At 35.5% G+C, this 81,638-nt stretch carries 60 protein-coding genes and 1 other RNA gene (1 of these 61 only partly in view); 31 read left to right on the top strand and 30 right to left on the bottom strand.

The genetic code is table 11. The features are described from left to right. The 4 genes from rpsO to ACTB0X_RS15485 all read right to left on the bottom strand — a co-directional run. Nucleotides 1–245: the 5' portion of a 30S ribosomal protein S15 gene (rpsO, locus tag ACTB0X_RS15470; RefSeq protein ID WP_463025935.1), read on the bottom strand. The gene continues 25 nt to the left of window position 1, outside the view; 245 of the gene's 270 nt are visible here — the first part of the coding sequence; it begins with the start codon at nt 243–245; the stop codon falls past the left edge of the window. A gap of 63 nt (nt 246–308) precedes the next feature. Next, nucleotides 309–1,154 carry an acetyl-CoA carboxylase, carboxyltransferase subunit beta gene (accD, locus tag ACTB0X_RS15475; RefSeq protein WP_463025995.1) on the bottom strand — a complete coding sequence of 282 codons (846 nt, stop codon included), beginning with the start codon at nt 1,152–1,154 and terminating at the stop codon, nt 309–311. A 23-nt stretch (nt 1,155–1,177) separates the two neighbouring features. After that, a complete protein-coding gene (locus ACTB0X_RS15480) occupies nt 1,178–2,236 on the bottom strand; it encodes a class I fructose-bisphosphate aldolase (protein WP_463025936.1) in 1,059 nt (352 codons plus the stop codon). Between the two features lie 110 nt (nt 2,237–2,346). Then, a complete protein-coding gene (locus ACTB0X_RS15485; RefSeq protein WP_463025937.1) occupies nt 2,347–3,366 on the bottom strand; it encodes a threonine aldolase family protein in 1,020 nt (339 codons plus the stop codon). Between the two features lie 41 nt (nt 3,367–3,407). Between ACTB0X_RS15485 and ACTB0X_RS15490 the strand changes: the two genes are divergently transcribed. After that, the gene (locus ACTB0X_RS15490; protein ID WP_463025938.1) at nt 3,408–4,118 is read left to right on the top strand and encodes a porin family protein; all 711 of its coding nucleotides are present in this window, start codon (nt 3,408–3,410) and stop codon (nt 4,116–4,118) included. A gap of 2 nt (nt 4,119–4,120) precedes the next feature. On the opposite strand, the gene ACTB0X_RS15495 is transcribed toward ACTB0X_RS15490, so the two are convergent. Together ACTB0X_RS15495 and ACTB0X_RS15500 are read right to left on the bottom strand one after the other, a co-directional pair. Next, a complete protein-coding gene (locus tag ACTB0X_RS15495) occupies nt 4,121–4,426 on the bottom strand; it encodes a YbaB/EbfC family nucleoid-associated protein (RefSeq protein WP_463025939.1) in 306 nt (101 codons plus the stop codon). A 3-nt stretch (nt 4,427–4,429) separates the two neighbouring features. Continuing rightward, nucleotides 4,430–4,609, bottom strand: coding sequence for a hypothetical protein (locus tag ACTB0X_RS15500; protein WP_463025940.1), 180 nt, complete (start codon nt 4,607–4,609; stop codon nt 4,430–4,432). Nucleotides 4,610–4,683: 74 nt separating this feature from the next. On the opposite strand from ACTB0X_RS15500, the gene ACTB0X_RS15505 reads away from it, so the two are divergent. Continuing rightward, nucleotides 4,684–5,865, top strand: coding sequence for a GlmU family protein (locus ACTB0X_RS15505; RefSeq protein WP_463025941.1), 1,182 nt, complete (start codon nt 4,684–4,686; stop codon nt 5,863–5,865). Between the two features lie 124 nt (nt 5,866–5,989). Then, nucleotides 5,990–8,434, top strand: coding sequence for an endopeptidase La (lon, locus tag ACTB0X_RS15510; protein ID WP_463025942.1), 2,445 nt, complete (start codon nt 5,990–5,992; stop codon nt 8,432–8,434). A gap of 418 nt (nt 8,435–8,852) precedes the next feature. Here the strand turns inward: lon and ACTB0X_RS15515 are convergent, their stop codons facing one another. From ACTB0X_RS15515 to ACTB0X_RS15545, 7 genes are read right to left on the bottom strand one after another with little or no spacing between them, the layout of a single operon-like run. Further along, nucleotides 8,853–9,407: a KdsC family phosphatase gene (locus tag ACTB0X_RS15515; protein ID WP_463025943.1), complete on the bottom strand. Its 555-nt coding sequence runs from the start codon at nt 9,405–9,407 to the stop codon at nt 8,853–8,855. Continuing rightward, nucleotides 9,404–10,195 (bottom strand): Rossmann-like and DUF2520 domain-containing protein, encoded by a 792-nt coding sequence (locus tag ACTB0X_RS15520; RefSeq protein ID WP_463025944.1) that lies wholly within the window; start codon nt 10,193–10,195, stop codon nt 9,404–9,406. Before ACTB0X_RS15520 ends, ACTB0X_RS15515 begins: the two co-directional genes overlap by 4 nt. 6 nt (nt 10,196–10,201) lie before the next feature. Beyond that, a complete protein-coding gene (ccsA, locus tag ACTB0X_RS15525) occupies nt 10,202–12,625 on the bottom strand; it encodes a cytochrome c biogenesis protein CcsA (protein WP_463025945.1) in 2,424 nt (807 codons plus the stop codon). 9 nt (nt 12,626–12,634) lie between these two features. Beyond that, a complete protein-coding gene (locus ACTB0X_RS15530; RefSeq protein WP_463025946.1) occupies nt 12,635–13,042 on the bottom strand; it encodes a cytochrome c maturation protein CcmE domain-containing protein in 408 nt (135 codons plus the stop codon). Between the two features lie 11 nt (nt 13,043–13,053). Next, nucleotides 13,054–13,257: a CcmD family protein gene (locus tag ACTB0X_RS15535; protein WP_463025947.1), complete on the bottom strand. Its 204-nt coding sequence runs from the start codon at nt 13,255–13,257 to the stop codon at nt 13,054–13,056. Nucleotides 13,258–13,259: 2 nt separating this feature from the next. Next, a complete protein-coding gene (locus tag ACTB0X_RS15540; RefSeq protein ID WP_463025948.1) occupies nt 13,260–13,907 on the bottom strand; it encodes a cytochrome c biogenesis protein in 648 nt (215 codons plus the stop codon). Nucleotides 13,908–13,946: 39 nt separating this feature from the next. Then, nucleotides 13,947–14,603, bottom strand: a complete 657-nt coding sequence (locus ACTB0X_RS15545) for a heme exporter protein CcmB (RefSeq protein ID WP_463025949.1) — start codon at nt 14,601–14,603, stop codon at nt 13,947–13,949. A gap of 89 nt (nt 14,604–14,692) precedes the next feature. Here ACTB0X_RS15545 and ACTB0X_RS15550 point away from each other — a divergent pair, with 89 nt between their 5' ends. Together ACTB0X_RS15550 and bshB1 are read left to right on the top strand one after the other, a co-directional pair. Further along, on the top strand, nt 14,693–15,241 hold the full coding sequence (locus ACTB0X_RS15550) for a glutathione peroxidase (RefSeq protein WP_463025950.1): 549 nt from the start codon (nt 14,693–14,695) through the stop codon (nt 15,239–15,241). 6 nt (nt 15,242–15,247) lie between these two features. Then, nucleotides 15,248–15,964, top strand: coding sequence for a bacillithiol biosynthesis deacetylase BshB1 (gene bshB1, locus ACTB0X_RS15555; protein ID WP_463025951.1), 717 nt, complete (start codon nt 15,248–15,250; stop codon nt 15,962–15,964). Here the strand turns inward: bshB1 and ACTB0X_RS15560 are convergent. Then, nucleotides 15,961–16,890 carry a GNAT family N-acetyltransferase gene (locus tag ACTB0X_RS15560; protein WP_463025952.1) on the bottom strand — a complete coding sequence of 310 codons (930 nt, stop codon included), beginning with the start codon at nt 16,888–16,890 and terminating at the stop codon, nt 15,961–15,963. The two genes, bshB1 and ACTB0X_RS15560, sit on opposite strands and share 4 nt — an antisense overlap. 148 nt (nt 16,891–17,038) lie before the next feature. On the opposite strand from ACTB0X_RS15560, the gene ACTB0X_RS15565 reads away from it, so the two are divergent. Next, nucleotides 17,039–17,512 (top strand): DUF4293 domain-containing protein, encoded by a 474-nt coding sequence (locus ACTB0X_RS15565; RefSeq protein ID WP_463025953.1) that lies wholly within the window; start codon nt 17,039–17,041, stop codon nt 17,510–17,512. On the opposite strand, the gene ACTB0X_RS15570 is transcribed toward ACTB0X_RS15565, so the two are convergent. From ACTB0X_RS15570 to ACTB0X_RS15580, 3 genes are read right to left on the bottom strand one after another with little or no spacing between them, the layout of a single operon-like run. After that, a complete protein-coding gene (locus ACTB0X_RS15570) occupies nt 17,509–18,141 on the bottom strand; it encodes a WbqC family protein (RefSeq protein WP_463025954.1) in 633 nt (210 codons plus the stop codon). The two genes, ACTB0X_RS15565 and ACTB0X_RS15570, sit on opposite strands and share 4 nt — an antisense overlap. Beyond that, on the bottom strand, nt 18,141–18,518 hold the full coding sequence (locus tag ACTB0X_RS15575) for a Rid family detoxifying hydrolase (protein ID WP_463025955.1): 378 nt from the start codon (nt 18,516–18,518) through the stop codon (nt 18,141–18,143). Before ACTB0X_RS15575 ends, ACTB0X_RS15570 begins: the two co-directional genes overlap by 1 nt. A gap of 4 nt (nt 18,519–18,522) precedes the next feature. Then, on the bottom strand, nt 18,523–21,057 hold the full coding sequence (locus ACTB0X_RS15580) for a putative LPS assembly protein LptD (protein ID WP_463025956.1): 2,535 nt from the start codon (nt 21,055–21,057) through the stop codon (nt 18,523–18,525). 152 nt (nt 21,058–21,209) lie between these two features. Here ACTB0X_RS15580 and ACTB0X_RS15585 point away from each other — a divergent pair, with 152 nt between their 5' ends. The 5 genes from ACTB0X_RS15585 to ACTB0X_RS15605 are packed head-to-tail and all read left to right on the top strand — an operon-like array spanning nt 21,210 to nt 25,942. Then, nucleotides 21,210–22,370 (top strand): N-acetylmuramoyl-L-alanine amidase family protein, encoded by a 1,161-nt coding sequence (locus ACTB0X_RS15585; protein ID WP_463025957.1) that lies wholly within the window; start codon nt 21,210–21,212, stop codon nt 22,368–22,370. A 5-nt stretch (nt 22,371–22,375) separates the two neighbouring features. After that, the gene (locus ACTB0X_RS15590; RefSeq protein ID WP_463025958.1) at nt 22,376–23,380 is read left to right on the top strand and encodes an MlaD family protein; all 1,005 of its coding nucleotides are present in this window, start codon (nt 22,376–22,378) and stop codon (nt 23,378–23,380) included. A gap of 13 nt (nt 23,381–23,393) precedes the next feature. After that, nucleotides 23,394–24,719, top strand: coding sequence for a 4Fe-4S dicluster domain-containing protein (locus tag ACTB0X_RS15595; protein ID WP_463025959.1), 1,326 nt, complete (start codon nt 23,394–23,396; stop codon nt 24,717–24,719). Then, nucleotides 24,709–25,140, top strand: coding sequence for a phosphoheptose isomerase (locus tag ACTB0X_RS15600; RefSeq protein ID WP_463025960.1), 432 nt, complete (start codon nt 24,709–24,711; stop codon nt 25,138–25,140). Before ACTB0X_RS15595 ends, ACTB0X_RS15600 begins: the two co-directional genes overlap by 11 nt. 7 nt (nt 25,141–25,147) lie before the next feature. Next, nucleotides 25,148–25,942, top strand: coding sequence for a (Fe-S)-binding protein (locus tag ACTB0X_RS15605; protein WP_463025961.1), 795 nt, complete (start codon nt 25,148–25,150; stop codon nt 25,940–25,942). Between the two features lie 90 nt (nt 25,943–26,032). On the opposite strand, the gene ACTB0X_RS15610 is transcribed toward ACTB0X_RS15605, so the two are convergent. The 3 genes from ACTB0X_RS15610 to ACTB0X_RS15620 form a co-directional block, all read right to left on the bottom strand. Next, nucleotides 26,033–27,253, bottom strand: coding sequence for a tRNA wybutosine-synthesizing protein 4 beta-propeller domain-containing protein (locus ACTB0X_RS15610; RefSeq protein ID WP_463025962.1), 1,221 nt, complete (start codon nt 27,251–27,253; stop codon nt 26,033–26,035). 187 nt (nt 27,254–27,440) lie between these two features. Beyond that, nucleotides 27,441–27,953, bottom strand: coding sequence for a SixA phosphatase family protein (locus ACTB0X_RS15615; protein WP_463025963.1), 513 nt, complete (start codon nt 27,951–27,953; stop codon nt 27,441–27,443). Beyond that, nucleotides 27,943–28,410 carry a hypothetical protein gene (locus ACTB0X_RS15620; protein ID WP_463025964.1) on the bottom strand — a complete coding sequence of 156 codons (468 nt, stop codon included), beginning with the start codon at nt 28,408–28,410 and terminating at the stop codon, nt 27,943–27,945. The genes ACTB0X_RS15615 and ACTB0X_RS15620 overlap by 11 nt, the downstream gene beginning before the upstream one ends. A gap of 82 nt (nt 28,411–28,492) precedes the next feature. On the opposite strand from ACTB0X_RS15620, the gene arfB reads away from it, so the two are divergent. Further along, nucleotides 28,493–28,897, top strand: coding sequence for an alternative ribosome rescue aminoacyl-tRNA hydrolase ArfB (gene arfB, locus ACTB0X_RS15625; RefSeq protein WP_463025965.1), 405 nt, complete (start codon nt 28,493–28,495; stop codon nt 28,895–28,897). Here arfB and ACTB0X_RS15630 read toward each other — a convergent pair. After that, a complete protein-coding gene (locus tag ACTB0X_RS15630) occupies nt 28,894–29,574 on the bottom strand; it encodes an RluA family pseudouridine synthase (protein WP_463025966.1) in 681 nt (226 codons plus the stop codon). The genes arfB and ACTB0X_RS15630 overlap by 4 nt on opposite strands. 4 nt (nt 29,575–29,578) lie before the next feature. Next, the gene (panB, locus tag ACTB0X_RS15635; RefSeq protein ID WP_463025967.1) at nt 29,579–30,400 is read right to left on the bottom strand and encodes a 3-methyl-2-oxobutanoate hydroxymethyltransferase; all 822 of its coding nucleotides are present in this window, start codon (nt 30,398–30,400) and stop codon (nt 29,579–29,581) included. Nucleotides 30,401–30,484: 84 nt separating this feature from the next. On the opposite strand from panB, the gene ACTB0X_RS15640 reads away from it, so the two are divergent. The 6 genes from ACTB0X_RS15640 to ACTB0X_RS15665 all read left to right on the top strand — a co-directional run bounded on the left by ACTB0X_RS15640 (nt 30,485) and on the right by ACTB0X_RS15665 (nt 35,732). Next, nucleotides 30,485–31,525: a hypothetical protein gene (locus ACTB0X_RS15640; protein WP_463025968.1), complete on the top strand. Its 1,041-nt coding sequence runs from the start codon at nt 30,485–30,487 to the stop codon at nt 31,523–31,525. Between the two features lie 164 nt (nt 31,526–31,689). Further along, nucleotides 31,690–33,591, top strand: coding sequence for a molecular chaperone DnaK (dnaK, locus tag ACTB0X_RS15645; RefSeq protein WP_463025969.1), 1,902 nt, complete (start codon nt 31,690–31,692; stop codon nt 33,589–33,591). A gap of 126 nt (nt 33,592–33,717) precedes the next feature. Then, nucleotides 33,718–33,948, top strand: a complete 231-nt coding sequence (locus ACTB0X_RS15650; protein WP_463025970.1) for a hypothetical protein — start codon at nt 33,718–33,720, stop codon at nt 33,946–33,948. 1 nt (nt 33,949) lies between these two features. Further along, nucleotides 33,950–34,249 carry a type II toxin-antitoxin system RelE/ParE family toxin gene (locus tag ACTB0X_RS15655; RefSeq protein ID WP_463025971.1) on the top strand — a complete coding sequence of 100 codons (300 nt, stop codon included), beginning with the start codon at nt 33,950–33,952 and terminating at the stop codon, nt 34,247–34,249. A gap of 8 nt (nt 34,250–34,257) precedes the next feature. Beyond that, complete coding sequence (locus ACTB0X_RS15660) at nt 34,258–34,434, top strand: hypothetical protein (protein WP_463025972.1); 177 nt, start codon at nt 34,258–34,260, stop codon at nt 34,432–34,434. Between the two features lie 146 nt (nt 34,435–34,580). Then, nucleotides 34,581–35,732 (top strand): lycopene cyclase family protein, encoded by a 1,152-nt coding sequence (locus ACTB0X_RS15665; protein WP_463025973.1) that lies wholly within the window; start codon nt 34,581–34,583, stop codon nt 35,730–35,732. Here the strand turns inward: ACTB0X_RS15665 and ACTB0X_RS15670 are convergent. Then, entirely contained in the window at nt 35,709–36,884 is a 1,176-nt protein-coding gene (locus ACTB0X_RS15670; RefSeq protein WP_463025974.1) for a BaiN/RdsA family NAD(P)/FAD-dependent oxidoreductase, read from the bottom strand. The genes ACTB0X_RS15665 and ACTB0X_RS15670 overlap by 24 nt on opposite strands. A 99-nt stretch (nt 36,885–36,983) precedes the next feature. Here ACTB0X_RS15670 and surE point away from each other — a divergent pair, with 99 nt between their 5' ends. From surE to ACTB0X_RS15710, 8 genes are all read left to right on the top strand, one after another. Next, nucleotides 36,984–37,763, top strand: a complete 780-nt coding sequence (gene surE, locus ACTB0X_RS15675) for a 5'/3'-nucleotidase SurE (RefSeq protein WP_463025975.1) — start codon at nt 36,984–36,986, stop codon at nt 37,761–37,763. Beyond that, nucleotides 37,753–38,055 (top strand): hypothetical protein, encoded by a 303-nt coding sequence (locus tag ACTB0X_RS15680; protein WP_463025976.1) that lies wholly within the window; start codon nt 37,753–37,755, stop codon nt 38,053–38,055. Before surE ends, ACTB0X_RS15680 begins: the two co-directional genes overlap by 11 nt. Then, nucleotides 38,056–39,174, top strand: coding sequence for a lipid-A-disaccharide synthase (gene lpxB / locus ACTB0X_RS15685; protein WP_463025977.1), 1,119 nt, complete (start codon nt 38,056–38,058; stop codon nt 39,172–39,174). It abuts the gene before it with no gap. Then, entirely contained in the window at nt 39,175–40,317 is a 1,143-nt protein-coding gene (locus ACTB0X_RS15690) for a SpoIID/LytB domain-containing protein (RefSeq protein ID WP_463025978.1), read from the top strand. A gap of 33 nt (nt 40,318–40,350) precedes the next feature. After that, complete coding sequence (locus ACTB0X_RS15695) at nt 40,351–42,402, top strand: ComEC/Rec2 family competence protein (RefSeq protein WP_463025979.1); 2,052 nt, start codon at nt 40,351–40,353, stop codon at nt 42,400–42,402. Nucleotides 42,403–42,497: 95 nt separating this feature from the next. Beyond that, a complete protein-coding gene (locus ACTB0X_RS15700) occupies nt 42,498–46,034 on the top strand; it encodes a M4 family metallopeptidase (protein ID WP_463025980.1) in 3,537 nt (1,178 codons plus the stop codon). A 106-nt stretch (nt 46,035–46,140) separates the two neighbouring features. Further along, nucleotides 46,141–46,497 (top strand): Rieske (2Fe-2S) protein, encoded by a 357-nt coding sequence (locus ACTB0X_RS15705; RefSeq protein ID WP_463025981.1) that lies wholly within the window; start codon nt 46,141–46,143, stop codon nt 46,495–46,497. Beyond that, the gene (locus ACTB0X_RS15710) at nt 46,494–47,393 is read left to right on the top strand and encodes a DUF2279 domain-containing protein (protein ID WP_463025982.1); all 900 of its coding nucleotides are present in this window, start codon (nt 46,494–46,496) and stop codon (nt 47,391–47,393) included. The genes ACTB0X_RS15705 and ACTB0X_RS15710 overlap by 4 nt, the downstream gene beginning before the upstream one ends. Here ACTB0X_RS15710 and ACTB0X_RS15715 read toward each other — a convergent pair. Continuing rightward, a complete protein-coding gene (locus ACTB0X_RS15715; protein ID WP_463025983.1) occupies nt 47,390–47,944 on the bottom strand; it encodes an NUDIX domain-containing protein in 555 nt (184 codons plus the stop codon). The two genes, ACTB0X_RS15710 and ACTB0X_RS15715, sit on opposite strands and share 4 nt — an antisense overlap. Nucleotides 47,945–48,007: 63 nt before the next feature. Between ACTB0X_RS15715 and ACTB0X_RS15720 the strand changes: the two genes are divergently transcribed. After that, nucleotides 48,008–48,571, top strand: coding sequence for a Smr/MutS family protein (locus ACTB0X_RS15720; RefSeq protein WP_463025984.1), 564 nt, complete (start codon nt 48,008–48,010; stop codon nt 48,569–48,571). Between the two features lie 11 nt (nt 48,572–48,582). Beyond that, an RNA gene (gene rnpB, locus ACTB0X_RS15725) (RNase P RNA component class A) lies at nt 48,583–48,931 on the top strand. A gap of 57 nt (nt 48,932–48,988) precedes the next feature. Here rnpB and ACTB0X_RS15730 read toward each other — a convergent pair. The 3 genes from ACTB0X_RS15730 to ACTB0X_RS15740 form a co-directional block, all read right to left on the bottom strand. Next, a complete protein-coding gene (locus ACTB0X_RS15730; RefSeq protein WP_463025985.1) occupies nt 48,989–57,217 on the bottom strand; it encodes a T9SS type A sorting domain-containing protein in 8,229 nt (2,742 codons plus the stop codon). Between the two features lie 286 nt (nt 57,218–57,503). After that, complete coding sequence (locus tag ACTB0X_RS15735; protein ID WP_463025986.1) at nt 57,504–63,302, bottom strand: fibronectin type III domain-containing protein; 5,799 nt, start codon at nt 63,300–63,302, stop codon at nt 57,504–57,506. Between the two features lie 238 nt (nt 63,303–63,540). Continuing rightward, complete coding sequence (locus ACTB0X_RS15740; protein WP_463025987.1) at nt 63,541–69,495, bottom strand: fibronectin type III domain-containing protein; 5,955 nt, start codon at nt 69,493–69,495, stop codon at nt 63,541–63,543. Between the two features lie 282 nt (nt 69,496–69,777). On the opposite strand from ACTB0X_RS15740, the gene ACTB0X_RS15745 reads away from it, so the two are divergent. Continuing rightward, on the top strand, nt 69,778–70,284 hold the full coding sequence (locus tag ACTB0X_RS15745) for a hypothetical protein (RefSeq protein WP_463025988.1): 507 nt from the start codon (nt 69,778–69,780) through the stop codon (nt 70,282–70,284). A 5-nt stretch (nt 70,285–70,289) separates the two neighbouring features. On the opposite strand, the gene ACTB0X_RS15750 is transcribed toward ACTB0X_RS15745, so the two are convergent. The 3 genes from ACTB0X_RS15750 to ACTB0X_RS15760 form a co-directional block, all read right to left on the bottom strand. Next, a complete protein-coding gene (locus ACTB0X_RS15750) occupies nt 70,290–72,404 on the bottom strand; it encodes an Ig-like domain-containing protein (RefSeq protein WP_463025989.1) in 2,115 nt (704 codons plus the stop codon). 72 nt (nt 72,405–72,476) lie between these two features. Then, a complete protein-coding gene (locus tag ACTB0X_RS15755; RefSeq protein WP_463025990.1) occupies nt 72,477–73,490 on the bottom strand; it encodes a PorP/SprF family type IX secretion system membrane protein in 1,014 nt (337 codons plus the stop codon). Beyond that, the gene (locus tag ACTB0X_RS15760; protein WP_463025991.1) at nt 73,490–77,509 is read right to left on the bottom strand and encodes a DUF7948 domain-containing protein; all 4,020 of its coding nucleotides are present in this window, start codon (nt 77,507–77,509) and stop codon (nt 73,490–73,492) included. The genes ACTB0X_RS15755 and ACTB0X_RS15760 overlap by 1 nt, the downstream gene beginning before the upstream one ends. Nucleotides 77,510–77,658: 149 nt before the next feature. Here ACTB0X_RS15760 and ACTB0X_RS15765 point away from each other — a divergent pair, with 149 nt between their 5' ends. Together ACTB0X_RS15765 and ACTB0X_RS15770 are read left to right on the top strand one after the other, a co-directional pair. Next, on the top strand, nt 77,659–79,929 hold the full coding sequence (locus tag ACTB0X_RS15765; protein ID WP_463025992.1) for an efflux RND transporter permease subunit: 2,271 nt from the start codon (nt 77,659–77,661) through the stop codon (nt 79,927–79,929). 419 nt (nt 79,930–80,348) lie between these two features. Then, the gene (locus tag ACTB0X_RS15770; protein ID WP_463025993.1) at nt 80,349–80,921 is read left to right on the top strand and encodes an REP-associated tyrosine transposase; all 573 of its coding nucleotides are present in this window, start codon (nt 80,349–80,351) and stop codon (nt 80,919–80,921) included. The last annotated feature ends 717 nt before the right edge of the window (nt 80,922–81,638 follow it).

Consider the following 81,638-nt stretch of genomic DNA (forward strand, 5'->3'; position numbering starts at 1 on the left):
ATTAATTCTCTGTATTTGTTAATGTCGTTGTCTTTTAAGTAATCTAAAAGATTTCTTCTTTTACCTACTAATCTTACCAATGAACGCTCAGTGTTAAAATCTTTATGATTTCTTTTCAAGTGCTCTGTAAGATGACTAATTCTATGAGTAAATAAAGCTATTTGTCCTTCTGTAGAACCAGTGTTTGTCTTCTTCTCTCCGTATTTCTCGAAAAATCCTTCTTTAATTTCTGTAGTAAGATACATATCTATTCTTTTATTCTTGTAAATTTTAAGGCTGCAAATGTAATAATTTTATTTAAAAATAGATTACTTTTTAAATAAATTCAACACTTGAATTAATTTTTGTTTTAAATCTTTTCGATTCACTATAAAATCAAGGAAACCATGCTCTAAAACAAATTCTGCAGTTTGAAAATCTTTAGGCAAATCTTTACCTATCGTTTCTTTTACTACTCTTGGTCCAGCAAAGCCAATTAAAGCTCCTGGTTCTGAAATATTAATGTCACCCAACATCGCAAATGAAGCAGTGATACCTCCTGTTGTCGGATCCGTTAATAAACTGATGTAAGGAATTTTTGCTTTAGATAACTGCGAAAGTTTAGCAGAAGTTTTTGCCATTTGCATCAATGAAAATGCAGCTTCCATCATTCTTGCTCCACCCGATTTTGATATCATCAAAAAAGGAATATTGTGTGCAATGGAATAGTCAATTGCTCGTGCTATTTTTTCTCCAACTACAGAACCCATTGATCCACCAATAAAAGCAAAGTCCATCGCAGCCACTACTAATTGAGTGTCGCCGATATCACCTACAGCTGTTCTAACTGCATCCTTTAATTTGGTTTTCTTTTGAGTCGCTTTTAAACGATCTGTATATTTTTTGGTGTCGGTGAACTTTAATGGATCACCTGATGTCATGTCTGCATTTAGCTCCAAGTATTTTCCATCATTAAATATGATTTTAAAATACTCTTCAGAGCTTGCACGTTCGTGATAGCCACATTCTTCACATACCTTTTGATTGTCGATATGATCATTATTAGGCACTACATGCTTGCATTTTGGACAACTGTACCAAAGGCCTTCAGGTAATTCTTTCTTCTCCTTAGTAGGTGTAAGAATTCCTTCTTTTATTCGTTTGAACCAACTCATTTGCTCTTCTGTCTCCAATATTTTTAGCTTATTGTGATTTCTTTCGCAAGGTAAACATCTTGGATGGCATTCAATAATTGAATGCCTTCGTTAACTGGTTTTTGAAAGGCTTTTCTTCCCGAAATCAATCCGTGTCCACCTGCTTTTTTGTTGATTACAGCGGTAGTTACAGCTTCTGATAAATCCGAAGCTCCTGCCGATGCACCACCTGAATTAATTAATCCATTTCGTCCCATATAACAATTAGCTACTTGGTAACGACATAAATCAATTGGGTGATCAGTTGTTAATTCAGAATAAACGTTTTTATGTGTTTTACCAAAATTAATGGCATTATAACCGCCATTATTGGTTGGTAATTTTTGCTTGATAATATCTGCTTGAATAGTCACACCCAAATGATTTGCTTGAGCAGTTAAGTCAGCAGCAGTGTGGTAGTCTACTCCGTCTTTTTTGAAACCTGAGTTTCTTAGGTAGCACCATAAAATAGTCGCCATACCCAATTCGTGAGCTCTTTCAAATGCCTGGGCAATTTCTACGATTTGTCGGTTACTGTCGTCAGATCCGAAATAAATAGTAGCTCCAACAGCTGTAGCTCCTAAGTTCCATGCTTCATCTACAGAACCAAAAGAGATCTGAGAATACGTTTCTGGATAGGTTAAAAATTCATTGTGGTTTAATTTTACAATAAATGGTATTTTGTGCGCATATTTTCTTGAACAAGAAGCCAATACTCCAAAGGTAGATGCTACTGCATTACAGCCACCGTCCATTGCTAATTTGATAATATTCTCAGGATCAAAATAAATAGGGTTTGGTGCAAATGAAGCTCCAGCTGAATGTTCGATTCCTTGATCAACAGGTAAAATAGAAACATAACCAGTATTTGCCAATCGTCCATGTCCGTATAATGCTGCTAAGCTTCTCAAAACCTGTGGACTTCTGTTGGTGTCCTTAAACACATTATCGATAAAGTCAGCACCTGGTAAGTGTAGCATATCTTTACTGATGGTCTTGCAATTATGATTCAGTAAATAGTCTGATTCTTTACCTAGTAAGTCTACAATATTGTTATAGGACATTTTGTTTCTTTTTATAAATTGATAATATACTGGAGGACAAAACTAATAAAATTATAAAAGATGTCACTTTTGTTGTACTCCTAAATTTCGTGATTTATCAACCATTTGTTCTACTTAATTTTCTGCATGGCTTTTTCAAATTCTTGGAGCACATTTTTAGGCAAGTTTAAATGGGTAACGAATCGAATTTGATTATGTCCCATTTGTACTGCAAGTATTCCATTTTCCTTTAGTTGGCTCAAAAAATCAACTGTAGTGATTCGATCAGAATGAACAAATATGACAATGTTAGTTTCTACTTTTAGAACATGCTCTACCAAAGGATGACCGTTTACAATTTCGGCTAATTGTATGGCCAATTGGTGATCTTCCCTCAATCGTTCGACATTATTTTTGAGCGCAAACAATCCTGCGGCAGCTAAAAAACCTGCTTGTCGCATTCCACCTCCCAATATCTTTCTAATTCTTCTCGATTTTTTAATGAATGAATGATTTCCTAATAATAAAGAACCAACCGGAGCACCCAAACCTTTCGAAAGACAGATTGAAATTGAATCGAATTGTTCGCCATAATCTTTTGGTGTTTGTTCTGTTTCGACGATGGCATTGAATAATCGAGCTCCATCTAAATGAAAAGGAAGTTGATGTTGCTGACAAAGTGCGGCTATCTTTTTTATTTCCTCGAAATCATAAATACTTCCTCCGCCTTTATTGCAGGTGTTTTCTATCGAGACTAATTGTGTGGGTGGTGCATGAACATCATCTGGATTTATATTTTGAGCAATATTTTCAGCTGTAATTCTGCCACGATCTCCATCCAATAATCGAGTGGATAATCCTGAATTGAAACCAATTCCTCCTCCTTCATATCGATATATATGCGCAATGTCGCTGCAGATCACTTCTCCGGGACTATTGGTATGCACTTTTATAGCAATTTGATTGGTCATTGTGCCAGAAGGACAGAATAAAGCTGCTTCCATTCCAAATAAATCGGCAGCATAAGTTTCTAGATCAATTATTGTTGGGTCATCACCCAATACATCGTCACCCACTTTAGCTTGCATCATTGCGGTTAACATTGATGGGGTTGGTTGAGTTACTGTATCACTTCGAAGATCAATTATCATATATTTGTGGTCTTATTTTTCTAATGGCCAATTTACGACCTATGCGATTAATTACCTTCCTTGCTTTGTTTTTATTTCTTTCAACTGCATTTGCTCAGGAGGAAAGAGTTGATGAATACAATCGGAACCTTGATGATCTAACCATGCCTAAAAAAGGACCCAATAAGGCAAAGTACACCCACGCTTTTTTAGCATATGGATTTATAATTGGCGCTTCTGAGGGAGATAGTAGCGCTATTAAATACGGTAACTCAACTACTTTTAGTGTTGGAATTCGTTCAAAGTACAGATTGTCGAAGTTTTATGAATTGGGATATGAAGTTTCTTATTTAAGAACCCGATATATTCCAGTTCAAGATTCGTTGAAAAATTTACCAAATGCGGTGCAACACGATATGGAAATGTTGGCAAACAACGCCTTAGAAGTAGTTTTCTTTAATCGATTCAAACTAAAAAATAAAGACCATTCCGCTGGAATTTTCATCGACCTTGGTGCCTATGCGAATTGGAATTACAGGAATGTGCATTACACTAAAGACGAAGATATTACTCCAGGTTCAGGAAGAACTGTTGTGAAAAATTATTTCCTCGATTATATGAACGACTATGCCTATGGTGTGTCTGCTCGATTGGGTTTCAATCGATTTGCTATTGATTTCAGGTATCGTTTGTCTGATGTTTTTGACTCTAAAGCAACGTATGGTGAATTGCCCAATATGGTAATTGGATTGCAATTGGGATTGCATCAATAGTCTTACATCCCCATTCCTGGCAACATTCCTTTTGCAACTCCTGCCATTTCGGCATTGGAAACATTTTCTGCTTTTTCGATGGCTTTATTAATGGCTACGATCATTAAATCTTCAATTTGCTCTTTATCGCCCTCAGCCATTAAGCTGTCTGCAATGGTAATAGAAGTTACTTTTTTATTGGCTGTAGCCACTACTTTTATTAGCCCACTTTCAGCTTCTCCTTCAACACTAATCGTATCTAATCTTTTTTTAATTTCTTCGGTTTGTTGCTGCATTTCTTTCAGCTTACCCATCATATCTCCAAACATATTCTAATCTTTTTTTTCAAATTTTTTATTGATAACATACATAGAAACTAGCCACATTGCACATGCAATTATCGCCACATATCTGGTCACATCACTTTCCTCACCAAAGATAAAAAAGCTAATTCCGATGATGCCAAACAGTATAATGGCGACAATTCCTTTGACTTGATCTTTTCTGTACATGCGGCAAATTTAGTAAACTCTTCGTGGATTAATACGCTTCCATTTTCACTACTTTTGACTTTAAATATCCAGAAATGATGAATGTAATTTTATTTGACGATCATTACCGAACTGATTTAATGCCGTTTACTTTTACAAGACCTGCGGCAAATATTCGAATCGGTATTGATACAATAGCTGAAAAGTGGGAAAGGCTGTTAAATACGACTGTTTCCTATTTAACAGCTGATTATTTATCAAATAAGTATACAACATCGTTTGCAGAAACTAACCTCTATATAAACGGTCGGTTTTTGCCTAATCCAGATTTAATCAAAGAAATTGAAGAATTGGGGCATGAAGTAGCCTTATTTGTTAACGACGAATTGATTGCCTTTAAGTCTACTCAAAAATTTACTTTTACAAGTATTCAGGAAGTGGAGGGAACAAAACTGTGTTCAGTAGAATCGATCTCTATCCAACATTGGTCGTCGATTTTTAAAAATAATGGATCAGCATTGAATCAAGACTTTCAGGAAATTACCCGAGGCCGAAAAAGTCAACCCATTGATGCATCAAATACAGTGTTAGGTGATGCGGATTTGATATTCTTAGAAGAAGGAGCAGAGTTAGAAGCAGCAATCTTGAATACTAAAAATGGCCCGATTTATATAGGTAAGGACGCTGAAATTATGGAAGGCAGTATCGTAAGAGGACCTTTTGCGATGAACGAACATGCTACCTTAAAATGTGCCACTAAAATTTATGGTCCAACTACAATTGGGCCTCACTGCAAGGTAGGAGGAGAGGTAAATAATTCGGTAATATTTGGCTATTCTAATAAAGGTCATGAAGGATTCTTGGGAAATTCAGTAATTGGAGAATGGTGCAACTTAGGAGCAGATACGAATAATTCGAATTTAAAAAATAATTATGGTTCAGTGAGTTGTTGGAACTATTCTACGGATCAATTTGAAGATACTGGCTTGCAGTTTTGTGGATTGGCGATGGGCGACCATTCTAAAAGTGGCATCAATACAATGTTCAATACCGGAACCGTGGTTGGCGTTTGTGCCAATGTTTTTGGTGGTGGATTTCCTTTGAAACACATTCCAAGTTTTAGTTGGGGAGGAAGCGAAGGCTTCGAAACTTTCCGATTGGAAAAAGCATTTGAAGTTGGCCAACGAATGATGGAGCGCAGAGGAATCAACTTAGATGAAACAGATCAATCCATTTTAACGGCAATTTTTAATCAAACAGCTGAATATCGAGATTAATAAATTGACAGAATTGCCGATTGCTGAAATTGGCACAACCCTTGAAATAACCCACCCCTGAATTAAAATTGGTAACCATCGAAAGATCGTCTGCCATTTTGACTAAAAAACGAGAGGAGATAAGATGAAGAATAGCTTTAATTTCGATCACTTACATTTTTCTGGAATGATCGATGATGAGACAGAATTTATACCATTGATGACATCGGAAGACGAAGAGAATATGAACTCTGAGGAAACTCCTGATGAACTGCCAATTTTACCTTTGAAAAATACAGTACTTTTTCCAGGTGTTGTGATTCCAATTACAGTTGGAAGAGACAAATCCATTAAATTGATTCAAGATGCCAATAAGGGTGACAAAACCATTGGAGTAGTGGCTCAATTGGATGATAAGATTGAAGATCCAGTATTCGAACAAATGAATAAAGTTGGAACGGTAGCGAAGATTTTGAAAATGTTCCGCATGCCTGATGGAAACACCACGGTGATCATCCAAGGTAAAAAACGATTTCAAATTGTAGAATTGACTGCCAACGAACCTTATCACAGGGCAAAAGTAGAAGCGTATGAAGTAGCAGATGTGCCAACGGATCAATCTTTTAATGCGTTAATAGATTCTATCAAAGATATGTCGTTGCGAATTATTGATAATTCACCAAACTTGCCTTCTGAAGCTTCATTTGCAATTAAAAATATTGAGAGCCCATCGTTCTTGATCAATTTTATTGCGAGTAATATGAATGCAACAGTGGCGCAAAAGCAACATATACTTTCTGAGAAAGATACCAAGGAGCGCTCCCTGATGTTGTTGACGCATTTGTCGAAAGACTTACAACTATTGGAGTTGAAAAACGACATTCAGAGTAAGGTAAAAACAGACATCGATAAACAGCAGAAGGAATATTTCTTGCACCAACAAATGAAGATGATTCAAGAGGAGTTAGGCGGAAATCCTCAAGAACAAGAAGTGTCGGAGTATAAGAAAAAGGCACTGAAGAAGAAATGGACGAAAGAAGTAAAAGAACGTTTTGAGAAAGAGTTGGGAAAACTTCAACGTATGAATTCTTCTTCTGCTGAGTATTCCGTTCAAGTCAATTACGTGGAAACACTATTGGATTTACCTTGGAGCGAGTATACAAAAGATAAATTCGACCTAAAGAAGGCACAAAAAGTATTGGACAGAGATCACTTCGGATTGAAAGAAGTGAAGAAAAGGATCATTGAGCATTTAGCTGTTTTAAAGCTAAAAGGCGATATGAAATCTCCTATTCTATGTTTATACGGACCTCCCGGAGTTGGTAAAACCTCTTTGGGTAAATCAGTGGCTGAAGCATTGGGGAGAAAATATGTTCGCATGTCATTGGGTGGTTTGAGAGACGAGGCTGAATTGAGAGGACACCGAAAAACATACATCGGTGCGATGCCTGGACGAGTATTACAAAGTTTAAAAAAGGCCAAGACTTCGAATCCGGTGTTTGTATTGGATGAAATTGATAAGTTAGGTTCTGACCATCATGGAGACCCATCTTCAGCTATGTTAGAAGTGTTGGATCCTGAGCAAAATAGTACTTTCTATGACAATTTTATAGAAATGGATTATGACTTGTCTAAGATATTGTTCATCGCTACAGCAAATAGTTTAAGTACGATACAACCGGCATTAAGAGACCGAATGGAGATCATTGAAATCAATGGTTATACAGTTGAGGAAAAGATCGAGATTGCTAAAAAGCATTTAATTCCAGGGTTGTTAGAATCTCATGGAATTAAAAAAGCAGATGTCGTGATCTCGAAAGAAATCATTGAAAAGGTATGTGAAGAATACACGAGAGAGTCTGGTGTTCGAGGGTTAGAGAAAAAGTTGGCAAGTATCGTTCGTTATGCAGCTAAGTCAATTGCTCTAGAAGAAGAGTACAATCCAAAGATTTCGGTATCTGATTTACAATCTATTTTAGGGCCTGGTCATTCTAAAGATAAATACCAAGGAAACGATGTAGCCGGCGTGGTTACAGGATTAGCCTGGACTTCTGTGGGTGGTGATATTTTATTCATAGAAACGAGTTTGAGTAAAGGGAAAGGGAAATTTACCTTGACTGGAAACCTAGGGAATGTGATGAAAGAGTCAGCAACCTTGGCATTGGAATATTTAAAAGCACATTCAGAAGCATTAGACTTGGATGCTGAAGTATTCGAAAACTGGAATGTTCACTTACACGTGCCAGAAGGAGCAACTCCAAAAGATGGTCCATCGGCAGGTATTTCCATGATGACTGCTTTGGCATCTGCATTTACCCAGCGAAAAGTAAAGAAGAACCTAGCAATGACAGGTGAGATTACTTTAAGAGGTAGAGTATTGCCAGTAGGAGGAATCAAGGAAAAGATTTTAGCTGCTAAGCGTGCTGATATTAAAGAGATCATTTTGTCGATAGACAATAAGAAAGACATTGATGAAATTGATGCTGCTTATTTAAAAGGGTTAAAGTTTCATTATGTTACAGAAATGATTGAAGTAATTGATTTGGCATTATTGAAAACAAAAGTAGATAACCCGATTAAGATTAGTTAAGTAGAGAGTGTATAAAATTGAAAAACCTCATTCCTATATAGGAATGAGGTTTTTTTTATAACTTTAAGAAGACTAGTCGTAGTTATCGTTTAGTATAAAACTGTCCTTTTCAGTACTAGTCAATTTAAATTCAGTCCTTGGTTAGTTAAAACTAATTGTAGTAGAATGGCCACTCCTAAAATCAAAATTTAGGCGCTTTTTACTATTACTTAATTCATATAAAAAATAGTTGTTTGACCATCAGAAATATCAATGCTAAATGATTCTTCATTTCATCAATGGTTCAATACTACCATTGTCATCATTCTCTTTTCGTAGGAGGAAATTAAACTCATCGATTAAATTATGGTGAATAGAACGAACTTAAGTATTAGTTTTCAATATAATAATAGGTCGGATAGGCTGAATCTTCAATTTATCACCAACCAAATTGTTCTCCAATACCTTCAGCTTTTTCTCCAAAGTTGGCAACATTGAACCACTTGTCTTGTACCTTTAATGTTTGTTCCAAGATGTCTCTAATACAACCTTCTCCGCCATTTTTAGGAGAAACATAATGAGAAATGGCTTTTATTTCTTCTGCTGCATCTGAAGGACTACAAGCAATACCAACGGCCCTCATCACTTCAAAGTCGGGGATATCATCACCTACATAAAGGACATTCTCTGCTTTAATATTTCTTTCTTTAAGGCAGTTGTTAAATACCGCCATTTTGTCTTTACATCCCAAATTGACGTGTTCGATACCTAAGCCATTTAATCGTTTACGAACAGATTCTGAGGTGCCTCCTGAAATGATTTCAATGTGGTAGCCCAATTTAACTGCTAATTGTAAAATATAACCATCCTTGATATTGAATTTCCTGATTTGATCACCATCAGGCATCACTAGAACTGAACCATCCGTCAGAACGCCGTCTACATCTAAAATAAACGCAGAGATATTTTTCAACGATTGCTTGAAATTGCTCATTTCTTATGGCTTTTAGTAAGGCTCTCACTTAACAACGCGTACACTTGTTGGAAATCCTTTTTTCCCTTTAGAAACTCCAAGTGATTCGCTATAATTTTTTGGTCGTTTCGAGAAGCAGGACCTGTTTGAGCCTCAAAAGGAGTAGAACTGTCTAGTTTTTCGACTGTTCTTTTTATTAACGGCTTTATGAGTTCAAAAGAAATGTTTTCATCTTCTAAAATTTGTTGAGAGATATTAAACATATAGTTGCTGAAGTTATTAGCAAATACAGCTGCTACATGCAACGCTTTTCTTTTCTCAGAGTCCAATAAAAATACCTTCTTAGAAATGCTACTCGCAATTTCGATCAATTCATTTTCAATTTTCTTATTCGGTGCTTCCAAACTTATAGGGATTGGCAACAAGCTTTCTATGTCATGTTTTGAAAAGGTTTGTAAAGGATAAAATATACCGTATTGCTTATAATTGTTATCCTTAAAAATAGAAAGAGGTGTAGTCCCTGATGTATGAACAATTAGTTTGTCCTTTATTTTTAATTGCTCTAAAATTGAATAAATCGAATCATCATGAATAGCTACAATGATCAAATCAGTTTTATCAGTTAAATCAGATAGTTTCGTTGTGAAATCACAATTGAAAGCATGTCCTAAAATCATCGCACTTTGGTGACTTCGACTAAAAACTTGATGAATAATGTGTCCTTTTGCTTTTAAAGCCGCTCCAAGATTAGTTGCAACATTCCCTGCTCCAATCAATGTAATCCGCCTCTTTTTAAATGGTATAACCATGATTTTCTAAGATTTTAATTTAGGATAACGAACCCGATTTATTACTGCAATTATACTACCAATTGTCATAATAATGCAACCCAACCAAAGAATATTAATATAAGGGAAAACAATGGCTTGCATGATGATAAAGTCAGAGGCATTGGATGTTTTCTCTTGTTTGAAAATAGTAAACTCTCCAGTTTCTGTATTGATATTTTTAAAGTTGAATTTCAGTCCTAAATTTTCTACTTCCGAAGGGATACTAAACAGCCTGTTTTGACGGATCACTAGAATCGGTTTAGCCTGAAAAGACTGTCCTTTTACATTCATTGCTTCCAAGTTCAAACCTACTGCGATATCAGTTGATTGAAGATTATTCGCTTCTAAATCAATTGAATTATCAATGCTTCTTACGATGATAATACTATTTGTTGCAAATAAAGTATCGCCAACTTGAACTAGATTGGTGTCTGGCTCTTCAAATGCCTCAGGATCTTCTAAAGAAGGATCATCCAGATCAGCGTAAGTAACATGTGTAAAAATATCCCTATTCCAAAAATGCTTAGTTGCAGGCTCAGGTACATTACCCATTTGTTCGTTCAATTGAACAAATGGACGCAATTGAAATTTGGTTTCATATTTACCATTATCGTCCAGCTGATAGTAGTTGATTTTATAATAAATGTTATGACCTTCTTTCTCTCGTCCATCATAGCTGATAAAATGATTGCCCATCAAAACAGTATCGCCTTTTATCAGCATAATGTTTTCTTTATTGGCATTCTCATTTTCATTCATTTTAATCTCGATGCCCGAATTATTGACTGATATAATTTGTTTATTTCCGGCAGAAATAAGTGCTCCAATTAATAATAATCCAAAACCCATATGAGCAATAGATGCTCCAGATTTCTTGACATTTCCTTTTAAGATTCTCAGCCAGTAATCTCCGTTTGCAACTACTGCATAAGTAGCTGCAAACATCAATAGTCCATGATAGTAATGTTGAAACTGCATTTGTGTAGCCACTACTATTGCAATAATCAATGAAATTATAGCCGAAAAAGCGGTCTCCTTAAAGAATTTCTTTCTATCCGTTTTCTTGTATTTTAGGTAATGTCCGATTCCAACGAATAATGCTACCAAAGTAGCTAAAGGCAATTGCCAAGAATTGTAATGAGCATTAGCTTCAGTTGGCGGAGCCATATTGGTTCCGAAAATTGCATTGATTACAGGAATACTTGTTGAAAAAGTAATCTGAAAACTAGAGATTAATAGCACTAATGCGCCTAAAAACATCCAAAATTCTCTGGACCACAAGTCTTCTTCTTTTTGCTGTCTTGGCAAACTTTTGTACCGCATCACCAAAAGGGTTACTGCTCCAATAAGTAGCGCTAATAAAATGAATATCAATTGACCTGGTAGCCCATCAGCAAATGAATGCACCGAAGTTTCACCTAATATTCCACTCTTCGTTAAGTAGGAGGAATACATAATCAATAAGAAAGAGAATAATGCGAATAGATAAGTACTCAGCATAGAGTTTGGCTTCACCTTATTAATCAACATTAAGTGACCAGCGCCCACAAGAATTAGCCAAGGAACTAAAGAAGAGTTTTCAACAGGATCCCATGCCCAAAAGCCACCAAAACTTAAAGCTTCGTATGCCCATGCACCTCCCATCAGAACACCAAGACCAAGTATTGCAATTCCTGCAAAAGTCCAAGGAAGTGCAGGTTTTAACCATTCAGTATATTTTTTCCGCAATAAACTAGCAATTCCGAAAGCGAATGGAATAAGCGTTAACGCAAACCCCAAAAATAGGATAGGCGGGTGAATGGTCATCCAATAGTTTTGCAACAATGGATTTAGGCCAGTTCCTTCCACAAAATTCAAATATTCAGGATTCTGAACAAATGGCAAGTTAATCATGTCTGGGTGTTCTCTCAACAATACAAACGGATTACTTCCAACTTGAATATCGAATACATAAACGCCTAGTAACATGGACCCCAATAATAGCTGAACAGTTGAGACCACAGCCAATGTTCCTGCTTCCCATTCTTTAGCTGTTTTCATCAGAATCATTCCTAAAACAGCATGCCACAGCGACCACAGTAAAAAACTACCTTCTTGACCTTCCCAGAAACAAGAAAATACATAACGCATGGCTAAGTCAGAAGAAGAGTGTCGCCATACATAGTAGTATTCAAAATGGTGATTGAATAGCAAGTAGAATAAAACGGCAACAACTCCTATAATACTGACAACATGAATCGAAAAGAAGATTCTTCCCAATCTTTTCCAGTTGTCATCTTCTAATGAATTGTCATTGATTGATTTAAAATAAGAGAATGCAGCTAAAGTAGAGCAAACAAATGATAGGATGATTAATAAATTACCTAATTGACCAGAAATTATATTTTCTCCAATGTATTCAATATCCATTATATAGAGTTAAGAGTTTGCCTTCACTTCTGTGAATTCAGCATTGTTTCCATTGTTGTATTTTGACGGGCATTTCATTAGAATTTTGTTGGCATGAAATTCTCCATCTTCTAATTTGCCGGTTACCACTACCTGTTCTGATCGTTCAAAATCTTGTGGTTTAGCTCCATGGAAATACACTTTTTTCTCAATACCATTGTTGTCAACCATGTTGAAAGTAAAAAGCTCTACATTTACCTTGGGATCATAAGTAATGGCACTATTCTCGGCCAAGGTGCCTACTACTTGAAATTCTTTACCTGGATTGCTATCTACCACTGAAAATTCTGCATAAGTAGCTGCATCAGCAAGAGTGCTCAAAATAACGCCAATTGAGATGGCAACAATAACGATTCCTATAATGTGGATCTTCTTCATATCGAAATACTTTAATTTTCTTTTTCTAATCGACTTACTTTTCTGTCGATAGTAAATAAGTAAATGAAAAGGCCAACTAAAATCACTGCTAAAACTGCAACAACAACATAGATTTTACCCTCTGATCTCATTTGATCAGCCATTTCTATTGATTCTTGAGCGGATAAATAAAAGCTAGTAGAAATTGAAAATAGGGCAAGTAAAAACTTTTTCATCGTTATTTTTCTTTCAATTTATTAATTCGAATGTTGATGTTGGCAATCCATAAGGAAAGTAATATCCAGCCCAATACAGCAGGATAAAAAACCATCAACATATTTTTGTCTGTGTCGTATGAATTAAATCCTGGATTTCCCCCATTTCCTGGGTGCAATGAGTCATACATCCTTGGTAAAATACCAATGAATACAATTAACATCACAAAAGCAAAAATGTTATAAACGGCTGCAATTCTAGCCCGCTTTTGTTCTTCATCCATTGAATTTCTTAGAATCAAATAGGCAAAGTAGACTAACATTGTTATGGCAGAACCATTCAGTTTTACATCATTGGTCCAATAGGTTCCCCAAGTATATTTTGCCCAAATACTTCCTGTAATCAATCCAAGTATCCCAAAAACAACTCCGGTGTTCACCATCTGTTTGGCAATGATATCATGCCCCATGTCTGAACTTGATAAGTGTTTGATACTGTAAATTACAGAAATCAAAAACAAGAAAATCATAGTGAACCACATCGGGACGTGGAAATATAAATTTCGAATCGTTTCGTAAAGAATGACTTGTTTGGGAACTTCAATTAAAAAACCACCTATAACTGCGAACAGGAGAAGTATAAAAGCGAGTATTTTCCACCAATTTTTCATATCACTATTGGCCTTTTGAGCGGTATAAAAATGCTATTATTAAGCCCTCCAAAGGTACGGAAATAATATATATGACAAGGTGAGAATGACGATATTGATTAGGCCTAAAACCAATAAATAAATTCCACCTTCTTCAAAACCAAAGCCTACACTTGCCAAGGTAGAAACCTTAATAACTGTTAATAATAAAGGCAACATAATTGGGAAGCTCAAAACAGCCATCAATGTAGTATTGTTGTTTGTCTTTGAGGCGATTGCTGCTACAAATGTCAAGACTGTTGCAATGCCCATACTACCTAATATTAATCCTGAAATAAACAAGCCGGCACCTTCAATAGGATTTCCGATTAGCAAACTAAAAAAGGTGTAATGCACAATCCCTACAATTACAATCAATAACATATTGTAAATGGCTTTGGCAATAATGAGTGCTTGAGGGGAGGCTAACGAATAAATGTATAAAAAACGATTCTTTGACTCGTGCTGAAAACTTTTAGAAGTGGCATTGGTGGCAGAAAACAACAGTATAATCCAAAATAATGCATTCCAAGTCTTGGTATCATCCAACACATTAAAAATTAAATAGGCGACAAAAATGGTGGAGACAACGTACAACAAAATGCCATTAAGCGCGTAACGCTGACGATATTCCATTAAGAAATCTTTTTGAATAAGAGCTAAAATGTGTTTAATCACGTGGATTGTGGTATTTGTGCAAATTTATTCAATTGCTTTATCTTTGCCTAAACCTTTCGTCCATATTTCTGTTCCAAATAATAAAAACAATGAAAAAGCTATTCGTAATGATGTTGGTAATTTTACCAATGGTAGTAACCAATTTAAATGCACAAATGATGAATTTATACGATTTTAAAGTACAAGATATCAATGGAGATGATTTCGATTTATCTACATTGAAAGGTAAAAAGGTGTTAATAGTGAACACTGCCTCTGAGTGCGGTTTAACGCCACAATACGAAACGTTGGAGGAAGTTTATCAGCAATATGGAGGTGAAGACTTTACAATTATCGGATTTCCTGCAAACAATTTTGGTGCACAAGAGCCTGGAAGTAATGATGAGATTAAAGCATTTTGCAGTAAAAATTATGGTGTGACTTTTACTATGATGTCAAAAATTTCTGTGAAAGGGGATGATATTCATCCTTTGTATCAATGGTTGACTTTAAAAGAGAAGAATGGAGTAGAGGATGCGCCAGTATCTTGGAATTTTCAAAAATTCATGATTGATCAAAATGGCGACTATGTTGGTATGGTTAGTCCAAAGGAAAGTCCAGCATCTGAAGAAATTATTAATTGGATTGAAGGGAGATAAGAGAAGATGAAATTAGATATTTTAGCCATTGGGGTTCATCCTGATGACGTAGAATTAAGTGCTACAGGAACATTATTAAAATCGATTGCTCAAGGAAAAAAAGTGGGTATCTTGGATTTGACTCACGGTGAGCTAGGTACAAGGGGTAGTGGAGAGTTAAGATTGGTTGAGGCCACTAATTCTGCTAAAATTCAAGGAATAGATATTCGTGAGAATCTGGGAATGGCCGATGGCTTTTTCCAAAATGATAAAGTACATCAACTTCAAATTGCTCAAATACTTCGAAAGTATCAGCCAGATATTGTGTTGTCTAACGCGATTGAAGATCGCCATCCAGATCATGGTAGAGCGAATAGATTAATCTCTGAAGCGTGCTTTTATTCTGGATTGGTAAAAGTAGAGACATTTTTAGAAGGAGAAAAGCAACAACCATGGCGACCTAGAGCAATATACAACTACATTCAAGATAGATATTTAGATCCTGATTTTGTAGTCGACATTACTCCGTATATTGAAACCAAATTGGAGGCAATAATGGCATTTTCTTCTCAATTTTATGATCCAAATTCAAAAGAGCCAGAATCTCCAATTTCTTCTGAAAACTTCATAAAGCACATCAAAGGACGATGGGCTAATTTTGGTCGGTTGATAAATGTGGAATATGCAGAAGGGTTTACTGTTGAGCGTCCGATAGGGATAGATGATATTACGAAGTTGCTTTAGTATTTTTTGAGCAACGGTTTTAGTACCTTGGAAGAGATTTTTCTCACTTCAAAAAAAGGAGTGGGTGTGCCGCCGAAGCTAGCAAAATAGCGTTCAATTGCCTTTATCATACTCCCTTCAAAGTTGAATGGAAGTTGAAGCGTTTTTGCTTTTAAGATTGCCTCCCAAAGTAACCAACTCAATGCTCCTGAATTGCGGTATTCCGGATCTAAAGCTCCACAGGTGTAATACATCTGAGTATGATCCCAAGTTACTAGTAGACTAGCAATAACTTTTTCGCCATCTTTTACTTCAGTCAATTGTGCTTGATTGAGAGGGATCAATTTGCAGATCTGACTTAAATAATTAAAGTCGTAGGCCAAGGGTTCGGATGTCAATTCATTGTTCTTTTGTTTCAGCTGATATAAATCACTAACATCTGTTGATGTAGAAAATTGAAACGCATTTTTTGCCTTTCCGATTTCTTTTCGCAATGTATCTTTAAGGTCAGAGAATAATTCGCTTTCCGCTTTATTGGTAGAAAGAAGATAGGTATACCTTACTTTTAGGTCATATTCATTCCAATAAAAGGGCAATAAATAGGTTGTGTTTGAGTCAAACTGTCTAATGAAGAGGGAGTTATTTGGAATTTGATCAATAATTTCTTCTTGTGCCTTACGGTAAAAGGAAATGATTTTATCCATTTTAGCACCAGGTTGGGGGGAATAACCAATCCCTTGATAAGGAGTTAAAATAGGAGGGATGATTGCTGTTATTCCCATTTTTTTGCGAAAATGATAGGGAAAACAAGCTAAAACTTGACTCCCTTTTTTATACAATAAAACTTCCCAGTTAGATTTAACAACCGTTGCCCACCACCAATATGAATTAAAAAGAGGCAATTCATTGTGTTCACAGAAAATTTTAAATTCTTCTTTTGCCGTCATTAATCAGCGTGGTTTTTATTGTTTGTCACAAATCTACCTTTTTTTATGTCGTTCTATTCCTTATTTACTTAACGAGGTTTAACTATTTTTGGTGTTATTTTTTTGGCTCGATACAACCGATTGCAATAAAAACAATTATTTTTGAAGTATGATACAACGAATCCAGACCATATATTTATTAGTGGCAATTGCTATTAATGCATTTATATACAGCTTAACTTTAGCCACTTTTAATTATGAAAGTCTATCAAATGTCTTTTCAATGTTTGGTCTATTAGATCGAGAAACTGGTGAAATGCTTTTTGAAAACTGGCTGATACCTGTGTTGTCTATTTCATCGATATTAGTCAGTTTATTAGCGATATTTTTATTCAAGAAGCGGAGTTTACAAGTAAAAACAGCCCAATTGGCATTGTTTTTCCAAACAGCTTTTGTAGCGGCTATATTTTATTTTGTAGATCAGGTTTCCACTAAATTAGCCACTACTGCAAATTTTGAAGTTGAAGTGAATTATGAGACAGGTAGTTGGTTGGCATTATTTCCTTTTATTTTCTTATTTCTTGCTATCAAAGCAATCAAGAAGGACGAAAAATTAATCAGAGCTGCCGATCGGATTCGTTAACTCTTTAATGTCATTTGTTTCAAATGAGAAACACTTTCAGTACCCAGGTTAAAGATCACATCCAAAATACTGAGGTTTTTTTCGAATGGATGTTTGTCTGCAAACACTTGCAAGTAATTGGGTTGAATTATTTGATTGTGGATCACCTTGTTTTTTGGACTTATTTGAGTTCTAAAATCACTCCAATTAGTTGCTTCAATAGAGAGGTATTCAGTTGTCAACTTTCTTTCGATTTCTAACTTTAGAATTTTATCTATACATTCTTCAATTTCAAAATTTAGATCCAATAGATATTGGTGTTTTTTTAGATTGAAAAGTCGTTCAATTTTGTGATCATAAAATTCATAAAACGGTGACTTTTGATAAGCATTGGAAATCGTTCGCCAATGTACTTTTTGCCAGTCCTCAGCATGAGAAATTTTTATGTCCTTTGTGTATTGAAGATTTTTTCTGCTCTCCAATGGGATTGAAAGCATGAATATGCCATTTGCTGTCATGATGTAAGAACGATTCCGGAAAGTTTGTTTCGGAAAATGCTCAAACCCTTCAATCCAGATTTCATCAGTTTTTAAGTACTCGCTGTATTGAATAGCAGGAGGAAAATAGGAAGTTGCAAATATCGCTGGCATTAAATAATGGCTATGGCAGAAATTTCAACATTCACATCTTTAGGTAATCGAGAAACTTCTACTGTTTCTCTAGCAGGAAAGTCTGAAGTAAAATAGTGGGCATATACATCATTGATTGCTGCAAAATTATTCATATCAGCTACAAAAATGCTACACTTCACGATATTGCTATAGTCTGCACCAACTTCGTTCAATATTGCACCCAAATTATCCATTACCTTTTTAGTCTCTTTCTGGATACTTTCCATTTCTAATTCGCCAGTATTTGCATCTAATGCAATTTGTCCTGAAATGTATAAGGTGTTTTCAATTAATACAGCTTGACTATAAGGGCCTATTGGTGCTGGAGCATTTGCTGATTTGATGACTCTTTTCATATTTTTAATTGATTAAATCGTAGTAATTTCTTCTTCTATTCAATTTTAAATCCTGAAGAACAGAAGCTTTAACATTAATTGTTACAGAATAACTTTTCTGAAAACCCAAAGGAATCCAATTGAAACTAAGTTCCCAGCAGTGTAGGTCTCTATAGATGTTTACATTGGTGTAGGTAACATCTTTTCGCTCGAAATCATATCCTGAATTAAAGTCAACTTTCCATTTATCTGTTATTTTCAACTCTCCATTAAAGTTTAGCGTTTGGGTTATGGTTTCTTTAAATGCAGGTTTACTGTAATTGATTACATAGGATACTCCAAATGACCAAGGCACCGAGAAATCAATGTATTGATCCATATTGTTGTTGATGAACTCTAATTCTTCTTCAGTCGCATTGTCACTTTTTTTCTTTTTCTTATCTCCACCTCTAAATTGCATCTGGAATGAAATATTCCCACTTGTAAACCGAGATAGTTTGCCATTATCAGAATAGTTGGTTTTATTAATTCTAACGCCTGTCGAATCATTAATCGCATAAGGATCAAAAACGCCATTAAAGGCAATGTTTAAAACTTCAGTAATTCGAGTTCTACCGCTCAATCGGAAAGCATCCCACTTTAATGAATCTCTTTCAAAATCAATACCAGTACTTAAACCTAGGTTATCAAAAATAGAGACCTTCTTAACCGTCATTCCAGTATCGCTTTTCTTTGCCAACTTCATTTCTAGATTATTAATCAAATTAAAATTCAGTCGATTCGATCGAGCGGTATTCGGTCGTCCAAAAACTCCTCTTTCATAAATAGAGTATTCTACCTCTTTTCCAGAAGTATCTGTGTAACTTTTTATACCATCTCTAATTTCAGGAGTAAAGCTGTATGAAACTTGAGGTGTCATCACATGACGAATGGCTTTCAATTTACCTTTTTTGAATTGAACTAGCCCATATAGTTTAGTGCTTAATCCGGTTGAAAATTGAATATTTCTACTACTTTGAAACCCTAAAGTAGTGTCAATATCTAGCGTTTGCACAGGGTTGCCATTGGTGTCTAAAAGACCGGAAGAAGTATTAAATTCTTTTGTGATGGATTTAAAATACCAAAACTCGTTGTATGAAATTGAAGGGTTTAGCGTGAAGTATTTTAGCACCTTAGTGGAAGTGCTCAATGGGATACTATGTTTTACTCCATTTTGCATTTCATTCGCAATAATATCATTCATGCGATTCAACGATAAGTTAGAATCGGCTACTGCAATAGAGTTCTTGAAGTTTCCTGAATAAGAAACACCGATGTTTCTTCCTAAATTATTCTTAGTGCTATTTCCCTTAAATGGATAGATTCTCGACATGTTCAATCCAACATTCGGAGCACTTATAGCAACGATTTTCGTTTGTGTATTCTGACTGTGATTTGCTCCAATATTCAATGAGAAAGGAGAGTTTGGAAACATTTTACTGTACGTAATTGACGACTGAAAATTGTTCGATAAATAGTTGTTCGGTGCACTATTCAAGTTATTGGTAAAGTTGCTGTTGGTACCTGCCTGTACGCTTGCAGAAAAGTTGCTGTTTGGTCGTGCTTTAGGGTCTTGAGAATGCCTCCAGTTTACCCAAAATTCTCGACTTTCTACATAGGATGGGAACTCTTTATATCCATCTTTAATACTAGAATAGGATAAAGCAAAATTTCCATTGTATTGGTATCTACTTCTGTAATTAGATTCAACTCTTCCTGAATAACTACCTTTAGAGTAGATGTCACCAGTTAGTTTTAAATCAGCTTTTTCACCAAAAGAGAGGTAATATCCCCCATCTTTTAGAAAGAATCCCAAACGAGGTGAATCGCCATATGCTGGAATCAAAATTCCTGAAGCCCTTCCTTTTTTATTGGGGAACAATCCAAAAGGCAGGCCTAATGGAGTCGGGACTTCTCCAATTTTTAATACTGTTGGTCCCGTGATAATTTTATCGTTAGGAATAATTTTTAATTTTGAAGTAGCTAATGAATAGTGTGGATGGTCCAAATTGCAGGTTGTGTAATAACCATCTTTGATATAAAGCACATCTGTTGAAGTTTTTTTAACTTTTTCCCCTCTTACAAAACCTTCACCTTCTTGGGTAGTCACTTCTGAAATGGTTCCTTTCTTCGTTTTGAAGTTGTAGGTCATTTCATTTGCTGTGTAAGATGAACCACTTTCTGTGAATATAGGTTGGCCAACTGGTTTTCCTAAACTATCAGTTTTTCCTTTCGCAAAAACCAAATCATTTAATAGGTCAACAATAATGGTATCTGCCGTTAAGTTAATATCACCATACGTGACTTCCGCATTTCCAAATAGATATATTTTTTGATGAATTAAATCTATTCGCATAGAGTCCTTCGCTTTGTAGTTCGTTTTAGTTTCTACAGCGTCCTTAGAGATTGTGGTATCAACTTTGATAGCCACTGAAGTATCTTTTTTAGCGACAGTGGAATCTAGTTCGTGAGAAAAAAAAGTAGGGGTAGACGAATTTTTTGCACCTAATGTTTCGCTCAAAAATAGTTGAGTTATTAACATTAAGTAGATGAAAAACTGTGTGAAAAATGCCCTAGATAACAAGGTAATAATACTATTTTTGTTGTTAGACTAATACTCTATTTTAGAGGTGCCAAAGCTAATTAAATTAAATCAATTTCAGATTTTACAAAATGAAATCAAAACGAATTCTAAGTCTATTTCTTATCCTTTTAACAAATATTGTTTTCTTGTATGCTCAAAACGGGGCAAATGACAGTTTTTTTGGAGGAATTAAAACTGTTGTAATTGATGCAGGGCACGGAGGGAAGGATGTGGGCTGTTTAGGATCCACCGGAAAAGAGAAAGATGTAGCACTTTCTATTTCACTTAAGTTAGGCAAGTATTTAGAAGAATCATTTCCTAATCTAGAAGTTATTTATACGCGTAAAACAGATGTTTTTATAGAATTGAGTGAACGCGCAAAAATTGCAAATAAAAATAAGGCCGATTTATTTATTTGTATTCATGCAAACGCTGGCGGTTCATCGGCATTTGGAACAGAGACCTATGTAATGGGTAATGCGAAGTCTGAAACAAACTTAAGAGCTGCTCAACGAGAGAATTCATCTATCTTATTGGAAGAGAATTATGAAGCTAAATATGATAATTTTGATCCTAATTCCGCTGAATCATACATTGCATTGACATTAATGCAAAGTGCATTTCAACATCAGAGTATTGAGTTTGCCGAAAAAGTACAAACGCAATTTAGAGAACGCGTAGGAAGAAAAGATAGAGGGGTGAAGCAAGCACCCTTTTTAGTCTTACATCAAACCACCATGCCTTCTGTTTTGATTGAAACAGGCTTTTTGACCAACCAATCAGAAGAGAAATTCTTACTGTCAGATGTGGGGCAAGATTATTTAGCATCAGCTATTTATAGAGCATTTAAAGAGTATAATTCGGAGATAGAACATCGATCTGAGTTGATCCATGATGCTGAAAAAAAATCAGAAATAAAGCTAGAAACAAAAGAAAAAGAGACTAAAACAGAACGAAAGTTATCAAATGTGACTCCCTCTTCAAATGAAGGTATTATCTTTATGGTTCAATTAGCCACGTCATCAAAATTGTTAGAAACTACCCCTGAAAACTTTAATCGATTATCAGGCGTTAACTATTATGAAGCTGGCGGACTGTATAGGTATACCTATGGAAATGAAAATTCAATTGATAATATATCAAAGTTTCAAAAAGAAGCCATAGAGAAGGGGTATAAAGATGCCTTTGTAATTGCATTTAAAGATGGGACGAGAATTTCTGTCAATGAGGCATTAAAGTATTTAAAATAGAATAAATGAAAATTAGTAAAGAGGTTAAAGTTGGGTTCATCGTTCTACTATCAATAGGATTGTTATTTTGGGGAGCTAACTTTTTGAAAGGTAAAGATATATTCACCAAAGAAATCACACTTTATGGAGTTTACCCACGAGTAGATGGATTAGGCGTTTCTAACCCGGTTATTATAAATGGGTTTAGAATTGGTCGAGTTACAAAAATTTACTTTGATCCTAAGATGAATGGAGATTTGATTGTTAAATTTTCAATTGATAATTCAGATTTTGAAGTTCCTTCTGATACCAGAGCAAAAATTGTAAGTGCAGATATATTAGGGTCAAAATCGATAGAATTGGTTATTGGTAGTTCAATGTCTTATGTTAAAAATGGAGATACATTGAGCTCAGATATTGAAGCATCACTTAGTGAAGAGGTAAATCAACAAATATTGCCATTAAAAAGAAAGGCAGAAGATTTAATTCAAACAGTAGATTCTGCAATAATGGTAGTAAGCGCTGTTTTTAATAAAGAGGCTAGAAGTGATTTAAATCAAAGTTTTGGGAGTATTAAACGATCTCTTCAAACCTTTGAAATGACTGCAAAGCGCTTGGATGGATTGATGGAAGAAGAGCGTGCTCATCTAAACGCAATTTTTCAAAATGTTGAATCAATTACTTCTAATCTTAAAAATAACAATGAAAATCTGACACAGGCGATTTCAAATATCAATCAGATATCAGATTCACTGGCAAACTCTAATTTGAAACAAACAATCAATAATGCTGCCTTGGCGATGGAATCAGCCGCAATGGTGTTGAAACAGATTGAAGATGGAGATGGAACAGTAGGACAATTGCTAAATAACGATACTTTGTACACGAATTTAGAAGCAGCAGCTAAGGATTTAGATAAATTATTTTTAGATTTAAGATTAAATCCAGAACGTTACGTTCACTTTTCTGTTTTTGGAAGAAAGGACAAGGATAAAAACAATAAAAAGGCTTTAGAGCCAAATGATAAATAGATTATTTAAAAGTATGGAAATTAGCAATATAATATTTATTTTAATTGTAATTGGGGCAATACTATTTTTTGCGAAAAACCTCAAAACAATCATCAGAAATATAAACTTAGGTAAAGACTTGGATATTTCTGACAATAAATCAGATCGATGGAAGAAAATGCTTCTTGTGGCTGTTGGGCAATCTAAGATGGTAAAAAAGCCTGTTTCCGGATTTCTTCACATCATTGTCTATGTAGGATTTATTATTATTAATATAGAAGTCTTAGAAATTGTAATTGATGGAATATTTGGGACACATCGCTTTTTTGCTAGTTTTCTAGGTGCCTTTTATAACGCATTGATATTCTCATTTGAATGGCTCGCATTAGGAGTTTTATTGGCGTGTGTAGTCTTTTTGATTAGAAGAAATGTATTAAAAATAAAGCGTTTTGGGTTGAAAGAAATGCTTGGATGGCCTAAGACTGATGCAAACATTATATTGATTGCAGAAGTATTATTGATGGGGGCATTTTTAACAATGAATGCATCAGACTTTTTATTGCAAGGATTAAATGCTAATCATTACATACAAGCAGGATCTTTTCCGGTTAGTGGAACTTTAGTAGCTCCTCTGCTAGATAGTTTCTCGATAAATTCATTAGTTGAAATTGAGAGAGCGACATGGTGGTTTCATATTATCGGAATCTTTGCTTTTTTAAACTATCTTCCATACTCAAAACATTTCCATATTCTTTTGGCATTCCCAAATGTTTACTTTTCAAAGCTTCGTCCGAAAGGGCAATTTACAAACATGGAATCTGTTCAGAAAGAAGTAGCTATGATGTTTGATCCGGAAGCGGATCCTTATGCAGTACCTGCAGAACCAGTAGGCGAACCGGAGCGATTTGGAGTTAAAGATGTCACAGATTTAAGTTGGAAAAACTTAATGGATGCATATTCTTGCACCGAGTGCGGTCGATGTACACAACAATGTCCTGCAAATATAACTGGTAAATTATTATCCCCTAGGAAGGTAATGATGGATACACGTGACAGATTAGAGGAAGTTGGCAAGAATATAGATGCACACGGAAAGGATTTTACAGATGGCAAATCATTGTTGGGAGATTATATCTCAGAAGAGGAACTATGGGCGTGTACCACCTGTAATGCTTGTGTTGAGGCGTGTCCTGTAGGAATCGATCCATTATCTATTATTGTGGATATGCGTCGTTCTTTAATCATGGAAGACTCAAAAGCACCTAGTGAATTAACTTCTATGTTGAGTAATATCGAGAACAATGGTGCTCCTTGGCAATTTGCTACAAATGATCGATTAAACTGGAGAGATGAAAATTAAACCAAATCAAAACTTAAAAGAGATAAAGGTTGATGGAAAGAAGATCAGTCCTGTATTGCCAGATGAAATTAAAAATTATTTAATTGACATCGATGGGACAATCTGCGATGACATTCCGAATGAGGAGCCAGACAGAATGGAGACTGCGGAGCATTTTCCTGATGCTTTAAAAACCATTAATGGGTGGTTTGATGATGGGCATATCATCACCTATTTTACTTCGAGAACTGAAGAGCACAGAGAAGTTACTGAGAGATGGTTGAATCGAATTGGTTTTAAGTTTCATGGTTTATTAATGGGAAAACCACGTGGTGGTAATTATCATTGGATTGATAACCATATGGTAAGAGCAACTAAGTACAATGGAAAGTTTACCAACTTAGTGGATGTAGAAAAGAAAATACAAGTATTTGAAAGATAATATTATTATGAGCGAGAACGGAATGAAAGTAAATACAATGGCCGAAATGATGGCCAAAGGAGAAACGGCTGATGTGTTATTTTGGGTAGGTTGTGCTGGAAGTTTTGATGATAGGGCTAAAAAAATAACTAGAGCTTTCGTTAAAATCTTGAATCACGTAGGAATTAATTTTGCAGTTTTAGGAACGGAAGAGAGTTGTACTGGAGATCCTGCAAAACGTGCTGGAAATGAGTTTTTGTTTCAGATGCAGGCCATGGGAAATATCCAAGTATTGAATGGTTATGAAGTAAAGAAAATTGTGACTACCTGTCCGCATTGCTTCAATACATTAAAAAATGAATACCCTTCTTTAGGTGGGGAATATGAAGTGATGCATCACACTCAGTTTTTACAACATTTAATCAACGACGGAAAACTGACGGTTGAAGGCGGCGCATTTAAAGGAAAGAAAATTACCTTTCATGATCCCTGTTATCTGGGTAGAGCCAATGATGTATATGAAGCACCTCGTTCTCTGATCGAAAAGTTAGATGCTGAATTGGTTGAAATGAAGCGTTGTAAAAGTAAAGGGTTGTGTTGTGGAGCTGGAGGTGCTCAGATGTTTAAAGAAGCTGAGCCCGGGAATAAAGAAATTAACGTAGAACGTACTGAAGAAGCTATAGAAACAAAAGCAGATATTGTGGCTGTTGGTTGCCCTTTCTGTATGACAATGATGACAGATGGTGTAAAAACTAAAAATAAGGAAGAAGATTTGAAAGTATTCGATTTGTCAGAGTTAATTGCTCAAGCAAATGATTTGTAATACTTTAGTAGGCAACAAAAAAGGGGATTCAAAAATGAATCCCCTTTTTTGTTTTCTTTTTCCTGTACTTAAAATAAGTTTTAATCAATCTTAATTTCTAATGAGTGATATTTTACCGGATTCAATACTATTGTGAGATTTCAACTGATAGATATAGAACCCTGAAGGTAAGTCTGACAGATCAATTCTAGCATTAATAGATCCACCGGTAAACTCTTTAGTCAATACTATTTCCCCCTCTATGTCAATAAGTTCGAATTGAGTAGAGTTTAAATTATTTTCAAATTGTAAAGTGAGAAAGTCTGAAGTAGGAATTGGAAATATTTTCAGATTTGTTACAGTAGTATTTGTTTCAATTGTATTCGTTACAAAATGAGGCTTATAAGACCAAACATCTTTTAAATCATTAGTTAATGAACTATCTATACCACCTACTAAATAACCAATGTCATTAATTGTAAATTCTGCTGCTAGGGACCTATTTGAATTAGTAAAACTAGATGAAATAGAACTCCATGAATCTGTAATTGGGTTATATTTGAAGTAATCACCTAAACTTGGACCAAATAGTTTAAATCCTCCACCAACAATAAATTCGTTATTTTTTGTTAAAAATACATTTGGATGCATTCTATCTGTTCCTGGCAATGAAGTTTTTTGGGACCAGGAATTGGTTTTGGGATAATAAGCCCAAAGATCATTAAATGAGGTTGAGCCATCCCTTCCCATTCCTAAATATAAAATTCCATTTGATTCGATACAAAATCCTGAATTTCGATTTCCAAAAGGTAAATTTCCTAAATTTGACCAGGTGTCGGTTGCAATTTCATATTTCCAAAAATCTTTTTTGTATGATCCTGTGGATCTAATAGCACCACCACCTACATAGATACATCCTTCATAAATTGCTGCGAAAGGTAAAAAACCTCCATTTCCTGGATAATTGGCACGTGAACTCCACGAATCAGTTAATGGGTAATACTGTTTAAAGTCATAATAATTAGTTGAAATAGTCCCTCCAATACCCGCAAAAACTAATGTATCGTTAGAAACTAGAACAGCGCCGCGTCTTACTGGACCGGGGTAGTCGTTTTTTTGGGTCCATGAATCTGTTAAGGGTGAATATTCCCATACTTCTTTTAAGTTGTTTGTAGTTCCATTTACTCCAAATATCATATAGCCTTTACCTTGAAAAGAGCAAGCTGAAGAATTGTTTCTTACTGCGCCAGAGAAATTATTTCTAACAACCCAAGTTTGGGCAAATAATGTAGTCGAAAAGCTAAAAAGTAATATGTATAAGGTTGTTTTCATAATTTAGAATTCAGGAACAATTCAAATTTATAAAAAATAGTTATAAATCTTTGATTTAAACTTCTAATAGATTCCAAAATAAAAAGAGTGTCTTTTGATGAAAATAAGAATTAGGTTGATTGTTAAATTGAAAAGAATTTTATTTTTATTTTCTAGTTGATTAAATGAACTATTTTTAAAAGGATGGTTACTTGAATTTTTTAGGATAAATATAATGTTCCAACATTCCTGAATTAAACGAAACTGCCTTCCAATCATCAACATTAAAGGAAATTACAGCAATTGCACTTGTGGGTAAATTACCAATAGAAGAACCTGAAAAGTAATCAATCAAGTAGGTGAAAGTTGGGTTGTGCCCAATAATGAGAACAGTAGAATAATTATTATTCAACTGCTCGATAATCTGATTTAAATCAGAAAAAGAGCCTTCGTAAATTGAAGGCTCTTTTTGTATATGTTCAACCGGATAATTGATAGATTTTGCTATTTGCAAAGCTGTAGTGTAGGTTCTCTCAGCGGGGCTTGCAATTATCAATTCAATTTCTTGATTGAGTTGTGACATTTGATGCCCCATTGTAACTAAATCATCACTTCCTCTTTTGTTTAGCGGCCGATCAAAATCCGAACATCCAGCAGTCCAATCAGACTTCGCATGGCGCATTAAAATCAACTTTTTATAATTTGGGGTATTATTCTCCAATTTTTGGGTTAAAGCTTTCTTTTTCAATTTTATTCATAAATATTGGCAATAGAAAATATTCCAATACTGAAGAATCAGCTTCAAATATATGTTTTGAAAAACTTTTTAAGCTAGCAACTAATTCTTTCGCATAAACTTGATTTAGCTTTGGCAATACGAGGTTTAAATCAGTTAATTTAGCCTCTAAATATTCTTCTTTTTCTTTCTGACCTTCAGGTAAATTAGCTAATTCGGTTTCAAATGCCTCTACAAAATGACTTTCTGCTTTTGTGTAAAAGTTTCTTAATATTTCTGGGGAAGAGTAGGTTCTAACATGAGCCAATTTGATTGCTTCCGCTTTCTCACCCTTACTCACAATACCATCATCTGAAATGGCAGCTAATAACGCTACAATAGCTGGAGATTTTAATAATATCAATTGATCCTCTTCTGATAGTCTTTCTATTTCTGTTGGCATATTCCGTATGTTTGTTACTTTAAATATTGGACAAATATAATTTAGTTTTATTAAAATATGTCCTTAAAAATTGCAAAGATTTATGAATTCTGACGAACTTGATTTATCTACTGAGTTTTCCTTTAAAACGAGTAGGAGTGGAGGAAAAGGCGGTCAACATGTCAATAAAACTGAAACAAAGGTAACCCTCCTATTTAATATTTCTAATTCTGCTTTGCTTTCTGAACAGCAAAAGGCAAGACTTTTATTAAAATTAGAAAATAGAATCAACCAAGAGAGATTTTTACAACTCTCCAATTCAGATACTAGAAGTCAATTGAGAAATAAGGAATTGGTAATTGAAAATTTTTATTCAATTTTAAATAAAGCTCTTATAGTAAAGAAGAAAAGAAAACCTAGCAAGCCAACTAAAGCTTCTATTGCAAGAAGAATTCAAAAGAAAAAGAGACATTCTGAGAAGAAAAACTTGAGAAGAAAAGATTTCTAATTACAGGCATTCCAAATGACTTCATCTGGGGTTGGAGCTATAATCTCAATTGACTCTTTAGTAACTGGGTGTTCAAAACGAACTTTTCGTGCATGGAGATGAATGGATGCATCAGAATTTGTTCGATCAAATCCATATTTAACATCTCCTTTAATTGGAAATCCTAGAGTAGATAACTGTACTCTAATTTGATGGTGACGTCCTGTAAATGGGGTAATTTCTAAAAGAAAATACCGATCTAAACGTTTTACTATTTCATACTTTAGACTAGATTCCTTTGAGTCTTTGTATTTATGGGCGTAAGCGAAGGATTTATTCTTTTGTCGATTCCGCAATAAGTGATGGGTCACCGTTTCAAATTGATGAGGCGGTTGATTTTTTACTACCGCCCAATAGGTTTTCTGAACGTCCTTTTCCTGAAATTGGGCATTCATACGCGTAAGTGCTTTACTCGTTTTTGCAAAAATAACTACACCACTTACAGGTCTATCTATCCGATGAATAGTACCTACGAAAGCATCTCCCGGTTTATTGTATTTTTCTTTTAAATAATCAGCAACAATTTCATTTAATGGTTTATCACCTGTTTTATCACCTTGAACGATGTCGCCGGAGCGTTTATTAACAGCAATTAAATGATTGTCTTCGTATAAAACTTGTAATGGAAGTTGCTTCAAAATTCTAATATTGTTCGTTCTCGTTTGGGAAATCTTTTGATTTTACATCTTTGATGTAGTTCAATACTGAATTTTCGATCTGTTCATATAAATTATTATATCTTCTGATGAATCGAGGATTAAATTCGTTTGTGATACCCAATAAATCATGAATAACCAATACTTGACCGTCAACACCATTTCCAGCGCCTATCCCTATTATAGGAATAGAAACAGATTCAGAAACTTTTTTAGCCAATTTTGCCGGAATTTTTTCCAATACAATACTAAAACAACCTGCTTCTTCTAACAACTTAGCATCTTCAATTAATTTGGTGGCCTCTTCTTCTTCCTTTGCTCTAACTACGTAGGTTCCAAATTTGTAAATTGATTGTGGGGTTAGGCCAAGGTGTCCCATAACCGGAATTCCTGCAGATAAAATTCGAGTAATAGACTCTAAGATTTCACTACCACCTTCCATTTTTACAGCATGAGCACCTGATTCCTTCATGATTCTGATTGCAGACGATAAGGCCTCTTTTGAGTTACCTTGATAAGTACCAAATGGCATGTCTACAACTACCAAACAATGATCAATAGCCCGAACTACTGAGGATGCATGATAAATCATTTGGTCCAGAGTGATGGGTAAAGTCGTTTCATGACCAGCCATTACATTGGATGCAGAATCACCTACCAGGATGATGTCTATGCCGGCACTATCTACAATCTTTGCCATCGAATAATCGTAACTAGTTAGCATTGATATTTTTTCGCCTCTTGCCTTCATTTCATGAAGGGTGTGGGTGGTAATTCTTTTCGTATTTTTTGATTTTCCTGTAGACATTTACTCCGTTTTAGTTGTCTTAAGTCTGTCAAACAAAACTACAAATCTATTTTGGGAATATATAAAATTGGTAATTTAGCGCTCATGAAAAAAATACATCTTTTAATTATTGTTATTATTAGTTTACTTACAGTAGGTTGCGAGACTGATGTAGAGCTTAATGACACTTACGAAAATAACTCTTTTGTCTTTGGTTTGTTGGATCAAAATGCCGATACACAGTTTGTAAGAGTGAATAGAGCTTTTTTAGGTTCAATTAGTGCTGATGAAATAGCTAAATATCCAGATTCGATCAATTATAAATCAGGTGATCTGAAAGTTGAAATAATTGATGAAAATAATACAATTTTATTGGATCCAATCGTAAAATCAAAGGCCGACGGTTATTTTAGCAATTCAGATCATATCGTTTATTATACTACAACACCAATCATATTTACTTCCGAGAGTAAACTTTTTGGTTTGAAAGTTACAAACAATAGAACTGGAGAGGTAATTACAGGGGAAACAGAATTGATTAAAAATGTGTTTTTACAAGAGCCTGATCCTAGTTTTAGTGTCAGTTTTGTTAGAAATTGTCCAACAGAAGGATATTGTTTTGGATTTAATTTTGGAATTGAATGGAGATCCTCTGCGAATGCTGTGAAGTATGAAGTTGTTTTACGATTTGTTTACGATGAATTAGACATTAGAACCAATGATACCACTTATGGAAAGTATTATGATTATCCTGCTGGTTCAGTATCTAACAATAGAGCATCCTCTAATGTTAAATTAAAAACTACAGTGTCCCCTGAGTTATTTTACACACAGTTAGGTAAAGCAATACCGACCCCTAGCGATAATATTGTTAGATTTAAACCAAGAATTGAAGTGTTAATCGCTGCAGCACACGAAGATTTATCATTATATATAGATGCTACAAAACCTGCAAATGACGTCAATCAAAATAAACCTAGTTATTCTAATCTAAGCAATGGCATTGGTTTATTTTCTTCAAGAATCTCTAGAAACGCCGTAAGAGATAATAAAGATTATTCAAAACAGCTTCCATTTAATCCACAGAGTATTCAAAAGTTGATTCAGAGTGATTTAACTAAAGGGTTAAATTTCAGACCGAATTAGTTTACTGACTATTTGTCATAAGATGTCAGTCGTTTCCGGCTCCCATGTGTTATTTTATGTCATAATTTCAATTTTCTCATTCGTTTTTCTATTGGCACAGTCATTGACTATTGTCAAAACGAAATCAATTTGAATAGTTAGAAAACCGAATAAAATAATAAGTTATGAGTAAAATTATAGGAATCGACTTAGGAACAACTAACTCTTGCGTATCTGTAATGGAAGGTAATGAGCCTGTTGTAATCCCTAATAGCGAAGGAAAAAGAACAACCCCTTCAATTGTAGCCTTCATTGAAGGTGGAGAAAGAAAAGTAGGAGACCCTGCCAAAAGACAAGCTATCACTAACCCAACAAAAACAATCTTCTCGATTAAGCGATTTATGGGAAATAAATTCAGCGAAATTGAAAAAGAAGTTGGACGTGTACCTTACAAAGTTGTGAAAGGTGATAACGATACTGCTAGAGTAGAAATTGACGATAGAAAATATACTCCTCAAGAAATTTCAGCGATGATTCTTCAAAAAATGAAGAAAACGGCTGAAGACTATTTAGGAACTACAGTTACAGAAGCAGTTATTACTGTTCCTGCATATTTTAACGATTCTCAGCGTCATGCGACCAAAGAAGCAGGTGAAATTGCTGGTTTGAAAGTTAGAAGAATCATCAACGAACCTACAGCTGCTGCTTTGGCATACGGTATGGATAAGAAGATGGACGATGTTAAAATCGTAGTTTTTGACTGTGGTGGTGGTACTCATGATGTTTCTATCCTAGAGTTGGGCGATGGCGTTTTTGAAGTTAAATCTACAGACGGTGATACTCACTTAGGTGGTGATGATTTTGACCAAGTTATTATTGATTGGTTGGCTGAAGAATTTATCAGTGATGAATCAATTGACTTGAGAAAAGACCCAATGGCGTTGCAACGTTTGAAAGAAGCTGCTGAAAAAGCTAAGATTGAATTATCTAGTTCATCAACAACTGAAATTAACTTGCCTTACGTTACAGCTACAGCTTCAGGACCTAAGCACTTAGTGAGAACGTTATCAAGATCAAAATTTGAGCAGTTAGCTGATTCTTTAATAAAAAGAACCATTGAGCCTTGTAAAACTGCATTGAAAGCTTCAGGATTAAAATTAAGTGATATCGACGAAGTAATCTTAGTTGGTGGATCTACTAGAATTCCTGCTATTCAAGATGCAGTAAAAGCATTCTTTGGAAAAGAGCCTTCAAAAGGTGTAAACCCTGATGAAGTGGTTGCAATTGGTGCAGCTATTCAAGGTGGTGTATTAACAGGTGAAGTGAAAGACGTTCTTTTATTAGATGTTACTCCATTGTCTCTTGGTATCGAAACCATGGGTGGTGTAATGACAAAATTAATTGAGGCCAACACAACTATTCCTACTAAGAAGTCTGAGACATTCTCTACAGCTTCTGATAACCAGCCTTCAGTTGAAATTCACGTGTTGCAAGGTGAGCGTCCAATGGCAGCAGGAAACAAAACAATTGGTCGTTTCCATTTAGATGGTATTCCACCAGCACAAAGAGGTGTACCACAAGTAGAAGTGACATTTGATATCGATTCAAACGGTATCTTGAATGTTTCTGCTAAGGATAAAGCAACCAATAAAGAGCAATCTATTCGTATCGAAGCTTCTTCAGGTTTAACTGACGAAGAAATCGAGAAAATGAAGAAAGATGCCGAAGAAAATGCTGATGCTGATGCAAAAGCAAAAGATAGAGTAGAGAAGTTGAACAAAGCAGATAGTTTGATTTTCCAAACTGAGAAGCAATTGAAAGAGTTTGGTGATAAATTGCCAGCTGATAAAAAAGAGCCGATCGAAACTGCTTTAGCTGAATTGAAGACTGCTCACGAAGCGCAAGATTTAGATGCTTTAGATCCTGCAATGGAAAAGTTAAATTCTATTTTCCAAGAAGCTGCTCAGACAATGTATCAGAATACAGGTGAAAATCCTGGTGCTGATGCAGGACAAGGAGAAGCTGCTCAAGGAGAAGATGAAGTAACTGATGTAGACTTCGAAGAAGTAACAGAAGAGAAGAAGTAATTCTTAACTCTAATAAATAATGAGCCCGCACTGAATAGTCAGTGTGGGCTTTTTTTATGATCATTTTTAGTAGAAATTAAATCAATTGTAAAATAATTAACTTTGATAAAATCAATTGAAAAGGACATGGATGTACAAAGAGAATTAAGTTGGATTCAGTCAGAGCTGTTGAAAGTAAAAGACCCTGATTTAATAACAGCCATTACGAAAATGCTAAAGTCTCGTAAAGAAGATGAGACTTCAGATTGGTCATCATTGCTTAGCCAAGAGGAAAAAGATGAAATTCAAGAAGGAATTGATCAGTTAGATCGAGGAGAGAAAGTTCCTTATGAATCTGTCATGAAAAAATATCATTAACATGAAAAAGTTTGAAGTTAGCTTATCTACTCGAGCTAAGCTCAACTTAAATAGTTTGTTGGTTTATTTAGAAGAAAAGTGGTCTATAAAAGTTCAAGAAAAATTCATTCTCAAACTAGATGAGGCGATCAATCAAGTATCATTTTATCCATATAGTTCAATAGAAAGCGAAGAGTTGAAAGGGGTTTGCAAAAAGGTGGTTCCTAAGCAAACTTCATTTTATTACAGGATTTTAGGTAATGAAATTGAAATTATTACAATTAGAGATAATCGAAAGAATCCAAAGACAATTGAACTGTAATTAGTAGTATGGATATTCCATTAGCATTATTATCTATTTTAATAGGCAGTTTAGCAATATATTTTACCTATAAATATCCTAGTGATAAAGAAAGTGATTCTACACTTGCTGATTTAAATGGCTATTGGGGAGGTGTCATCTTTATTATTATTGGAATAGTAATGCTGTATCGATTTTTTAATTAATGAACCTATTTCAATTTTAGAAGATTGAATACCGGTGATTAGCCTATCATTCTCGAGGCTATTGTTTACCCTTTTTAGTTTAAATCAAAAACAAAATCTGTATTCAATTGCTTTAGTTTAAATTTGGGTGCAATTAAAAACAATCTTTGAATTTAGAATCTACATACGATTATGCTATTATCGGAGCAGGAGCAGCAGGAATGAATCTTGCACTAGCATTTGCGAAAGAGTCCTTCTTTGACAATAAACGAATCGTTATTCTAGATCCTAATTTGGGAAAGATTATTGATAAAAAATGGAGTTTTTGGCAGCAAGAGCCATTTGAATATCCTGACTCAATTGAAAAGCAATGGAAGAGTACACAGTTTAAATCAGAAAATTTAGAGCGGAGAATTGCATTAAACAATTACATTTATTATACTGTCAATGCATCTAAATTTCTAAATTCAGCTCATCAAGACCTAAAAACGAAACCTCAATTTTCATTTCAGTTGTCTGAGGTTTTGGAGATGTCTGAAATGTCAGGGAGTGTCAAAATCAGAACAAACTCAAATGAGTTGATTGCTTCACATGTTTTTGATAGTCGGGTGCCAAAATATTTTTTTAAGGAACATAAATTCACCCATTTAAAGCAGCATTTTAAAGGATGGATTGTTGAGACAGAACAAGCTATATTCGATGATTCTTCGTTTACTATGATGGATTTTTCTGTTAACTATCAGAACAGTTGCAGCTTTATGTATGTGTTGCCTTTTTCTGCCAATCGAGCTTTATTGGAGTTTACTTTTTTTAATTCCACACTAGTGGAAGAAGAAGTGTATGATTTAGCTATTCAAAACTATTTAGAGGAAAAGCTAAAGTGTCTGCACTATAAAATCATCGAAACGGAACAAGGTGTGATTCCTATGAGTGATTACCCATTTGAAAATCATCATTTACCAAATGTTACACTGATAGGAACGGCAGGAGGTTGGGTAAAACCTTCTACTGGTTATTCCTTTCGTGCTTCTATGAAATTTGCTGAAACGATAACAAAGCGAATTATTCACAACCAACCATTGGATGAAGTATTGTGGAAAAAGAGAGGTCGATGGTATGATTCTATCTTTTTAGAGGTGCTCAGACAAGAAAATGAAAATGGTCCAATGCTTTTCGAAACCATGTATGTTCGAAATTCGATTGATCGAATTTTTAGATTTTTGGATGAGGAAAGTAGTTTAGTTGATGAGTTGAAAATTATACTTTCCTTTCCTCCAATCCCTTTTTTAAAGGCATTATTTCGAGTCCTTTTCAGATAGTTTTTTGGCCACCCAAAATCCCGTAGAGAAACAACCTTGTAATAAAAAACCGCCAGTAGGAGCATCCCAATCCAACATTTCGCCCATTACAAATACGTTTGGATTAGATTTTAGTGAAAAATCATCTTCTATGGCCTCAAAACTGATTCCTCCAACTGTTGAAATGGCTTCTTCTATCGGTCGAAGTCCAATAATAGGAATGGAAATATCTTTTACTAAATGAGCAGCTTTTTCTACCGAAAGGAAACTCTCTTTGTCGGAATAAGCTTTAAATAGGGCCAATTGAGTAGTACTTAATTGCCAACCTGATTTATATTCCTTCGCACTAGAAACTTTATTGATTAACTCTTCAGCAGTGTTTTGTGGTTTTAAATCAATTTGTATTTCTAATGGTAAACTCTTGTTGATTAAATCTCTAATGAGAGCAGAGATGGGGTAAATGACATTTCCTTCCAATCCATACTGAGTGATGACCGCCTCTCCTTTTATTGTTTCACCATCACAAGTAACAGCAATGTTTTTTAAAGGTTTTCCTTCATGTGCATCTAAAATTGAAGCCGGCCAATTGACTTCTATTCCGCAGTTGGAGGCTTGAAATGGCATTGTGGCAATCCCTTTTTTATTCACCCAATTGATCCAATTACCATCGCTGCCTGTTTTGCTCCAGGAGGCTCCTCCCAATGCTAATATTAGAAAATCTGTTTTTACTTCATTTTTGTTTTTAAAGAGAAGGGTTAAATCATTGTTAAAATCGATCAATTCGAAATCAGTGTGAATTTTAACTCCTTTTTCAAGTAAAGAGTATTCTATTCTTCTCAACACTTCAAATGGTTTGATTCCTTCTTCAGGAAATACTCTGCCGCTGGTTCCTTCATAAGTTGGAATGTATAGCTGAGCCAACCACATTCTTAATGATTTATTTGTGAAGGCTGAAAGTGCGTTGATTAACTTTAGCTCAGGAGTGTATTTTGATGGTAACTTTTTTGGAGGGATCGCATTTGTCAAATTAAATCCACCTTTACCTGCTACTAAGAACTTCCTTCCTATTGTTTTCTCTTTTTCATAGATATGAACCTCGAATCGATCACTTAAAAAGAATGCGGCAATTAAGGATGATGGTCCTCCACCTATTATGGCTACTTTTTTCTTCACATTACAAACTTAGAAAAAGTATGGAGTATCCGACTCCTATCACCTCTGCTTTTTATTATTTTGTACTTAAGTTTGTGACACAATTAGAGAGGTTGAATTATGTCTAAAGAAAATCCATTAATTTTAATAACAAACGATGATGGAATCACTGCTCCGGGGATTTTAACATTGATTGAAACAGCGAAAAAAATAACTAATAATATCGTGGTAGTAGCACCTGACAAACCACAAAGTGGAATGGGGCATGCCATCACAATGAATTCGATGTTGCGAATTGTTCCAGTTGCGATAGATGGCGTGGAAGCATTTAGTTGTTCAGGAACTCCTGTAGATTGTGTTAAAATTGCAATGGCGAAAGTGTTAGATAGAAAACCTGATTTAATATTATCGGGAATCAACCATGGCTCTAATTCTTCCATTAATGTGATTTATAGTGGAACCATGTCTGCTGCTGTGGAAGGCGCCATTGAAGGGATTCCATCAATAGGTTTTTCATTGTGCGATCATAGTATTGACGCTGATTTTATTCCGGCTACTATATACATTGAACGGATTGTAAGGTTTGCTTTATCAAATCCAATGCAAAATCATACTTGCTGGAATGTAAATTTTCCTGCACTAAAATCAGATTTAATCAGTGGAATTAAGGTGTGTAGGCAAGCCAATGCTGTTTGGGAAGAAGAGTTTGACGAACGACATGACCCATCAGGAAAACCTTATTACTGGCTAAGTGGAAGGTTTGTAAATCATGAACCAGACAATGAAGATACTGACGAGTGGGCATTGGCCAACGGATTTGTAAGTATTGTTCCCGTTCAATATGATGTTACTGCATACAAGTCGATTGATCAATTAAAAGCACTTGAAAATGAAGGTTAAATTGGATTCAATCTTTGTCGGGTTCTTCGTTGGTTTAATTTTACCCATTATTGTATTAGGAGGGTTTTATCTTTCTACATACGCTTACCTTCAGGTTCCTGATTTTTTAAGGAAATTGGCATTTGCTGAGACAATGGTAAAAATATTGAGTTTGTGTGCCATATCCAATATGGGGATATTTTTTCTTTTTTATTACAAAGAAATGGATAAAGCTGCTAGAGGGGTTGTATTTTCTACCTTCTTATATGCTTTTGGAGTAGTTGTTTATAAATTGCTTAACGGAACCCTTTAGATGAAATATTACATAATAGCTGGAGAAGCATCGGGTGATTTACACGGTTCTAACTTGATGAAAGAGTTAAAGAAGAAAGATTCTTCTGCACAGTTTAGATGTTGGGGAGGAGAAATGATGCAAGCTCAGGGTGGAGAAATTGCGAAGCATTATCGAGATTTAGCTTTTATGGGCTTTATAGAAGTAGTGATGAACTTACGAACCATTGTAAAGAACATTGATTTCTGTAAGGAAGATATTGCTAAATTTCAACCTGATTGTGTGATTTTGATCGATTATCCTGGATTTAATCTTCGAATAGCTGAATATGTAAAGACTTTGAATATTAAAGTTTTCTATTATATCTCTCCTCAAATTTGGGCTTGGAAACAGAATCGAGTTCATAAGATTAAGAAAGTGGTGGATAAGATGTTCGTTATCCTTCCATTTGAGAAGTCGTTCTACAAAAAGTTTGATGTAGATGTTGATTTTGTGGGGCACCCACTGATTGATGCGATTGCGAATGAGCGCAAAGAACAACCCACTTTTCAAGCTTTTGTGAGTTCAAATAATTTATCAGAAAAACCAATTGTAGCTTTATTACCTGGTAGTAGAAAGCAAGAAATATCAACGATGCTGCCACTCATGTTAAGCGTTGTAAAAGATTTTCCGAACCATCAATTTGTGATTGCAGGAGCTCCATCACAAGAAGCAAGTTTCTATCAGCCCTATCTAAAAAATAGTGCTATTTCTGTAATTTTTGGGAAAACCTATGATATTTTACAACAATCTGAGGCTGCATTAGTCACTTCTGGAACTGCTACACTAGAAACTGCACTCTTTCAAGTTCCTGAAGTAGTCTGTTACAAAGCAAGTTCTATTTCTTATGTAATTGCTAAACAGCTGATAAAAGTGAAATATATTTCATTGGTCAATTTGATTATGGACAGAGAAGTAGTGAAGGAACTGATTCAAGGAGAACTCAACACTAAGATGTTGAAAGAAGAGTTAAGTAAGGTATTGATAGGTGGAGAAAAGAGGGATAAATTGCAAGCGGATTACCGGGAGCTTATTCAGCTTTTAGGTGGTGAAGGAGCTTCAGAACTAACAGCCCGATTAATGCTAGAAAACTTACAATAATTGAAGTCGCTAATTTGCATCTTATTCTTTGCCTTTAACTCATTATTTGTTCATGCCGAATTGATTAATATCGGCATTTTTACAGATTATTCGGTCAGTCACTTTGAGTTTAATCCACGAGCTGGTACCTACACTATTTTTACTGAAAAGGGAAGGTTAAAAGAAATCAATTCTCAAGATGTGATCACTGTAAAGTATGTAGATACTCATATCCAGCTGATTCAAAATAATCGGACGTTAGGTAGCTATAGTAAGGTAAGTTTTATTGGTACAGGTTGGTATAATCACTTTAAGATTTCAATAAAATCTCCAATTATAAAAGATACTAGATATGATGATAACCTCAAGGTTCAATTAACAACAAGAGGTTTTCAGTTGGTGAATAATATTGATTTAGACAATTACATTGCAGGAGTAGTAGAAGCAGAAGTCGGAAGAAGACCTGTGGAAGAATACCATAAATTACAAGCGATCATTTGTAGAACATATGCTTTAGCGAATTTGAAAAAACATTATGCCGAAGGATACAATCTATGTGATCGAGTGCATTGTCAAGCGTACCATGGGAAAACCTTTTTTGAGCAAATTACTAAGGCCAGTTTAAGCACCAGAGGTATCGTAATTGTGGATAGCGATATTGAATTAATTACAGCTGCTTTTCACAGTAATTGTGGCGGGCAAACTGTAAAGTCTGGCGACGTTTGGAGTAAAAATCTATATTATTTAGATGTGGTGAAAGACACCTTTTGTATCAAAACTTCTAATGCGTTTTGGGAAAAGGAAATAGATAAGAATAGTTGGTACAATTATGTAATGTCTAAAGCACCAAAAGTTTCAAAGGATGATTTAAAAAAGGATTTTAGTTTGTCTACAAGAGCTTTAAGTTATATGAATCAATCGATGCTACCAGTAGAAGATATTCGATACGACTGGAAATTACGTTCGACCTATTTTTCAGTTTATAATGAAGGAGATAAAGTGATTTTTAAAGGCCGTGGTTATGGACATGGAGTAGGGCTTTGTCAGCAAGGTGCAATGGAAATGGCTCGGCTAGGATTTTCTTATTCTGACATCTTACACAAGTACTATAGAGGTGTTCATTTGATCAATCTTTCTGCTTTAGAGTTCTTTAGAGAAGATTAATTTCTTAACTTGCTGCTATAAATCTATATAGCAGTGTTTCATTGGGGAAAAGTTCCGTTAGTTCGATTATTCTTTGCATTCGCATTGGGTATTATTTCCCATGATAAATTCTCTCTAGATTTTCAGATTGTACTCATAGGAGCCCTGGTTTTATTGCCATTGCTGCTGTTGTCTTTAAAGTTAAAATTTAGTTATTATCGTCGGTGGATGCCAGGAATTTTCTATCTTCTGGCTTCATTTGTGGGTGGTTATTTTGCTAGCTCATTTCATTCCGAACGAGTTGTCATCTTTCCTGAGGAGGTGAATCAATTGTATTATGGTCAGATAATAGATCATCCTGAAGAAAAGCAGAATTCTGTAAAGGCTATCATTAAAGTAATTTCAGAAAAGGGTAATCCTAACCATTACATCAATAATGAAGTGCTTACTTATTTTGAGAAGGATAGTAACTCATTGAAATTAGAGGTGGGGAGTAAAGTGTATTTTCAAGCTGGTTTTCAACGTATTTCAGGACGAAAGAATCCTGCGACTTTTGATTATGCCGATTTTATGAATCGAAAGTACATCTATCAGCAAGTTTATTTACCAAATGAAGAATGGAAGTTAGCTGATCAAGGGGGGTATTTTTCTTTGGTCATTATTGCCAAAAAACTTCAGCGTTATGTAAAAAATATTTTTGAGAAATACTTGAAGAATCCTGAATCATTGGCTATTGTGAGTGCGTTAGTGGTTGGCGATAAATCTGAATTAGATGCAGAGTTAAAACAAGGATTTTCGGTAGCTGGGGCGATGCATGTTTTGGCAGTATCTGGTTTACACGTCGGAATTATCTATAAGGTGTTGGAATTCTTATTCAACCTTTTCTTTAAATCAAAAAAACAGAAGAAATTACAAGCTTATTCTATTCTTTTAATATTGTGGAGTTATGCTTTTATTACAGGGCTGTCTCCATCAGTTCTCAGGGCAGTTTGGATGTTTTCATTTATTGTAGTTGCCAACTTAAAACTAAATAACCCTAATGTTTACAATACCTTGGCGGCATCTGCTTTCTTTATATTGGTGATGAATCCCAATTATCTATTTCATGTAGGTTTTCAATTGTCTTATGTCGCTGTATTGGGAATTGTTTCGATTTATCCTCTACTATTCAATAGAATAAAAAGTAAAAATAGGATATGGAATGCGGTTTGGGGGTTGACTGTTGTTTCCTTTGCTGCTCAAATTTCTACTTTTCCAATAGCCTTGTTTTACTTTCATCAATTTCCAACTTATTTTCTGTTGTCCAATTATATAGCAATTCCAATGGCTTTTATTTTATTGTCGGGAGGACTCTTGTTGATTGGAAATCATTTTGTTTCCACACAATTGGCCGAATGGTTGGGTTGGCTAATTGATCAGTTGGGCGACTTTTTAGCCAATGGAATAGATTGGATTAGTAGTTTGCCACTGGCATCGATCGATCAGTTGTGGATTTCTACATTGCAGTTACTTCTAATTTATGCGATTTTATTCTTTCTAGTGTGTGCATTCCAATTATATTGGAAAAAAGGAATCTTTTTGAGTTTGACTTGTGCAGTTCTGGTTTTTCTATCCTTTTTATTGAAATCTTATCAATCTTACAATCAGGATAATGTTGTGCTATATTCTATTCGGGATGGAAATGTAATTGCGGTTATCCAATCAGATGAGGCCTATATTTATTCAGACATTGATAGTATTTCGTATCGATCTGATTGGAAATTTTCTATTCAACCAGTGTTAGATAGTCTCGGTGTATCACACATTTCAATCAATAATACTTCAGAATTTGACTGGGTAATATCGGCGGAACTTTATGGAAATCAATTGATACAAACAATTGATAAAACAATTTTTATTCAAAGAGATGACTTGCCTTTGAGCTCTAAATTGGATCCTAAATCAACAATCACAGTGATTGATAAAGAAGCGTCAGAGAAGGGAATAGATAGTAATCCATCCACCTATTTGTCTTCCAATTTGAAGCCTTGGGAATTGAGAGAGTGGAGAAAAACAAATAATCGACTTTATTCATTATCAGAAAAGGGATTATTATTGAATAGATAGCCCAAATGTCAACCTGAATACAAAACTCTTTCGTAAATAAATTGTTAATTTAGGGTCGCTTAAAAGTTACCAAACTATCAATTTAAATTATTTACATGAATAATAAGTACTTAAGTCTATTTTTCTTATTTGTATTATCAGTTTCAGTTTCTGCGAACTCGATTTTTGGTGCTGCAGCCCGATCTAAAATTAAAGGAGCTGTTGAAATAAGATATACTTCAAAATCGGACGCTCCTGCTTTCATTCAATTTGCAGCAGATGAACAACCACTCGAAAGTGAGTTTTCCATGTTAATGCAAACCATTTTTAAAAGTAGCGTTGGAACTTCGTTTAAATTGTTAAAATCTGAAAAGGATGGACTAGGGTATACTCACACTTCTTATCAGCAATATTTTAAGGAAGTAAAAGTAGAGCATGCTAAATACATCGTTCATTCTAAGAACGGTAAAATTGAATCTATCAGTGGATTTGCTTTGATGCTCACAAATTACAGCTTAAATACATCACTTTCAGAAGTAAGTGGATTAAAAACTGCCTTGTCAAAAATTGGTGCCAATCGGTATAAATGGGAGTTGGTAGAGGAAGAAAATAACCTTAAGATGATTACAGATGATGTAAATGCAACCTATTATCCTAAAGGAGAGTTAGTGATACTTCCATACAATATAGATTACGAAAAGAAAGATTACCGAACGGCATGGAAATTTAACATTTATGCTCACGAACCAATGTCAAGAGCTGAATATTACATAGATGCTTCTAGTGGAGAGTTGATTTTTACAAATGGTCAAATCCATACTGGAGATTCCAAAGGTACCGCAACTACTGTTTATAGTGGAAGTAGAGTGATTACAACAGACAGTACTGCAGTTAATAATTTTAGATTAAGAGAAGCAGAAAGAGGTAATGGTATTATTACTTTAGATTGTAACACAGGAACTTCCTATGGAGCCGCAGTAGACTTTTTAGATGCAGATAACGCATGGAATAATATTAACGCTCAGATGGATGAATATGCAACAGATGCACATTGGGGAGCTGAGCAGACGTATGATTACTTCTTTAATGTTCACAATAGAAATAGTATTGATGGAAATGGATTTGCATTATATAGTTATGTTCATTTTGATCAAAGCTATGCCAATGCATTTTGGGATGGACAACGAATGTCATACGGTGATGGTAATCCCAATTCAAGTCTGAATGCCCCATTAACTGCAATTGATATTGCAGGGCACGAAATTGCGCATGGTTTGACATCAAATACTGCTGACTTAATTTACCAAAGAGAGTCGGGAGCATTGAATGAATCATTTTCTGATATTTTTGGTACTGCTATTGAATTTTACGCACGACCAACCAATGCGGATTGGTTAATCGGAGACGATTTAGGAAATGCCATTAGAAGTATGGTGAATCCCAATTTATATGGAGATCCTGATACTTATGGTGGAACTTCTTGGAGAAGTCCAAACTGCGGAACACCTACACAAGCAAATGACTTTTGTGGAGTGCATTCCAACAGTGGGGTTCAAAACTATTGGTTTTATTTATTAGCAAATGGTGGTACTGGTACTAATGATTTATCAAATACATTTTCAGTTAATGGTTTGGGAATAGATACTGCAAGTAAAATTGCTTTTAGATCTTTAACTGTTTATTTATCACAAAACTCAAACTTTGCTGATGCACGTTTTTATGCGATTCGCTCTGCGATTGATTTATACGGAGCTTGTTCGCCACAAGTTCAATCTGTAACCAACGCATGGTATGCTGTTGGTGTCGGTAATCCTTACCAAGCAGGAGTTGCTTCTTTATTTAATTCAACAGACACTTCATCTTGCATAGCACCACACCGTGTTGTATTTAAAAATAATAGTAACAACGGAAAAAGTTTTATCTGGAGATTTGGAGATGGAACTACTTCCACCGCTTATAATCCTATAAAAACTTACTCAGCAATCGGAAGCTACGACGTGACTTTAGTGACAGATGGCGGTGCATGTGGTATCGATTCAATAGTGAAAGTGGGTTATATCTCAGTTGATACATTGAACCTTTGTAATACTAAATTGGTGAATGGTACTAATGTAACTCAGACAGGATGTAGTGGTAAATTGTTTGATTCGGGTGGTTCATCATCAAACTATGAAGATAATACCAATTCTGTGATTACAGTCGCGCCTTCAGGAGCAAGTAGTGTAAGGCTTGATTTTATCAATTTTGATGTAGAGGCAGGACAAGGAAATTCTTGTAATTATGATTACTTAGAAGTTTTTGATGGGCCTTCAGTAAATGACCCTTCTTTGGGAATTTTCTGTAACAATAATATCCCAACTACATTAACTTCAACTAGAAGTGCAATTACATTGCGGTTTATTACTGATGCAGCACAAACTGAAGGTGGTTTCGAAATTAATTGGAGTTGTATTTTACCTACTACTGCACCAACCGCGAGTTTTTATGTGAATACAGATACTACCTGTTCAGGTTTAGTGCAGTTTTTTGATTACTCATTAAATGGCCCTTCCTCTTGGTCTTGGGATTTTGGTGATGGGACTCGATCTACCATTCAAAATCCAAATAAAGTATACACTACAAATGGATTGTTCAATGTTAAATTAAAAACAACAAATAGTTTTGGTACAGATTCAACTACTAGAACTGCATACATTACTGTAAGACGTCCGAGAATAACAAACTTCAAATCTGATACTGCTTGTCCTAATGGTGCAGCTAAGCTTTCTGTAACTGGTACTGGGACTATGAATTGGTACGACGCTTCTAGTGGAGGAAATCTAGTAGGAACCGGAAATCCATTTACAGCACCTTTAGTAACTAATGATGTTACTTATTATGCAGAAGCTACTAGTTCTGGGGGTAGTTTTTCAGCAGGAGCTAAATCTAATTCTATTGGAACTGGAGCTTCATTTGCAGGTGATCAGCATTTAAATTTTACTGCTTTAAAAGCCTTTAAATTGAAGTCTGTTCTTGTATATGCAAATGGAGGAGGAAATAGAACCATTCAATTGAGAAATAGTAATGGAGCTATTTTGCAGAGTAGGGTAGTTAATATTCCTAATGGAGCACAACGTATTACTTTAGATTTTGATGTGCCTGTTGGAGTTGATTATCAGTTAGGTGTCGCGTTGAATTCAAATCCTGATTTATATAGAAATAATGCTGGAGCTCAATATCCATACAATAACGGAATTGTAAATATTACTAGCAATAGCGCTTCAGGAGCTGCATTAGACTATTATTATTTTTTCTATGATTGGGAAGTGCAAGAAGTTTGTAAATTTTCTAGAATTCCTGTGACTGCCTATTATGATCCAAATTGTATTGCGACTTCTATAGCAGAAAATTCAAATGAGATTTCTTTAAAATTGATGCCAAATCCAACAAATGGAGACTTTAAAATTCAAATGAATTTAAATACTTCCACTCAAGCGGAAATATTTATTACCAACCTGAGTGGACAAGTTGTGGGACGTATTCACAATGGAGTTTTAAATTCAGGTTTGAGCAACTTTATTGTAAATTCTAAATCTTTCGAGAATGGAATCTATTTTGTAAGTATTAGGAGTAAAAATGTTAACAAATTCATGAAACTTGTTGTAATTGATTAATAATAAACAGAAAATTATTCTAACGCCTTTCATTAAAAGTGAAAGGCGTTTTTTTTATGCCTCGAATTTCAAAAATAGAATAGCAAATTCTAGTTATATTTAGCCTGTGAAAGATATTGATACAAGTAAATATATTTGGCAAGTAATATACAACGAAGAAGAGCGAGAAACGATTGACAATTTGCCTGAGGGAAAGATTGTCAGGTGTTTTGTAGAAGATAATTGGTTGTGCATCACTAAATATGAAAATGAGGTGTATGCATTTAAAGACAAATGCCCCCATGCAGGCGCTCCACTTTTTAGAGCAGAATGCAAAGAAGGTAAAGTAGTATGTCCTCTGCATCGTTATGGATTCGATTTAAAAAATGGTCGAGGGCATGGACTCTATTTAGAGAATTACCCAGTGATTCTTCGTAAAAATGAATATTTGATAGGCTTTAAAAAAAACTTTTTAGGATTTTGATTCGTGCAGCCGGCATATTTCTACTTTCTCTGACAATTGCTTTCAATGGTTTTTGTCAAGATTCTACTGGGGTAAATAAAAAGCGTCTTAAGTCTGTAATTATTACAGAATCTGTGATGTATGTTGGTATTATGGCAGGATTGAGTACTCAATGGTATTCTGAAAATGAGCAAACTAGTTTTCACTTTTTTAACGATAATCGGCAATGGCTTCAAATGGACAAGTTGGGCCATTTTGCTTCAGCTTATCAGACAGGAAAAATGGGAATCGATGTATTGAAGTGGAGTGGAGTCAATGATAAAAAGGCTGCATATTATGGCGGCGCTCTAGGCTTGGCATTTTTAAGTGGAGTAGAGGGTTTAGATGGGTTTTCCTCAGAATGGGGTTTTTCTTGGGGAGATATGGCTGCAAATACGCTTGGTGCGTCATTAGCAATAAGTCAAGAACTGCTGTTTAAAAAGCAAATAGCACTTGTAAAATTCTCGTATCATTCAACTGAATTTCCGGATTATCGACCGGAAGTGTTAGGTGAATCAAGTGGCGCTTCTATTTTGAAAGATTATAATGGTCAAACTTATTGGTTGTCATTAAATTTAAAGGATATAACAGGAGTTCATGCAATGCCTGAATGGTTGAGCGTGAGCGGAGGATATAGCGCAACTGGCATGTTTGGAGGTAGTAATAATCCAACTATAAATTCTTCAGGAAATGCAATTCCATTAGTAGAACGATATCGTCAGTATTACCTTTCATTGGATATTGATTTAGAGCGAATACCAACTAAATCAAAGGTCTTGAAAACAGCATTTAAAGCACTGAACTTCATTAAAATTCCAATGCCAACCCTGCGTTTCCAAGATGGGAAAGGGGTTACATTTTATCCGATTTATTTTTAGATGACTCCCTGATCGATTAAGATTTTTGTTTTTAAAACCCCTGCCACTGTTAGACTGTCGGTCATGTCACCATTCATTACCGCTTGATACAATTGGTAAAATGGAACTTTTTTGATTACTAATTCTTCATCTATCTCTGGTGCAGACTCCTGAAAACTTAATCCTTTCGCAATATAGATTAATCCAAGCTCATCGCTAACTGAATTGCTGAGGTGTATTTGCTGTATTAACTCATAGCTTTCTGCAACTATACCAGCTTCTTCTGCCAATTCTCTTTTTGCAGATTCGATTGGATCGATCCCAATTTTTCCTCCGCCTTCTATGATTTCCCAGCTGTAAGAATCCAACGGAAATCGATGTTGACCTACAATCCAAGTGTTGTATTCTTCATCCAATGGAATAATGCCAATAGCTATGTTCTTAAAATGAATTTCTCCATAGATACCTTCCGCATTTCCTGGATTGATAACTTGATACTCTGTTACATTTATCCAAGGATTATCATATACTTCTTTGGATGACTTTATTTTCCAAGAACCTCTTTGTTTCATAAGAATACTTTCAACTGAAGCAAATGAATTCGATATTTGCAGTTCAGATTAGATGATTAAATAATGATTTTTAATATAGGAGATAAAGTTAGGTTATTGAATGAAGTTGGGGAAGGGATTGTGGTTGAAATTATCTCTCCTTCTCAAATAATGGTGGAAACCGACATGGGAATGGCGTTGCCTTTTTCAGAAGATGACTTGTTAAAATTGAATGATGACAATACAGTTACCTACAAGAAAAGAGAAGCAATAGTTGAAAAAAAGTCATTAAGTAATTCAAAAAGAACTTTCACTGAATCGATTCCTTACAATAGTGAGGCGCGTAAAAATCATGCGCCATTTGAAATTGATTTACACATTGAAGAGTTAGTTGAAGAACCTCGAAAATTAAGTTCTGGTGAAATGTTAGAAACTCAAATCCGACATTTTAGAGATTGTATCAATGAAGCCATCGCTTTTAAAATTTCAAAGTTGGTAGTGATTCATGGCGTCGGCGAGGGAATCCTGAGACAGAATATTAGAACTATTCTTAGAGACAATTATCCCAACATAGAGTATATGGATGCCAACACACGTAAATATGGCTTTGGAGCCACTGAAATAACCATCAGAAATCTGCATAAATAATGTAGTTTTGCAGCGCAAACTATTCTATCGCTCATCTAGTAATAGGTGAGAGGAAAGTCCGGGCAACACAGAGCGCCGCACCTTAGAGAGACTAAGGGCATGCTTTCGAAATGAAGTATGACAGAAAGTGCAACAGAAAGTATACCGTCTCGTTTCGGCGAGTTAAGGGTGAAACGGTGAGGTAAGAGCTCACCAGTATTGTCAGTAATGGCTTTAGCTAGGTAAACCTTGCGGGTTGAAAAGTCAAATATACCGAGGCTTGAGGGCGGCTCGCCTGATCTCGGAGGGTAGACCGATTAGATAAATGATAGAAGTCCATTTCGGTGGAAACAGAACCCGGCTTATCGGTTTGTATTTATTAAAAAAGCCCCTCTTGCAATTGCAAGAAGGGCTTTTAATTTTGAGTTAATTCTAACCTTAATCGATAATCAGTTTTTCAACTTTCACACCGTTTCTATTACTCAATTTCACGAAGTAAATACCTTTTTCAACATTGATATTGATGTCTTTACTTAACGAACCGTTAATAATTAGGTTTTCGTTGTAGACTACCTGACCTTGAATGTTGACTATTTCTAACGTAGAGTTAGGAGCAGTTACATTTTCAATCTGTAGCTTGAACTGACCGTTGTTTGGATTAGGGTAGAACTGAATTGAAGAAGTATTCTCATCAGCACCTTTTAAACCAATTATTGTCAAACAAGACGTAGTGTCGATGTCAGAAAAACGCATTGGGAAGAATTGATATCCGCTCAAGTAAGGACTCGTGTTGTCAAATTGACCACCAATACCTTTCATTGAGCAAATTGTATCTCCTGCAACAAGTGCTCTACCTACAACTGATAAACTATCGTTTACATCAGTGTCAGCATCCACTCTAATGGTTAAAGTATCCGTACCATTAGTTGCAGTGAAGTTGTAGGAACCAGTACCACTTGGAGTAAGAACTACAAACCCTTGGATCTCTATTAACTCAGATTCTGTTGCTTCGCTTAAAGTTGTTATAACTCTATGAGCAGGAAGTGTTTTACCTGTAGCAATGATTCTGATAGAGTCTGGGAATAACTCAGTCAATCCATTGAATTGCTGAATCTCACCCCTCAACATGATAGAGTCGCCTTCAGTTACCACATAATTGCTCACATCAGCAAAGTTGAAGATGTTCATTCCTTCAGGAGTTGAACCTGATTGATCAATGATTGTGAATGAAATACCCGCATTGCCATCTAAGTCAACACCTGCAACAGTACCTGAAATCCAACAGAACACGCCCAAAGAATCAGCAACACCTGTTGTTGCATTTTCAGTGTTCACTATTCCAATAGGGTAGTAAGGTAAAGTAGCAATAGGAGGAATGCTATCAAAAACTCTAACATTATCAAATGCGAATCCTTCAGCCACTGTACCTGCATCGGAAGCAAATAGAATTCTAACTCTAACGTTAGATAATCCGCCCAATCCATTTAATTCATGGCTAGCCTTTAACCAACCTCTACTTCCAAAAACACCACTGGTACTGTCACCTGTCCATGCTTGACCTAGTGGGTCAATGCCTAATGCATTTATAACATCGGCTGTATCATTGTACCAGTTGATCGGGTCATTCTTAGCACCTACTAGGTTCCAAGTAGTTCCATTATCAATTGAGGTTTGCATGATTGCCCCATCCCATTGTGATTCGATATCATACCAAATGTCCAAAGTGATAGCTGGGTTAGTAACATTAGTGAAGTCAAAACAAGGACTGTTTACAGAACCGATTCCCCCATCTAAGTAGTCTCCGTTTAAGTTAGTTACCCATGCTTTTGTTCCATTAGATGCGCTGTTAATAATTACGCCAGTTGGAGTACCTAAAGCCCAAGTTGAATTGGCATTGCCATCAGCTACCCAGCCTGCTGGGCCATTTTCGAAACTTTCGGTATATGGGAAACTATTAGCGCTTCCTAAGCTTGTAACTGCTTTACGGTTGGTGTCATTTTGCATGTTTACATCACCTGTTAGCATTGTGTAAGCTACTATCTGATAGTTTCCAGAAGCACTTAAGTTAGCCGTAGTTGTAAATGTATAGTTTGCAGAAGAGTTTGCTGCAATTGAAGCAGTATAAGTTTCAGGAGTAATTGCAACTCCATTTAAACTATAGCCTACTCCAAAACCAGATTGTGCTGCTGATCCAACATTATTAATTGTAATAGTAACATTAGAGGTTGCAGATTGGCCACAACCACCTACTGGACTTACAATTGCCGATACCGCCAAGTTGTTTGCTGGTGCTTGAACAATGGCAACGTCATCAATGGCTTGATCGCCTTGGAACATTGAAGAAGTGTTAGCGCCACTACTCGCTCTAAATCTAATTTTAACAAGATTCGTATTGTATTTAAAAGCACCTATTTTGAATGCAAATTTCTCCCATCCATTTGTTTGCTGCTGAATTAAACCAACATTTGCCCAAGTTGTGCCGTCAAATGCATCTACATATAAAATATTTATTGGCGTATATCCAGTACCACACATTGCAAAATAGAATTCCAATTGAGGGTCAGATAAAGCTGAAACGTCAACATTTGGCATTTCAAGCACTACATCAGTTACACCTGTACCTGAGAAATCTAAAGCTGCAAATTTACCTGAATTACCAGTGTGATCAGTTGGAACAAATGGACATCCTTGGGTATTCCAAGTAAATCCTGGTCCACCAAAAACCCATGGGCCATCTTTTACCGCTGATTGAGACCAACAATTTGGAGTAGAAGTGCCATTAAATGTTTCAAGGAATGGCGCCATGAATGTACCGCAACTTGTTGTAAAAGAAGAAACTAATGACCATGAGCTGGTGTCACCAATACTACAAATACTTCGTACATACCAATCGTAAGCTGTAGCAACTGATAATCCACTAACAGTTATTGAGTTAGTTGTAACTACCGCCTGTGTTCCTTGACCTGCTGTAAAACTAGTTGGTCCATAGCTGTATTGGTAAGAACCTGCAGCAATTGGAGATGGGTCAGTCCAACTAAAGTTAGCAGAATTCGCTGTAATAACAGAAGTTAAAAGTGTTATAGGAGCTAAACAAGCTGGAGGAGCTGTTAGAGCTACTGTTAGGTCTACTGTAGTTCCATAAGAAACGTTCCCACATGATGGAGGGTTTGCCGCAGAACCAAATTGAGCTCTTACTCTCATTCTATAGTTACCTATTGCAGCAGTTGCAGGTACGGTTCCAGAAATGGTTTTTGATGCTGATGTTGAGGCTTGATAGCCAACTAATTCTGTCACATCATCAAAAACTAAATCATTGTTCCAGTCTACCCATGCTTTAACACCATTTGAACCTCCAACATATGTTGTAGTAAGGTCAAATGTTCCGCTAGCATAACTAGTAAGGATTTGTGCAGTTTCATTAGCATAAGAACCCACAGGGTTAGAAGTAGCCGTGTATGAAATGTTTGTGTTCGCTCCTGTGCTTACTAAAGATGAGATATAATCTCCTGGATTGGTAGTTGAAACTTGGCAATAACCGGTAAAGAAATTAGCCGGACCAGCATACGTGCTTGTATCCATTGATCCACAAATTGCTCTCACATACCAATCATATGTCGTATTGGCAGATAAACCTGTCAATACTTTAAAGGTATCAGTATTTACAATTGCAGATGTTCCTGCAGTGGTACCTAATGTAAAGCCGCTAACACCATAAACAATCTCCCATTTAGTTGCAGTACCATTTTCTAACCAGATAACTTTAGCCGCAGTTGCTGCTAAACTATCCAAAGACTGGTTTGTTGGTGGCAAACATGTCGGCGGATTTACTACAGAGAAGGTATAATCTTCAGTTTCGTTTCTGCCAGATCCCGAAGAACCGCAAGATATTGGATCAATTGCATTGAAATCACATCTGATTCTCATTCTATAATTTCCTAATGGAGTGGAAGCGGGAACTATGAATGAACCTGATAGGGTAGTGACATATGCTCCAGAAGCAAATACCTTTTCTCCTAGATCATTAAAATCAAGATCGTTATTCCAATCTACCCAAATATTAACTCCTACAGTTGTTCCTACTAATGCAGTAGAAAAATTTACTGATCCAGTTGCAAATTGACTAACAACCATATTTGTGGCATCTTGGTATCCATTAGTAGCAAAACCTGAACCAGTATTTGATATATTCATCACACCACCAGAGGTAGTAAAATTATCAAAATAGCTTAACGCGCTTGTAGAAACTACTGAACAATAACCTGTATAGAAGCTAGATGGTCCTGAGAAAGAACTTGTGTCCATTGAGCCACAAATTGCTCTAACATACCAATCATATGTAGTGTTAGCTGTTAAGCCAGTGATTAATTTGAATGTGTCAGTATTAACAATTGTTGATGTTCCTGCTGCAGAACCTAAAGTAAATCCTACTATGCCATGTACAACTTCCCATTGTGTCGCTGCACCGTTTTCTGTCCAAAATACTTTGGCAGTAGTTGAACTTGCCCCATCAATGGATTGACCTGTTGGTAATACACATGTTGGCGGAACAAATTCTATAGCCCCAATATCAGGAGTCGCACCTCTAAGATTTCCATAGAAATCTGAAGGGACACCCAGATTAGCTCCTGTGTTGTTTAATGCAGGATTACTTGGTGTAAGGTCACTTGTTATATTAACAAAAAATGGGTCAGCAGTAATACTGTTAGCGCCAAAACCGGCAGTTTGCCAGTCTGCTAAAGTTGTTTTGTTTGTAGATAAATAACCGATGTGTTGCGCTCCTGTTCCTAAACTATTTAAATGAATATTATTGTAATTAGAAGTAATAGTTGAAGCAGCTGTTCCAAAATACAATCCATGTTTAATTCCTGATCCACCTCTTGTAATTGAAATATTATTGTTTTGAATAATAATTCCAGTGGCAGTAGTTAATTGATAAAATCCTCTAGTGGCGCCAGCTGTAGAAGAAGCGTCGTCTAAAGAGATTGTATTGTGAATGTAATATTGATTGTCACTACCTGAATTGTAAATAGCATAGATAAGTCCATTGGAGTTAATATTGTATATAATATTATTCAACCAAAGGTTTGGAGCAGAAGCAGAAGCATCATTGGATGAGTTGTAAATTCCGTATGATGATGAAGTTGAGTTTGGTGCAGCCTCAAATGTGTCATGAATGCTATTGGCATTAATAGTATCATTTTCACAACCACCAGTAGAGTAAATACCGTATAATGTAGTTACTGTTATTTTATTCTTTCTGTGAATGTCATTTCTTTCAATGTATGACTTCTTTATGTCATCAAGATAGATTCCATAAGAATAGAAATCAGCAACTTCATTGTTTAACAATCTGATTACACTGTCTTGGATTGCAGCAGAAGTACCATTAAATCTCATTCCATAATGCAATCCACCACCTGTTCCTCCTAGAATTCTAGAGTTTGAAATTGTGATGAAACTTGCATTTTGTCCTGCAGCAGCATTTGATGCGATGGTTCCACTACTTGTAATTCCAGCAGAATTTAATGCTGTTGTACTCGTGTTGGCAGTCAAATCAATTGTGCAAGAATCAATGATAATATTAGATGTTTGGTTCATCATGTGAATACCAAAACCATATGTTGCATCAATTCCTTTAATGTTTAATTTATTGATTTTGATATATTTTGATCCATCAAACCCAACAATTCTTCTATCTGTGGTGTTTGGAGCAAAAATTACTTCGTTTCCATTTCCATTGATTTCTATCGTATTCGTGCTAGATGAACCTAAAATATCATTGAAGATAACTTGTTCCAAGTATGGGCCTGAGCCTGATACTACATTTACTGTTACTGGACCTGCCACTCCAAATGAATCTAAAGCATTGGTAAAGCTGGCAAAGTTTTGAAAGTTTGTACCTCCTGAAACTGCAGTTGAATTAATAGTATACGCACCAGAAAGTGGAGATCCAGTTGTAACTGTTTGAGGTCCTGAGAATAAACTAGTGTCATTAGTGCTACAAATAGATCTTACATAGTAATCGTAAGTCGCAAATGTGGTTAATCCTGTTAAAACTTTGAAAGCGTTTAAGTTTACAATAACAGACATTCCTGCTGAAGAACCCAGTGTAAAGCCCGTAGGACCATAAACTACTTCCCATTTCGTAGCAGTTCCAAGTTCAGTCCAAGATACTTTAACAGCAGTAGCTCCTATACTATCAGTTGATAGGTTGCTTGGCAATAAACAAGATGGTGGAACAAACTCAATCGCTCCAATATCTGGTGTTGCACTTCTTGGATTACCATAGAAGTCCGATGGAACACCTAGGTTAAGTCCAATATTGTTTAGAGCTGGAGTGCCAGGCGTAAAATCACTAGCAGAATTAATGAATGTTGGGTTAGCGCTAATGCTATTTGCACCAAATCCAGCAGTTTGCCAGTCTGTTAAAGTTGTTTTATCTGTAGTTAAATAACCAATATGTTGTGCTCCTGTCCCAGCACTATTTAAATAAATATTGTTGTAGTTTGATGTAATTGTTGAAGTAGCAGTTCCAAAATACAAACCATGTTTTACACCTGAACCACCTCTTGTAATGGAAATATTGTTATTTTGAAAAATAATTCCTGTTGCAAGATTTGTTTGAAAAAAACCTCTGGTAGTCCCTGCAGTAGAAGCAGCGTCATCTAGAGAAACAGTATTGTGAATGTAATATTGGTTGTCACTATTAGTATTATAAATCCCATATGTAGTTCCATTGGAATTAATATTATAAATAATGTTGTTTAACCAAAGGTTGGGTGCTGCAGCTCCTGCATCATTTAAAGTATTAAATATACCATAAGAAGTTCCGGTTAAACTAGATGCTGCTCCGTGAGAATCATGAATGCTGTTTGCATTGATGGTATCACTTTCGCAACCACCTGAAGTTGTAATTCCAGCAAAAGTGGTGACAGTAATTCTATTAGTTCTATGGATATCATTTCCTTCTATATATGATTTTTTTATGTCCGCTAAATAGATTCCTGAGTTATAGAAGTTAGATATTTCATTATTAGTGATTTTAATTGAACTGTCTTGTGCAGTTGCAGATGAGCCGTTAAATCTGATTCCATAATACGAGCCTCCAGCGGATCCTCCTATGATTCTTGAATTTGAAACCATTATATTGTTGGCATTTCTACCAACGGCAATATTAGAGGTAATGTCGCTACTACTTGCAATTCCTGCTGAATTTAAAGCAGTTACGCTTGTGATTGCGGATAGGTTTATTGTACATGAATCTATTGCAATATGAGATGAATTATTCATCATGTGAATTCCAAACCCATAGGTAGCATCTAATCCTTCGATGTTTAGGTTTTTTAGTTTAATGTATTTAGAACCACTAAATCCTACTATTCTTTTATCAGTAGCATTAGGAGCATACATAATAGTATTTCCATTACCATTAACCTCAATTGTATTGGTAGCTGAAGATCCGATTATATTTCCAAAAATAACTTGCTCTAAATATGGACCTGAACTTGCTACTACATTTACAGTAACAGGGCCTGAAATTCCATAAGAATTTATGTAATTTGAAAAGGAGGTAAAGTTTTGAAAGTTAGTAGAACTAACAGGTTGCAATGAATTGATTGTATAAGCTCCTGTTAGAGGAAGTTTTAATGAAACTCTAGAAGTGTCGTTTGCTTGAAAAGCATCTGCATTTCCGTTTGGAAGAGATGACCAAACGATAATATCAGAATTGCCTATAAAGTTATATGTTCCAATCGTTAGTGACGTATCCTTATTGATTGCAAGGGTTCCTCCAAAATTAAATGGAGCTTGGGGAGTGCCATTCACTGACCAGTTAATTATAGAACTTGAAATTGCATTAATTCCATAATTAGAAAGTGTCACATTTACATTTTGTAAACCTGTTGAAAATGGAATTGATGGGGAGTTTATAGAGCTAACTCCAACATTATTATTAACCAATAATCTAGGGCTGAATTGGTAATAATCATTGTCAGGGTTATTAATTCCGTTGGCATTTTGAGAAACGTTAGATCCAAATTGGACTGCAGTAGTGGAATTAAGTTGAACGCCAACTGTGCTAGATAGCAGAGATGCTGCTGCGTCGCCATAAACATCAACAATGTATATGTTGTTAGACGTTTCTTCTAAAACAGCAGCATTGTATTGAAAGGTTACAGCTGGGTTTCCATATTCAAAAGAAAACCAATAAATCCACAGTTGTCTGTTAGGAGTAGCACCTGTAACAAAAGTATAAACTAAATCATTTGATCCGGTAGGTGGCAAGTTGGTGAATTCATCCCAAAAAACCGCGATTGTGCTGTCAGGTAAGCTAGCATTTGGAAGGCTACCATTTGCGTTTGGAGGAGTTCCAGTAACTGATTTTTTGAAAGTCAATAATCCATTTGCTGAAACTTTAAAGCCATTTACGTTGCCTCCGTAAAAATTAAATGGAAATGGAATTGTTTGGACGGATGACCAGACATTCGTAGAAATGGTTCCAGCGATTCCTACATTAGTAAACCCTGTAGTTGTGGTTTCTGCAAATGTGGTACCTCCAGGGTTTCCATTGTTCATGGAGGAGCTAACGTTGTAGGTGTACTGCGCATTAATTTGTCCACACAAAAACAGGCACAATACGAGCCAGGTGGAATGGTACAGTTTCTTCATAAATAAAAATTTAACAATTAATTGGTTAGTTGTGAGTAATTTACCTGTCTAAATATTAGAACCTAGTATTAACTCCTAGAAAGAAGTTAACCCAAAGCTAGATTATTTTACGTTATGTGCGTATTTTTTTTATGTAAATTGTTGATAACTTTTACCATTTAATATATTTTTAGTATGTAGCTGCCTTTTTAAAATTATAAGGATTTAAGCTTGTCGGTTTTTATCCATTAAAAAAGCCCTTCCTGCGTTTGCAGGAAGGGCTTTTAATTTAAAGTTAAATCTAACCTTAATCGATAATCAGTTTTTCAACTTTCACGCCGTTTTTATTACTCAATTTCACAAAGTAAATACCTTTCTCAACATTAATGTTGATGTCTTTACTTAGAGAACCGTTAATAATTAGGTTTTCGTTGTAGACTACTTGACCTTGAATGTTAACTATTTCTAACATAGAGTTAGGAGCCGTTACATTCTCAATTTGCAGTTTAAACTGACCATTGTTTGGATTAGGATAGAACTGAATAGAAGAAGTATTCTCATCAGCATCTTTCAATCCAATAATTGTTATACAAGACGTCGTGTCTATGTCAGAGAAACGCATTGGGAAGATTTGGTATCCGTGCAAGTAAGGGTTAGAGTTGTCAAATTGACCACCAATACCTCTTAATGAACAAATCGTATCTCCTGCCACAAGCGCTCTACCTGCAACTAGTAAACTATCGTTTACATCAGTGTCACCATCTACTCTAATGGTTAACGTGTCTGTACCATTGGCAGCAGTCATGTTGTATGAATTACTAGTACTGCTAGGGGTGATTACTACAAAGTCTCTGATTTCAATTAATTGAGATTCTGTCGCCTCACTTAATGTACTCACTAATGTATGAGCAGGAAGTGAAGTTCCTGTAGCAATGATTCTGATAGAATCTGGGAATAATTCAGTCAAGCCATTGAATTGCTGAATCTCACCTCTCAACATGATAGAATCACCTTCAGTTACCACATAATTGCTCACATCGGCAAAGTTGTAGATATTCATTCCTTCAGGATTAGCACCTGATTGATCAATGATTGTGAATGAAATACCTGTATTACCATCCAAGTCAACACCGGCAACTGTTCCAGAAATCCAACAGAAAACACCTAATGAATCAGCAATACCTGTTGTTGCATCTTCAGTGTTAACAGTTCCGATAGGGTAGTATGGGAGTGTGGCCACTGGTGGTGCTTTGTCGTAAATCTTCACATTGTCAAATGCGAATCCTTCCGCGAAAACAAAACCATCAGAAATAAACAATACTCTAATTTGAACAGATGGTAAACCACCCATTCCATCAATAGCATGTTTAGCAGTGATCCATCCTTGACTTCCGTTTGTAGCATCACCGGTCCAAGATTGACCTGTTGGGTCAACAGCTGCAACAGCATCTGCCGTATCGTTGTACCAGTTCACAGTATCACCTTGGGCACCAACGGTACTCCAAGTTACACCCTGATCGCTAGAAGCTTGAATTAATGCTCCATCCCATTGGAATTCGATATCATAAAATATATCTAATTCTAAGTATGGGTTAGGGACTGAGGTAAAGTCGAAACAAGGACTATTTACAAATGCAAACTCAGAAGCTACATAGTCGCCTGTTAAATTAGTTACCCAAGCTTGCGTTCCATTTGCTGCAGTATTAATTAACGTTCCTGCAGGAGCACCTAATGCCCATGAAGAATTAACTCCACCTGCAATCCATCCACCATTGCTAGTTTCAAAACTTTCAGCATAAGGGAAAGAGCTAACTGCTAATAAGCTAATAACCGATTTACTTAACGAATCATTTGAGTTATCATAGTCATTTGTTAATGAAGTGTAAGCATCAATTGCATATGTGCCATTTGCATTCAAATTAGCAGTAGTGGTGAAGATGTAGTTTGCTGAAGCATTAGGAGCAATAGTGCCTGTATATGTTTCAGGAGTAATGGCAACACCATTAACCGAGTAACCAACAGAGAAATTGCTTTGTGCTGCAGAGCCTAAATTTGTAATTGTCATTTCAACAGTGCTAGTAGCACTTAATCCACATCCACTATTAGGATTAACAATTGCTGTAACAGCAAGGTTATCTGCGGGAGTCTCTTTGATTGTAACATCATCTATACCCATATCACCATAAAACTGCGTTCCTCCACCATCTTCAGCTCGGAATCTTAATCTAACTAGATTGGTATTATATGTGAAATTTGCTAATGTAAATCCAAATCTTTCCCATCCATTTGTACCATTTGAAATTATGGAAACAGTGTCCCAAGATGCACCGTCAAATGCTTCAATATATAATACATTTGATGGGCTGAATCCATTACACTGAGTGTAATAAAATTCAAAATATGGAGTCGTTAATGAGCTTATATCAACGTCAGGCAACTCTAAAACAACACCTGCATCAGGCACTGAAAAGTCCATAGCTGCGAAGCTACCACTGTTTCCTGTATGATCAACAGGAATTGCAGTACAGCTTTGAGTATTCCAACCAAAACCTGGTCCACCAAATACCCACGGTCCGCCAGAAACTGCAGATTGACTCCAGCATGTTGGAGTAGCAGAACCATCAAAGGTTTCTAAAAATGGAGCCGTAAATGGACTACATAAGGTAAGAAAGTTTCGAGGTCCTGTCCAAAGACTAGAATCAGCTGAACCACAAATAGACCTTACATAAAAATCATAAGATTTATTTCCTGCTAAACCTGAAATTGAAGCTGGATTTGTAGTTACTACTGACCTGTTTCCTGTTCCTAAAGTAAACCCAGCTGTATCGTATTCAATTTCCCATGAAGTTGCTGAATTGTTTTCTGTCCAATTCAATGTTGCACTTGAGGAAGTTATTGAAGTTACAGTTAAAGTTGTTGGAGCAAAGCATGATGGAGCTTCCTTAACAGAAATATCATCTATTGCAATATCTCCCCATTGTGCTCCCGTTCCTCTATAAGCTCTGAATCTTACTTTAATCACTCCAGTTACGGATGCTAAAGAAATTTGTCTTTTCAAAAATGGATCGGCTTGATTTGATTGCTGTTCTCCTTTAATGCTATCAACAACAGTATAATTTGTACCGTCAAAGACATCTACGAACAAATCACCCATTACCCCTCTACCATCACCAAACATGTGATAGTAAAATTCTATCATAGGAACAGTTAAGTTGGTCACATCAATACTTGGACTTATTAGATTTGCTTCATTGCCAGTAGCACCACTTGAAGCTTCAAAGTAGAAAAATCGATTCCCACTATTTGGAGCAATAGGACCCGTTCCTGAAGATGGAGTTGATCCTGGGCCACCCACATTCCAATCATTGGATGATGAAATAGCATTTGCCTCCCAACATTCAGTAGTTGTTATCGTGCCCGAATTAGCTGCATGAAGCTCTACGTCATCGGTGAAAGGAGCAGTGTAAATTCCACAAATAGTTTTGAATGTACTGCTACTTGCCCAATTACTAGTGTCATTGCTACCACAAATGGCTCTTACATAGTAATCATAACTCGTATTAGAAGTTAGTCCAGCTATTGTCATAAATGTATCAACATTTACAATGGTTGAAGTGCCTGAACCTAAAGTGTAACCTGTAGTTCCGTATTCAACTTCCCATTGAGTAGCAGTTCCATTTTCAATCCATGATACAACTGCAGAATCAGAACCAATAAGGCTTGCTGAATTTGCTGAAGGAGCAGGACATGCCGGCGGAATTCTAACTTGGAAGTTATCTATATATACATTGTAATCAGTATTGCTCGCTGTAGATGTCGCATAAAATCCAACTTTAATTAATCCTGTATAAGCTGATAAATTAATGAACACCGTTTCTCCTGTATTGGATGGAGGTGAGTTAACATCATACAATTTTACAACATTTGATGATGACCAAGTTGCCCCGTTATCAGTAGAAATAACCACTGATAGGGTGTCATCAGGCCCCATAACATCAATACCGCTACCTGTATAGTCTGTAAGACCTGCATCAAACTCTAAACGATAATTGTTAGGAGCTGTTCCCAAATCGATAGATGGAGACATTAACCATTCAAATCTTCCAGTAGAATAGATGTTCATTCTTGCGGAACCTGAAGTACCAACATTTAAGAATCCATCTGCAATCCAGAATGAACTCGTTGTAGAGGTAAAGGTTGTATTAGTAGTTAACTGGCCTTTTGCTTCTTCCCAACAATTAGGGATGTAAGATGCGAAATCCTGACTATATGGTGGTGTAAAAGGAGCACAAAAAGTAGTAAAACTATTTGGTCCTGTCCAAGTACTTGAATCACTTGAAGAGCAGATTGCCCGCACATACCATTGGTAAGTTGTTGCAGGCATTAAGCCACTCAAGGTATCTGGATTGGTTGAAGTAACAACAGATGCTCCTGTGCCCAAAGTGAAACCTGTTGGTCCATATTCAATTTCCCAACTTGTAGCTGTAGAATTGTTGGTCCAATTTAATACTGTAGAATCTGGACTTAAAACGTTAGCAGAAAGTGCAGATGCTGGAGGACAAGTTGCCGGAGTTGAGAAACTACCGTTTACCAATAAACTTGAATCGCCAACTGCACAGATAGCGCGAACAGCCCAGTCATAATTCGTCAATTGCGTCAATCCTGACAATGTTGTAGTGTCATTTGAAACAACAGCACTATTTCTTGCCGTACCTGCAGCGTAGCCTGCAGTATCCCATTCAATTAACCAAGAAGTAGCACTTGAATTGTCTTGCCAAGAAACTTCTGTTGAGTTAGCTTCATTTAATACAGTAGCTAAATTAGATGGCTTTGGGCAAGTAGGAGCTTCGATTATAGAAACATCATCTATCGCCATGTCACCATAAAATTGTGTTCCACCACCATCTTCAGCTCTAAATCTTAATTTAACTTGGTTGGTGTTAAATATAGCAGAACTTACAATAAATTCAAATTGTTCCCAACCTGTAGTTCCTTGTTGAATTTTAGTTACAATATTCCAGTTTGTTCCATCATATGATTCAATAAATAATTCATTTAAAGGAGAGTAGCCTTGTCCACACATTTGAAAGTAAAAACTAAGCATTGGGACATTTAAAGTCGAAACATCTACAGTTGGTAATTCTAATACCACACCTGCATCTGGTGTAGAGAAGTCTAATGCGGCAAAATTTCCACTATTACCTGTATGGTCGGCAGGAGTAGATGCTGCGCAACCTGAAGTGTTCCAACCAAATCCTGGAGTTCCAAATGTCCAACCAGTTCCTGCAGATTGGTATCTAGACCAGCAATTCGGAAGAGTTGTGTTATTAAAACTTTCTGTAAATGGGGCGCTTACTGGAGCACATGGCGTTGTAAATGTAGAAACGCTAGTAAATGTACTTGTATCACTAGGTCCACAAACTGCTCTTACATACCAATCATACGCAGTGACAGCAGTTAAGCCAGTTATGGTAGTAAATGTGTCTGTCAAAACTGTTACTGTATCACCGCCTACACCAAGTGTAAATCCAGCTGTTCCATAAATTACTTCCCATTGTGTGGCAGTTCCATTCTCCATCCAATTTAAAGATACACTACTCGCGCTTAACCCTGTTAAAGCAGAAGCCGTAGGTGCTACACAAGCAGGAATTGGAACATATTGAAGGGTAAATGCAGCAATGCTATCTGCGACTTCATTATTGGTCCATGCGGGATTGCATAAAGTTGCTGAAATATTAAAATTGTTAGTACCAATCGTTGCTATACTAGCCCCATAGGTATAACTTAAATTATAACTTGATCCATCAAGACCATCGCCATAATCATCATATGCTTTTAAGGTATAAACTTTACCTGTATCAGCACAAATAATAATGGTTTCTATTCCTGTACTTGCAGAATAGGTTCCGAAGCATGCAGAATCAACCGTTATTCCATCAGTTAAATTAATTAATCTCCAGCCATCCTCATCGGGATAACTGTCTCCAGAAAAATCAATACTCAAGGTCAGTTCAGACTGTCCTGGACCACATTGAGCTTGCAATTGTGGGTTAAAACTTAGAAAGGTGAAAAGACACCCAACTACATAAAATAATAATTTCCTCATAAATAAAAGTTTAATAAATAATTAGTTACAATTTAAAAAACCCATCTAGTCAGAACTCAGCAATAAAATCCTAGGGAAGGAATAACTTCAAATCTATTGTATTTTAAAGGATTTTCAAAATTATTAGGAAGTAATTGTTAATAACTTTAAAAATAATTCCGCAAAAAGTAGCGTGCTTAAAAAAAAAGCCCGTTTCGATAATTCGAAACGGGCTCGGTAAATGATTTATAATCTAACCTTAATCGATAATCAGTTTTTCAACTTTCACACCGTTTTTATTACTCAATTTCACGAAGTAAATACCTTTTTCAACATTGATATTGATGTCTTTACTTAGGGAACCGTTAATAATTAGGTTTTCGTTGTAGACTACTTGACCTTGAATGTTGACTATTTCTAACATAGAGTTAGGAGCCGTTACATTTTCAATTTTCAATTTAAATTGACCATTGTTAGGGTTAGGGTAGAAATTAATCGACGAAGCAGCTTGATTTACTTCGGTAATTCCTACACATACTGTAATCGTTACATTTACTGTATCAGTTCCTGTACATCCATTTCCATCAGTTACTATTACACTATAAGTAGTGTTGGCAGTAGTTGGTGTAATGGTTCTTGTTAATGCTCCAGTACTCCATACGTATGATGCAAAGTTACCTGCGTCAAGCATAAAGTTATTGGTATCACAAACAATAGTATCTGGTCCTAAACTTACAGAAGGAGCAAAAACAACATCTGTGTATCGCATTGGGAAAATTTGATATCCACTTAGGTATGGATTTGAATTATCAAATTGTCCACCAATTCCATTTACAGAACATAGTTTATCACCAACTGCGAAAGTCAAACTATCCAATACATCCGTATCAGAATCCACTCGCATTACAAAGTTATTTGTTCCATCTGTTAACCCGATATTAATCGAAGTTCCTGCAGGAACACTAGTAACTGTTAAATCTTCAATCCTGATTAATGCGGATTCTGTGGATTCATCAAGTGTGGTTACTACTGCCACACTAGGCAAAGATGCTCCAGTTGAGATGATAGAGATAGAATCAGGAAACAACTCAGTTAATCCATTAAATTGCTGGATTTCACCTCTAATCATAATTGAGTCACCTTCAGTTACCACATAATTGCTTACATCTGCAAAGTTATAAATGTTTATTCCTTCAGGATTAGTGCCTGATTGGTCAATAATCGTGAATGAAATACCTGCATTACCATCCAAATCAATACCTGCAACAGTACCAGAAGTCCAGCAGAATACACCTAAAGAATCGGCAATACCAGTATTCGCATCCTCAGTATTGATTGTTCCAACAGGGTAATAAGGAAGTGGACCTAATTTTACACTAATATTATCAAAAGAAAAACCATCAGAAGCCGTTGGGCTTGTAGCAGGGAAGTCGTCTTCTTGTCCAAAACGAATTTGGAAACTTGAAGAAACAGTTTGACCTGCTGCAGCTAATCTTGCGTCTATATCAATTGGACCTACGGAGTTATAAACACCTGCTGATCCTTTGTTTGCAAATAAGTCATAAATGCCTACCCATGTATCGGATTGGCTACCTCTAATCCAAACACTATCATTCGCATTATTTTCTTCACCATGATGTGCAAAATCAAATTCTAACTCTAAGTTTGATGCAGAACTATTAGCAGCCAAATTTAATGTCAGAATTAAATCATTTGCAATTACACCTGAACTAGTTATTGCGTCTAATGTAATTGCTCCAGTTCCTCCTGCCGCTAAAATTGCTGCTGAACCGAATCTCGCTCTACCGTTTGGATTGCTAGACAATAAATGCCAAGTATAATCAGGATTGCAAATAATATTTGCTGGGCCTGTAACAGTGTCATTTAAATTTTCCCAATCTTCAAAAAATGGAAGAGTAGTAGTAGTTGTAAGGGCACATGGTAAAAATGATGTTGTAAAGGTTGAAGAATTCGTCCAAGTACTAGTATCAGTGCTACTACAAATTGCTCTTACGTAATAGTCATAAGTTGTATTTGAATTTAATCCATTGATAATAGTAAAAGTATCAATGTTTACGATAATTGAAGAACCCGTTCCTACAGTATAACCACCAAGTCCATATTCAACTTCCCATTGTATTGCTGAGCCCGTTTCAACCCATGATACAAATGCTGAGTCAGATCCAATAAGGCTTGTTGCATTTACAATTGGTTCTGGACAAGTAGGTGGTACTCTAACATCAAAGCTTCCTATGTGGAAGTCATAATCTTCAAGATCATCAATAGGTCCATCAGTTGCATAAATACCAAATATATTATTTGCAGAAGTATAACTTGATAAATCAATACGATACTTTTGACCTAAAGTAGGTGGTTGGTTGTTTGCATCCCAAGTGTAAATACTTGTCCATGTTAAACCACCATCAGTGCTTATTACAACTTGAACAGAATCATCTGAACCCATATTGTCAGGAGCAGAAGTATTCCAATTGGTTACTGCTGCTTCAATTGCTAATTCATATGAACCATTTGATAAGTCAATCGTTGGTGAAACTAACCACTCAGTTCTTGAATTAGTGTACAAGTTGATTCTTGCACCACCACCATTTGCTGCGTTGTTAGCAAAGTCACCAACTCTCCAGTCACCTGCAGCTAAAGTTGCTGGTCCTGTAGTGAGGTCACCAGTTGATGCCTCTTCCCAGCAATTAGGAACAAATGTGTTGAAGTCTTCAGCATATGGTGCAGTATAAGGAGCACACAATGTAGTGAATGTAATTGGGCCAACCCAAGAGCTAGTGTCTGTTGAGCTACAGATAGCTCTAACATATGCATCATAAGTTGTATTAGATGACAAACTACCTAATGTTATACTATCAGAAACAACTACACTCTTTGCTCCATTACCTTGTGTATATCCTGTTACATCATACTCTAATTGCCACGATGTAGCAGTGTTGTTTTCAGTCCAGAATAAATCAACAGAATTAGATGTTAACTCTGAGGAAGATAAGCCTGAAACTCCCAAACATAAAGGTGGAGTGATTAAGGATACTGTAAGATCAACAGTAGTTCCGTATGAAACATTTCCACATGAAGGTGGATTTGCAGAAGAACCCCACTGTGCTCTTACTCTCATTCTATAGTTTCCAACTGTTGCTGTGGCTGGAACTGCTCCTGAAATAGTTTTTGAAGCAGCTGATGAGACTTGATATCCGATTAATTCCGTAACATCATCAAAGACTAAATCATTGTTCCAATCTACCCATACTTTAACACCATTAGAACCTCCAACATATGTTGTAGTGATGTCAAATGTTCCTGCAGCATAGCTAGTAAGTGTTTGAGCCGTTTCATCAGCATAAGATCCTGCAGGATTTGAGGTTGCTGTGTAAGAAACATTTGTGTTTGCTCCTGTACTAACTAATGAGGAGATATAATCGCCGGAGTTAGTTGTAGAGACCAAGCAGTAACCTGTAAAAAATGAATTGCCAACCAATGTACTTGAATCGGTAGAAGAACATAAAGCTCTTACATTCCAATCATAAGAAGTGTTGCTTGACAAGCCAGCTATTATAGCGAAAGTATCTGTAACAACAACAGTATTTCTTGCTGTTCCTGTAGCATAACCGATTGTATCGTATTCTACTCTCCAAGAAGTTGCTGTTCCATTTTCTATCCAACTAACTTCTGCAGATGTTGCAGACAAACTATTTGTTCCTGAATTCGCAGTTGGTGCAAGACAAGAAGGAGGAGTTGTAAATGAATTTCCAACGAAAATACTAGAATCTGTAACTGAGCATAATGCACTAACATTCCACTCATAGTCAGTATTCGCTGCAAGTCCTGTTAAAATTGCAAACGTATCTGTAACCACAACAGTGTTTCTTGCAGTTCCTGCAGCATAACCCAATGTATCGTATTCAACTCTCCAAGAGGTTGCTGTTGCTGTTTCAGTCCAGCTAATTTCTGCAGAAGTTGCTGTTAAAGAATTTGTTCCTGAATTTGCTATTGGTGCAGAACAAGAAGGTGCAGTTCTTAACTCAAATTTTCCAATATGAAAATCATAATCTTCACTGTCATTAATAGATCCATCAGTTGCCCAAATCGCTACAATGTTATTGTTTGTTGAATATCCTGCTAAGCTAATTCTATAGTCAAGTCCTGCAGTTGGAGGTTGATTGGAAACATTCCAAGTGTATAAAGTATCCCATGAAGTCATATTGTCTTCAGAGATCAATACCAAAACTTCATCATCAGACCCCATGTTATCAGCAGAAGACGAATTGTAATTTGTAACACCCGCACTGATTACTAATTCTAAAGGGGCTCCAGAAGTTAAGTCCAGCGTTGGAGAAATTATCCATTCTTTATCTACATTATCATACAAATTGATTGAAACACCTTTTCCATTTGCTGAAGCATTTAAAAAGTTGGCACTTTTCCAGTCTCCTGAACCAATGCTAGTAATGCCAGTATTAGGTGTTCCGTTTCCAGCTTCATTCCAGCAAGTGGGAACAAAAGTATTGAAATCTTCTACGAATGGCGCAGAGAATGCACCACATGAAGTAGTGAAAGATATTGGTCCTAACCATACACTAGTATCTGATGAACCGCATATAGCTCTTACGTATACATCATAGTCTGTCTGAGAAATCAATCCAGTTACGTTTACACTATCAGAAGCCACAACACTTTTGTTGCCTGTTCCAATAGGAAAGTTTACAGTATCATATTGTATTTGCCAGGAAGTAGCAGAACCACTTTCTGTCCAATTGAAGCTAGCGCTATTTGAAGTAATAGCAGATGCCATTAACCCGCTTGGTTTAGGGCATGAAGGAATGATCGTATAGTTAAAATCATCAATTCTAATATAGGTATAAGTAGAACCTAAATTGCTAGCGAAAACAATATATTGATCAGTACCATTATATCCGTTTGCTGTTGTAAATGGAATAATAACTTCTTCATATGAAGTTGTTGAACTGAATAAAACAGTATCAATTGGATTAAATGTTGCTGTTGGGTCTGGTGAAGCAACAGTACCAATTAGTAACGCATTTAAAAGGCTACTTGACCGAACGTAGAAAGAAATTTGCTTATTACCAACAATTAAGTCTGAAAATTGTGGGGTAGCTAAAATTAAGCTGTCACTTCCTGAAGTGGAAGCTCCGCTACTGTACATATTTATAGCGTTTACACCACTATATGGTGTGCTCGCTCTAACTTCAGCGTAGCTACCTGAGTTGGTTTTGTATGATGACCAACAACTAGGCGCCATATTGGTTGAAGAAGCTTCGAAATCGTTGAAATATGGAGCAGTAAATGGAGCACACAATGTTCTAAAAGTAGTTGGGCCAACCCAAGCACTAGAATCTGATGAACTACAAATAGCTCTAACATAAACATCATATGCTGTGTTACTTAATAATCCAGCAATAGTAATACTATCAGCTGTATAAACTGTTTTTGCACCTGTTCCAGCTGTATAGCCTGAAGTGCCAAGTTCCACTTGCCAACTAGTAGCCGTTCCACTTTCCATCCAATAAAAATCTGCTGATGTTGGTGTTAATTCAGCGATTGCTAATGCAGTTGGTTTTGGACAAGTGGCAAGAGGGTTAATTGCAAAATTATCTATGTATACATTGTAATCCGTATTCGAAACGGAAGATGCTGCATAAAAGCCAATTTTAACTTTTCCTGTATAGGGAGTCAAGTCGATTACAACATTTTCACCTGAATTCGAAGGTTGGTTGCCAGCTGTATATAATTTTAAAATATTAGCAGTAGTCCATGTGTCGCCGCTATCTAGTGAAATTACTACAGCTAAAGAGTCATCGGAACTCATTAGATCGCTTCCCGATCCAATATAATCAGTTAAGCCAGCATCGAATTCCAATTGATACGAAGAGGTTCCCGTTCCAAGATCGATTATTGGTGAAATTATCCACTCGTCGGCTGAGGTTCCATAAATATTAACACGTGCTGAACCCGAAGATCCAGAATTTAAGAAACCATCATTTGTCCAACTAGACGAAGTTCCTGTAAGTGTTTTTAGAATACTGAGTCTGCCTTGAGCCTCAGTCCAACATGTTGGAGGGTAAGATGAAAAGCCTTCGCTATAGGGCGAGACCTGTGTGCATTGTGCACTTGTTGATTGCGTGAGTCCAAAAAAAGCAAGGCCCATGAGCAATCCTGAGATAATTTTTTTTCTCATAATTACAAGGTTATAATGAATAATAGTTTACTAGTTCAAGTCAATAAAAAGGGGAGTTTTTATTAACAACCGTAAAACTAACAATTATTTAACTTCTTTTTCTTAATTTAACTAAGTTAATTTTAATAATTGTGCTGAATGATAATAAGTTAGTTATAGGAAGTTAGAGGTAGAGCGCCTACTGTAGGTATTTCACCTAGTTAATACATTATAAGACAAACCATGAATTATTAAATGAGAGTCATGTCTACTTTTGGTCATGACCACTTAAACTCATTATCTATGAAAAATATATTTAAAGCTTTTTTAGTTGTTACTTTTTTGATCATTTCTATGAACTCCTTTGCAACTAAACAAGAAACAGTTAAGTTTAAGGGAAAGATAGTTATTGCAGATAGCGATTTATCAAATGTAACAGTGAATTTATACAAGCGAAATGAAATAGTCAATACATTTGTAACCAACGCTTCAGGAGGTTTTGAGATGAAGATCGACTTAGGAAATAGTTATACTTTTGAAGTTATAAAAGAAGGGTATATCACTAAACGATTAGCTGTGAATGCTACTTCAAACAAAATAATTAAAAATAGGGTCGCTAATTTTGACTTTTTCTGCGAACTAATCCCATACAAAGACGGAGTAGATACCTCAGAGCTAGATTTTCCAATAACTATTATTGAGTTGAATGAGAAGAAAGGAGAATTTGAGTACGTAGCATCGTATACCAAATCAATGGCGAAAGAGCAAGAAAAGGTTATTGAGCAATTGTCTTTAAAGTTTGATTTCTAGATAGTTTAATTTTCTATTTGATACCTAAATTCAATACTTTTTATTTTCTCGAAATCGTTCGTAACAAAGTAAATAATAGACTTTCCTGTCTTACGATTTTCAGAAAATTCAAATTGAAGTTCTAATATGGTCGATTCATTTGGTCGAATGAGTTGAGTTGTTAGGTTACTTTTTAAATCTGCCCCTACGATCTTTATTAATTCAAGTTCTGCATTTCCTGTATTTTGGATGGTTAAGCTGTAATTCAAATTTTTAGATTTAATCTTTCCCAAATTAATAATCGGATTGGGTAATTTTAAGTTGGCTTTAGCTCTATCATTTTCTAGCTCATTATGAGCACCAACCAGTCCAACGATTTCAATTTTTCTTTGATAAATGGCATCTAAGCCATACACCTTGTCTTTCTTTACATCTAATCTATTTTCAGTGGAAACCAAATCGCCCATAGGGAGAGCTATAATCTTGAGACTGCCTTTACTTTGAGTGGAAGAGGTTGAGTAATTCAAATAGTTATATAAACTATTTATTCTTCGTTGACTCAATTTGAAGTTATATTCTGAATTTGCTAAAGAACTAGAGTATCCTCTTACGATTAAAGTTACATTCTCATTTTTATTTAATTTCTCTTGGATGAACTTTCTGGTTTCTTCCAACTGCATCTTACCTTGAGGTAGTATAAAATCGAAAAAGTCCAATAATTCATCTTCTGTATCCATAGCTGCCTCTTTTTTGAGACCTTTTAAATTATTGGAAACATAGGTGTTTTTTTTATTGATGTACTGATCTAGAAGTGTTGTGTATATGGCATTTGTCGTGGTGTCTGACTGATTTTTTTTAGGTAAATCATTATCAAAATATAACTTCAGCGGAAATAATGTATTGATAGTTTGATAAGTTTCTTCTTGCTTTGATTTAGTAGTATACATTTGTAAAGTAATAGCGTACAGATCATTACAGCAATTATCATTTTTAAATGTCATGGAGCCTGTTCTGTTTGATGTTAGGTAGGCAAAGTCGTCGTATATTCTATAATAAAGATCATTGGAGATTGAATTAATGGGTTGTAATAAATTTTCAGCAGCCGACTGATTCTTTAAATTTCCTTCACTTTTAAACACATCAAACCCTCCAAATCCTTTGTGCCAATTACTAGAAAAGTAGAGTGAATTATCGAAATAAAATGGATTGATTTCTTGATCTATTGAGTTTACTTCACTGCCAATGTTTACAGGGTCAACCCAGTCACTTTCTGAATATTTGGAAAACCATATATCCATTCCACCATGTCCTCCTTCTCTATTAGAACTAAATAGTAAATACTTATCTGATTTTATTTTAGCTATTGCGGGTTGAGTGTTATTTGTAAAAGGGAGGTTGATTTTGTCATTAAGTGGTTTAATTTCAGTTAATGATTCACCTAAAAGGACGCCAGTTTTAATTATGCATTGATGTAAGGTATCACAATCACTAAAATAAAGTAGCATGGATTCTTCATCATAGTATGGGTTTACAACATTGTGATGCGCATATTCCTTCGGTAGAATAATTATTCCATTTCTTATCCATTCATCCCCAGTTTTTTTTGCCCAAAATAATTTTGAATAGGCTATTGTTCCATCTTTTGTGCCGAAAGTATCTGTAGCAGCAAATATGGCTTGATTACTATTGATCTGTGCAAATGCAAAGTCTGCGTTGGTTGAATTTATGGTAGCTCCAAGATTAGTTAGTTCTCCTGTTTTTTTGGTGGAATAATTCAACTGAGCGAAATCACAAGATTTTATTTCTTGATTGATCTTTAGGTATTCAAAACTCTCTTTTTGCCTTCTGTATTTAGTCAGTGCACGTCTAAAAAAGCGCTTTGCATATCTGTAATTTGCAGTCTGTTTGTATGAATTGGCCAATAGAAGACTCGTTTCAGGGAATTTTCTATCACGGTCTGTTTTATAAATATGATTTAGTGGCTCAATGGCTTTTTCAAAATCATTTAATTCAATGTACGATTTGGCGAGTCTAAATTCAACTTCTATTTCATTTGGAAATGCATTTAAATAGTTTTCATAAAGATTTATAGCTGAATAGAAATCTTGTAAATTATATGCTTTGTTTGCTATTTGTAGCAATTGTTTTTTTGTTTGTGAAAACCCTGTCAAGTGAAAAATAAGTAGGGTGAAAAGGAAGACTTTTTTCATAAATTACATGAAATTAGGACATTTCGTTCCTCTTTTATAGGAAGGTTTGTAATTGGAAATCAAATGAATAATAGAAATCTCAAACCCTCCGTTTTTATTTGTTGCAGTATTTAAGTCAGAAGTATTAAAATCATAGCTTAAACCTAACGTTGTGCTCGCTACTTCAAATCCCACCGATACAAATGCCGCATCTTGATTTCTATAATAAATACCTGCGGTTAAAGCTTTTTTGGAATATTTTGTACGTTCTAGATAATACCTAAAATTGGTGCCTACAACCATTTCTTTAAATTCACCTTGTGTCATATAAAGTATTGTTGGCTGGATGTCTAGCATTTGATTCAATCCAAAATTGGAAGAGAAGTGGTAGGTATTTCTGCGTTTTAGAATAACACTATTTTTATCGAAAAATGAATTCTTCGGTGTTAAAATATTGTGCATGGCGTAACCAATCTTAATGGCATTTCTTGAGTTGATCACATAATTAAGATGCACTCCAAATGAGGGGTTGAAATGACCGTAGCTGTTTTGTGAAAAATTTTCTCCATTCACTAAGTTGGAGTTGAATGAATATCCATCGTATTGTTGATCAAATGACAATTGAGTAAAGTCTATTTTATATTGCTGAAAAGCCAATAAAGTTCCAAAACTTAGGGACAAACTTGAATCGTAATTTAAATTTTGACTATAATTTATACTCACTCCATAGTTGGACTTGTTGAGGTTTCCAGCTCCTGCTTTATCATTGTAAAATAAAAGGCCATAACTTATTTTTTTTACTCCAAATAGGGCGCGAGCTTCTCCAGAAAAAGAAAAGGTTTTGTATGGTTTTCCTACCGAACTCCATTGATTTCTATAATTGGCAATCAGCCGATAAGAAGAGTTAAAATTTCCCGTAAGTGAGGGGTTAAGGTTTAGAGGAGATTGATTGAACTGTGAGAAATGAAGATCTTGTGCACCAACAGAAATGGAGAAGAATAAGGATAAATATAAAAAGTAAATGGCCCTTTTTTTCATTATCGAATCAATGTTACATCACCTTTTAAGAAATATTCTTGACCACTATAGCATTTTGCCTTTAATTGAAATACATAAACACCTTCTTGGGCTGATTTTCCTTTATAATTGCCATTCCATCCCACTGATAAGTCATTCGATTCAAATACCAACTCTCCCCATCTATTAAAAACTTGAAAGTTAAAGGTCTCAATCAAATCACCTCTTACATAGAGAACATCATTGCTGAAGTCGTTATTTGGAGTGAATGCCGTAGGTACAAAAATATGTGGGGCCATGCATTCATCATCATATACATTTATGCGCAGCCGTCCTTTGTAGGAGCATCCAGAAGCTTCATCAAACACAAACAATTGGTATAACGTGTCAGAATTGGCAATAGTTCTAGTAATTGGAGAGTTAGGTGATTCCACTAGTTTCTCAGGCGTCCATTGGTAGTTAAAACTTTCTTTTTTAAGATCAGATTCTAAGAAAATAGCTTTGCCTAAAGGCACACTATCACTTATTGTAAATGGAAATAATTCATCCACCAAAGGAGCTGATACCTTGACATAAATAGAATCATTAAAATGACAACCTAATTTGTCAGAAACATCTAAATAATAGGTGATATTGTTCTTGGTATTGGTCAATATTTTATTGGAGTTGGTATTTCCTAGAATATTGGTGTTTGGGGACCAATTGTAAATTAAATTCGAAGAACTGTTCCCAATATTTGCCTCAATTAGTATTGTATCATTGTTACACTTATTTAGGGAGTCTAAAAGTTCGATATTTAAAATTGGCACATTCACCATAAATGATACTGTAGTATCGCAATAATCGTTTGAAATGGAAACGTAGTATCTTTTAGGTGTATCGATGTTCCTTAATTGGAGAGACTTTGAACTTGATACTGTATCTGTGAATTTATTATCAGTTGACCAAATAAATCGATTGGCTGTATTGTAATCGTTTATTCGAAGCAATAAGTCCTTTCCACTGCATGCTGATGTGTCATTAATCGGATCCATTTTAATGGATTGATACACTTCAATTTTTTTAGTTGAAGTCAATTGGGTGTTGCATAAAGCATTTATCGTCTTTAATTTAATCGTATAAATGCCTGCATTGTTAAAGGTAAAAGACGGACTGAAATTATTGCTAAACAATTGATTGTTATATGTCCAAACTAAAGAATCATAGTTGCTGCTTAGGTTACTGAAATTTACGCTAAGAGGAGAGCAACCTGATGTATCACTAATTGTGAAATTATTGTTTATGATTTTATTCGTCACCAAGATTGAATCGAAAATGCTACATCCAGGGCCTTTTACTTCAATGTAATACATTTGTTGAGTTGCAGTCCATGATTTGATCGAATATATTCCTGAAGCATTTAGTCGATCTGTAAAAGATCTATCATCACTCCAAATAATGTCTAATACGGTTCCTCCCAAATTTGGGATCAGCGTAATGCTGTCATTGGAACAAAGAACAGTGTCTCTCAATTTAGCAAGTGTGAGATCAGCATTGAATACTTTAATTTCTTTAATAAGTGTGTCAGATGTGCCGCAAATTGAATCTCCTACAACTAATTTGATCGAATAGACGCCGGGTTGAGAAAAGGTTTTACTTACTTTTTTATTTATAGAATCCAAAACCCCATTGCCTAAATCCCAATAGAAGTAGTTGATATTTTTACTGGTATTCACCAATTCAATAGTAGCAGGTGCACAAATGCTGTCTTTTTCAAGAAATACGCGGGCTTCAGGATTAACTTCTAAGGATACTTTGAAAAGCGCATTATTACAAAATGAAGAGCCGTTGGTTGGATAATAAGCGTTTTTTACGGGGAAGTTACTATTGCCACCGCAGCCAGCACAAACAGATTGATATATGATTCCGTTTTGATCAAATCGACTAGTACCACCATCTACATGTTCACCCGATGGTGCAACACCACCAAAGAATGAACCGAAAATTAGGCTATCCACGTCTTTTCTGAGTACCATGAAATAGAAATTAGAGCCATGTGTAGTTGATTTAAATGCATCCGATGTTATTGGCATAGATGAACTTAAAGATTGGGAAAGTGAAAACCCCGGGTAGGTTCCATTTCTAGTTCCCCAACCACTGAAGAAAATATTTTGACAGCGATCAACTAAAAAAGCAGTCGGAGCAATATCAATTCTGCCTGTTCCCGCATTGCTGCCGACTGTGGTAGAAAAAATATTAGTCGTTAAATTTGAATCTAATTTAATGATGTATTGACCGGCTCCAACATTAACATAATTTGAATTGAATACCGGAAAATTTCCACCAAAACTATGTCCAAAGGCGTACACATCATCATACTTGTCAATATCTATGAAGAAGGTTTGATCGTAATCATTGGTGCCAATAAAAGTAGAATTGAGCAATGAAGAACCATCAGAAGATAAATTACTCACAAAACCGTCGGTAACTCCACCATTATAAGTTGGACTAAAACTATTAGTAGTGCTGGGAAAGTTGGTACTTTTAGTTCCACCTGCGATGTATATATTGCCTATGCTGTTAATTCGTACAGTGTAACCAACATCATTTTCAGCGCCACCAAGATATGTACTCCAAAATAATGTGTTTAAATCAGGGGAGAATTTTGCCACAACAGCATCTTGTTTTCCGTTTAAGGTGCTAGAAAATGCATTAGTAGAGGTAGGAAAATCTGTGGAATAGGTAGAACTGACTATAAATACATTATCAAAAGGGTCAATGTTTATTTCTCCTCGGGCTTGATCTCCGTAACCGTAAAGTAATCGATTGGAATAATCAAAACCGTTATTATTGGAGAAAAGGTTTAATCCATCATTTTCAGAACCACCCAAGTAGGTGGCTGAAAGAAATTGGTCGCCATTGGCTGATATTTTAGCAATAAATATATCAGATCCATTTCCAAAATAGTTTAAAGCAGAAACGGAGGTGCCACCATTAAATGTTGTGTCGTATGATTGAGGGGTTGTAGGCAGGTTTGTGGAGCTTGTCGTTCCAAAGAAAAGCAATTCATCAGCAGAGTTTACCACCATGCTGTGTACCATCTCAGTATTTGAACCTCCGAAATAGGTAGTGTAAATTAGCTGGCTACCGTCACTCGAATACTTTGAAATAGCAACATCTACAGATCCTCCTGCAAAGGTATCTTGAGCCATATTAGCAGTGGTTGGGTAGCCATTTCCAAATACAACTCCTCCAGTGTAGCCATTGCCATATTTATCATATGTAGCAGACATTCCAAAGTTGTTCGATGTAGAGCCAGAGAATGTAGAAAAAATTAAATCTGGATCAATAATCAACTCTTTTGATTGATCATAGCCCTCTGGAAATGAAAAAGTAACTATACTATCTTTGATTTCGAAATGGCAACTCACTTCTTGTTTAACCCCATTGATAAGTTGATACGCAAAAGGCTTGACTTCCACTAATTGACCAACATTGTGTGTAATGATTAAATGACCCTCTGAAAGATAAATTTCTTTGTGTCCGACATATTTCGTTTTTATTTGAGAAGGGTCTACGTTTGGATCAACCAGGAAATCATATTTATAACCAACCTCGGCAGATTGGTATACTTTCAGATCAATGCCTTTGTATAAATCGGTATACAAAACAGTTTCAAAACTCTTTGCACCTGAGCCCCAATTTTTGGGATCATTTCCAATGTAATAATTATACAAAGGAGCTTGTTCTCCTGAAGATGTTACGTCAGTAGAAATATTAGCACCCAAAAAGGTCGTTTTGATAACTGATTCTTTTATTTCTTCTAAGTGATCGTAATTTTCTTCAATAGCTTCGTGGGCATGGTTTGCTTTCCCTGTAAAATAATAAGTAAATCCGGTTTGTTCAAGGAATAAACCTCCAGAAGGAATATTTGCTTTATAAAATACATTATCTGGCCATTGTCCTTTGTTTTGAATAAAAGGCGTGCCTTGAGCAGTGCTATTTTGAGTTAGCAGGCCAAGAAATAAAAATAAAAAAGTATGTAGTATTTTATTTATCACAGCAGAGTTTATAGACTATCTGTAAATTTAAGGATAATTGACAGATGATAATCAACTTTTGAGACGGATAGTATTTAGCAAAGTTGCATGAACAAATTTTGCACTATGCAGTTATAAACAACTAACTTTGGAATGATCTAATTTTTAGAATGAACGATAAATATAAAAAATTCAGTATCACAGCTTTGGCGATGGTGCTGTTGGTTACTATTTTTAGTGCCAATCAAGCGATACAATTAAAATTTGATTACGATTTTGAAAAGTTTTTCCCTCAGGAAGACGACGATCTTGATTTTTTTAAGGAATATCGATCTACTTTTGAAAACGACAATGATTTTGTGCTTTTTGCTTTAAAAAGCGAAAATGGAATATTTAATCAAGTATTTCTTAAAAAGGTAATAGATTTCACCGATTCACTTAAAAAGTTACCACATGTTCGTGAAGTCATTTCTCCCATTGAAGCCCAATACCCTAAAATCGATTTCTCATCAATCGGTGAGTTTCAACAGCCCTATTTTCATGTTGATCAGCCTGAAAAATATTTAGAAGATTCGTTGTTTATTTTAACCTCAAACGACCCAATTTCTAGCGTTGTAGAGTTGGAAAAGGGGGTAGTTGTTATCGTTTTAAAGAATAAGGAACTCATCAATAAGGAAGATTCCGATGAATTAAGTAAAGCAATCACAATCCTAGTTGATCAAACTGATTTTAAGCAAATTTATGTGATTGGAAAAATTTTAGGACAGCAGATCTACATTGATATCATGAAGGTAGAGTTTGCAACCTTTATGGGTATTTCAATTATTATTCTCATTATCTTTTTAATCATTGCGTATCGTTCCTTCTGGGGAATTCTAATCCCGATGACTACCGTATTGCTTTCGGTGGTTTTGAGTTTAGGAATTATGCAATTATTCGGAAGGCCATTGAATATGATGACGACTTTACTTCCAGTGATTATGCTGGTTGTTGGGATGAGTGATGTGGTGCATTTGGTAGCAAAATATTTGGAAGAAATCCGTTTAGGCAGATCCAAATTAGATGCGATAAAAAACATGCTAAAGAATGTTGGTTTGGCAACTTTACTAACTTCAATTACAACTGCGTTGGGATTTGTTACCCTCATTTTTGTCAACATGGAACCAGTCAAAGATTTTGGGATTTTTACTGCTGTTGGCGTCATGTGCGCATTCGTGGTGGCTATCGTCTTTATTCCTGCTATTTTCTATTTAGTTAAAGTTCCAACGGTGGTGGACACCAATCAATCAAATTCGGGATGGGATCATTTCTTGCGAAAGTTCTTTTTATGGCTATTGTATCATAGAAAGGCTGTATTGGGAAGTTATATTGTTATTGCTGTTCTATCAATTGTTGGGATGTCATTGATAAAATTTGATTATTTCTTAATGCAAGAATTGGGAGAAAATGATCCTTTAGCAGAAGAGATGCGATTTTTTGAGGACAATTTTGAAGGAATTCGACCTTTTGAAATGGCGATAGTTACTAAGAGGCAGGGGAGTAGTGTGTATGATTTCGAAGTGATGCATGAAATCAATAAAATGGAAGATTATTTGACAGAACATTATCAAGTAGGTCAAATGATTAGTCCCACTACGCCATTTAAATATATCAACCGTGCCATGCGAAGCGGGAAACCTGAGTTTTATACCTTTCCTGATAAAGAGAAGCGGTATGACTATATTTCAGATATGCTTCAAGATATGGGAATGCAGGCCCAATTGAAAGAGATCATTTCTGAGGATGGGAAAATGGCGAGACTAAGTGGCCGAATGGTAGATCCTGGAAGTCGAGAAGTGCTTTTTCGAAATGATACGTTACAACGATTTTATGAAACTCAAATTGACACCACCTTAATCGACTATAAATTAACTGGAACGCCAGTCATTATCGATAAAAGTAGTCGATATTTAGCGATGAATGTTTTGTCTGGATTAGGGATCGCCTTTTTACTGATCGCTGTTATCATGTCTATCTTATTTAAATCCATTAAGATGGGATTAATTTCTCTGATACCTAATTTATACCCTATTTTAATGGTAGCAGGAATCATTGGTTTTTTTGGCGTTGATTTAAACATTACCACATCTATTGTTTTTACGGTAGCTTTTGGAATTGCAGTAGATGATACCATTCATTTCCTGAGTAGATATGCTCAAGAAATAAAGAAAGGAAAGAGCAATCTGTATGCGATAAAACGAACTTATTTGTCCACAGGAAAAGCGATTTTAATTACTTCAATCATTTTGTTGGGAGGGTTTTGTAGTTTAATTTTTTCCAGTTTTATGAGTACGTTTTACATTGGAGTTTTTGTGAGTTTGACCTTGTTATTTGCCGTGATTACAGACATGATGCTGTTGCCATTGGTGCTGATGTTGTTAAATAAGGATAAGGTAAAGTAGACGTGTTTTAACATTCAAATTTGTAAAGAATAGGTACAGGGTTGGATTTAGCAAAACCCAATGTAGTGGTGTTTGTATTATCTAAATCTATTCGAAAGAGGTATCGTTCGCGCGGACTTGTAGTCCGTGAAAATAAGCGTGAAAGAGGAGAGGACTTGTAGTCCGTTTAAAGAAACTATGCAGATTTAGATGAGATAATTCTATTTGTAGTTTCAAGTAGAAATTGGAAGTTTTTAAGTTAACGTATTACAATGCGGACTGTAAGTCCTCAAAAGAGTACACACGGACTTGTAGTCCGTGAAAATAAGCGTGAAAGAGAAGAGGACTTTTAGTCCGTATTGAAATTATATAAAACAGCGAATTGATAAATTACTTCTGTTAGACAGTATCGATGATGATATATTTATTATTTTAGTTGTATGTCAACTAAGTATAAAGTTAATGATAACGCTAAACCCTACTATATTACAACAACAATTGTAGGGTGGATAGATGTTTTTACAAGAGAGATACAGAAAGAACGATTGGTGGAATCTTTGAAATATTGTCAAGAAAATAAAGGGTTGGTTATTTATGCTTGGTGTTTAATGTCTAATCATCTTCATATAATCTGTCAGAGTTCAGATGAAGAAGTTCCATTGTCAGACATCATTAGAGATTTTAAAAGATTTACGAGCAAGCAGATAGTTTTGACAATAGAAGAAGAGCCTGAAAGTCGAAGAGAATGGATGCTTGATTTTTTTAAAAAGTCTTGTGAGAAGTTGAAACGTAATCAGAAATACAAAGTTTGGCAAACAGGTTTCCACGCTGAAGAAATACGTACTCAAAAGTTTCTAGAACAAAAGTTAGGCTACATTCATAATAATCCGGTTAAAGCACGAGTTGTTGAGTTCCCTGAACATTATATTTATTCAAGCGCAAGAAATTATGCAGATATGGAAAGTGTATTGAAAGTTGTAATATTGAGTAGGGGTTGGAAGTTTTTAAGTTAACGTATTACACTGCGGACTGTAAGTCCTCAAAAGAGTACACACGGACTACAAGTCCGCGCAAACGGAAAAATAGTAAAAGACACTGAGGTAACAAGCTATGATACGGAAAATAAGTAAAATTACATTTATTGGTATTTCTATAATACTCGTTTTCTATTTTTTATATGTAAAATCAGTTTTTAGAGTAGAGTACGAATTTAATGCTGATTTACCGAACAGTTCCGTTGTGATTCGTATAGAAAATGCTTGGACATGGATACCACGTTTAAGGCAATGGAATGGTGATAGAAATATGGTTTATGTATTAAGTATAGATAAAAGTGAATTTCCGGGCTTTATATCTAGCATAGAGAATTGTTTAGAATGTACTGATAAAACTATTACAAAAGGGCAAATGTTTTCCATTTTTCCTGTTAAGTACGTAGATGTTCAGCAGGTTAATATTCTGGAGGTCAGGTTTGATAAAATTATTTTTGAATACTCATTAAATTATAATTAGGCTAAATTATGGTAATGTTTTGGCATGGAGTATTATGACAAACCATGTTCATTTAGTTTCAACCGTTAGCGCGGACTTGTAGTCCGTGAAAATAAGCATGATATAGGAGAGGACTTTTAGTCCGTTTAAAGAAACTATGCAGATTTAGATGAGATAATTCCAATTGTAGTTTCAAGTAGAAATTGGAAGTTTTTAAGTTAACGTATTACAATGCGGAC

The sequence above is a fragment of the Acidiluteibacter sp. genome (assembly GCF_055129545.1).

What these genes read in the sequence shown, in the direction of transcription:
- ACTB0X_RS15650 (WP_463025970.1), top strand. Translation starts at nt 33,718, where the DNA reads ATGGATGTACAAAGAGAATTAAGTTGGATTCAGTCAGAGCTGTTGAAA.
- ACTB0X_RS15640 (WP_463025968.1), top strand. Translation starts at nt 30,485, where the DNA reads ATGAAAAAAATACATCTTTTAATTATTGTTATTATTAGTTTACTTACA.
- ACTB0X_RS15565 (WP_463025953.1), top strand. Translation starts at nt 17,039, where the DNA reads ATGATACAACGAATCCAGACCATATATTTATTAGTGGCAATTGCTATT.
- ACTB0X_RS15515 (WP_463025943.1), bottom strand. Translation starts at nt 9,407, where the DNA reads ATGAGCAATTTCAAGCAATCGTTGAAAAATATCTCTGCGTTTATTTTA.
- ACTB0X_RS15585 (WP_463025957.1), top strand. Translation starts at nt 21,210, where the DNA reads ATGAAATCAAAACGAATTCTAAGTCTATTTCTTATCCTTTTAACAAAT.
- ACTB0X_RS15765 (WP_463025992.1), top strand. Translation starts at nt 77,659, where the DNA reads ATGAACGATAAATATAAAAAATTCAGTATCACAGCTTTGGCGATGGTG.
- ACTB0X_RS15500 (WP_463025940.1), bottom strand. Translation starts at nt 4,609, where the DNA reads ATGTACAGAAAAGATCAAGTCAAAGGAATTGTCGCCATTATACTGTTT.
- ACTB0X_RS15495 (WP_463025939.1), bottom strand. Translation starts at nt 4,426, where the DNA reads ATGTTTGGAGATATGATGGGTAAGCTGAAAGAAATGCAGCAACAAACC.
- ACTB0X_RS15480 (WP_463025936.1), bottom strand. Translation starts at nt 2,236, where the DNA reads ATGTCCTATAACAATATTGTAGACTTACTAGGTAAAGAATCAGACTAT.
- ACTB0X_RS15660 (WP_463025972.1), top strand. Translation starts at nt 34,258, where the DNA reads ATGGATATTCCATTAGCATTATTATCTATTTTAATAGGCAGTTTAGCA.
- ACTB0X_RS15490 (WP_463025938.1), top strand. Translation starts at nt 3,408, where the DNA reads ATGCGATTAATTACCTTCCTTGCTTTGTTTTTATTTCTTTCAACTGCA.
- ACTB0X_RS15735 (WP_463025986.1), bottom strand. Translation starts at nt 63,302, where the DNA reads ATGAGGAAATTATTATTTTATGTAGTTGGGTGTCTTTTCACCTTTCTA.
- ACTB0X_RS15715 (WP_463025983.1), bottom strand. Translation starts at nt 47,944, where the DNA reads ATGAAACAAAGAGGTTCTTGGAAAATAAAGTCATCCAAAGAAGTATAT.
- dnaK (WP_463025969.1), top strand. Translation starts at nt 31,690, where the DNA reads ATGAGTAAAATTATAGGAATCGACTTAGGAACAACTAACTCTTGCGTA.
- ACTB0X_RS15680 (WP_463025976.1), top strand. Translation starts at nt 37,753, where the DNA reads ATGAAGGTTAAATTGGATTCAATCTTTGTCGGGTTCTTCGTTGGTTTA.
- ACTB0X_RS15560 (WP_463025952.1), bottom strand. Translation starts at nt 16,890, where the DNA reads ATGACGGCAAAAGAAGAATTTAAAATTTTCTGTGAACACAATGAATTG.
- ACTB0X_RS15700 (WP_463025980.1), top strand. Translation starts at nt 42,498, where the DNA reads ATGAATAATAAGTACTTAAGTCTATTTTTCTTATTTGTATTATCAGTT.
- ACTB0X_RS15530 (WP_463025946.1), bottom strand. Translation starts at nt 13,042, where the DNA reads ATGAAGAAGATCCACATTATAGGAATCGTTATTGTTGCCATCTCAATT.
- ACTB0X_RS15755 (WP_463025990.1), bottom strand. Translation starts at nt 73,490, where the DNA reads ATGAAAAAAAGGGCCATTTACTTTTTATATTTATCCTTATTCTTCTCC.
- ACTB0X_RS15745 (WP_463025988.1), top strand. Translation starts at nt 69,778, where the DNA reads ATGAAAAATATATTTAAAGCTTTTTTAGTTGTTACTTTTTTGATCATT.
- surE (WP_463025975.1), top strand. Translation starts at nt 36,984, where the DNA reads ATGTCTAAAGAAAATCCATTAATTTTAATAACAAACGATGATGGAATC.
- ACTB0X_RS15540 (WP_463025948.1), bottom strand. Translation starts at nt 13,907, where the DNA reads ATGAAAAATTGGTGGAAAATACTCGCTTTTATACTTCTCCTGTTCGCA.
- ACTB0X_RS15550 (WP_463025950.1), top strand. Translation starts at nt 14,693, where the DNA reads ATGAAAAAGCTATTCGTAATGATGTTGGTAATTTTACCAATGGTAGTA.
- ACTB0X_RS15605 (WP_463025961.1), top strand. Translation starts at nt 25,148, where the DNA reads ATGAGCGAGAACGGAATGAAAGTAAATACAATGGCCGAAATGATGGCC.
- ACTB0X_RS15595 (WP_463025959.1), top strand. Translation starts at nt 23,394, where the DNA reads ATGGAAATTAGCAATATAATATTTATTTTAATTGTAATTGGGGCAATA.
- ACTB0X_RS15620 (WP_463025964.1), bottom strand. Translation starts at nt 28,410, where the DNA reads ATGCCAACAGAAATAGAAAGACTATCAGAAGAGGATCAATTGATATTA.
- lpxB (WP_463025977.1), top strand. Translation starts at nt 38,056, where the DNA reads ATGAAATATTACATAATAGCTGGAGAAGCATCGGGTGATTTACACGGT.
- ACTB0X_RS15770 (WP_463025993.1), top strand. Translation starts at nt 80,349, where the DNA reads ATGTCAACTAAGTATAAAGTTAATGATAACGCTAAACCCTACTATATT.
- ACTB0X_RS15575 (WP_463025955.1), bottom strand. Translation starts at nt 18,518, where the DNA reads ATGAAAAGAGTCATCAAATCAGCAAATGCTCCAGCACCAATAGGCCCT.
- ACTB0X_RS15590 (WP_463025958.1), top strand. Translation starts at nt 22,376, where the DNA reads ATGAAAATTAGTAAAGAGGTTAAAGTTGGGTTCATCGTTCTACTATCA.
- ACTB0X_RS15570 (WP_463025954.1), bottom strand. Translation starts at nt 18,141, where the DNA reads ATGCCAGCGATATTTGCAACTTCCTATTTTCCTCCTGCTATTCAATAC.
- ACTB0X_RS15535 (WP_463025947.1), bottom strand. Translation starts at nt 13,257, where the DNA reads ATGAAAAAGTTTTTACTTGCCCTATTTTCAATTTCTACTAGCTTTTAT.
- ACTB0X_RS15655 (WP_463025971.1), top strand. Translation starts at nt 33,950, where the DNA reads ATGAAAAAGTTTGAAGTTAGCTTATCTACTCGAGCTAAGCTCAACTTA.
- ACTB0X_RS15740 (WP_463025987.1), bottom strand. Translation starts at nt 69,495, where the DNA reads ATGAGAAAAAAAATTATCTCAGGATTGCTCATGGGCCTTGCTTTTTTT.
- bshB1 (WP_463025951.1), top strand. Translation starts at nt 15,248, where the DNA reads ATGAAATTAGATATTTTAGCCATTGGGGTTCATCCTGATGACGTAGAA.
- ccsA (WP_463025945.1), bottom strand. Translation starts at nt 12,625, where the DNA reads ATGGATATTGAATACATTGGAGAAAATATAATTTCTGGTCAATTAGGT.
- ACTB0X_RS15485 (WP_463025937.1), bottom strand. Translation starts at nt 3,366, where the DNA reads ATGATAATTGATCTTCGAAGTGATACAGTAACTCAACCAACCCCATCA.
- ACTB0X_RS15600 (WP_463025960.1), top strand. Translation starts at nt 24,709, where the DNA reads ATGAAAATTAAACCAAATCAAAACTTAAAAGAGATAAAGGTTGATGGA.
- ACTB0X_RS15720 (WP_463025984.1), top strand. Translation starts at nt 48,008, where the DNA reads ATGATTTTTAATATAGGAGATAAAGTTAGGTTATTGAATGAAGTTGGG.
- lon (WP_463025942.1), top strand. Translation starts at nt 5,990, where the DNA reads ATGAAGAATAGCTTTAATTTCGATCACTTACATTTTTCTGGAATGATC.
- arfB (WP_463025965.1), top strand. Translation starts at nt 28,493, where the DNA reads ATGAATTCTGACGAACTTGATTTATCTACTGAGTTTTCCTTTAAAACG.
- ACTB0X_RS15505 (WP_463025941.1), top strand. Translation starts at nt 4,684, where the DNA reads ATGATGAATGTAATTTTATTTGACGATCATTACCGAACTGATTTAATG.
- ACTB0X_RS15520 (WP_463025944.1), bottom strand. Translation starts at nt 10,195, where the DNA reads ATGGTTATACCATTTAAAAAGAGGCGGATTACATTGATTGGAGCAGGG.
- ACTB0X_RS15610 (WP_463025962.1), bottom strand. Translation starts at nt 27,253, where the DNA reads ATGAAAACAACCTTATACATATTACTTTTTAGCTTTTCGACTACATTA.
- panB (WP_463025967.1), bottom strand. Translation starts at nt 30,400, where the DNA reads ATGTCTACAGGAAAATCAAAAAATACGAAAAGAATTACCACCCACACC.
- accD (WP_463025995.1), bottom strand. Translation starts at nt 1,154, where the DNA reads ATGAGTTGGTTCAAACGAATAAAAGAAGGAATTCTTACACCTACTAAG.
- ACTB0X_RS15730 (WP_463025985.1), bottom strand. Translation starts at nt 57,217, where the DNA reads ATGAAGAAACTGTACCATTCCACCTGGCTCGTATTGTGCCTGTTTTTG.